Origin of the sequence: Tenacibaculum sp. 1B UA, assembly GCF_033978845.1 — a bacterium.
Lineage (GTDB): Bacteria > Bacteroidota > Bacteroidia > Flavobacteriales > Flavobacteriaceae > Polaribacter.
This window is the reverse complement of sequence record NZ_JAKVUA010000003.1, coordinates 1-115,343: the sequence shown is the minus strand read 5'-3', so window position 1 is coordinate 115,343 and position 115,343 is coordinate 1. Positions and strand designations below refer to the sequence as shown.

Below are 115,343 nucleotides of genomic sequence, written 5' to 3'. Positions count from 1 at the left end.
TTTTTAGTATAGAGTTAGTATTGTAACGCAACGAAGTTACAAATATTTTGTACATTTGTAAGACTATCTCATTCCTAACGGCATGGGATTTTTAAATTTAACCCACAGGTTTTTAGGAAGAAAAGTTATATACTTTTTGTAAAACGTTAAGGAAAACGTATAAAAGTTTGTTGATTTTAAAAAAGACAGAAGAGATGAGTAATGTATCATATTATACGGAAGAAGGATTAAGAAAACTTAAAGAAGAGTTAGCCCAATTAGAGCAGGTTGAAAGACCTCGTGTTTCTCAAGAAATAGCAGATGCCCGTGATAAAGGAGATTTGAGTGAGAATGCAGAATATCATGCTGCAAAAGAAGAGCAATCGTTGTTAGAAACAAAAATTGCAAAGCTTAAAAACGTAGTAGCAAATGCTCGTGTTATTGATGAAAGTCAGTTAGATACCTCAAAAATCTTAATTCACTCAATAGTTAAGATTAAAAATTCAGTTAATGGAATGGAGTTTACCTATACACTAGTTGCTGATAGCGAAAGTGATGTAAGAAACGGAAAGTTATCTGTAAACTCACCAATTGGTAAAGGGTTGTTAGGTAAAAAAGTAGGTGATATTGCCGAAATACAAGTGCCTAACGGAATTATGAAGTTTGAAGTTATAGAGATTTCTCGATAAAAGAAAAACAAATACAAAAGAGTAAAGATTTATTCGGGTTTTAGCTTCGCTAGAATCCGATTTCTTTTTTACTTTTACTGTAAAATTAAATAAAACAACATGGCAAGTATTTTTACAAAGATTATAAACGGAGAAATTCCATCGTATAAAATAGCTGAAGATGACAACTATTTTGCTTTTTTAGATATCAATCCAAATGCTAAAGGACATACATTGGTAATTCCTAAGCGTGAAGAAAATAAACTATTCGATTTATCGAAAGAAGAGTACGACGGATTAATGTCTTTCTCTTACAGGGTAGCCAAAGCGATTGAAAAAACAATACCATGTGAACGTGTAGGAATGAGTGTAATTGGTTTAGAAGTACCTCATGTACACGTACATTTAATTCCGTTACAAACCATGGAGGATATCCGTTTTGTAAAGAAAGAAAAATTAACAAACGAAGAGTTTGTAGCTGTTGCAGAAGAAGTTGCTAAGAATTTTGAATAAATAAAAAGCTATGAAAAAGTGGGTTAAAAGTGGACTAGTTTGGGGAGGAACAATGTTTTTAGTAATGACTTTTCTTTTTCCATGGTATGATGGAAAAGCTATAACTGTTAAAAGCAGTTTAATTGGCTTTGTTATATGGGGTATTGGAGGAATACTTTTTGGATTAGCAATGAAAAAGAGAGTAGAAAAAGAATAAAAAACTAAACCTTACTCAATAAAACCTCAAACGTAGTTCCTTTTCCTAGTTCTGATTTTAGCACATGTATTCTTCCGTTGTGGTAATCTTTAATAATTCGTTTAGAAAGTGATAAACCAAGACCCCAACCACGTTTTTTTGTGGTAAATCCTGGGTTGAATATTTGTAAAAATTGTGTTTTAGGAATCCCCTTACCAGTATCAGAAATTAGAATTTTCACATTCTTAGAACTCGTACTAATACTAACAGATAACTTCCCTTTACCTTGCATAGCATCAATAGCGTTTTTAATTAAATTTTCTATTACCCAACCATATAACTCGGTGTTTAGGTTAGCGTGAATTTCTTCAGCCTCAGTAGTAAAAGAAAAAGAAATCTGTTTGGAGCTTCTATTTTCTAAGTAATTAAAAGCAGTTTTAGTAATAGATACAATGTTGTAAGGTTTCAATTTAGGAAGTGATCCGATTTTAGAAAAACGATTAGCAATAATATTTAAACGCTTCACATCCTTTTCAATTTCATCTATATAATCGGTGCTTACATTTTCAGTACGTAAAATGGCTATCCAACCCAATAATGAAGAAAGTGGCGTTCCTATTTGATGTGCTGTTTCTTTAGCCATTCCTGTCCATAACTTATTTTGCTCAGCAACCTTATTAGACTTATAAACCATGTAAATAATGGTAAGAAACAGTCCTAAAATTAGCACTAAAGCAAGTGGATAGTATTTGAGCTTGTATAAAAGGTCAGAATTTCTGTAGTAAATGTGTTCTTTAATACCTAAATATTCTATTGCAATTGGCTCATTTTGGTTTTTCATGATGCTCAATTGCTGTTGAAGATATTTTGAATCTGTAGACTTTATAGAATCTAAGTTATGAAACTGTTTTATCTCTCCATCTTTACCAACCAAAATAGAAGGAATATTCTCTATAGTTTCATAAACTTTGTTTACTAAATTAAAATTACCATCAGAGTCAGGGTTAGATGCTACTTCTTTAATTGCTGTGGCATAAATTTCCATTTTAGCACGTTCATCCTTTTTAAATTTTTGAAAAAACACATAGGTATTCCATAAAATAAATAAAACGATAAGTAAAGAAATACTAATTGCAATACGCTTTACCCAATAAGTGTTTGTAAAAAAAGCCATCAATCAAATATAAACTATTCTCTAGAATAACTAAGTTTATAAATAGGTAGTATATTTACATTAAAATTATATAGAATGTTATCAATTAATCCTAAAGATATACCAACCTCTAAATTGCATGGGTATTTATTAGGAGCTGTAGCTCCAAGGCCTATTGCTTTCGCAAGTACTGTTGATGCAGATGGAAACCCAAATTTATCACCGTTTAGTTTTTTTAATGTATTTGGAGCAAACCCTCCAATTATGATTTTTTCTCCAGCACGTAGTGTAAGAGGAAATAAAACCAAACATACGTTAGACAATGCTGAAGCAACCAAAGAGGTAGTTATAAATATTGTGAATTATGATATTGTTCAGCAAATGTCGTTGAGTAGTACCATGTATCCAAAAGGAGTAAATGAGTTTATCAAAGCCGGTTTTACGATGTTGCCTTCGGATGAAATAAAGCCGTTTAGAGTTGCAGAATCTCCTGTACAATTTGAATGTAAAGTAAAAGACATCATTTATACAGGTGAAGAAGGAGGAGCAGGAAACTTAATTGTATGTGAGGTAGTAAAACTACATGTAAACGAAGATGTGTTAGCAGAAGATGGTAGTATAGACCAACATAAAATTGATTTAGTTGCTAGAGCAGGAGGAAGTTATTACTCTCGTGCTCGTGATGGCTTTTTTGAAATACCAAAACCACTAACTACCTTAGGAATAGGAGTAGACCAAATACCCACAGAAATAAGAAACAGTACTGTGTTAACAGGAAACAATTTAGGAATGTTAGGTAATGTAGAACAGTTACCTACAGAAGAAACTGTTAATAACTTTGCAAAAGAACATTCACAATTTGTTGGGATTTCAACTGAAAAAAAACATACTTTTGCACAAGAGTATTTAAAGAATAATGATGTAGAAAGCGCTTGGAAGGTGCTTTTAATTAAATAGATTTAGAAATGGAAGTAATAGGGAAAATCAAATTAATTAACGAAACGCAAACATTCGGATCTAACGGATTTAGAAAGCGTGAAATGGTTGTAACTACTGATGAGCAGTACCCGCAAATGATAATGATTGAGTTTATTCAAGATAAATGTGATTTATTAAACAGTTATCAAGTTGGGCAAGATGTAAAAGTTTCTATTAATTTAAGAGGTAGAGAATGGATTAACCCACAAGGAGAGGCAAAGTATTTTAACTCTGTTCAAGGATGGAGAATTGAAAACTTAGCACAAGCAGCTCCTCAAAACATTCCACCAGCTGACCAATTTGAGCCAGCCCCAGATTTATCTGCAAACGAACCAGATGATTTACCTTTCTAAGAAAAGTTAAGTTAGAAAATAAGAATACAAATAAAAAGAGCGCAAATTTTGCGCTCTTTTTCTGTTTTACGGAAAACTACATATTTACTTACGGATATCCCCTTTAATAAATTAACAACCAGTTATATATTTGTACCATAATCATTCAATAAATAATTATTGATTGAGAATTTAAGGGGAAATAAAAACCTTCTGATTTAATTCAGAAGGTTTTTTAATTATATAAGCGTTAGTGGTGTGGTTACTTTTTTGTTGGCTTTTTCTCAGGCATCGGACCTCTTAAATGAATAATTAATCCGTTTAAAAAATTACGTAAAAACTGATCACCGCATTCCATATACTTAGGGTGATCTTCTTTTCTAAAAATAGCATTAAGTTCTGATTTAGAAACTTTAAAATCTACCAAGGCGCAGATGTCAATAATATCAGTATCTCTTAATTTATGTGCTACTCGTAGCTTTTTAAAAATATCGTTGTTAGTTAGTCCCATAATTGTTTTAAGTTAATTTACTACCGAAAAAATAGCCCATGCATAAATAGCAAAACGAGCAAAACGAAATAAGCCTACAAAAACTACATTTTTAAAAGGATATTTAATCATACCAGCAGTTAAACAGCTAATGGCAAAAGGTAGTGGTAGTAGTGCACCTACCAAAATTAAAAAACCTCCCCATTTACTAGTGTTTTTAAGGTTTTTAGCCATTTTAACCTCCAAATAATTTCTTACTGAGTCAATCTTTAAAGAAGCTCTACCTATAAAATAAGCACACAAACCTCCTAAATAAGATAGCGTTGCTAATAAAGAGATGTTTACAATAGGGTCTTCAGTTTTCTTAGACCATGCGATGAAAATTTCTGGCGGAATTAATCCTAAAATTGTTTCGGATATAAAAAAAGTAATTAAAACTCCTGTTCTAGAAAAAGTTTCGGTCATGGTTTGTAAACCATCATTAATATTATAAACGTATTTGTTAAATAATAATAACCCTACAATAACGCCTACAATTGGCCAAAAAGCTTTCTTTAAGCTTACCCAAATAAACATGTAAAAACCAGTGCGATTATAATAGTTGTGTAAACGTTTATAATGCGGCTTATCTATTTTCTTTTTGTTATTTTTTTTATTCTTTTTACTCATCGCTAAAAAAGCCTCTAATTTTTAGGAGTAGCAAAAGTACGAGGTAATTAGAAATTACACCAACAAATATCTGTTAATTATTATAGGTTTGCTATGGCTGATTCAGCACAACGTTCACCATCCATAGCAGCCGAAATAATACCACCCGCATAACCACCACCTTCACCACAAGGAAAAAGCCCTTCAATTTGTGGATGTTCAAGGTTATCTTTTCTTGGAATATTTACAGGTGATGAGGTTCTAGATTCCACTCCAACAATGTTTGCTTCCGCGGTATAATACCCGTGCATTTTTTGTCCGAAAGCTGCAAAACCTTTACGCAATCTGCTTCCAATTAATTTAGGAAGTAACGAATGTAGCGGAGAAGAATTTAATCCGGGTTGATACGAACAATCATTTAAAGAAGAAGACAATTTACCATCCACAAAATCAGTTAAACGTTGTGCTGGAGCAATCTGACTTTTTCCACCTGCGTTAAACGCTAACTTTTCTAAATCTTTTTGATATTGTAAGCCTTTTAAAACTCCATATTTCTCATACTTAGGTAAGTCTTTATCAACATTAATTTCAACGACAATACCGGAGTTGGCAAACTTATTATTACGACGCGATGGTGACATTCCATTCACTACAACTTCACCATTAGCAGTTGCCGCAGGAACGATGAATCCACCAGGACACATACAGAATGAATACACTCCACGGTTTCCTACTTGGTGTACTAAACTATACGCAGCAGCAGGCAATAACTCATCACGTTCACCAGAACAACTATATTGAATTTGATCAATAATTTCTTGCGGATGTTCTACACGAACCCCCATAGCAAAGGATTTCGCTTTTAGCAAAATATCTTTTTTATGCAATAACTCGTATATATCTCTTGCAGAATGCCCAGTAGCTAAAACCACCGCATTTACAGCCATTTCAGAACCATTTTGTAACTGTATGGCTTGTAGTTTGTTGTTTTTAACGATAAAATCAGTAACACGAGTTTCAAAATGAATCTCACCACCGTGTTTTAAAATCGTTTCGCGAATGTTTTGAATAATCTTCGGAAGTTTGTTCGTTCCTATGTGCGGGTGTGCATCTACCAAAATTTGATCGGTAGCACCGTGATATACTAAGTTTTCAAATATTTTACGAACATCACCACGCTTTAAACTACGGGTGTATAACTTTCCGTCCGAATACGTTCCAGCACCACCTTCACCAAAACAATAGTTAGAATCTGGGTTTACTTCATGAAATTGGTTAATAGCACGTAAATCTCTACGACGATCTTGTACATTTTTACCACGCTCTAACACAATAGGTTTATATCCTAACTCAATACAACGAAGTGCTGCATACATTCCCGCAGGACCAAAACCTACAATATGAACTTCTTTCGCATTCGATACATCTTGATATTCAAAAATATAATCAGGAGTATCAGGTTGCGGTTCGTTAATGTACACCGCTACTTTATAATTAAAAATAACTTCTTTTTTACGTGCATCAATCGATTTACGTAACACCTTTACGCTAGTAATATCAGCTATATTAATACCTAGCTTTTTAGCAACTTTTAGCTGTAAAATATTGTCTTTGCGTTCTTCTACTAAATTAACACGTAATTGAAGTTCTTTAACCATACTGCAAAACTAGTTAAAATAAGATTCAGTCTATTTAATTATTTTAGCAAATCAAACCCTACACTATGAAAATTACGCAGGTTATAGAAAATGTTTTTAAAAAATATTTACCCTCACCTTTTACCATCGCTATATTATTAACACTGTTAACTCTTTTATTAGCACTGTTTTTTACAAAACCAGCAGAAAGCTCTGTGGTTAATTATTCTTTAGAGGTGTTACAATTTTGGGAAAACGGAATTTGGTCTAACGGATTACTCGTTTTTGCTTACCAAATGATGTTGATTTTGGTATTAGGACATGTGTTGGTGTTGAGTAAACCTGTAAGTAATTTAATTTTAAAAGTAACAAAATTCTGTACCAACACAGCAAATAGTGCAGCCATTGTAAGTTGTACTACCATGTTGGTAGCTTTTTTTAATTGGGGGTTAGGGCTCATCTTTGGAGCTTTGTTGGCACGTAAAGTAGCAGAACATGCACAACAACATAATATCAAACTAAATTATCCAATTATTGGAGCGGCGGGTTATATGGGATTGATGGTTTGGCATGGTGGAATTTCTGGGTCGGCACCCATAAAAATTAACGAAAGCGGACATATTAAAAGTATTATGCAGTCGGTTTCTTCGGATGAGGTTTTAGCTCAAATACCTGATGTGATTGATTATTCTCAAACGATTTTTAGTTGGTGGAATTTGCTGATTTTTTTCGTGGTAGTAGCGGCGGTATCGGCAACCTTTTATTTTTTAGGGAAGAAAGCAACTCCTACCGCGATTAATTTACCAGAATATCAAATGCATACTGATGAAAAGGTTAGTACACAAGCAGAAAGATTGGATAGTTCTCAATGGTTGGCCATTGCTTTTGGTGTGTTAATTTTAGTAGCGTTTGGTTATCGTTATTGGGCAGACATTCAGCAGTTAAAAATTACGCCTAACCTAATTAACTTTTTTATGTTAGGATTAGGAATTATACTACACGGAAGTTTTAAAAAATTTACCAATGCTGTGGGAGAATCGATTAGTGATGTCTCTGGAATTTTAATTCAGTTTCCGTTGTATTTTGGTATTATGGGGGTGATGAAAAGTACGGGGATGGTTACTTTAATTTCTGATTTTTTCGTGTCGATAGCAACTGCAACGACCTTACCCATATTTACGTTTTTTAGTGCTGGTTTGGTTAATGTTTTTGTGCCAAGTGGGGGAGGACAGTGGATTGTACAAGGTCCTATTGTGGTAGAAAGTGCGTTAAAATTAGGGGTTCCGTTGCCTAAAGCAATTATGGCACTAGCATACGGAGACCAAATAACCAATATGTTACAGCCTTTTTGGGCATTACCTTTATTAGGAATTACGAAACTAAAAGCAAAAGAAATTTTACCCTACACGTTAATTGCAATGGTGGTAGCTAGCGTAATTTATTTGTTAGGACTTACCTTGTTTTAAGAATTTGTTGAGGAAACGTCAGCGCGTCACGCTGATGACTCCGTTATGTTGAGGAAACGCCAACGAACTTCGCTGATGGTTTCGTTGTGTTGAGGAAACGCCAGCGAACTTCGCTGATGGCTCCGTTGTGTTGAGGAAACGCCAACGAACTTCGCTGATGGTGACTATACCACGTTTTTATTAATAAAACGTTGATGTTGAATTCACGGATATAGTATTTTTGTAAAAAAGAATGTAACGAATGATTTGGCTTTCTGAAAAAATAGAGTTTCCTCCGTATGAGTTGGCTACTGATGATGGTTTACTGGCTTTGGGCGGTGATTTATCGGTTGAGCGATTGGTGTATGCCTACCAACATGGAATTTTTCCATGGTTTAATGAAGGGGAGCCGATTGTTTGGTATTCTCCATGGGAGCGTATGATGTTGTTTCCTGAAGAGGTAAAGATTTCCAAGTCGATGAAACAGGTATTGCGAAAAGGTGGTTTTACGATAACGGAAAACAAAGCTTTTGATGAGGTGATTTTTAACTGCCGACATATCAATCGTTTTGACCAATTAGGGACTTGGATTACTGATGAAATGGAGGATGCATATATAAACTTACACGACAAAGGCTATGCAAAATCTATTGAGGTATGGATGGACGGTAAATTAGTTGCAGGTTTGTACGGAGTAGATTTAGGAAACGGGGTATTTTGTGGCGAAAGTATGTTTAGTAAAGTAAGTAATATGAGCAAAGTAGCTTTTATCCATTTAGCTCAAAAAGGAGGTTACAAACTCATCGATTGCCAAGTATATAACGACCATTTAGCAAGTTTAGGCGCGAGAGAAATTCCTAGAGAGGAGTTTTTGAGGTGGTTGTAGAATTTTGTTTGAATAAGGATAGTTGCGTTGTTTTCAAGCTAAAAGTAAGCAAATTATTACTGATAAGAAAGTCCGCGAGAACTTTCGTAAGTGTGCTAAAAGCCAACAATAAGGTTTATGCCTTGTTGGTAAATCGTATTTTATCACTTTAAAGTTGGTTAATTGTTTGCAAAGTGTTAATAATTATACTTTAAAGTTGTTTAATTTAGGTTTATGATTATATTTGCAAAGAATTTAACACGCTAATATTGTGGATAAGTTAACTATAAAATCTTTTTTGCAAGAACTTAAGGCGATTATAAAGTCTCTCGGCATAATCTTCTCCAATCGTCCTAAAAATAGTATTCAGAATCTTGCAGATTTAAGTATTACCGCTAAAATGCGTGAAGAAATAATTTTAAACCTAGAAATAGAGGATTATAGTGAAGGTCCTTTAGAAGAAACTCAACAAGGCGGAATAGAAATGTGGGTTTTCGGAAAGGTAATTAAAGGTCAGCAAGTTTATATTAAATTGACTATATCAAAAATGACAGAGAGAGCAGTATGTATATCTTTTCATAAGGCAGAATATCCTATGGAATTTCCTCTTAAAAATTTAAACTAAAAAACAAACAATTATGAAAAGTCCAATCACAGGTAAGAAAATGACCTTACAAATTGAAAAGAGTATTTTGGTTTTTAGAAAAGAAAAATTTGAATATAATCACAAAAGTTATTTATGTAAAGATAGTGGTGAGTCATTTACGACCACAGAGTTAGATGAATTTAATTTAAATCAAGTTTATAATCAATATAGAGATAAACATAATATTCCATTCCCAGATGAAATAATTAATTTGAGAAATACTTATGGCTTGTCAGCTGGAATGATGTCTCGTATATTAGGATTTGGAATAAATAGTTATAGAAATTATGAAAAAGGCGAAGTTCCAAGTTTAGCTAATGGTAAATTAATAAGTTCAGTTTTAAACAGCATAGAAAATTTTAAATACCAAGTTGATTTAAATAACGATTTAAATGAGGAAGAGAAAATTAAAGCTCTTAAAAAAATAGATGTAGTAAAAGCTAATTATAGAGAAAACAAGGATGATAAAAAATATGTAAATATTTTATTTGAAGATAAACTTCCAAGTAATTTTTCCGGTTATAGAAAACCAAATATGGAAAAAATGTCAAATATGATTTTGTTTTTTGCTGAGAAATTAAACCCTACAGAAACAAAAATGAATAAGCTTCTGTTTTATTCTGATTTTCTTAATTTTAAGAATACAGCATATTCAATAAGTGGTGCAAATTATATGGCACATAATTATGGACCAGTTCCAGTAAGGTTTGGTGGTATTTTTGATTACGCTTCTAATAAAGATTATATTTTTATGAAAATGGAAGATTATGGAAATGGATATTGGGGAAAATGTTTTTATAAATCTAACAACAAAGATTTTAATTCAGAGTTATTTAGTTCTGAGGAACTAGAATCATTGAATACAATTGTTAGTATTTTCAAAAGTTGTAATGCAACTCAAATTATGGAAAAAAGTCACGAAGAAAAAGCGTGGCTTGATAATGAGGGAGATAAAGGATTAATAGATTATAATTATTCTTTCGAGTTAATTCACGTTTGATTTGAGATATGTTTACCAACTTGTTTATATAAGTACTTTTAGTGTTTTTATACGAATGATATGGAGGTATAGTAGCACTTTTTCATCCAAATATAAAAAAATAAAAAGAGCACTAAGAGTTTTAATTAATAGGGTTAGTTAAATAAGCGTCCTTAAAACAGACGCTTATTTAGTATTGTAGATTTTAAACAGCACTCACTGGGCCAGCAAGTGGAGTTTGAGCAGGTTTGGCTATTCCGTAAACCACTACAACACCAGAGCCACCACCCCAAGTAGAATAGGCAGGGTCAGGTTTTGCTTCCATCACCGTTTGAGGTAAGTTCCAGTTATACATCGGTCAGCATTTGTATACTGCCCGAATGAATGGTGTGAATCACCTCTCCTGTAGTAGCGTTAAAAAGTTCTAACAGGAGGGATTATCACCTAGTATTTTAAATTAAACTCAAAGATCAATTTTTGTGTCTAGATTTATATAAGATTGTTTTATCGTTTAAAAGTCTTCAACTTTAATTTCAATTTTTTTATTGGTATTGTAGTCTTTTCCGTAAAGAATAACCGATTTTATTTCAGTACTTAAACCAGTTCCATTAATATTTAAGAACATTCTGTCTAGGTATATTTTTGTTGTATTATGGTTTACAAAAATTTTGTAATGATTGTTTTTTTTCTCTAAATTAAAAACAAGTTTTGAAGAAGCAGCTAGCCTAAATTTAAAAGAATTATCATCTGCATTAAGCAATACCATACCATAAGCAAGCCTTTTTTGTGTTGAAGTTAGAGGCTTAACTTCAGCATTTTTGGTATATAGTATTCTGTATTCTTTGATAGGCTTTTTGGTGTTTAACTTAGAGTTTTTAAGATTAACATCGTATACATATGTGTTAAAATTATTGCTGTGTTGTATGTAAAAAAGGCTATTAGAGTTTTTAGGAGGAACAGGGTAATTCTCTTGTCCGTATGTTATAAAATGAATGTTTAAAAAAAGAAGGAAAAAATATTTTTTAGGCACAGTTAGTTTTTTTTGAGAATAAAATAATAATTTAATTGGCTAGTTTTAGTCCTACTATTCCAAATACAATTAATGATGCAGAAATAAGACGCCAAATGTTGGCTGAGTCTCCTAAAAATATAATACCAACAAGTAAAGTACCTACAGCGCCTATACCTGTCCAAACAGCATAAGCTGTTCCCATAGGAATTGTTTTTTGAGCTAACCATAAAAAATATCCACTGGTAGCCATACAAATAATAGCAATACAAATGCCTAAGAATTTATATTGAACGTTTTGAGAAAGCTTTAAGCCTAAAGGCCATCCTATTTCAAAAATACCAGCTATAATTAAATAAATCCAGTTCATAAAATACATTATTATTTAAAGATAAAGGTACGTATTGTTATTTAGAGTTATAAATTCTAAAATAAAAAAAACTCACAATACTTAAGTGTTGTGAGTTTTTAAATAGAAAAAAGTTTGTTGTTATTTTAACACTGTAAATTCTATACTAGAATCGGTAAATACTGAGTGTGTTTGTGTTTTAAAATCTTTTTCGTCTGCTTTGTAAATATTATCTACATAGGTTTGAGGATTCAAATCGATTAAAGGAAACCAAGTGCTTTGCACTTGTATTTGTACTTTGTGCCCTTTTTTAAACGTATGGAAAACATCTTGTAGTTTAATATTTACGGCTGTTTTTTGATTTGGTGTAAAAGGTTCTGGATTTGAAAAACTATTTCTAAAACGTCCACGCATTACCTCGCTACGTACCATTAAATGATAGTTGCTTAGTTTTAAATGTGGTTGCATTTCTTTGTTATCATTTTTTAAATCAGCAGGATGCACATCAACAACCTTCACAATCCAATCAGCTGCAGAACCTGTAGTAGCTACTTGTAGCTTTGCTAAAATATCACCTGCAAGTGTAAAGTCTTCGGTTAATACTTCTGTTTCATAAACGAGTACATCAGGTCTACGTGCAGCAAAACGCTGATCGTCTGTCATATATTTACGGGGAGTAAACACCGTTTTAATATCTTCTGAATAAGGCACAGGTCGCTTAATATCACTAATAAAACTAACCTTGTTGTTTCCTTTTTGAGTTGCTGTTAATTCTTGGTTTTCTGAAAGGAAAAATGTTTGTTTTTGAGCGTTTTTTGGAGGCCATGCATCATATGATTTCCACGTTTTTTTACCTGTATCAAAAACATAGGCTTCTGGTAATCCTGAGTTTTTAGAACCATCACCTTTTAAGAAGTGATTGAAGAATTTGGTTTCTACTTCTTTTTGGAATTTTAAAGAGATAGAGTCTCCAAAGTAGTAGTTCCCCACTTTGTTAGCTACTTTATTTCTTGACCATCCGCCGTGATCCCAAGGTCCGAAAACAAGAGTGTTGTAGTTGTTAGGTTGATTTTTTTCTATGTTTTTATAGGTTTCTAAAGGTCCGTATAAGTCCTCTGCATCAAACCAGCCTCCAACAATCATCGTTGCTACGGTAGAAGGCACTTTATCTAAATGTTGAATAATTCCTTTGCTTTGCCATACCGAGTCGTAGTTAGGGTGTTCTACAATTTCCTTCCAAAAGAAATCATCAATACGTTCTTTATTATCAACAACTTTGGTGTCTAACTTATCATATTGAAAATATTCGTTTAAGTTTTTAAGAGGTCCTTTATCTAAGAAAAACTGATATTGGTCTTGAGTTTTCATGTCAGGGAAAGAGTACCAAGCAGAATCAGTTGGTTGATCTTTGTGAGTTCCGAATAAAGAAATGGCTTTAAAGTAGCTTAGTAAAAAAGCTCCGTTATGATGAAAATCATCAAAAAAGAAATCTCCAATACACGCTTGTGGTGAAGCAGCTTTTAAAGCAGGGTGTGCATCAATAGTTGAAACAGTAGCGTAGTGACCAGGGTATGAAATTCCCCATGTACCAACTTTACCGTTATTGTTTGCTACATTGTTCACTAGCCAATCGATAGTGTCATAGGTATCGGTAGTTTCATCGGTTTGTTTTTCTGTTTTATTAGGAATGTAAGCACGCATATTGTCATACACTCCTTCACTCATCCAACGTCCGCGAACATCTTGATATACTATGATGTTTCCTTCTTTCATTAAAACTGGGTTTGGACCAATTTTTCTTCTAAATTTATCTTCTCCATAAGGTTGGCAACTATACGGAGTACGTTGTAGTAAAATAGGGTAGGTTTTACTAGTGTCTTTTGGTGAATAGATAGTGGCGTGTAGTTTTACACCATCTCTCATTGTAATTTTTACCTCTTTTTTTGTGTAATGGTCTTTAACGTAGGTGTTTTCTGTCTTTTCAGCTTTCTTTGCTGTTGTTTTTTTAGTACAACTAGCAAACGAAACTGCTAGTATAAAGAATAGAAGTAAGTTTTTTTTCATTTGGTTTTTGTTGATGTATAATAAAAGTATAAAAATAACAGCAATCTACTAGATTGCTGTTATGTAATAAAAATTAGTTGTTTGGGTTTAGAATAGTGTCTATTCTATCTGCTGCATCTTGTAAGTGGTAACGGGTTATTGTGTTACGAGCTGAAGGAATACTTCGTTTAATATCTCTTTGTAAACGTTTTAATTCTCCTCTTACCACAGGTTTAATATCTGACTGATTGATAGTAACGGCTGTTTGTTTAAAATAACCTCTGTCGCTTCTTGGTGCTTTTTGGTCTTTTGCTTTGTTTAGTAAAAAGTCCAATCTGTCTAAATGTGCACGTTGTAAGTTTCTACGATATGGATCTATAGCTTTATTAGCATATACTTCGTTCCAAATACCTTTACGTAAATCACCCATCATTTCAATAAGAGAATATGCTTTAGTTCCGTTTAAAGTTTCATTCTCAATCATACGTGTTAGTCTTCCAGTTTTTAAAACTCTGTTTAACGTTCGCACTTGTAAACTTCTTATACGCTCAATAATTCCAGAGTGTTGTGTTTTACTGATGATGTTTTCATCAATTAACCAAGTAGGAGTTTTAAACAATTCGTTATTTACAAATTGTAAGGCTCTTTTTTGGTGTTCTTTTGGAACATGAATGTATACAGCACCATCTTGATCGGAAGTTTTAAAGTATTCATATACACCACCAATATTAGAACTTACGTGTCCCATATATCTGTTAAACTGACCAACTACTTGTCCGTACATAGTTTTCAGTTCTTCGTAGGTTTCACCATCTTCAGTAGTCCACTCTTCTAAACGAGGTAAAATACGTTGTAAGTTTTTAATACCATAAGTACTAGCTTTCATAGCATCATCACCTAAATCTTCTGTTTGTGAGCTAGGGTCAATGATATTACGAACTTGTTGGTGTCCGAATCTATACACAGGGTTTCCTGCTTTTTCTTTAATCCACTGATTTAAGATTGTTTTTTCATCTTTAGCTGATTTATCTAAGATTGGTCTGTATCCCCAGTTGATAGCATATTTATCGTAAGGTCCAATATTAGGCATTAAAGCAACTCCTTTGTCTTCTGGTTGTGCAACATAGTTAAAACGAGCATAATCCATGATTGAAGGAGCTGTTCCATTTTTTTGAGTAAATTCAGCAGAACGTAAAGAATCTACAGGATATGCAACAGAACTTCCCATGTTATGAGGCAGTCCTAAAGTATGTCCAACTTCGTGAGAAGAAACAAAACGGATTAAGCGCCCCATAACTTCATCTTTAAATTGATTTCCTCTTGCATCTGGATTGATTGCAGCTGTTTGTACAAAAAACCAGTTGTGTAATAAAGTCATTACATTATGATACCAGTTAATATCTGATTCTAAAATTTCTCCTGAACGAGGATCACTAACGTGAGGGCCATTTGCATTTGGGATTGGAGATGCTAAATAACGAACTACAGAGTAACGTACATCTTCAGGGCTCCAATCAGGATCTTCTTCTTTAGTAGGAGCATCTTTAGCAATGATGGCATTTTTAAATCCAGCAGTTTCAAAAGCAATTTGCCAATCTTCAATACCTTGTTTGATGTACTTACGCCATTTTTTTGGTGTGGCTCTGTCAATGTAGTATACGATTTGCTTTTTAGGCTCTACTAATTCACCTCTTTTAAACTTTTCAAGATCTTCGTCTTTTACTTCTAAACGCCATCTGTCTAAATAGGTAACCGATTTACTTTTTTGAACATCTAAACCATAATCTGTTTGAGAACTCGTAAACCATCCTACACGTTCGTCAAAATAACGTCTTTTCATAGGTGTTTTAGGAAGTAAAATCATAGAGTTACTCAATTCCATAGTTACAGAACCTACACTTGAATTTGATGGAGGATTCCCAGCAATGTAAGTTTTTACATTTCTAACTTCTATGTTTTGAGGATAACTGCTAATTCTGTCAATATAAGATCTTGTTTTATCCATTTTAGAAATCTTATAACGCTTTCTGCTTCTTTGTGGAAAAGTAATTGCTTTTACATCACCTTCAAAAAGAGGACTAGCGTCAATTACAGTAGCTGTAGAGTCTTTACTAAATGCTTTGATTGGAAAAGCATATAAGATAGGTTCAAAATTAGAGTTTACAACCGCTTCGTGTACTGGTAAAATGGTGTCTGCTACAACATTGTGAGAAACTACTTTTAGTAAAATTTGTTTCTTGTTTTTTACCCAACGTAACACTTGTGTATTTTGTTTTCCTCCACCAAAACCAATTCCGCTAGCAGTTTTGGCAATTCTAGTCACCATTAGCATTTCACGATTCAGAAGAGAATCTGGAATCTCAAATAAATAGTTAGCATCTTTTGAATGAACTTTAAACAAACCTTCGTCTGTTTTGTGTTTTTTGGTAACTACCTTTTCATAAGGTTGTATACCACCCTTTTTAGGTTTGTCTTTTTTAGCGGGAGTCTCTTTTTTTGTGTTTTTTTTCTTCTTTCGTTGCGCTTCTGCATCCAAAGAAACTCCTAAAGCAAGAAATACCACTAAAATAGTTGAAAGTATTTTTTTAGTCATTGTAAAAATTAATTGAATAAATAAGTGCGGAATTTAGCAAAACTACTACCAGAATTATCTTAATTAATTGTTAAAGAGGTGTTTTAAGGTGTAGTTTTTTCTTTATTTATGGCTAGTTTTCAGTTTTTTACTGCATTGTAGTGTAAATAAAACCCCGTACCTTTGCAACGGCATGAGAATTAGACGAGTTTCAGATTGGTTACCGACTACAAATAAGGAGGTGAAGTTAAGAGGGTGGGATGAATTAGACGTAATCCTGTTTAGTGGAGATGCATACGTAGATCATCCATCATTTGGTCCTGCAGTAATTGGACGTATTTTAGAAAGTTATGGCTTGCGTGTGGCAATTGTTCCGCAACCAAGCGTACATGATAATTTGCAGGATTTTGAGAAGTTAGGAACTCCTAGGTTATTTTTTGCGATTACAGGCGGATGTATGGATCCGATGGTAAGTAATTACACGGCTAGTAAACGCCGTCGTGATAAAGATGCTTATACTCCTAATGGAGATAAAGGGTTTAGACCTGATTATGCAACTTCGGTATATTCTAAAATTTTAAAGGAAAAGTTTCCAGATGTTCCCGTGTTAATTGGTGGAATTGAAGCTTCATTACGTCGTGTTACACATTACGATTATTGGTCTGATAAATTATTACCAACGATTTTAGAAACTTCTAAAGCCGATATGTTGGTATATGGGATGGGAGAGCAGCCACTAAGAGAAATTGTGGAGTTGTTGCAAAAAGGCGTGCCATTTTCGAGCTTAAAAACGATTAAGCAAACAGCTGTTTTATTAGATGGAGCAGAAAAAACTCCGAAAAATAAAAACTGGGATGATATAGAAATTAATTCGCATGAAAATTGTTTGAAAGATAAGAAGGCGTATGCTTCCAATTTTAAAGTAATAGAGCAGGAGTCGAATAAATTATACGCACGTCGTATTTTTCAAAAAGTTGGAGATAAAAAACTGATGATTAATCCGCCGTTTCCAACAATGACGGAGGAAGAAATTGATGCTTCATTCGATTTACCTTTTACACGATTACCACACCCTAAGTATAACAAACGTGGACCTATTCCTGCGTTTGAAATGATTAAGTTTTCTATTAATATTCACCGTGGATGTTTTGGAGGTTGTAGTTTTTGTACTATTTCAGCGCACCAAGGAAAATTTATAGCGAGTAGAAGTCAAGAGTCTGTTTTAAAAGAAGTAGACCAAGTTGCTCAGATGGATGACTTTAAAGGATACTTATCTGATATTGGTGGGCCTTCTGCAAATATGTACAAAATGAAAGGTAAAGTACAGTCGATTTGCGACAAGTGTGTTGCTCCGTCGTGTATTTCGCCTGTAATTTGTAGTAATTTAGATACTTCGCATAAACCGTTAACAAAATTGTACCAAGCTGTTGATGCACATCCGAAGGTGAAAAAATCATTTATTGGTAGTGGTATTCGACACGATATGTTAGTGCCTGAGTTTAATAAAAATGCAGATCCTAAAGAGTTAGATGCCTACACAGAAGAGGTGATGACAAAACACGTTTCTGGTCGATTAAAAGTTGCACCAGAACACACTTCTGATCCTGTACTAAAGTTAATGCGTAAGCCTTCGTTTAAGTATTTTCATTTATTTAAAGATAGGTTCGATCGTATTAATATTAAAAAGAAATTAAAGCTTCAATTAATACCGTATTTTATATCTAGTCACCCTGCTTGTGAGGCGGAAGATATGGCAAATTTAGCGGCTGAGACCAAAGATATGGGTTTCCAGTTAGAGCAAGTACAAGGGTTTACACCAACACCGATGACGGTTGCTACGGTAATTTATTACAGTGGATATCATCCGTATACTTTAAAAGAGGTGAAAACTCCGAAAACAAAAAAGGAGAAGGAAGATCAGCACAAATTTTTCTTTTGGTATAAAAAGGAAAATAAAAAATGGATAAAGGATACGTTGACTAAGGTTGGGCGTAATGATTTACTGAAAAAATTATTACCTGAGGATGCTTCGTGGCGTAAAAACAAAGCAGGAAAAGCTAAAAATACATTTGATGATACTGTGACGTATAAATCATCAAAACCCTCTAGAAGAAAGAATAAAGGTTTTAAAAAGAAGAGACGATAAAAATAAAAATCCGCTGTTAGGCGGATTTTTTATTTATGCTTCGTTTTCTAAACGGTTTCGTTTCATTTCAAAAGCTTCGGTAGCTTGTTTTATAATTTTTAAGGTGTCAGAAGCTCTTACCATTACATTTTCGAGTTCTTTGTCTAAATCTTTTGACTGAATATCGAATAGCTGAACCTCAACCACACCAATTTTTTCAATTAAACTTTTTTGCGTGTTTTTAATGTCTTCCATTTTAACTAAAACCGCATTCATTGTATCGAGTCTTTTCTGTTCTTGATCTGTCATAAGTTTCTTTTTTAGTTGCAATTAAGATATGAAAAAATCAAGAGTTAAGCAAATTGAGTGGTTTTTAAGGTGTTGATATCTAGTGTTTTTAGTAGGGGTTGAATAAAAAAAAACAGGAGTTTGACTCCTGCTTTTTTGTTATTCTGAAAATTCTAATACGTTGTTTTTAGTACGGAGTCTTATTTCACTTAGTTTTTCATCAACTAACAATTTTCCGTCTTTAAAAACTTCTCGTAACTCGCCTTTTTGTTCTTCTTTCCAACTTACTTGATCGTGTAATTTATATTCTCCATCTTCTAACGTTATTTTTAATAATCCTTTAGCAGATTTTTTAGTTCCGTCATCGGTAATTGGATCTTTAAAAATTTCTCTTCCTTCTCCATCTACTTCTCCGTAAGTAGCTTTCATGGCAAATCCAAAAGTATCTCTGGTGTTGTATTGATAAGTGAAGGAACCAATTCCTAGTACTACATTAGTAGAAGCAAATCCTTTTTGTTTTAAGCGTTCACAAATTTGTGTGGCTCTTTCAAGGGTAATGCTATCGCCATAGATAGCTCCAATATGACTATCTAGTTCTTTATATCCTTTTGTATTGGTTGTTCCTCCAAAAACTTCCCAAAGCAGCTGTATAACTCCTTTTTGTTCTTCTACCGTTTTACCATTTGGATTTCCGCAAATAATATCAACAGGATCTCCACTGTCTGGTCTAATCACCACTTTACCATCTCTAGCTAAGACTTCTTCTTTTAGATTAGGTAAGTATTCGGTAAGAACTTTCCATAAATCCCAAGTATCAGAAACAATAGAAACAATACCGTTTGGATATACTTCAGTAATTAATCTTTTAAAAGTTTCTTCCTCACCGCTGTTAGTTCCCATACACATTACAGAGTGTTCAGTTGCCGCAACAGAACCGCCAATCAATTCGTTGTCAGAATCAGCATTGTAATACTTTTCTAAAAAATCTACAGCAGGAACTGTATCTGTACCAGTAAAACTTAATAAGTGACCAGCAGCACTCATTTCAGCAGCCTCTAAACCAGCCATTCCTCTCATAGAAAAGTCGTGTCCTTGCCAATCTACTATTTCAGGAACAGATGAGGTTTCTTGTGCGTATTTGTCTAATATTTTTCTGTATTGTTTTGCAATGGTTGCAGAATTACATGGTAACCAAACCGTGGTAGATAATAAGGTTTCAAAGTAATTGGTTAACCAAAAGAATTCTGGCAATGTATTATACATGGTAAACATGGGTACTCTAATAGGAACTTCAACACCTTCAGGCAATGCTTTAAAAGTCATGGGAATGTATCCTAAATCGTGTAATGCAGCAATGTGCTCTATACCTACAGAGTTTTCACCTAAATAATTATTGATTCTTCTGCTGTATTGTTTGCAAATTTCTTCTTTTGGTTTGTTAAAGAAGTTGGTTTGAAATTCTTCAATAATATATTTTTTAATGAAGTATTGTAGTCCGAAAAAAACTACCTTTTCAACTCCTTGAATTCTACTTTTTCTTGGTGTCCAGTTTGAATATACTAAGGTAGTATTGTTAGGGTATTGTCTTCTGTGGTCTACTTTGTAACCGTCTGTATATAATAATGGATTCATAGTATGTTATTTTGTTTGTGTCAAATTTACGCAAATTAAAATTAACTAACAATTAAATCTTTTGAAATTTTAGTTTATTTCCTCTAAATATTGATTAAAACGAGAAGATATTTCTTTTATATATTGTTTCCCTTCAACATTCTCAATCATAAAGTCAGGAAGGCTTCCAATTCCATACAATCCTGAGTTAATTCCTGTTGTTATAGATGCTACAGAGTCAACATCACCTCCAAGAAAAATAGATTTCTTAAGAGCATCAAAAGCACTTGTACTATTTTTTAAGATATATAGAACACTGCCTGTGGTATATTTTGAATCTGATGGCATACCGTTAATCCCATTTAAAAAATATGGTTTTCTTATCGGTTGATGTCCGCACAATGTTTCGTAATCACCCTTAGTTAATATCTCATTTGATTTTATCTTATTAACGGAGGTAAGGTAATTTTTATATTCATCATTTAGATTTACTTTTTCTATACAGTATTTTATGAGGTTTTCTTTATTTCCTTTTTTTACAAGTAAGTACTCAGTAGCTCTAGCAATACATTGACTACTAAGTATGGCATTTATATTAGGATGTGTTGCGTTAGCATTAATCTTTGCATATTTATTAATGAGATTCGAAGGAATGAGGCCTAATGGGACTGATCTCATGGCTGGAGCATTTCCAGGAGTTGACCTATTTCTTTGAAAGTTTTTAATTTCTTCAATTGTCATTTCTCCAGAGAAAAACCATCTCATTGACCCATGGCCATTTCTGCCGTGGCCTTTTTCATGTTTCCCTTTGTTGTATTCATCTTCCCATTTTTCTACTAAAAAACTCTCATTAAACTCTTCTTTTGAATAGAGAGCTTTTATAAGTCCAATAGTCATTTCTGTATCATCTGTGTATTGCCAATCGTAATAATTTTCTGTAAAAGCACTTAACTTATCAGTTGAGACCTTAATTAAGTGGCGTACGTTGATGAACTTGGTAAAATCTACATTTTTTTGAATCCAATTTCTATCTTGAAACTCTAAACCGGCACCAAAAGCGTCTCCTATAGCTATACCCAGTAAAACATTGTATAAATTCACAATTTTATGTTTAATTATATCCAAAATTTTGTAGTCAAATGCTTATGAATTTTTGTTTAATAAATCTCTAACTTCCATTAAGGCATACCCTAATAAATTGTGCCCTTTCCATAACTCTGGATTAGTAACATTAGGGTTGTCAGCAGCCATTCCAATTCCCCATATAGAATCAACAGGGCTTGCTTCTACTATAATTCTATCTTTTGTATTTAATAAAAATTCTTTTGAGTCTTTATTTTGAGAAAATTTAGCATGATTGGCTTTTACGACGATTTCGAATTTGTGTTGATCCCATGCTTCTGGAGAAAAGTTCTTAACCTTCCTCCCTAGTTTTTTTACTTGATGAGGTGTACTAACAGAAAGGATTTCTTGTAAAGTTTCTTCATCATTAAACACTTTCGCTTTACTAGCCATCATATAATGCTCAGCAGTAGGGTAGGTAATACCATCGATTTCAAAAGAAGCTTTCCACCACTGGCTGAAACAGCTTTTACCGACGCTTCCATCCTTGTTGGGTTGATGCCCCCAAAAAAATAAGAAACTTAAGTTTTCATTATTGTTGTAACGTGCTATTATTGTTTTATTATTATATTTCACAGTATTATTATTTAGATGAGTTTATAGAGAATTTTAATTTCTCCCTTTTTCATTTGGATACAAATTTTTTACTTGGTCACTTTGCCAAAACTCTTTGTTGTCGATATCCATGATTGTTAAACACCCTGTAAATGCAGCTCCAGTATCAATGTTCCATAAGTTTAAGGCGTTTATAGGTATTGATGAACTATAGCGTATAGTTGGGGTGTGACCAATGTATATTTCTGAGTAGTGTGTAAACCTTTCAGGATATAGTTCAGATTTTTTAGATAAGTTTTTATCAGTAGCTAATGCTGTTTCCCATAAGGTTCTATCAAAATGATAATTTAATTTGAAAGTCTCTTTTTCAACTCCATGCATAGAGGTAAAACCAGCATGGATAAACAAACGTTTTTTATTATCAATATAATAGAGTTTCATTTGTTGAAAAAAAGCTAGGTGTTTTTGTTTCTGTTCTTCTGAATAAGATTCGTAGCTTTTTTTGGTTTCTTCACCACCATGTGCTAACCAAATAGCTTCACCTTCACCAGTTCTCAACCAATCTTCACACCACAAATCATGATTTCCTTTAATGAAAACACATTCATGTTTTTTGTTTAACTCTATTAAAAAATCAATGACTTGTGCAGACTCACTCCAGCCGTCCACATAATCACCAAGAAAAATTAAGGTATCTTCTATAGTGATTTTGGCTTTTTTAAAAACTTGGGGTAAGGCTTTTAATCCACCATGAATATCGCCAATAACAAATGTTTTCATACTATTATAAATCTTCAAATTCAATAAATTCAGCTGGGACAAGGTTGGTTAACCAAACTCCATTTTCAGATAAAAAGAACTCATATTTTTTTTTATGCATAGCACCTGACTGAACAGTCAAAATTATAGGTTTACCTCTTCTACTACCAACTTTTTTGCAGTTTCTAAATCGGAACTTAGATGAACGTGTTGTCTACTCATTTTTTGTAATCCGTTTTTTTTTATTGAAGGAATAAATTTGGCGACAGTTCCATGATATAAAAAGGGAGGAGGAGTCTTTGTTTCAGTTACTATGGTTACATTTTTTAAAGAGTGTCCTTGATTGGCTCTTATTTTTGTTTTGTCTTCGTTAAATGAAAACCGTTGTTTATCGTTTGTTTTTACAACAAAATCCAATTCTTCTTTAGTAAATGAAACTCCGTTGTTGCTTGATTTGTTCAAAAGTTCTTCTACAGAAGCCCACCCACTGATATCTAATTTTAGCCCAATTTTTTCAGGTTGATGCCTTAATATCAAGCTTAAAAACTTACTTATTCTTTTTGTGTTTTTCTCATTCATTTTTTTAAATTTTATTCAAAAACGTAAGCAATGTTTGTTACGTTTTTATCGGTTAATTTTCATAACGATATTTTTTTGCGAATTGTTGACTTAAGAGAATAATATCATCTTTTCTCTCCAATGAATCTACCCATTCTTGAGGTATATTATCTATTCCGTAGTACATACCAGCAATAGCTCCAACTACAGTAGCTGTAGTATCAGTATCATCCCCTAAATTTACAGCTTTTAAAACTGCCTCACCATAATTAGTAGTGCTGAGTAAACACCAAAGTGAAGCTTCTAATGTATGTAGAACATAGCCACTGGAATTTATATCCTCTTCTTTTAAGCTAGATATATCTTGCTTTAAAATTCTAGAGAAATGATTTTGCTCGTAAGAAGAAATATTTCTTTCTGAAAAAAAGACAGTAATTTCCTTTTGCATCTTTTTATATGAATCTATAATTGAAAATCCATTTAAAATATATTCAGCTAATTTTAAATAAATTAAACAAGCTATTGCCGACCTTATATGAGGATGTGTTAGTGATGATACATGCCAAATGATATTAAATTGGTCCTTTATTTTTTTACCCTTTATGTAAAAAAGTAAAGGAATAATTCTCATTAATGAACCATTACCATTGGTATATTCATCATCAGAATATTTTAAAATTTCTAGTTCTTTATAGTCCTTTTCATTTATGATTTTTGAAAGTTGTTCAATAGCTTTTCGTGTTTGGATTCCGATATCAAAAACATTACCGTGTGGAGTCCATATCTCAGCATTCATCCATTGGATAAATTTATATGAAATATCCACTAAATTGTATTCTTGACATAAACTCTCAGCTAAACAAAAAGTAAGAGAACTGTCATCAGACCAAGTTCCTTTTGGTTGATGATGTGTTCCAAACTCTCTCATAGTTGTTACAGGGTTTTGTTTTAACTCCTGCTTATTTTTAAACTCTACTGGTACCCCTAGGGCGTCAGCTACTGCCAATCCAATAAATGTTGATTTTATAATGTTGTTTTTCATAACAATTTTTGTCTAGTCTTTATAGTAATTTTTCCAATTCAATTTGTATACAGTTCTTATTCTCAATAGTTTTAAAACTATCTGTAGTGAAAATTTTAGTAAAATATTTTTCAAGCTCTTCGAAACCTTTACTAAATATTCCATGACTTACGGCTAAATATAAATTCCCTGCATTTTTAGCTTTTAGTTCTTTAGCTAGTCCTAAAAAGGTTCCGCCGCCATCACAAATATCATCTACAATCAAACAATCTTTACCTTGTAGGTTATCAGTATATACTTTAAAACCTGTTAGTTGACCGGTTTTTACATTTCGGCTTTTAGAGCATTCAACTACTTCATAGTTTTGAAGATGTGCAGCAACTTTATATATCTTTTTTAGAGCACCACCATCAGGAGAAGTTAGTATTAAATCATCAGATAGTTGTTGTGTTACTTGCTTTATGAATTTATGGTTGTCAACAACCTTACAGTTATTCAATAGGGCAGGAGTTACTTCTGAGTGTGGATCGAAAACAGTTACTGACTCAAAGTTTTGTGCATTTATAATATCTGCATATACTTTTACCGATAAAGGTTCACCCGATACCATTAATCTATCTTGACGAGCTGCAGGAAAATAAGGAAGGACAACATGTAACTTTGTAATTCCCATGTTTTTTAATGCATTAGTAGCTAATAATAGAGTACCTATATCATTAAAAGACTGAATACGATGTGTAATTGTTACTTCTGTTACATTTTCAAGTTTAGAAATGATTTTGATATGCGGTTCCCCTCCTGAAAAAGTAAAGAAATTATAGTCTATATTGTTTTCTGTTCCGTAAGGAGTAAAGTTTTTGTCTAAGTTTAAAATCATATTGCGTAATTTTTACACAAATATAATTTAGTTTTTTAAAATAAAAAACGTTTTAGTGTTTTTTTTACGCAAACTTAATTTCGAAGTGGAATCCTTTCTTTTCTAGTTCTTTATATTTTTTAGCATTAAACTTAAAAAGTTTCGCAGGTCTACCACTAGATGGTTGGTGTATTTTGTCTGTTTCAGTAAGTATTCCAAAGCTCATAATTTTCTTTCTAAAATTACGTCGGTCAATTTTTTGATAAAGAATAGTTTGATAAAGATTTTCTAAATCAGAAAAAGGGAATTCTTTTTTTAGTAGTTCAAAACCAATAGGTTGGTAGTTTATTTTGTTTTGAAGTCTTTGTAAAGCTGTGGTTAAAATAAGATTGTGGTCAAACGCTAATTTGGGTAATTCATGGATAGGAAACCATTGTACTTCGGCAGCATCTGTACTTGCACTGATTTTGAAATGATTTGGACTTACCAAGCCAAAATAGGTAACAGAAATAACTCTGTTTCTCGGGTCTCTTTTGGGAGTTCCGAATGTGTACAATTGTTCAAGATAATCAATAGTAACTCCTGTTTCTTCTAATAATTCTCTTTCAACTGCATGTTCCAGTGATTCATTTTCTAAAACCAATCCACCAGGCAATGCCCAGGTTCCTTTAAAAGGTTCAATCCCTCTTTTTATTAATAAGACAGAAAGTTCTTTTTGTTGGTAGCCAAAAACAACAGCATCTACAGCAACTTTTATATTTTGTGACATCTTCATTTAGTGTTGAATTTACACAAAATTACGAAAGTTTTAAAAATTATAGATTCTTATTTTAAAGAAGGTACTTTTTTGATTGTCTTTTTTGTAATGTAGATTGTACAAATTGAATAATAAAACTTACTTACAAACTTTACAATTTTCTTTGTCTTGAATTTCACCTACTAATTTTCCTTCTTCGTTAAGTGAAAATCCACAACAATCCATAAATCCTTGTGCAATTAGTTTACGAGCGCGTTGAATTTGAGATTTTGTAGTAGGTAGGTTCTGTTTTAAAGTATCTGCGACTTCTTGTTGTTTTAAACCTTTAATATCTGATAAAAATAATGGATCTCTATATTTTTTTGGTAAACCCTGTATAATTGCATGAAGACAATCTTTCTCAGTATGTTCGTGCTCGCTTGTGTCTGTTTGTACTTCTAAACTTTTGAATTCAATAGTTTGGTTAGTGGTTTTGAAGTAATCCATCATCGTGTTACGAGCAATCGTAAAAATCCAAGGTTTTAGTTTGGTAATATCGTTTAATGTATGAAGTTTAGTGTGAACTTTTATAAATGTTTCTTGTAAGAGGTCATCAGTCACAGTAGTGTCTTTCACTTTACTTAAAATAAAGTGCTTTACATCATCTGCATATTTTTTCCAAACTTGTTGCGTTGTCATCCTATAAATTTACGAAAAATGCCACGTTGAATAAAAACAAACATTTATTTTTATTTAGCGTGACAAAATATTAAAGAGTTGATTTAATTAACAGTTACAGTTGTTGCATGTACAGTTGTTACAAGTACAGTTTGAACAGTCATTTGTTTTACATCCTTCGCAAGTACAAGTGCATTGATTGTTATTTTTCATGATATTATATGTTTTGTGTAGTAGACTAGAAAAAGCGTAAAAAGATGCATTTATTGTTAAAAATATTTTTGAAGTTCTTTTCTAACAGGAATAGGTTTAGTTGCAGATATATTAGAGCCACCTGTATTTCCTTTAGGAACCCAAAATAAGGTAAATAAGACTGAAGCGATAATTCTAAAAAGTTGCCCAACAACTTCTTTACTGCTGTTCGTTTTTATTCCGTAAGCTAGCATCCAATAGTGTGATAGAGTGTGCCTGTAAACATGTTTTTGTCCTAAAATATGAGCGTTTTCTAAATGATAAAAAGACATCTGAAAGCTTTTGCTTTTAAGTGCCTTTTTAGCTAAAGTTAACTGCCTGTAAAATTCTTGTTTTCGTTGTAGTTGTGTCATGATTTATTGATTTTGTAAATCAGACTACAACGAATAGAAAAAGATGCGTTTTTAATTCACTTTTTCACCATTAATATAGGTTGCTAAAACTTTTGTATTAGGAATTTCTTTTCCGTCGATTTTCATGATGTCTTTGTCTAAAATGATAAAATCAGCTACCTTACCAACTTCTATACTTCCTTTTTCGTTTTCTTCAAAATTTGCATAAGCATTCCAAATAGTCATTCCTTTTAAGGCATTTTTTCTTGATAATGCATTGCTTATTTGATAACCTTTTTCAGGATAACCTTTTAAATCTTTTCTGATGGTTGCTGCATAAAATGTATATAATGGACTTACATGTTCAATAGGAAAATCGGTACCTAAAGCTACTTTTCCATATTCTTTTAATAAGTCATTATAAGCATAAGCACCTTTAATTCTATCTGATCCTACACGGTCTTCAGCCCAGTACATATCAGAAGTGGCATGTGTTGGTTGTATAGATGGAAGTACATTTTTGAATAGATTAAAATCTTTTACATCTACTATTTGAGCGTGCTCAATACGCCAACGTCTATCGATTTTGTCTTTTAATACTTCGTTATAGGTTTTTAACATCACATAATTGGCAGAGTCACCAATTGCATGTGTATTCATTTGATAGTCGGAAGCAGCAATTCTCTTAGCTACTTTCTGTAAGTTCTCATAAGAGTTTACCAAAGCTCCAAAATGCCCTTTTTTGTCAGAGTATTCATTTTTAAGAGTTGCTCCACGTGATCCTAGAGCACCGTCAGCATATACTTTTACAGAACGAACATTTAATCTATCAGTTTTTATAACACCTTTGTTGAGGTAATAGTCAAGGTTTTCTTGATTATTAGAAATCATTACGTACACACGCATTTTTAAATCACCTGATTGTTGTAAGCTGTCAATCAATTCAATTACTTGTTTATCTAACCCAGCATCATCAACCGTGGTAAGTCCTAAATTGAAACAGATTTTTTCAGCATCTTTTAAGGCTTGAATTTGTGCTTGTTTTGAAGGTTTTGGAATATTGATAAAATTCATTGCATTATCAATAAGTACTCCTGTTAACTTTCCATCTTTTTTTATAAACTCTCCTCCGTCTATTTTAGAATCGATAGTAATTCCAGCTAAATCAATAGTAGCTTGATTGACTAACATTGCATGACCATCAATTCTACGAATAGCAACAGGTGTATTTGGAAATATACTATCCAATTTTTCTTTGGTAGGAAATTCTTTTACTTCCCAATCATTTTGATCCCAACCACGACCTGTGATATAGGTTGCGTTTTTTTCTTTTTGGAAATCAATTAATCGTTGTAGTACTTCATCATAACTTTTAGTACCAACTAAGTCTACTTTTTGTTGTTGTAACCCTAAGCCATAAAAATGACAATGTGCATCGATAAAGCCTGGGTAAATCGGTTTGTTTTTAGCATCAATAATATTTAATGCTGTGTATTTTTTTTGTAGTTCTTGATTGGTTCCTACAGCTATAAATTTTCCGTCCTTTATAGCAAAACTTTCTGTTGCATCAAAATTAGAGTTTACTGTATAAGCATTTGCATTGATAATTAACGTATCTACTTTTTCTTTTTGTTTACAAGAAAATAGCATACTAAAAGCGAGTAGAGTAAGTAGTGTTTTTTTCATGGTTGGTATTACGTTAAAAGTATAGATATTCAAATGTATTTAAACTTAAACAAAAAAGGAAAACTAAAACTAGTTTTCCTTTTATAAAAATACATAATAGAAAAAGATCCTATTTACTAACGGCTTTTAAAGCAGCGTCAAAAGCAGGATCAATATAAGTTGTTGTTAATTCATCTACTTGTTCTTGCGTAGGGATAGTTTTTACATCTGGAGCAACACCAATAGCTTCAACAACTTTTCCTTCACTGTTTTTAAATGCCATTAAAGGCATATAAAACTGTAAGTATCCATTGCTTAATCTATTACCACCATTAAATGAATCTTGACCTCCTAAACCTGCAGTACCACCACCACTGTTGTCTCCAACGATAGTTACATGATCTCCTTGAGATTTAATCATCATAGTACTAATTTCAGACATACTAAAAGAGTTTTCATCAATTAAGACTGCGATAGGGGTATTTTGTTGAAGGGCGAATTTGTGAGGCTTTGTTTCTACTGGTGTCCACGGACTGTAGTTGAAACGACCATTTCCTTCTTTGGTTCTTTGATACCCCCAAACTTTTTGCTGTGTTATAAACCTTTCGGTAAAAATACGAGCATCAATTACATATCCACCACCGTTACCGCGTAAATCTAAAATTATTTTTTTTGCTTTTCCATTGGTTATAGGGTTGTATAGTTTTTGATAAAGATCAAAGTTGTAATTAGAGGTGATAGAGTTTAATAACGCGTCAAATTCATCGGTGAAAGTAAAACCGAAAAAAGAAACAGTACTAGCAAAACTAGAAACTTTTTGATATGTTTCTATTCGTTTGTTATAAATTCCATACAGTATGTTAACGGCTTCTTTTTGTGCTTCAGTTGTACTAGGATCATTATAATAAGCACCTAATGTAGGTAATACAGTTGCATGTTTCGTTTTGAATTCATTTTTAGCAGCTTGCGTGAAACTAGCTAAAGGAGCTAAGCTATTTTCAAAATTGTCAATTAACTCAGTGTTTTTAAAATTATCAAGAGCTGCTATGTAAGCTTTATATTCGTTGGAATTAATTACTGTGCTAATTAATGTTTTAAAAGAATTTAAATTTTCTTTCATTAAAACTTCAAACTGAGTACCAGCATCGTTATCTAATTTCTTCAAGTCATCAAAATATGATTGATTGATCCCTTCAATAGTACTGATATCTTCTAATAAAGGGAATGCTCCATCTATTATTGCATTTGGGTAAACTTCAAAGCCAGTTAACTGAATATACATTGTTTCTGGATCACTTTTTAAGAAACCTGCTAAAATAGGCCCATCTTGAACAATCGTAGTAGGGTCTAGCTTATCATTAGCCATTACGGAGCTTACATCTTCATTGTCAATTTTTGGGTTTCTTTGATTTCTTCCAAAACTAACAAAACCATCTTCTTCAGTGTATTTATACTTCATGTTACTAGAAAAACTAGCTGATGCAGAAGCACTTCTTCCTGGTAGTTTAACACTAGGTAAAGGAATAGTTACACTTAAGCCGAAATGTTGGTCTAAAATTTTTCCAGTAATAATTTCAGCAAAATATTTAAAAGCCAAGTTAGCTTCTTTTTCGGCTTCAATAGGATTAGCGTCTGCTTTATTAAAAGTTGTTAGTTTTTTAAATTTTGGACTGTATTTTTTATATACATTATCCCAACTTTCTTCTTGTTCGTTAAAATAGTTATAGTCGTTATTCATAGTGTCCCAAAAAGCATTGAAAAGATCAGAATAATTAGCGACTTCAGTTCTGTCTAACTCTGCCACTTCTAAAGAATCTTCTCTACAAGATTGAAGAGTGTGTAATGATAGAACTACTATAAATATTTGTAATATGTATTTAAGTTTTTTCATAATAATTAGTTTTTAAAAGTTGTAAGATATTCCTATACCATAATTAGAGGTGGTATAATAATAGTTAGAAGTTTTTCTTAATTGTTCTTTCTGATTGTCTGATAAACCATACATAAAAGAATATTCAAGGAACAGGCTTAGGTTTTTGTGAAAATTGTAGCCTAATCTAGTTTCAGTTTGTAAACCGTAATCTACTCTGTTAAAATGATTTTCATTTTTATCAAAGTCATAAGATTCTGTTATTGTTTTTTTAGGAAATCCATCAAAGTCTAATTCTCCGAAAACTTCAACAGTACTTTCTCTTTTAAGAGAGTTCCACCAACCTACATAAGTTCCAGCAAAAACTTCAAAGTTAAATTTGGTGTTTTTTAAGGTCTTGTGTAATGGTTGTATTCCTACCATTACTGGAATGTTGAAATATCTTGATTTATGAAGAGTAGAAATACCTTCGCGTGTTCCTGTTCTTTGAAACCTATAGTTTTTATTAAGATAGGTTAATCCAGTTTGTATGCTAATGTGTTTATATACTTTAAAATTGAATCCAGCTTTAAAGTAATTTCCTTCCTCATCTACATATTCAGTATTTACTCTATTACTGGCACTGTATGTAATGTCATTGTTATTTAACCCTCCTGAAAAACTTACTCTAAATTTGCTTTGAGCAGAAAGAGAAGAGTTAATTAAAAAGGCAGTAAAAAGAAGTAAGAACACTTTAGGGGTAAAAGAAAACTTTCTCCCATGAGTTTTTTTGTTTTTCATGCGTGTTAATGTTAAAATTAATAAATAATAAAAGATATCCGAAAAAGGATATAACGTAATTTTTTCTAGAATAAAATTGCGATACTATAACAGTTAAATAGTTAAAAACCCTAACATTTTATTTTAATTAATGTTAAAAAGAAGTGAATTTTATGATGTTTAAGTGTAAAGAATGCGAAAGCAATGTTAAGTTATTGTGTTGTTTTGTAGTTTGATAGCGGTATTTGAGTTTTGGTTGGTGTATTTTTAAAATATGTTTGCTTTTTTAGTGAAAATAATTGTTTATTAGGTGTTTTGTTGTTGAAAATATGGGGGTAAATAAAAACTATATTCAAAATAAGTTTTAAAAATAAATTATTCTCGTATGATAAATATGCTTTCTATGTTTTAGTAAGAGAAAACTTTCATCAGTATATGTAAATCAAATAGGCAATGTATAACAGTAAAAACTGAAGAGGAACTCTAATAATGGCTATTTTTTTAGAACCAATGGCAGGTTTTTCTCTAAAAACATCCCAAATATGAATAGGTAAGAAAATTAACATCAATACGAAGATTGTTAAAGCTGCTTGTTTGGTAGTTTGATTAATTAATAATCCAATACCAATTGCTAACTCTAATAAACCAGCTATATAGTTTACTGCTAACTTTGGAAGAAAATTAGGGATGAATCGATTGAAAATTTTAGGCTTTACAAAGTGCATAGTGCCAGCAAAGATGAAAAATATTCCAAATAAAATTCTAAGCGTTAGTATTAAGATATTCATTAACTGAGTTTATTGCTGGATTGATATATAGCTGAGATGTGTCTTCTTTTTTATTTTCTTCAGTTTTCTTTGATAGGTAGTTGTAAAAAATATTATATAGGAAAAGTATTACAAGAGTAATAGTTAAATTAAAAATGACTTTTTTTAAAGTAAGTTTCTTTTTTCTATAACCTTCTTGGTGTTTTCTTTTAGTATCAAAGTATTCTTTGTTTAATCTACTACTCACCCTTATACGATTTTTAAGGTTTTAATGTTTCTTTGTTGTATAAGTATTTATCCATTAAATACACAATACTAGCCATAGATGCACTACCTAATTCTAATTCGCGTTTATTTACTTTATCAAATGTGTCTGTTGCCGCATGATGATAATCGAAATAGCGTTGTGAATCTGGTCGGTACCCCACTAAGGTAACATGGTCATCTTTTAAAGGTCCGATGTCCGCACCACCACCTCCAGCAGTAATATCATGTAATCCATAAGGAGCTAACAATTTTTTCCAGCTTTGTACTAGTTGTAAGTTTCTTTCATTGGCGTCGATAGAAAAACCTCTAGGTGTGTGTCCGCCTGCATCTGATTCTAAAGCACCAATATGTAGTTCATTATTTTCTTTAGCTAAACGAGCATATTCCGTTGCACCACGTAAACCATTTTCCTCATTCATAAAAAAGACAATACGTATGGTGTTTTTAGGTTTAATGTTGTTCTTTTTGAATAAATAAGCAACTTCTAAAGACTGTACGATTCCTGTTCCGTCGTCGTGGGCACCATCACCTAAATCCCAAGAGTCTAAATGTCCGCCAACAACCATAATTTTATCAGGATATTCACTTCCTTTTATTTCACCAACAACATTATGTGAAGGGGCATCAGGTAAACTCTCACAACTTTGTTTAAAATAAAACTGTAGGTTAGGTTTTCCTTTTAAATGCTTACTTAAATTCTCTGCAGCACGAGAACTAATTGCAGCAGCAGGAATGTATTCTTCTTGCGGAATATCACCGTACCCCATAGAGCCTGTGTGTGGATAATCATCGATTCCATTGGTCATAGAACGAACAATAACTCCTTTAGCTCCAAATTTTCCAACTATAGCAGCTCCTCCATAGCGTTGTCCTACGCAACCTCCATAGGCGCGAAACGTATTAATTAAAGAGTTGTCAAAAGCACCGTTAAAGAATACAATTTTTCCGTTGGCTTTGTCTCCTAACTCTTTGGCTTCTTCAATGTTTTTAACTTCTATAACTTCTGCAGTAATTCCATTAGTTGGAGTTGCAATTGAGCCGCCTAAAGCACAAATAGGAACATTAATTTTCTCTCCATTAAACTTGTAGTTGGCTACTTCTTTTTCTCCACGAACCCAATGTGGTACCATTACAGGTTGTAACCAAACTGAGTCTAAACCAACTTCTTTCATTAGCTTTTCTCCCCAAATAACAGACTTAGCTGCTCCTTCTGATCCTGATAAACGACTTCCGATGTTTTGTGTTAAATCACGTAGCCATTCGTACGATTTACCTTCGGTAAGTGCTGTACTGAATAGTTTTTTAATTTGTGTAGAGTCTTGTTGATAGTTTGCTTCAGTATAAGTGTTAGAAGCGATAGTAGGTTGTTTTTGTTCTGTTTTACAGGCAAATAAAGCAATGCTTGTAAGTAGTAAAAAAGTTATTTTTTTCATTTAGGGCATTATTTTTAATACCCTAAATGTAAGTTTTATATTTTAATTTTTAGAATAAGGTGTCAAACTTCCAAGTTAAACCTCCCATTGCTTGAAATCCTTGTACATTAAAGTTGTTAAGTCGTTGGTAACTGTTGTTTAAAACATTATTTAAGTTTAAGAACACAGAGAAAGAATCATCAAAATGATAGCCTCCGTTAAAGTTTACATCAAAATAACTTTTTAAGTCTATTGAGGTAAAGGTGTTAGCAGGTAAAGTACCGTAAACTCTTCCTTTACGATTCCCTACAAAATATAAATTAGCACCTGCAAACCATTTGTTGGTTTTATAAGTTCCGAAGACTTCACCTTTTATCTCAGGAGTATTCCAAGCTTCTGTTTCATTGGTTAAGGTAAATTTATTGAACTGAGCATTGGCTCCAACAGTAAGGTTTTTAATACCATCAAAGGCAACTTCACCAAAGAAGGTCATCAGTTTAATATCGTCATATAGAATTTTAAAAGAGTTCCCATATTCATATCCGTAAAAAGTAAATCCGTTAGCTCCAGCAATATTAGAACCATCAGATTTTGATTGATTTAATACAAAAAATGGATTATTTTCAATATCAGCATAACTTACTTTCACATTATAACTAAACTGATGGTTTAGTTTACCTCTAATTCCTCCAAAAGCATCAAACTTTTTATTAGTTTGTCTCATGTCAAGAGTAGGAGACAAATAAGGGTTGTCATCTGTAAAAGATTGATACATATTTGTGGTTAAATCACCAGAAGCACCAACAAATACATTTGCAAGTTCTTTTACTATAGGATAAGAAATCTTTACATCAGGGTAGATGAAAAAGTTATTTTCGCTATTTTCTGTGTCCATTGAAAAGTAGCTTTTTGCTCCTAATTGAATCGCTAAATCTTGTACATTGAATTTGTAAGTTGGGTGTACTCCTAATGTAATAAACTTGTAATCTATAGGCGTAATAGCATCATCACCATAAGCGTATGAACCACCTAAGTAGTTTAGGGTGGTATTTATATACAAATCGTTTAATTGACGATGAAAATTATTTAAAGGAAGTCGAAATTCTGCATTACCGTCAACTAAAAATTCCGCACTTTCAAATGAGTCAGAGAAAAAAGCGATTGCCCCGTTAGCTTCATCTAAAAAAGAATCATCTGGTTTTATTTGTCCAAATATTTTTACATGGTTGTAACTTTGAGCTTCTTCAATAGCACTTAACGTAGCTTCTGTAAACGTTATATTTGTAGGTAAACCATACCAGTTATATTTATCTTTCTCAGCACTTATACCTGCTGACCACTGAAAATAACGTTCTTGTTGGGTGTAGTTTAAGTTTAGGTCAATATTATAAAAAGTACTGCTTAATTCAGTATTTGCTACGGGGTCAGATGATAATAGGAACTTTAAATGTGCGGTTAATTCACTATTATAGCTTTCACTACGCCTTACGTACGCTTCTAAAAAAGGGGAAAGAACATTTCCAAAACCAACCGATACATAGTTAGGGTATAACTTTTCTCTTTTACCTAAGTCAACTTTTTTCATTGTTCCGCTTTTAGGAATAAAAGTAGAGGCAACAGGAACCGAAAATATTTGATATTCTAAAGCTTTTTTCTGAGTTTCTTTAGTGTGTTCAATTACGGGTTTTTGCTTTATTTTAAAAGCATCAGTAATTTTAGGAACATATGAAGTTACAACATTTACAACTTCGGTTTTTATAATTGTGTCTTTAGCTTTGTTAGTTGCATTTTTCTCTTGTGCATTTGTATATGCTACTATAAATAAAACAAGTAAACTTAAGTGCTTTTTCATCGATCTAGTCATTTAACTTTCGTTTGTTATTAACAAATTTTAGTTTTGGGTAGTTACTGATTCGTTTGTTTTTGCTTCTTTATTTTTGATGGTACGAAGCTCATTTTTAGCTTCTTCAATCACATCTTTATACTGTGTAAAGTTTTTGATGATGTTTTCCAAGATGTATGTTGCTTGGTACGCATCTTTTAAAGCATAATAGTTCTTAGCCATAATTATATAACTTTTAACCCCCCAGTACTTGTATGATGAGTAGTTAGCAATTAAATCTTGTACAGCTTTGGTAGATGCTTCGTATTCTTTATTCTCATGTAAAAAGAAAGCATTGTAATATAAACATTCAGCTTTCAGTTCACCGGTAGCTTTTTTACTAGCTTCATTAAAATATTCTTCAGCAGTTAAAAAATCATTGTTTTTGAAAGAAGAGCGTGCTAAAATAATTTTTGCGTCTTCGGCTATATTAGTGTCTACTTTTCCTTTAAGTAACACTTTTTCAGCATAGGCAATAGCATTCGTATAATCCTCTTTCTTGTAATATCCTTTCATCAAATTACTTTGTGAAAAAATGATGTTTTGTGGATAATTAGCTTCTTTTTCTAATTGTTGAAGTACTAAAATACCGTTGCTCCAATCTTCTTTTTGTAAATAAATGTTAGCTAACTTGGTTAAAGATTCTTCTGTAAACTCACTTTTAGTTTGCTTGTTTACGTATGTGTAGTGAGGAATAGCTTTATCAAATAACTTTGTGTTGTTGTAAGCTTGAGCTAAGTAAAAATGAGCTTTTAATACGTTAATTCCATTAGGGAATTGTTGTAAGTATTTATTGAAACCTTCAATAGCCTTAGTGTTGTTGTTCTCTAGGAACTTATTTTCAGCAGATTGATAAGTTGCGTTATCTAGTTCAGCATTAGTAACATTGGCAAAACTTACATTTTTAACCCAAGCGGCATATTCATCTACTTTACCGATATCGATATATACATTTTTAACGTTGGTTACTGCTTGTCTTGCTTCGTTAGAATTAGAATGTTTTGCAACTACTTCTTTATACTTCTCAATAGCTTTTCTATTATTGTTGTTGCTATAATATAATAATCCTTGACGCAATAATACATTTGGAATATAGTTGCTTTTTGGATGATTCTTTAATAAACGTTCGTAGGTTTTTTGTGCTTTTGAAGCATTATTCATGGTTGTGTAAGTCGTTGCTAACTGAAATAAAGCATCATCTTTTAATTGAGAACCATCATAATCATTAATTAAAGTTTCAAGATCTTGGACTTTAGTATCGTTTTTTCCTAAAAAGCCATTACTCATAGCTGTTTGATATTGTGCGTAATCAGACCCTACACCACCTTCTTGAATCACTTTATTATACGCCTTTATAGCATTTGTATAGCTTTTTGAAGCATAAAAAGAATCTCCTAGGCGATTGGAAGCATCATCATTTAAATCGTTATCATCAAGATTTTGTTCTAAAAATTGCTGAAAGTATTTTGCGGCATTAGGATAATTTTTTAGTTTGAAGTTTGTGTATCCAATTTGATAATTAAGCATCTTAGCTTCTTTAATTTTTTTATCAGTAACCGATAAGAAATGTTTAAGAGCGTTTTGATAATTTCCTAAAGAATATTCGGTTTCAGCCAACCAGTAAGCAGCTTTATTGCTCACAGTAGTGTTTTCTGACTGAGTTGCATTTACAAAGTATGGTTTGGCTTCTGTTATTTTATTTTCGTTGTATAATTGAATACCTCTGTATAAAGAAACTTCATTGATAATGCTTTTGCTTTCTGGAGTTTCTGAAGTATTTAAAAAGTCTAAAGCACCTTGATAATCTCGTTGATGCAAGTATGAGGTAACTAGTAAATTACTAATTTCAGCAGCATTTGGAGATGTTGGGTATTTAGCTAAAAAGCCTTTTAAAACATCTGGAACACTTTCATACGGGTTTCCTTCTTCGTAACTTAACTTCGCATAATTTAAAGAAGAGCTTTGGGTAATTTGAGCATCAAAATCCATTTCACTGGCATTCTTAAAAGCATTTAAAGCTTCTGGTTTTTTATCTAACTCTAAATAACACTCTCCTAAATGGTAGTAAGCATTTTGTGCTACTTTATTATTACCTCCTATAATTTTATTAAAGTTGCTAATAGCAGTCTCATAATCTTTTTGTTGATAGTAAGCATAGCCTAAATAATAGTAATCGGTATTTGTCCAGCGGCCATTTTTCCCTTTATAGGCTTTTAAAAACGGAATGGCTTTCTCGTATTTTTTAAGATTGAAATAACTTTCACCTACGATTTTAGAAATTTCTGAAACCTCTTTTTGATCTTTCGTAGTTTTTAATAATTGTTCTCCAATTTGAATTGATTTATCGAATCTTCCAGCTTTAAAACTGATGTCTAATATATAGTAATTTGCTTTTGCTTGGTAAGTAGCATCGTTTGCTAGTTGACTTAAATTGTCTTCAGCTTCTCCGAAATTTTCTTGCTTGTAGGCAATGTATCCGTAGTAATAACGAGCGTCATTACCATAAATAGGATTTCCTAACAGGGTTTGAAAACGAGATTTGGCATCTCTTAAGTAATTAGAAACTAATAGTGCATACCCCATTTTATAATTGAGTTCATTTTTTTCTTCTAAACTCAATAGTTTCTCATTTACTTTTTGATACCACTTTAGGGCATGAGCAGCTTTTCTGTTAGCAAAATAATAATTACCAACATTTAAAAATGCCTTCTCTTTTTTATTGTTGTACGGATAGTTCTCAACAAATTGATTAACTTTATAATCAGCGTCATCTTGCTGCAATTTTATTGCACACATAGCATCATAATAGTCAGCATCAGCTTTTAAGTTATGATGTTTTTCAGAGTTTACAGAAACTTCGCGAAAAAGTTCTTGTGAAGCAGCATATGCTTTGTTGTTGTATAAACGTATTGCTTTATGAAAATCGGCATTTGCATCAGTATTTATAGCCGATTCTTGTGCTATTACCGCTGTTGTAATGGTTAAAAAAAGAAATAAGTAGCAGCTTTTTTTGAAACAGTTAAATCTCATATTTTTTAGTTATCTAGAAACTATAACGTTAGTTTTTTATTTTTGTTGGGAGATATTTTATCAAAAGTAAGAAATGTTACAGAATTACGTTATAAAATTTTAGATTTGTAAAAAACTATACTCCATGGAAAATCCTGTTTTACACCTAGAAAACGCAGATATTTATCAACAAGACAACTTAGTGTTGTCAAAAGTGAATTTTACCCTAAATAAAGGTGATTTTTATTATTTAATTGGTAAAACTGGAAGTGGGAAAAGTAGTTTGTTAAAAACCTTGTATGGGGATTTACGTTTACAACGTGGTTTAGGAAGTATAGTTGACTTCGATTTAAAGAAAATGAAAGAAAATGACATTCCTTTTTTAAGAAGAAAACTCGGAATTGTTTTTCAGGATTTTAAATTATTAAACGATAGAAATGTTTTCTCTAACTTAGAGTTTGTGTTGAAAGCTACAGGTTGGAAAGATAAAGCTGAAATGAAAGATAAAATTCACGAGGTTTTAGATAAAGTAGGGATGAAAGAGAAGTACTATAAAAAAACTTTTGAATTGTCAGGAGGAGAGCAACAACGTGTGGCAATTGCTCGAGCTTTATTAAATGATCCTGAGTTAATTTTAGCGGATGAACCTACTGGGAACTTAGATCCGAAAACTTCATTAGAAGTGATGGAGTTATTGAATGAAATACATCAAAGTGGAAAGACAATTTTAATGGCTACGCACGATTATCAATTGATTGTAAAGTTTAAACAAAAAGTGATTAAATGTGAGGGTGGTGAATTGTTTGAAGTAGTACAACAAGCAGTTTAATATTATAAAAAACAAACCCACTTCAAGAATGAAGTGGGAAAATTGCTATGAAAAACTATGAAAAGAAACACTACTAATGCTTCTCTACTATAAAGACGTTTAGATTAGGAAAATCTTACACAGTAATTGGAATTTTAACAAAAGTTTATAAAAAAAACCTGAGTAATTTTATTACTCAGGTTTTTAAATATTTGAGACTGTTAACTTCTTAGAAAGTTAAAGCAGTGTTGTTGTTTTTAACGGCTTCAGCTGAAGAAGTTAAAGCTGCTTTTTCTTCTTCGCTTAAGTTAATTTCAACGATTTTTTCTATTCCGTTTTTACCTAATACTACTGGTACACCAATACATAAATCAGATAAACCGTATTCTCCATCTAATAAAGCAGAACAAGGGTAAATTTTCTTTTGGTCACAAGCAATTGCTTGTACTAAACCAGATACAGCAGCTCCTGGAGCATACCAAGCAGAAGTACCTAACAATCCTGTTAAAGTAGCACCGCCAACTTTAGTATCTTGTTTTACTTGCTCTAATCTTTCTTCTGATAAGAATTCAGATACAGGAACAGAGTTACGAGTAGCTAAACGAGTTAAAGGCACCATTCCTTTATCAGAGTGACCTCCAATAACCATTCCGTCAACATCAGAAATAGGAGCCTCTAAAGCTTCTGCTAAACGATATTTGAAACGAGCAGAATCTAATGCTCCACCCATACCAATAATTCTGTTTTTAGGTAATCCAGTTGCTTTGTGTACTAAATATGTCATAGTATCCATTGGGTTAGATACTACAATGATAATTGTGTTAGGAGATTGCTCAACTAAGCTAGCAGCTACAGATTTTACAATCCCTGCATTGATTCCTAATAACTCATCGCGAGACATTCCTGGTTTACGAGCAATTCCTGAAGTAATTACACAGATGTCTGATCCTGCAGTTTTGCTATAATCTCCTGTTGTTCCTGTAATTTTAGTGTCAAAACCATTTAAAGAAGCAGTTTGCATTAAGTCCATTGCTTTACCTTCAGCAAAACCTTCTTTAATATCAACTAAAACAACTTCAGAAGCGAAATTTTTAATAGCAATGTACTCAGCACAACTTGCACCTACAGCACCTGCTCCTACAACCGTTACTTTCATTTTATATATGTTTTTTGTAATTAATTATGTTTATAAGTGCGGAATCCGCACAAGATGCACAAAAATAGCGATTTGGCTATGGATATAAAAGAAAAACCCGTTGATATTTCAACGGGTTTTATATTGTTAGTTATAGCTAAATATTTTTAAGTCTTTTCCTTTAGAAAAATAAATCTTTTTAGCAGGTTTGTCAATTTTGTATTTTGGTTTATCTACACCAAACTCATATGTTTGAACAGTATCACCAGAGTCTTTGTTAACTTGCACTAAAACTTTTTTTCCTTCTTTGTTTGCGTAGAAGAAAGCATTATTTTTAGTAGCTTTAAAAGCATTGTGTCTTGTATCATCCCATATGTCATTGGCAAAAGATGTCATTAACTTTCCTTGACTGTGTTGACTATAACCTTTATAGAATCTAGATTCACCTGTACCTTGTTTCATTATATTTTGTTGCCCTACGAAATGTTCTGACGTATGTAGTCCAACTCCAGTTGACATGTTGTACATACCAGCTAATTGCATGGCTGATCCTGTTACCCCTAGGGTAAAAGCGCCGAAGTTTTTTAAATGACGCAATCCTTCACCAGGTTGCTTGAAGAATTCTTTTTTGATGACGTTACCTTTAAGATCAGTCATTACGAACTCCCAATTACCATTTATAAAGTATCCATTGTCTCGAGCCTCTAAAAGATTAATGTCTTTTTTATTATGAAATTCAATTTTTTTCACCTGATCTTTTCCTAATCCTTTATCAGGATTTAATATGTATAATTTTTTACGTTTTAGTATAATTAAATTTTGGTTTTTATTATCAAAGGTAAGTTTATCCTCTTTTGGATCCACAGCTATTCTGTATACTTTTTTCTCTTGTCCTTTTTTAAAATATAAAATTCTAAAAGGAGTTACAAGAATGATTCCATTATTGTATTCAAAGGTAGTATATTCCTCATCGTCTTCAACTTCAAAATCAATACCAGAAATCAGTTTTTGAGGCTTTTTCCAAACTTTTTTCCCTATATTGTCAACTAAATGTTTTTTGTTTTTATAGTAAACCATATAACCTTCATCAGTTTTTTCAACACCTTTTACTTTTTTTCTTTTAAATTCTTTTTTCCACGCTTCTTTACCTGTATGATAATCATACAATTTGGCTCCGTCTTCATGGATAAGGAATAGTTTTCCATCTTCAAATTGATAGTTCACGAAGCCTTCATCTAATTTGATAGATTTTTTCCAAACTTCTTTACCTGAGTTTACATCAAACGCTATAAGTTCTTTACCGATTACTTTTTTACCTATCAAAGATAGTCCCATGGTAAATCCAGCTTTAATAGCACCTCCAACCAAAGAACTGCTTTTGTTTTCAACAGCAATTAAAGATTTGTTATCTTCTGTAAAAAATAATTTACCAGCGTCATATTTTTCTGATAATATAACTTTTCCGTCAGATTTGTTAATTAAAAAAACAGTTTTACCAGCTGTAAAAGCAATTTTATCTTCGTTTTGGATAAAGTTATAAGCACCTGCACCTCCTAATAATAAGCTTCCTAACTTCTTATTAGTTTTTATAGAGCTTTCCCAAATAATGTTATCATTTTCAATACTAGTTAAAAATAGTTTAGCTTCAGTTTTATCAGTTTTTGCAAAAAATAAAATAGCATTTTTACCAAAAACAAACTTGTCATCAAAAATTCCTTTGTATCCATTGGTCTTTTCGTCTAAAATTTTATGACCCGTTTTGATGTTGAAAATTGTTTGATTAAATTTTCCGAATGGAGATAATGCTACTTCAGTAAAAGAAGAGCCTCCATCTTGACCAAGAGCATTAAGACTTTTAATAAATCCGCTTTCTTTGAACTCCCATATTTTTTGACCTGTTTCACCATTAACTCCATATACGGCACCGTCTGTTGTAATCACGGGAATCCCTGTTAGGTTGTGTAGGTAAACGTCACTAATTTTACTATCAAGAGTAAGTGTGTGATCAGGAACCTTTTGAGCGGAAACTAATAAAGAGGTTAATAGAAATAATAAGAATAATTTTGTTTTCATAACACTTAAAAATTAAGAGGTTAAAATTTTGTTAAATTGAAAATTAGCTGCGAATATAGAGATTAAAAAAATCCTATTTAGTTAAATAGGATTTTTTATTATACATTTTATAAAGTGAGTTTTTATCTAAAGCTAAAAGCAATACCTGCATTAACAGAGTTGTACTCTTGTAAGGTGTAACTTCCGAAGATTTTAAAGAAACCTAAACTTAAACGAGCACCTAATGTGGTATTAAAACTACCAGAGCTAGAGCTTAATGATAGTGGGTTTGTTCCAAGGTTTTCTCTTTCTGTACCTAAAGGTGTAGAATAATTAGCGTAAAAACTATCTCCTCTCATATCTAAGCTTGTGTTACCTCCGTTATATCCAACACCTCCATAAATGTTGATAACAGGGAAGTTTAAAGAGGCTATAGCTTGAACGGTATATGAATTTAATCTAAATTCTGTAACTGCATTTCTAGCTTCGATGTCTCCATCTACGTCACCAATAGTGTAATCTACATTCATATTGGTGTAGGCGGCTAATAAAGAAACATGTAAAGGAGTTTTATCCATTGGTCCAAACCAATCAGTAATTTCTTTTTTAACACCAATACCAAATAATCCACCTTTTACATCATCTGAACCTACTTTAGGAGAGTATCTAAGCATCGCTTCAAATTTAAAAGGGAGTCCTAATCCAACTTGGACAGAAGGAGCAGGTATAGCATTAGCAGGTAGGTCATCTTTTACTCCACCAGGCATAGTGAAATTAGCAGTACCTATTTCGTTCCCTTGATCATCACGTAAAGTGTATTCAAGTTCAGCTGTAGTAACATTATCACTACTTGAACCTAGTACAGTAGGAGTATCAAAGGTGTTGTTTATTACTTTTGTATTTTGTGATAAACCTAACTTAGATATATTAAATATTTCGTCTTTAGAAGGAGCGAAAGAAGCATTGGCACCAATAGTGATATCAAAGCCAAATTTTTTATGAACTTTAGCAGTATGATACCAGCCATTGTTCATACTATAAATAAAACCTTTCATAGCAGGGTCTAAATAAGCATTTGTTAATTTGCTAGCGTCTTCTTTTGCTAATAAAATAGTTTCTAATTCTTGAGCTTTAACACTAAAGCTTATGATTAAAGTTAGTAAAGGTAATAGAGTTTTTTTCATAATTATGAAGGTGTTTGTTTTAAGCGGTAAAAATATAAAATAAAAAAAAGCTCAATAATTTTATTGAGCTTTTTTGTCGTTAAGAAATTGTTTTATGCATCAATATTCGCATATTTTGCATTCTTTTCTATAAAATCTCTACGTGGAGGAACTTCATCACCCATTAACATAGAGAATATTCTATCAGCTTCAGTTAAGTTATCAATAGTAACTTGTCGTAATGTTCTAAATTCAGGGTTCATAGTAGTATCCCATAATTGTTCTGCGTTCATCTCCCCAAGACCCTTATAACGTTGTATGGCTACAGAACCTCCTAATTTTTGAGCTATTAAATCACGTTGATTGTCATCCCATGCATACTCACGTTTTTGTCCTTTTTTAACTAAATATAAAGGAGGGGTTGCAATGTAAATATAGCCTTGTTCAACCATTTCACGCATGTAACGGAAGAAGAAAGTTAAAATTAAAGTTGCAATGTGAGAGCCATCTACATCGGCATCACACATAATTACAACTTTATGATATCTTAATTTCGATAAATTTAAAGCTCTAGGGTCTTCTTCTGTACCAATAGTAACCCCTAATGCGGTAAACATGTTTTTGATTTCTTCATTTTCAAAAACTTTGTGTTGCATTGCTTTTTCAACGTTTAAGATTTTACCTCTTAAAGGAAGAATAGCTTGGAAGTTACGATCACGACCTTGTTTTGCAGTACCACCTGCCGAGTCTCCCTCAACTAAGAAAATTTCACAAAGAGCTGGGTCAGTTTCAGAACAGTCTGATAATTTACCAGGTAAACCACCAATACTCATTACTGTTTTACGCTGTACCATTTCACGAGCCTTGCGTGCCGCGTGACGTGCTTGTGCTGCTAAAATTACTTTTTGAACAATAGTTTTAGCATCATTTGGATTTTCTTCTAAGTAATCTGTTAGCATTTCAGATACTGCTTGTGATACAGCAGCACTTACTTCACGGTTACCTAATTTTGTTTTTGTTTGACCTTCAAATTGAGGTTCTGCTACTTTTACAGATACAATTGCTGTAAGTCCTTCACGGAAATCATCACCAGCAATTTCAAACTTTACATTTTTTAGTAAACCAGATTCGTCAGCATACTTTTTTAATGTATGGGTTAATCCACGACGGAAACCTGATAAGTGGGTACCACCTTCATGTGTGTTAATGTTGTTTACATATGAGTGTAAATTCTCTGCATACGAATCGTTATACACCATAGCAACTTCTACAGGGATTCCATTTTTCTCTCCTTCCATAGAAATTACATCTTGGATAATTTGTGTTCTTGTTCCGTCTAGGAACCTTACAAATTCCGATAATCCTTCTTCAGAATGAAATACTTCAACAATATCATTTCCTTCATCATCTTTATTACGCTTGTCTGTTAACGTGATAGTAATCCCTTTATTAAGGTACGCTAATTCACGCATACGAGTAGCTAAGGTGTCGTAATTGAATTCGGTAGTTTGCTGAAAGATTGACCTATCTGGTAAAAAGGTAACGATGGTTCCAGTAAAATCAGTTTCTCCAATAGTTTTTACAGGGTACAAAGTTTTACCTCGTTCGTATTCTTGTTGCCAAATTTTACCTTCTTTATGTACAGTTGCTGTTAAATGGTCAGAAAGTGCGTTAACACAAGAAACTCCAACACCATGTAGTCCACCAGAAACTTTATAAGAATCTTTGTCAAACTTACCACCAGCTCCAATCTTAGTCATTACTACTTCTAGAGCAGAAACTCCTTCTTTTTTATGGATGCCTACTGGAATACCACGACCATTATCTCTTGTTGTAATTGAATTATCTTCATTTATAGTAACATCAATGGTGTCACAATGACCAGCTAAAGCTTCATCAATAGAGTTGTCTACTACCTCATATACTAAATGGTGTAAACCACGTACTCCAACATCACCAATATACATGGAAGGACGCATACGTACATGCTCCATTCCTTCTAACGCCTGAATACTATCGGCAGAATAATTATGTTTTTTTTCTTCGCTCATTATAAAGAGAATTAAATTAAAGTCTTTATCATAAAAAAATCGCTCGAAAGCGATTATAGTTACCTCACAAATTTACAACTTTAAAAGCTTAAATTAAAGTTTTTAAGCGATTTTTATGGTGTTTTATTAACAATTGCTTTAAAAATAAAAAACCGCTTAAAAGAGCTAAAAACACTTTTAAATTAATTTTTATAACTTTTGGGTAGCTTTTGTAAATCTTCTTTTTTTTAAGATTGCTTATATGTCTTAAAAATTATTGTATAAATAAATAATTTGAGTATTTGTTGTTTAAGTGTTAAATAAATGTGTATAAAATACTATTTAATGTGTTTTGTGTTATTTTTTAATAAATATTTAACGTTTTTTATGGTTTTTGTAGTGCTTTTTGTTATTATTGATGTCAATATTAACAAATTAAATTTTTTTAAAAATGAAAACCCCCCGAATTTTATTTGGAGCTTTATTAGCTTCGATGTTGTTTATTGGTTGTAACAATTCTGAAGAATTAGTTACTGGTTCTGACAATTTAGTAGAACAGCAAACTTCTGATTTAGTAAATAAGAAGGAAGCTGCTTTTCAATTCATTGATTTAATGAAAAATCAAAGTTTTAAAGAAAAAGCTGTGGAGCTATTGATTAATCAGCAACCTAGCGTTTCGATGTCTAAAATTTTAGAGCAAACTTCTGAATTTGTAGGTGGTGAAGAAGCATACAAATCATTAGCTTCTAAAACAACAACGTTAGAAAATAGAGCTTCTAAAGAAGCTGCTCCTGACAAAATAGAGATTTTAGAGGTTTGGATGCATAATGGAAAAAGAATAGATAATCTTTCTGATGTGTTGTTTTCTTTTGCTCCTGAAGGAGATGAGAAAACATGGAAAAGAGTTGAGGCTTATACAATAAATAAAGAAGTTGTTTATCTTGACCCTAAAGAAGCACCAAGTCAAACAGTAATAATTATTGAAACCGATGGTTTTGAGACCTTGAAGAAAGAAGTTGCTTATATGAATAAGTATCTTCAAGAAGGAGGAGTTCAAAATGAGAGGTTTTTAAATTCTTCATTTGATTTTAATGCTAAATCTGCTAGAAATACAGGTTTAGAAACTACGAAATTAGATAAGATTAGATTAAATGATGATGAAGAGCCTTGGGTAAGTGGAGCTGCTGAGGTGTACGCTATAACATCAGGGATTAAGGATAGTAAAAATAATCCTGAAATTAAGATAATACCTATGTATTATTTAGATCATGATGATACTGATTATTACCCGAATCAAATATTATTGTTTTGGGATGATTATCAATATCAAGCAGCAAATATTCAGTTATTTGAAAAAGATGACAATACAAATTATAAAGACTTAGTTTCTGCTATTGTAAATGGAGTTTTTCAAATTATAGGAACAGTTTCTACGCAACCTTGGGTTAATGTTTTGGGACAGGTTGCTGGAGCAATAATTCAAGCGATGCCTGATAGCTGGTATGCTAATAATGATGATTATGTAGATTCTTTTTATACAATTGAAAAAAATAAGAGTTACAATAATTATTATGGTGCTAGAAGAAATGCTAAGATAAATTTATCTCCTTTTTATGTAGCTCCAAATTAAAAAATAAATTTAAAAGAATAACAAAAACCTCGCTTATTGGCGAGGTTTTTTACAACTAAAATTTGAAAATAAACTAAGAATTACTCTTAGTAAGCGTCTTCATGTACAGTCTTAATAGCTCTACCTGAAGGTTCGTTTTGGTTTTGAAAACTTTTATCCCATGCTAGTGCTGTAGGACTACTACAGGCAATTGAAGGAACAGAAGGAACTGTTAAAGCAGCAGTTTCACTTGGGAAGTGTTCTTCAAATATTGAACGATAATAATATTCTTCTTTGGTTCTTGGTGTTTGCGTAGGAAAACGATGTGGAGCATTTGCCATCATTTCCTTAGTAATAGCAGCTTCTACAACTTCTTTTAAGGTATCAATCCAGTTGTAGCCAACTCCATCAGAAAATTGTTCTTTTTGTCTCCAAGCTACTTCTTTTGGTAAATAGCTCTCAAAAGCTTTACGTAATACCCATTTCTCCATACGTTCACCATTAATCATTTTGTCTTCTGGGTTAATACGCATTGCTACATCCATAAACTCTTTGTCTAAAAACGGAACACGTCCCTCAATTCCCCAGGCCATTAAGCTTTTGTTAGCACGTAAACAGTCGTATTGGTATAATTTATCTAATTTTCGTACAGTTTCTTTGTGAAATTCTTCTGCGTTAGGGGCTTTATGGAAGTATAAATATCCTCCAAAAAGTTCATCAGCACCTTCGCCAGATAAGACCATTTTTATTCCCATAGATTTAATAACACGTGCCATTAAATACATTGGAGTAGAGGCACGAACTGTTGTAATATCGTAAGTTTCCAAGTTGTAAATAACATCTTTTATTGCGTCTAAGCCTTCTTGAATAGTAAAGGTTATTTCATGATGAATAGTATCAATATACTCCGATACTTTTTTAGCTGCAGCTAAATCAGGTGAGCCTTCTAAACCAATAGAAAATGAATGTAATTGTGGATACCAAGCAGCATCTTTATCACCAGATTCTACACGTTTAGCAGCATATTTTTTTGCAATAGCAGAGGTAATGGAAGAATCCAATCCACCAGAAAGTAATACTCCATAAGGTACATCACTCATTAGTTGCCTATGAACAGCGGCTTCTAAAGCATCACGAACTTCATCTATGGAGGTCTTATTGTCTTTCACAGCTTCGTATTCCATCCAATCACGAGAATACCATTTTTGCAAACCATCTTCACGCGTATAATAGTGTCCTGGAGGAAAAATTTCGATTTTGTTACAAACTCCTTCTAGCGCTTTTAACTCAGAAGCCACATAAAAAGTTCCGTGTTTATCCCACCCCATGTATAAAGGAATAATTCCCATATGGTCACGGGCAACTAAATATTCATCCGTAATTGAATCGTATACAGCAAAACCAAAAATCCCGTTTAAATCATCTAAAAACTCAACTCCCTTTTCTTTGTATAAAGCTAAGATAACCTCACAATCAGATTTAGTTAAAAACTCATGTTGTTCCTTAAGTTGCTTTCTTATTTCCTTATGATTATATATTTCTCCATTAGCAGCTAAGACAAATCTACGGTCATGGCTAAATAGAGGTTGTTGTCCAGAGGCAGGATCAACAATTGCTAGTCGCTCATGTGCCATAATTGTTTTTTCATCACTATAAATTCCACTCCAGTCTGGACCTCTATGGCGAACTTTCTTAGCCATTTCTAATAATTGAGGTCTTAATTTATCTGAAGATTGTTTTAAATCAAACGCACATACAATTCCACACATAATTTTAATTTTATTGTTTATTATAATGCAAATAACTGAATGATGTTTTTATTTTTAAACAATTATGCTTTTTTTGATTATATATTATAACTTTAAAAATTGAAAAACAGATTTTAATTAACTTTAATTTGCGTTTTAAGCTATTATTATTCTACTTTTTAATTATTCTTATAACAATTATGAGAGTTTACTTTTATCGAAAAAGAAGGAAGTGTAATTTTAACAGTAAAATTAGTGTTTCTTTCCTACGACTAAAATATATTTGCCGCGGTTTTTCTTTATTGTAAAGAAAATTAAAAGGGAATTAGGTGAGAATCCTAAACTGTACCCGCAACTGTAAACTTAGTCTATTAAAATTATAGATACTTGTTATTTCTTACGCCACTGTTTTTACGGGAAGGTAGTAGCAAGATGTTAGTCAGGAGACCTGCCAAAATTTAATTCATTGCTTTTCTTTCGGGTTAAAAGAAGAAGCAGTAAAGAACATTTGAAATATAATGTTTGTATTTTTTTGTTTTCAGAAACTTTAAATTTAATTATAATAATGATACGTAATTATAGTATTGTATTGGTATGTTTAATATCAGTTTTTTTTTCATGTTCAAGTGATTCAACGAAACATGAACCAACTCCAATTTATGATAATTCTTTTATACTAAGTTATGAGGGGGACAAAACAGTGGTAGGGCACTTAGATGAAGGTCAAGTTTTTACCCCAAATGTATATGAGTCTCTAAATAAAAATTCAATATCTTTTACAAATTTTGAAAATAGTTTATTCATAGTGTCTCAAGACGGACCTAATTTTGTTACAAAATTAAACTTAAAAGATCTTGCAGAAGAAGTAGCAGTGACTACATCTAAGGTAAGTAGCCCTTCGTACTTGGCTATGTACTCAGAAACTGATGGAGTAATCATTTCTACTGGTGGAAGAGGAAGACGAAGAACATATGATTTATCGTTTTTTAATGTAAGTGAAGGAGTGAAAGATAAGATTGATGGAGTTTCTTCAAAAGTATTGTTTTCAAAATCAGGAGTATTGGTAGATGGAGAAAACGTATTGATTGCTGACGATAAAGAGTTGAAGGTATTAAATATCAAAGATAAGTCAATAAAAACTACAGTAATATTTGATGATGTAATTTCAGGAATCTTAAAAGATAAAAACAATAAAATTTGGATAGGAACTGAGAAAAGAGTTGAAGATGCTAAGTTTGTAAGTTTGACAACTGATTATGGTATTGATGAAACGGTTACATTAACAGAAGTGAATTTGTATAAGAATAGTATGCTTTCTATAAGTGAATCAAGTAGTTATGTTTATTGGTCAGAAGTGTCAACAGGAGTAATTCACCGTTTTAACACAGAAACAAAAAAAGCAGAAGAGTTTATTAATCCAACTACAGAAGGAATAATGCTTACAACTGTTATAAGAGAGCATCCTACAACAGGTAAAGTTTATGTTATAGGGTCAGAAGATTTTTTTGATACAGATAAAAGTATACTCACTATATATAATGAAGATAAATCTGTTTTTAAAACTGTAAAAGGAATAGGTAACTCGCCAATAGATATTTTCTTCTCTAAAGAAGATTTTTCTGTAAATTAAATATTGTTTATTTATTTTTTAATGCGAAAAAGTTTGTAAAATCAAAATCACTTTATACATTTGTAGCATAATGATAAAACAACAATTAAATAACTGGTGGTGGAAAACTCGTAACTTACGTTAGTGAGACCATCTTGTTATATCTATAATACAACGAAAAGGCTTATCTCATGATAAGCCTTTTTTGTTTTTACATATTAAATGAAATGAAAAAAATTACCTTTAAAACAATAGCAAAAAAACAATTGGCAGATATGATAACGCCAGTTAGCTTGTATTTAAGAACAAGAGACAAGTATGCGAATAGTTTGCTGTTAGAAAGTTCAGATTATCATAGTAAAGAAAATAGTTATTCGTTTTTGTGTATAGAACCTTTGATAACCATCAAAGCAGAAAATGATGAGTTGTTATTGTCGTATCGAAAAGAAGAACTAGAAAGAGAGCCTATTCAAAGAAATTTTTATGAAAAGTTTGATGCGTATAGCAATGTTATTTCGATAAATTGTTCAGAGGAAATAAAATCATTTAATGGATTGTACGGTTATACAACTTTTGATGCGGTTCAGTATTTTGAAACAATTCAGTTAAAATCAAATAAAGCACCTTCCGAAATTCCAGTATTACAATATAGTTTTTTCCGATTTATCGTAGCAATTAATCATTTTAAAAATGAAATGATTTTGATAGAAAATATACCAGAAGGAGAAGAGTCTCGATTATCAGAAATAGAAAACTTAGTAAACTCTCAATCTTTTGCTAAATATGACTTCGCTTTTGAAGGAGAAGAAACATCTAATATTACAGATGAAGAGTTTAAAGAAAATGTTACCAAAGCAAAAGAACATTGTAAGAGAGGAGATGTTTTTCAGTTGGTCTTATCACGCCAATTTCAACAACAATTTAAAGGGGACGAATTTAATGTGTACAGAGCATTACGCTCTATAAATCCTTCTCCTTATTTATTTTATTTTGATTATGGAAGTTTTAAGTTAATGGGATCTTCGCCAGAAGCACAAATTAAGATAAATGAAAGTCAGGCTATTATTAATCCAATTGCAGGAACCTTTAGAAGAACAGGTGATGATGAAAAAGATAGAGAGTTGGCGAAAGAGTTAGCAAATGACCCGAAAGAAAATGCAGAACATGTAATGTTGGTTGATTTAGCAAGAAATGATTTAAGTAAGCACGCAACCAATGTAACGGTAGAAACCTACAAAGAAGTGCAATATTTTAGTCATGTAATTCACTTGGTATCTACAGTAACAGGAAAGATTACAGGAAATCCGATAGAAATTGTGGGAGATACGTTTCCAGCAGGAACTTTAAGTGGAGCACCAAAATACAAAGCCATGGAATTGATAGATACATACGAAAATCAAACCCGTGGATTTTATGGAGGATGTGTTGGTTTTATAGGTTTAAATGGAAATGTAAACCAAGCCATAGCAATTCGTTCTTTTGTAAGTAAAAATAATACCTTGTTTTATCAAGCAGGAGCGGGAATCGTTATCAACTCAAAAGAAGAAAACGAATTACAAGAAGTAAATAACAAATTGGCAGCATTAAAAAAAGCATTAGTGTTAGCAGAAGAAATATAAAATTAGAATTGAGATGTTAGTATTTAGGTGTAGGATATACATGCTTTATCAATACTTAAATCTCAATACTCAATACTATAAATATGAAGATACTAATATTAGATAATTACGACTCGTTTACCTATAACTTGGTGCATTATGTAGAAGATATTACAGGTACTTTACCAGATGTATATCGCAACGATGAAATTTCAGTAGATGAAATTAAAAAATACGATGCTATTATCCTGTCACCAGGACCAGGTATTCCTGATGAAGCAGGTGTTTTGAAAGAAACTATAAAAACCTATGCAGGCAAAATTCCGATATTTGGAGTATGCTTAGGGTTGCAAGCTATTACTGAGGTTTTTGGAGGTGAAATAGAAAACCTGAATGATGTATTTCACGGAGTAGCTACTGAAATGAAAGTGACACAAAATAATACGGTCACTTTCAAAAATATTCCGGAAACTTTTGAAGCTGCACGCTATCACTCTTGGATTGCTTCACGCAACAACTTTCCAGAGGAATTAGAAATAACAGCAATTGATGAAGATGGTAGCATTATGGCATTACGTCATAAAGAATTTGCAATTGAAGCGGTACAGTTTCATCCAGAAAGTATTTTAACTCCAGACGGAAAAAAAATGATTCAGAATTTTATTTCTTTTGCCGAAATCCAAAAGCCAAAAGCTTAAAGCTATTGATATGAAAAAAATACTAAACACCCTATTTGAACAAAAACGATTGACCAAGGAACAATCGAAAGAAGTTTTGATAAATATTGCACAAGAAAAATACAATGCTTCACAAATAGCCGCATTCATTACTGTGTTTTTAATGCGTCCAGTTTCGGTAGATGAATTATCAGGATTTAGAGAAGCTTTATTGGAACTCGCCATAAAAGTAGATTTATCTGATTTTAATACCATCGATTTATGTGGAACAGGAGGTGACGGAAAAAACACATTTAATATTTCAACATTAACCTCATTTATTGTGGCAGGAACAGGACATAAAGTTGCAAAACATGGAAACTATGGAGTGTCTTCTGCTTCAGGATCTTCCAATATGTTGGAGTTTTTAGGATATAATTTTACAAATAATGAAACCACGTTAAAACGTCAATTAGAAGAAGCAAATATTTGTTTTTTACATGCACCACTATTTCATCCAGCAATGAAAGTTGTAGCACCTATTAGAAAAGAACTAGGAGTGAAAACATTTTTCAATATGTTAGGACCATTGGTAAATCCAAGTCGTCCACAAAATCAATTGGTGGGCGTATTTAATTTAGAGGTTGCCAGAGTGTACAATTATATGTTGCAACAATCAGAAGTAAATTATGGTGTGGTACATGCATTAGATGGGTACGACGAAATATCGTTAACAGGAGATTTTAAATTATTTACAAAAGAGGCAGAGCAACAAGTTTCTCCATCAGATTTACGACAAAAACAAATTGCTCCATCAGCTATTTTTGGAGGGAATACTGTTAAAGAAGCTGCGGACATATTTGTGAACATAATTAACGGAAAAGGAACAGAAGCACAGAATAACGTGGTATTAACCAACGCGGCATTTGCCTTAAAAACGTTTAATAAAAACAAGAGCTTTGAAACCGCATTTGAAGAAGCAAAAGATTCGTTATTAGGGTTAAAAGCAAAAGAATCGTTAGAAAAATTAGTAAATTAAAATAAAAAACCATCATTCCGAATGGACACTGAGCGTAGTCGAAGTGGTAGTGAAGGAATCTTTCTGTAAAGAAAATAATTTAGATTACTTCACTTTGTTCGCAATAACAAAAAGAATATAAGATGACTATTTTAGATAAAATAATAGCCTTTAAAAAACAGGAAGTAGCAAAAATAAAAGCTGAAGTTGCTGTTAAAAAATTGGTAGAAAGCCCGAATTTTAAAAGGCAGCCAATTTCTTTGAAAAAATCATTGTTGGAGCCTTATTCAACAGGAATTATAGCAGAGTATAAACGTCAATCGCCTTCTAAAGGAATTATAAATGATAAAGCAACCGTAGCTGAGGTAACAAATGGATATTTAGACGCCAATGTAGCAGCACAATCAATCTTAACCGATACTTCTTTTTTTGGAGGGACCATGGCAGACTTGATGGAAGCACGAGTAATTAATCAACAAAAGCCTATTTTGAGAAAAGATTTTATTGTTGATGGATTTCAAATAGTAGAAGCTAAAGCAATTGGGGCTGATGTGGTGTTGTTAATAGCTACTTGTTTGACAGCTGAACAATTGAAGAATTACGGACAATTAGCAACAGATTTAGGGTTAGAAGTTTTGTATGAAATCCATACGCAGGAAGATTTAGATAAAATCGGAGAGTTGGATAATAAAATCATAGGAATTAACAACAGAAACTTAAAAACGTTTGAAGTTGATTTAGAACACTCAATAAACTTAGCAAGTCAAATACCCGATACGGTAGTAAAAGTTTCTGAAAGTGGAATCTCAGACCCAAGGATTATAACAGGGTTAAAAGAGCATGGTTTTCATGGTTTTTTAATAGGAGAAAACTTTATGAAAACAGAAAACCCAGGTCAAGCATGTCAAGAGTTTATCAATCAAATCAGATAATGTCAGTTCGAGTGAATTTATGAGGAATGAATAAATTAGTATCGAGAACAAGTACTTCTCGATACAATTTTCTCACAAAGTTGAAAATTACTCGAAGTGACGAAATATAAATAATATGAAACTAAAAGTTTGTGGAATGAAGTTTATAGAAAATATTCAGCAAGTAGCTGAATTACAACCTGATTATTTAGGGTTTATTTTCTATGAAAAATCATCAAGAAATTTTGAAGGCATCATTCCGAAACTACCCAAAGGAATCAAAAAAGTAGGTGTTTTTGTAAATGAGTATTTGGAGATTGTAGTTTCTTTAATTGAAGAATATCAGCTGGATGCGGTTCAGTTGCATGGAGATGAATCAGTAGCATATATAAAGGAGTTAAAACAGTATTTACCAAAAGTAGAAGTTATCAAAGTATTTGGAATTAAATACGAGTTCAATTTTGAGGTTTTAGAACCTTATGAAGAGGTGGTAGATTATTTTTTGTTTGACACTAAGGGAAAAGAGCGAGGAGGAAACGGAGTAACATTTAATTGGCAAATTTTACAAAACTATAACTCAACCAAACCTTACTTTTTAAGCGGAGGTATTGGTTTAGAGGAAGTTGATGAATTGCAGTCTTTTCTTAAAAGAGAAGCCTCTAAGTATTGCTTTGCCATTGATGTAAATAGCAAGTTTGAAACCAAGCCAGGAATAAAATCAGTAAAAGAATTAAAGAAGTTTAAAAAAAAGTATTAGTCAAAAATAGTTAAGTGTCATTTCGAACGAAGTGAGAAATCTCTTTTTATGGCTAAATAATAAACGACAAGAAAATGAAATTTCAACCAGACAATAACGGATATTACGGACAATTTGGAGGAGCATTTATACCAGAATTGTTATATCCAAACGTAAAAGAATTAGAAGATAATTATATAAAAATTATAGAATCTGAAGAGTTTCAAGCAGAGTATAAAGATTTGTTACAACACTATGTTGGACGTCCAAGTCCACTATATTTAGCAAAACGATTATCAGAAAAGTATGGAGCAACAATTTATTTAAAACGCGAAGATTTAAATCATACAGGTGCGCATAAGGTAAATAATACGATTGGTCAAATTTTAATAGCAAAACATTTAGGAAAGACTAAAATTCTTGCAGAAACAGGTGCAGGGCAGCACGGTGTTGCTACCGCAACGGTTTGTGCTTTAATGGGATTAGAGTGTGTTGTTTTTATGGGAGAAATTGATATCCAACGTCAAGCGCCGAATGTAGCCCGTATGAAAATGTTAGGAGCTAAAGTAGTACCAGCAACTAGTGGAAGTAAAACGCTAAAAGATGCTACAAATGAAGCAATTCGTTATTGGATTCAACATCCAGACACCTATTATTTAATTGGTTCTGTAGTAGGACCGCACCCTTATCCAGATATGGTAGCTCGTTTACAGGCAGTGATTTCAGAAGAAATGAAAATACAGTTAAAAGAGCAAACAGGGAAAGAAAATCCTGATACTATTATAGCCTGTGTAGGTGGTGGAAGTAATGCAGCTGGAGCTTTTTATCATTATTTGGAAGATGAAGAAGTGGAGTTGATAGCTGTAGAAGCAGCAGGACTTGGAGTTAACTCAGGTGAAAGTGCAGCTACTTCACAATTAGGAGAAGTAGGTGTGATTCACGGAAGTAAGACAATTTTAATGCAAGATGAATATGGACAAATTGTAGAGCCTTATTCAATTTCGGCAGGGTTAGATTATCCAGGAGTGGGACCGTTACATGCTTATTTGCAAGAAACAAAACGAGCAACATTTATGAATGCTACGGATAAAGAAGCATTAGAAGCTGCTTACGAACTAACAAAAATAGAAGGAATTATTCCTGCGTTAGAGAGTGCACATGCCTTGGCAGTATTACCAAAAATGGATTTACAAAAAGATCAAGTGATTGTGGTGAATTTATCAGGTAGAGGTGATAAAGATTTAGAAACGTATATAAAACATTTAGAGTAATTCACCATTTTCCGAACGGAGACTGAGCGTAGTCGAAGTGGTAGTGAAGGAATCTAAAGGTTGAGATTGCTACGTCATTTCATTCCTCGCAATGACGATCGATAGGCGATGTCATTTCGAACGAAGTGAGAAATCTCAGATAAAAGTAGTTTAAAAAAAATATAGAGAAGTAATGAACTCAATTCAACATATATTCAATAAAAAGGAAAACAATTTATTATCAATTTTTTTTACCGCAGGTTTTCCAAAACTAGAAGATACTACAAAAGTTATTGCTGAGTTAAGTAATAGTGGAGTAGACTTTATAGAAGTAGGTTTGCCATATTCTGACCCACTTGCAGATGGGCCAACTATTCAGCATAGTAGTGATGTAGCTTTAAAAAACGGCCTGAACCTCGATGTGGTTTTTAAGCAATTAAAGTTGATTAAAGATTCAAATAAAACGCCTTTGGTATTAATGGGCTATTTAAACCAAATTATTAAATATGGAGAAGATAAATTCTGTAAAAAAGTAAAAGATTGCGGAATTGACACTGTCATTATTCCCGATTTACCTATGGTTGAATACGAGAACCATTATCAACAGTTATTCAAAAACTACGGAATTACAAATGTATTTTTAATTACGCCACATACTTCAGATGAACGCATCCGTAAAGTAGATTCTTTATCAGATGCTTTTATTTATGTAGTTGCTTCAGCATCTATTACAGGTGCTAAAGGCGAAGTTTCATCAGCACAAATAAATTATTTTAAAAGAATTCAAGCTATGAACTTGCAAAGTAAGTTAATTGTAGGTTTTGGTATATCAGATAACAAAACTTTTACGACAGCTTGCGAGTACATGAATGGAGCTATTATAGGGTCAGCTTTTATTAAAGAATTAGAAAAAAATGGGATTGAAGAGATAAGTAATTTTGTGAGAACTGTTAAGGATTGTTAATATATTCCTAATTTTATGAGAATTCTAGTCATAATAAAGTAATTTGGTGATTTAAAATCAAATAACATGACTAAAAAGATACTCTTAGGGATGACATTATTAGCAGGTAATTTTTTATTTGCTCAGCATACGTTAATTCGTAAGCCTATGATAAGCCCTGATGCTTCTCAAATGGCATTTAGTTATTATGGCGATATTTGGCTATATAACTTTAACAATCAGCAAACAAAAAGGTTAACAATTCACAAAGGTTACGAAAGTAACCCTGTTTGGAATGAAACAGGAACTGAAATTGCATTTTCATCAAATAGAAAGGGAAATGATAATGTATTTGTAACTTCTATAAAAGGAGGAGTTCCAAAACAGTTAACATACTACCCAACAGCCAATGTTCCTACAGATTGGACAAAAGAAGGAGATATCGTTTTTACGACTGGTCGCGTGTTAAGAGGTCCAGAGTGGGATAAACAAATGTATGTAGTTAATGAAAAGGGAGAAACACCTCGTCGATTATTAACTGCTTATGGTGAAATGGCTTCAGTATCTCCTAACGGAAAATTAATCGCTTTTACCAAAGGAGCATGTCGTATTGCTCGTGAAGATTATTCTGGTTCTGCGCAACGTGATATTTGGGTTTATAATACTGAAACAAATGAATATCATCAAATAACGAGGAGTAACAAGAATGATCACTCTCCTGTTTGGGATACCGCGGGGAATTTATACTACATCGGAGCAAAAAGTGGACGCTATAATATTTATAAACAAGCAATTTCTGCAAATGGAACAGCCAATGGTACAGCTACTCAATTAACGAGACAAACAAAAGACGGTGTACAAACATTTTCAGTAAGTAACAATGGAACGATTGTTTATACTAGTGGGGCAGATATTTTCAAGTTAGAAAATGGAAAAACTCAAAAAATTAACTTAGATATTGTTTCAGATAATCGTTTTGAAGAAGAAGAAACTAAAACAGTTTCGGGAAATATTAGCAATTATGCAGTTTCACCTAACGGAAAAAACGTAGCACTAGAAATTAATGGAGAAATCTTTGTAAAGGAGAATAATAAAGAAAAGAAGCACTCAAACAATGTAAGTAAGCATCCATATAGAGATATAAATCCACAGTGGTTAGATGATAAAACAGTTGTTTTTTCTTCTGATAGAGATGGAGTTTATCAATTGTATAGTGCCGTTTCTACAGATACTTTAGTGGGGTTACACCGTAGTTTAAAAACAAAAGTTTCTAAACTAACAAATAGTAAAGAAGATATTGAGTATTCTTTAGTTTCTCCTGATGGAAAGAAGATAGCTTATCAGGTAGGAAGAGGGATTTTAATGATTGCTGATATTAAAAAAGGAAAGATAACAAATGCTAAAGAGTACTCCAATTCTTGGGCAGCTGCTGAAGGAGTTTCATGGAGTCCAGACAGTAAATACATCGCCTATTCTCAAGAAGACTTAAATTTTGATAGCGAAATTTTTATTCAATCTATAGAAAAACCTTCTACTAAAATGAATGTATCGATGCATCCTAGAAGTGACCGTAATCCAGTTTGGAGTGCTGACGGAAAAAAGTTAGTATTTTTATCAAATAGAAGCGGAATCAATTACGATGTTTGGATGGTTTGGTTGGAAAAATCAGATTGGGAAAAGTCAAAACTAGATCACGAAGAAGGAGCTTATTATCCTGAGAAGAAAGAAGAATCTTCTAAAGAGAAAGACGCAAAAAAAGGAAAGAAAAAGAAGAAAAAAGTAGTTGTAAAAATAGATGAAGATAAAATTTACGACCGTTTAGTACAGGTTACTTCTTTACAAGATGATGAGTATAGTCCTGTGTTTAGTGCAGATAGTGATTTCATTTATTTTTCAGCAACCAACCCTGCTACAGAAAAAAGAAGTACGTATAAAGTTAAATGGGATGGTAGTAAGCCAAAATTAGTGAAAGGAGTTGCTAATGCACGAAACTTTACTGAAAACAAAGGGAAAATTTATTTCACTTCTAGAGGAAAATTAGTTGAGTTAAATACAAAATCTGATAAAGTAACAAGATTGCCTCACAGTGCAACTTATACTACTAATAAATCAGAGGAGTATAAGCAAGTTTTTGAAGAAGGTATACGAGCATTAACTGCAGGTTTTTACGATCCAGAATTTCATGGGTATAATTGGAATGCTTTAGTAAAGAGGTACAAGCCTTGGGTATTGTCAGCAACCACACACGAAGATTATACCTATATGTTTAATTTGTTGTTAGGACAGTTGAATGCGAGTCATATGGGATACCGTGGAAGTGCGCCAAGAAATACAAGTGATAAAGTTGGCGTATTAGGGTTAGAAGTAGAAAACACTAAAAAAGGTGTAAAGGTTTCTTATGTGTTACCAAATTCAGTAGCAGATAAATCAACGAGTAAGTTAAAAGTTGGTGATATTATCACGGAAGTTAATGGACAAGAAATTAAAAAGAATACGAATTTTTACAGCTTACTAAAGAATACACAATCAAAAGAGATTTTACTGAGTTTAAATAACGGTAAAGATGTAGTATTACGCCCAGAAAGGTTGCTAAGAAGTTTACAATATGAGGAATGGGTAAATTCTAGAAAAAAGTTAGTAAATGAATATTCTAACGGTCAATTAGGGTATATTCATATTCAAGGAATGAACATGCCAAGTTTTGAGCGTTTCGAACGTGAATTAAAAGCTAGCGGATATGGTAAAAAAGGAATTGTAATAGATGTGCGTTACAATGGTGGAGGATGGACTACCGACCGATTAATGGCAGTGTTAAATGTAGATCAACATGCATATACTGTTCCAAGAGGAGCAGCAAAGAGTTTGAAAAATCATCAAAAGTTTGCAGATAACTACCCGTTTAATGAGCGAGCTATTTTATCGGTAAACACAAAACCAGTGGTAGCATTATGTAATGAGAATAGTTATTCAAATGCTGAAATTTTTTCACATGCATTCAAAAGTTTAGAGTTAGGTAAATTAGTTGGTCAGCCAACTTTTGGAGCTGTTGTTTCTACAGGAGGTAAGCGATTAGCTAACGGAATGATTCGTATGCCCTTTAGAGCATGGTTTGTAAAGAAAACAGGAGAAAACATGGAGAACGAAGCACCTGCAGTACCAGATTACTTAGTGAAAAATGCACCAGGGTGGAAAGATAGAGGAGAAGATGCTCAGTTAAAAAAAGCAGTGGAGGTGTTGTTGAGTGAAGTAAAATAAACAACTGTAAAAAATAATCTAAACCTCAGGGAAACTTTTAAGGTTTAAAACATAAACTCTCCGTGGGCTTGCCACGGAGAGCTTTATTTACTAAAAACTTCAATTACTCCATTAGCCCCTCTTACTCCGTACTTCGAAGATTCAGGTCCTTTTAATACTTTTACAGATTTAATATCTATAGGAGCAATTTGAGAAAATAAATCTTGGTTTACCACATTGCCATTAAGCACAAATAAGGGTGTTGAGTTACCATTAATAGTATTATTACCTCTTATAGATATATTACCTCCAGAAATGTTAACACCAGGTACTTTTCCTCTTAAATAATCATATATATTAGCGTATTGAAATAAGTTTGAGTTAACAGAGTTATTATCGTTATTAAAAGTAATTAAGTTTTTGTCCTTTCCTTTTAGGATTTTTATCAGGACAGTTTTTTGTCCATTATATTTAATTTTTTGTATTCCTATCTTAGGAGAAAAAGCACTAATTTCTTTAGGTGTTTTTTCTAATTTTATTTTGTATTCTCCTTTAGCATTGGTCCACTTTTTTTGTCTTATATCATCGAAGAGTATAATAGCTCCCGGGACAGGTTTGTTTTTAGAGTCTTTTACAATAATAGATAGTTTTTTAGACTGAGAATTAATAGAAAAATTAAAACATAATAGTGCAACTAGTAAAAATGTGATTTTTTTCATAAAAATAATTTAATGTTGTACAATATATAAAAAAAGGAGAATTTTATAACTGAGCTTGTTATTTTTATTTATCAATGATAAGAAGGTAGTAGTTTAAATTATATTAATAGTTATTTTTACCAAATGAAGCAGATTACAGAACGAGAGTTGTTAGAAAAATTAAAGATAAATTTTGGATACGATAGTTTTCGTTTAGAGCAACAAGCTATTATCGAAAATATTTTAGCAAAAAAAGATACGTTGGTTATTATGCCAACAGGTGGAGGAAAATCTATTTGTTACCAATTACCAGCATTATTTTTTGAAGGTGTTACGTTGGTAATTTCTCCATTAATAGCTTTGATGAAAGATCAAGTAGATAGTTTAAAGGCAAACGGAATTCCTGCTACTTTTTTCAATAGTAGCCAATCAACAGAAGAGCAGCAACAAGTATTTGAAGCTATAGTATCCAAAAGTATAAAGCTGTTATATGTCGCACCTGAAAGTTTATCATTGCTTCAAAATGTGTTGAATCAATCTTATATAAGCTGTATTGCTGTTGATGAGGCGCACTGTATTTCTGCATGGGGACATGATTTTCGTCCTTCCTATAAACAATTAGCATTTCTTAAAAAATCGTTACCAGAAACTCCAATAGTAGCATTAACAGCTACAGCAGATAAAGCAACCCAGCAAGATATTTTAGAACAATTATCTGTTCCAAATGCAGCACAATTTATAAGTTCTTTTAATAGAGAGAATATCGCATTAGAGGTGCGTCCTGCGAATGATAGAGTACAACAAATCATCAAATTCATTCAGAGAAGACCAAACGAAGCTGGAATTATTTATTGTTTGAGTAGAAAAGCTACTGAGCAATTAGCAAAAAAGCTACAACAAAATAATGTTGATGCTAAAGCTTACCATGCTGGATTACCTTTTGAGGAAAGAGCAAAAACACAAGAAGCATTTATAAAAGATGATTGTGAGGTAGTTTGTGCTACGATTGCTTTTGGAATGGGAATCGATAAATCGAATGTTCGTTGGGTAATTCATTACAATATGCCCAAAAATATCGAAGGCTATTATCAAGAGATTGGACGTTCTGGACGAGATGGTTTGCCAGCGAATGCATTATTATTTCATAGTTATGCTGATGTTATTCAATTACGTCAGTTTATAGAAAATACAGGAAATAAAGAAGTACAGGAGGCAAAACTAGAGCGGATGAAGCAATTTGCTGAAGCCACTGTTTGCCGAAGAAAAATATTGTTGAGTTATTTTGGAGAATTGATAGAAGAAAATTGTGGGAACTGTGATGTATGCAAGAATCCTCCCCAATTTTTTGATGGAACAGTTATTGCCCAAAAAGGATTGTCAGCTATTTATAGATTGCAAGGAAAAGAAGGAATGGGTATGGTGATTGATGTACTAAGAGGTGCAAAAAATGCGGCTGTGTTAGATAAGAATTACGATAAGCTAAAAACTTATGGTGTAGGGAATGATATTTCTTGGAGAGATTGGCAGCATTATTTAATTCAGTTAACCAATCAGGGGTATTGTCAAATTGCTTTTCATTTAAATAATAGTTTGCAACTTACTGAGTTCTCAAATAAAGTGCTTTTTGAAGGAGAAAAAGTACAATTAACAACACCAGTGGAGTTTACAAAAGAAGTAAAAACGGTAACAAAAGAGAAAAAGAAAAAAGCAGTTAAGGATACGTTATTTGAACGTTTGCGAAAGCTACGTTATCGCATTGCTCAAGAAGAAGATATTGCAGCCTATTTGGTTTTTAATGATGCTACACTTAAAGAAATAGAAAACGAAAGACCACAATCTGACGAAGAATTTCTAGCAATAAGTGGAGTGGGACAGCGAAAGTTAGAAGTGTATGGAACTGAGTTTATGGAAGAAATCAAAACTTTTTTAAACGAAAAGAAGAAAACTAAAAAAGATACCACTTTAGAAACGTTTAAGTTATATAAAGAAGGGTTTACAGTTGAAGAAATAGCAGAGAATCGTGGATTAAAACCTACTACTATTTTTTCTCATTTATCTAAGTTATATCTAGACGGAAAAGATGTGAGTTTGGATGAGTTTATAGAGGCAGATACATTAGCTTTGGTGGCAAATGCAAAAAAAGTATTGAGAAATGAAACAGCTTTAAAACCTTATTTTGAGTTTTTAGGAGAGAAAGTTCCATATGAAAAAATACGAGTAGGATTGACCATTTTACAAAGGAAAGGTTAGTGCATTATGAATGAGAATTGTTTTCCTGTCGATGCTAATCCAGACGTTATTTTAAACTGTTTTCATATGTTGTTAAGTTAGTTTTTTTACCTTTAGTTTATAAATAGACTTAAACATTTAAATGCCTATGTTTTTTTAAAACAAGAAAATCTTTGAATAACTTTTTTAGTAATTGTAGCTGTTGCAGAACTTATTTTTTTGAATAAAATAATTATTTATGATTTTGTAAAAAAAGCAGAACCAGAGAATAAGTCATTAAAAATTAAGTTTTTGTCAGTTTTACAATTGTTAAACATTTACTTTTGTTATATAAAGGCTTTTTTATTAGAAGTTTTAAATTATAAAATAAATTGATTTCAATTACCTATTAAGGAATTCTTTATACAACAAAAAGTCTTTTAAATGTTATTATTCAGGTTCTATCGTTTCATAATGGGGAGCAATTGCTGTTATCCATCCCTCAATACCAGTAGTATTAGAAGAAATAAAATCGCCAGAACTTTGCTTAAATCGACTTATACCATTAAGTAGCGTTACACCAATAATTTCACTATTGAAAATAGTTAAGCAATAAGTGTCGATGTTTCCAGAAAGTGGAATGAAACTTTCATTTTTGTTAGATAAGTTTAGTTTAACTATGGGGTCTGTTACTGTATAACGTAAGTAGTATAATTTATTACCATCGATAGCTATATCAGGAATGCTAAGTGAAGCATTTTGTGTTACTATTTCTTCAACAAAAGTTCCATTTTTATCAATCTTATTAATAATATTCGTTTCATAAACTGAATAATATATGTAATCTCCATCGACAGCAATACCTTCTGTTCTTATGTTTGGAATTTCAGAAATTATTGCACCCGTATGTGGATCGATTTGATATATTGATTCTTCTTCGCCAATACCACCAACCCACAAAAACTTACCATCGAATGCTATGGCATGCGGAGATTCTAAATTTTTAGGTAACTCCAATTCTTTTTCCAATACTCCACTTGTTTCGTTGTAAAGGTATATTCCTGGCTCTTGGTACCTTCTGTGTTTTAGTAACCATAATTTTTTATCAATGGTATCAGTATCATTTACTACCTGATTATTGCTAGAGAATTTAATATAAGGCTCATTACAAGAGGATATTAAAAATAAAAAAATGATTGACTTTACTAGTACTTTTATTGCTTTCATAATCATTAATAAATTATATTTTAATGGCTTTATGAACTTCATTACTATCATTAGATAGCATAATTTCAAAAAAATAAACACCACTACTAAGGTTAAATAAATCGATGGTTGCTTTACCGTTAACTAAACGGTCTGTTCTACTCATTAAAAAGGCTCCAGAACTATCATAAATTTTATATGAAACGGATTCTAGATATTCAATACTAGATAAATTAATGGTGTTTTTAAAAGGATTAGGATACAGTAACCATTTTTTGTTTTCTTGAAAGTTATCATTTTGATTAGGAATACATCCTAGAGAAATATCAAACTCAGATTTTAAAATATCACCTACTTTTAAATTTACAAAACTATCATTTAAGGTATGGTTAAAAAAGGTTTCATCAATAATAGCATCATTTGCACCCAAAAAGTTTTGAAGTAATGTAGCAAATGTTTGTCTGTAGTCATATTGAACCGTTGTAAGTTGAAAATTATTAGCGCTAGTAGCTTCAGACAAATCAGGATTGGTTCCAGATACACCTCCTTTAACAGGTTTACCAAAAATAAACATAGGTGCTATTTCACCATGGTCTGTACCTAAATTTCCGTTTTCTGCAGCTTTTCTACCAAACTCAGAAAAGGTAAGTCCTACCACATCATCTGCTAAATTTTGACTATTTAAATCATTCATAAAAGCTTCCATAGCACCAGATAATTCTGAAAGTAAATTGTAATGCGAACCAATAACTTCTCCACCTCCTTGAACTTGCGAATCGTGTGTGTCAAAACCATGAATATGCACCATGTATATTTTGGTTTTTAAATCGCCACTTATTAATCGAGCTACTGTTTTTAATTGATTAGATAAGTCATTATCTGGATACGTTGAAGCATTTGTACCTTTACCAAAAGCAGTAGAAATAGCTTCAGAATACGTGTCTGTAGACGAATCGATACCTGTTAAAAATCGTAATTGGTCTCCATAATCTGAATCTGGATAATTTAAAGGTGCCTCACCTAATAACCCATTAACAATAGAATAAAAGTTATTTGGATCTTGCCTTGAAAGGTTTAAAGATAAATTATGAGCTTCTTGAGAATGGAAGCCTAGCGATCTATTAACCGCACCAATCTCTATGGCAATAGGGAAGTTTTGTGTAACTAAATTTGAATAATAACGTTCCATAAAGCGTCCTATCCAACCTGTGCTAGATCCGTTTAAAACACTATTTCCATCGTTTCCTGTTAAATATAAATCATTAGATCTAAAATGACTTTTGTTTTGTGACGGATATCCTACAGATTGCATGATTCGTACCCAACCTCTATCGTATAAGCTTTTAATACCTGTAAGTGCTGGATGTAAACCTATTTGTTGGTTGTTTATAAGTGTTCTGTCTAACGTAATGTATTGATTACTTCCTGTAACCGGAACTTTTATTTTAGGTCTTAGGTTACTGTAAATGTCATACTGATTTAGCGGTACAATGGTGTTTAAACCGTCATTTCCTCCAGATAAATTTACGAGCACTAGTTTTCTATTAGAAATATCTGGGCAATCTATATACGGCATAAATGTTTTTAATGCAGCCTGCAGTTGAAATGGTGTTAAACTAATTGCTGAAGCTGTTGCCGAAAGTTTTATAAAGTTTCTTCTTTTCATAATTACATTAATTGAAATTCAGCTGCATTAATCATGGCAGTAACTAAAGCATCAATACGAGTTTTTACAGTAAAATTGTCGTTATCATTTAAATATCTATTCCATATACCAGTCCAATAATAATCTGGAAAGCCATCTTCTACCAAAAACTGTTTAAAATAGTTTACTCTATCAGTATCAATAGCTTCTGGGTACAATAAATTGGCCATTTCAGATATTAATACATTAGGATCTTGAGCGCCTGTGATGTTATTTCTTACAAATAATACCGTATCTATTGTTGCAGAAATTTCACCCGAACCAATAGTATTTACTCCTTGAATTAAACTTTCAATAAGACTATATCTTCCTATAATTGTATTGGACGAAAACCAATATCTATCAAAGTCTGGTTCTTGAAAATATGCATGGTAACCAGCTACATCAAAAGGACTGAAAAGATCCATACCTGATGTAACAAAATAGTTATCATGTATAAACCTTTTGAAAAAAATATGATAATATTCTAAAGGATTACTAGTAGGATTTGGAATGGATGCATTAAATAATGAACATATTTCAGATACTAATTGTAATGGGCTTTTAATAATGCTTCCTATTGTTTCATCTGTAGCAATACTATCGTCAGCATCGTAAAAATGTTGACTAGAAAGCAGGGTTCTTACCACAGGAACTATTTCAAAATCATTTGCAATTAACAAGTCTGCTAATGGGGTAATAATATCTGTTTCAACTTCATCATCCCATTTACTTTTTACAAAGTAACGATATAGCTTTCTACAGTAAGCTTTTGCGGTTTCTTGTTGGGCAAAAACCATTTCAACAAAATCATCTAATTCCTCAAATATTTCAGTAGTAGTTTCTCTACCAGTAATGGTTTGATTGTTAAAAGCGTTACTAAATGTTTTATTATCGGAATTATGTTGTTCAAAGTTTACATAACCCATCGGAATTCCTGTATCAGGATCAATAATACTTCTGTTTTCTTCTATTTTAAATCCAGAAAACACTTTTGCAGCTTCTTGTATATCTTCTTCTGTATAGTTAGTGTAATTGCCCGGGCCAATTTGCTCTCCTCTTAAAATAGTAAAAAGTTCTAAGTATTCTCTAGCATAATTTTCATTAGGGTTGTATTTATTATTCCTATGATTATCTAAATAGTACAGCATAGAACTATCTAAGGTGATTTTTTTTGCTAAGGTTTTTATATTTCCTAAAGCATAAAAATCTAGTAATCGCAAATAATCATAAAAATAGGTAGCAGCACCAGAACCACCATCTTTTGAAACGGTAAAACAGGTGTGAAAGAAAAATGATAGTTTATGTTTTAAGCTTACTTGGTTAATGGCATTGTACCACCACCATCCTGCAACTATGGCACGTTTTCTAGTCTGTCCCTCAAAATCTCCTGGCAATGTAGGTGAGGAAGTCCAAAATTCATCTGGACTACCTTCTGGAAGTGGGTCATAGGGTTCTTGAAGTGTGTATGGTGAATCAATAGTTAGACTATCAATAGCTTCAGTTGCAGTCATACCTGTAAATACATCTAATTGATTTTTAGTGTAATTAAAGGTGGCACGCCTAAGTAGATGCTTAGCTTTTCTTAAATCTAAGTTACCACTAAGGGGATTAAGTGATGCCATAAATTAATTTTTAGTTTAGTTAGTGGAGATATAACAAAAAATGATTTTAATTATTGTTTGTTATATATTGTTTTTTTGTGTGTAAAAAACACTCATGATCTACTTTATTTTTAAATGCTTATTTTTCTTTTCAAGTTCTTTTATGTCTTTAGGATAAGTTCTCATTTCTAACAGTAGTTTTTTTGGATGTTAAAAAGTTATGCAAAACTAGATTTTTAATATCCTAAATCAGGGGTTTAAGATTGATGATAAAGATAATTTTTTAAATGAAGTATTTGTGAGTATTGTAGGTAGTAATTTACTTGTTGTTAAAGCAAAAAAGCAGTTAAAAGGTAATATCTTTTAACTGCTTTGATGTTATAATTATAGAAAGTCAAAATTATATAATTCATAATATGTAATTAATTTCAATTACATATTTCGTCTGTATTGACCACCAACTTCAAACAATGAAGCAGTAATTTGACCTAACGAACAAACTTTGGTAGCGTCCATTAATTTTTCAAAAAGATTTTGATTGTTAATAGCAGCAGATTGCATTTCAGATAAAAGTTGTTCTATCTTATCTTCATGAGCTTTATTTAAACTCTCTTTAGTTTTAATTTGGAACTGTTTTTCCTCTTCCGTGGCACGAATAACCTCTTGTGGAGTTACTGTTGGAGAACCTTTAGAGCTTAAGAAGGTGTTTACTCCAATAATTGGGAACTCACCTGTATGTTTTAAGGTTTCGTAGTATAAACTTTCTTCTTGAATTTTAGAGCGTTGGTACATGGTTTCCATAGCACCTAATACACCACCACGTTCCGTAATTCTATCGAACTCAGTTAATACTGCTTCCTCAACTAAGTCAGTCAATTCTTCAATAATGAAAGAACCTTGAATTGGATTTTCATTTTTAGCTAATCCTAATTCTTTATTGATGATTAATTGAATTGCCATGGCACGACGTACCGATTCTTCTGTAGGTGTTGTAATCGCCTCATCATACGCATTTGTGTGTAACGAGTTACAGTTATCGTAAATCGCATATAACGCTTGTAGTGTTGTACGGATATCATTAAAATCAATTTCTTGCGCGTGTAATGAACGTCCAGAAGTTTGAATATGATATTTTAACATTTGCGCTCTTGGGTTCGCACCGTATTTGTGTTTTAAAGCTTTCGCCCAAATTTTACGAGCTACACGACCAATTACTGCATATTCAGGATCAATACCATTAGAGAAGAAGAACGATAAGTTTGGTCCAAACTTATTAATGTCCATTCCTCTAGATAAGTAGTATTCTACGTAAGTGAATCCATTCGCTAAGGTCAAGGCTAATTGTGTAATTGGGTTTGCTCCAGCTTCTGCAATATGATATCCTGAGATAGATACTGAGTAGAAATTACGGACATTTTTCTCAATAAAATATTCTTGTACATCACCCATTAAACGTAAGGCAAACTCGGTAGAGAAAATACACGTGTTTTGTGCTTGATCTTCTTTTAAAATATCTGCTTGAACTGTACCACGTACTTGTGCTAAAGTATTTGCTTTAATTTCAGCGTATACATCCGCAGGTAAAATTTGATCACCTGTAACACCTAAAAGTAGTAACCCTAATCCGTCATTACCTTCTGGTAAATCACCATTATATTTAGGACGTTCTATACCTTTATTGTCATATAATTCTTTAAGTTTTGCTTCAACCTTTTTCTCTAGTTTATGCTCTTTGATGTATTTTTCACAATTCTGATCAATCGCAGCATTCATAAAGAACCCTAATAACATCGGAGCAGGACCGTTGATGGTCATAGAAACCGAAGTCATAGCATGACTTAAATCGAAACCAGAGTATAATTTTTTAGCATCGTCTAAACAACAAATAGATACCCCAGCATTTCCAATTTTACCGTAAATATCAGGTCTGTGTCCTGGATCGTTACCATATAATGTAACCGAGTCAAATGCAGTAGATAAACGCTTTGCAGGCATACCTAAACTTACATAGTGGAAACGACGATTGGTACGTTCTGGTCCACCTTCACCAGCAAACATACGTGTTGGATCTTCTCCAGTACGTTTAAATGGGTATAATCCTGAAGCATAAGGGAATTCTCCTGGAACATTTTCTTGTAAATTCCAGCGTAATAAATCACCCCAAGCTTGGTATTTTGGTAAAGCAACTTTCGGAATTTGTGTATGCGAAAGTGACTCTGTATGTGTTTCTATTTTAATCTCCTTATCACGTACTTTAAACGAGTATATAGGATCTTTATATTTTTTTACTTTGTCTTGCCAGTTTAAAATGATTTCCCAGTTATAAGGGTCTAAGTCCATTTTTACTCGGTCAAATTCAGCAACTAAAAGTTTAAGGAAACCTTTATTTTCTTCTGTAATATTAACAGAATCATCTTCTATTCCTGATTTATCAAGAGTTATTTCTGTTTCAGAAACACTTTCAATAGTTTTATAAATTCCATATAATTTCTGAGCTACTTTTTCTTGCTCATCAACTTTTTTATCGTAAGCACGGTTGTTTTCTGAGATTTCAGATAAATAGCGCGTTCTACTTGGTGGAATTACAAATATCTTTTCAGACATTTCTTTCGTAATTTCAAAAGTAGATTGTAAATCAGCTCCTGTTTTCTCCACTAACTTATCCATAATCGCTTTGTATAGCGAGTTCATTCCTGGATCGTTGAATTGAGATGCAATCGTTCCAAAAACAGGCATGTCATCCATGTGAACATCCCATAAATTGTTGTTACGCATGTATTGTTTTTTTACATCACGTAAAGCATCTAAAGCTCCTCTTTTATCAAATTTATTGATGGCTACTAAATCAGCAAAATCAAGCATGTCGATTTTTTCTAACTGTGTTGCAGCACCAAATTCAGGTGTCATTACATATAAAGAGGTGTCAGAATGTTCGATAATCTCTGTATCTGATTGCCCAATACCTGAAGTTTCTAAAATGATTAAGTCAAACTCAGCAGCTTTTAAAACTTCTACTGCTTCGTTTACGTATTTAGATAAGGCTAAGTTTGACTGGCGTGTAGCTAATGAACGCATATATACACGTTCATTGTTGATAGCATTCATACGAATACGGTCACCCAATAAAGCTCCTCCTGTTTTTCTTTTTGATGGATCTACAGAGATTAATCCGATAGTTTTTTCTGGAAAATCAATTAAGAAACGACGAACTAATTCATCAACTAAACTTGATTTACCTGCACCACCCGTACCCGTAATTCCTAAAACCGGAGTTTTAGAATTTTTATTTTTTTCGTGAATAGCATCTAAAGCATCTTTGGCAACTTCTGGGAAGTTCTCCGCAGCAGAAATTACACGAGCAATACTACCAACTTCTTTATCGGCTAATCTATCTACTTCTCCATTTAATGCATCTCCGATAGCAAAGTCTGATTGTTGCACTAAATCGTTAATCATTCCTTGTAATCCTAATTCACGACCATCATCAGGAGAGTAAATACGAGTAATTCCGTAGTCCATCAATTCTTTGATTTCCTCTGGTAGAATTACTCCTCCGCCACCACCAAATATTTTAATATGTCCAGCTCCTTTTTCTTGCAATAAATCGTACATGTACTTAAAGTACTCATTATGTCCACCTTGGTACGAAGTCATAGCAATTGCATTTGCGTCTTCTTGAATAGCACAGTTTACTACTTCTTCAACGCTTCTGTCATGTCCTAAGTGAATTACTTCAACCCCAGTAGATTGAATAATTCGGCGCATAATATTAATGGCAGCGTCGTGTCCATCAAATAAAGAAGCCGCAGTTACAATTCGTACTTTGTGTTTAGGTTTATAGGGAGTTATTTGTTCCATTCGTAAATTGTCTTAATTTTCGGGTACGCAATTTACGGAAATCTTAAAAAATAGCAGGATGTTTTAACAATTATAAATAGGAAAGGAATGCCCACCTTTTTCGAGTAGTGATATAATCTAAATTATGTTCGTTTTGATAAGCTTCTCGCTCAAAGCTTAAATTGTTATATGCTTTAGAAGTATTACGGTAAATTAACAGCTTGATAAACCATTCTATAAAATAAAAAAGATAGAAGAAAACAATCAACAATTCTAATTGCTGCTTTAAGTGTATTTTTTCGTGGTTTATTAAAACAGGATCACCTTTTAAATCTTCTCTTTTTAAAAAGATAAAAGGGTATAATGTCATTCCAGAAAAACCTTTTGGGATTATATGTTTTGAAATAAAGATCATAAACCTATTTGTGCAATACAACTTATCAAAGGTACAATTTATTGTTAGTACAACAGAAAAAATAAAAAGAGATGAAAAATTTATGTTTTTTTAAAGTACCGTTTTTAACTGTATAAACTTATATTTGTGCAAACTTCAAAGAAGATGGATTTTTTAACTTTAAAATATAAGAAGAGGATTGAAGCTCAGTACCACAGAGCAGATATCCGTTATCCATAGTTTCTTCATTTTTACGCTTATCAACACATATAAAACTAACAAGTTTTCAAACTTTTATTGAAAACTCAAAAACGTATAAAATGACTTTTAAAGAACAAATAAAACAAGGAATACCAACTGCATTACCTCCAAAAAAGGAGTATGATACTACGATAAACCACGCACCAAAACGTAAGGAAATTTTAACTGAAGAAGAAAAAAAGTTGGCTTTACGTAATGCATTGCGTTTTTTTGATAAAGAACATCACGAAGAATTATTACCTGAATTTGCTGAAGAACTAGAGAAGTACGGACGAATTTATATGTATCGCTTTCGTCCTGATTATAAAATGTATGCGCGTCCTATTGAAGAGTATCCAGGGAAATCAGAGCAAGCAAAGGCTATTATGGTAATGATTCAAAATAATTTAGATTATGCTGTAGCACAACACCCTCACGAATTAATTACTTACGGTGGTAATGGAGCAGTATTTTCTAATTGGGCTCAGTACTTATTAACCATGAAGTACTTGTCTGAAATGACAAATAAGCAAACCTTGGTAATGTATTCAGGGCATCCGATGGGATTATTTCCATCGCATAAAGATGCTCCAAGAGTTGTAGTTACAAATGGAATGATGATTCCTAATTATTCTAAACCAGATGACTGGGAGAAATTCAATGCTTTAGGAGTAACACAATATGGTCAAATGACGGCAGGAAGTTATATGTACATCGGTCCACAAGGAATTGTACATGGAACTACGATTACTGTGTTAAACGGATTCAGAAAAATAGGAAAGTCTCCAAAAGGTAATTTATTTGTTACTGCTGGTTTAGGAGGAATGAGTGGTGCGCAACCAAAAGCAGGAAATATTGCAGGTTGTATTACAGTTTGTGCTGAGGTGAACCCAAAAATAACGCAGGTTCGTTTAGAACAAGGTTGGATTGATGAAAAAATCACCGATTTAGATGAATTAGTAGCACGTGTTAGAAAAGCAAAGGAAAACAAAGAAGTTGTTTCGTTAGCATATTTAGGAAACATAGTGGATGTTTGGGAGAAGTTTGCTGAAGAAGATGTATATATCGATTTAGGTTCAGATCAAACATCATTACATAATCCATGGGCAGGAGGTTATTATCCTGTGGATATGTCGTTTGAAGAATCAAACAAAATGATGGCGAATAATCCTGAATTATTTAAAGAAAAAGTACAAGAAACCTTACGTCGCCATGCAAAAGCGATTAATAAACATACAGAAAAAGGAACTTATTTCTTTGATTACGGAAATGCTTTCTTGTTAGAAGCGAGCAGAGCAGGAGCTGATGTAATGAATCCGAATCCGACGTTAGGAAGAGAATTTAAGTATCCTAGTTATGTGCAAGATATTATGGGACCTATGTGTTTTGATTATGGTTTTGGTCCGTTTCGTTGGGTATGTACCTCAGGAAAACCAGAAGATTTAGCGAAAACAGATGCTATTGCTTGTAAGGTGTTGGAGAAAATCAAGAAAAAATCTCCTGAAGAAATCCAACAGCAAATGGCGGATAATATTCAGTGGATTAAAGGAGCACAAGAAAATAAATTAGTTGTAGGTTCACAAGCACGTATTTTATACGCAGATGCTGAAGGGCGTATGAAAATAGCCGAAGCCTTTAATAAAGCAATTAAGAAAGGAAAAATAGGTCCAGTAGTTTTAGGTCGTGACCACCACGATGTTTCTGGAACTGATTCACCTTATCGTGAAACTTCTAATATTTATGATGGTTCGCGCTTTACAGCAGATATGGCAATTCATAATGTAATTGGAGATAGTTTTAGAGGAGCTACTTGGGTTTCTATCCACAATGGAGGTGGAGTAGGCTGGGGAGAAGTGATTAACGGAGGATTTGGCATGCTTCTTGATGGTTCTAAAGATGCATCAAGGCGCTTAAAATCAATGCTTTTCTGGGATGTTAATAACGGAATTGCAAGACGTAGTTGGGCACGAAATAACGAAGCTGTTTTTGCTATTAAACGTGCCATGGAAGCTGAAAAGAAGTTAAAAGTAACACTTCCTAACTTAGTAGATGATGCATTATTAGAAAATATGTAAACTCTAAGAAAATGAAAAATTTAAAATTACTTTTTTTACCAATTGTAGCCTTACTAATTACTTCTTGTAGTTCGGTAAGAGTAGTAACTGATTACGATACACAAACCGATTTTAATCAGTACAAAACATTTGCGTTTTACAAGACTGGGATTGACAAAGCTCCAATTTCTGATTTAGATAAAAAACGTATTATGCGTGCTATTGAAGCAGAGTTGATGGCTAAAGGAATGACAAAATCAGCTACACCGGATGTTTTAGTGAGTTTGTTTACTAAATCTCGTGAGCGTGTAAATGTAAACGATAATTACTATGGAGGGTTTTATTATCCATGGTATTATGGGCAAAGTCCTGTAACTGTTTCTCAATATACTGAAGGAACATTGTTTATTGATTTATTAGATGCTCAAAAGAAAGAATTGGTATGGCAAGGAATAGGTACTGGTGCTTTAAGTACAAGTAGTGTAGAACGGAAAGAAGCTCGTGTTAAAGAGTTTGTAGGTGAGATTATGGCGGAGTATCCTCCTAATGCTAAAAAGTAAGATTTAATTTTTATTAAAGATTAATATAAATACGTTAAGCAGGAATATAAAACCTGTTTAACGTATTTTTTTATGATATTTGTAAACATGAGAAATAAGATATTAAAACCTACTCCTGATGAGTATTATACGAATGAACAAGGGTATAGGGTTTTTAAAGAAGCGTATCATTTACGCCGTGGGTATTGTTGTAAAAACGGCTGTAAACATTGTCCGTATGGATATGATAAAAAAACTGATAGTTTCAAATAAATGTGACAATAATTAGTTTATTGTTTCTAATAGATAAAATCAAACAAGTAAATATGAAAAAAATTACAATATTCTTTATTGCACTTACTTTTATGGGATGTGCAGAATTACAAAAAGTGGTAAATCAATTACCACAAGGTGGAGTATTATCACAAAGTCAAATAGGTAATGGTTTACGTCAAGCTTTAGATAATGGTATTCAGCATCAGGTAACCAAGTTAACTTCAAAAGATGGATTTTATAAAAATAATTTGGTGAAAATTTTGCTACCAGAAGAACTACAGGCTGTTGATAAAGGATTACGTAGTATTGGTCTAGGAAATTTAGCTGATGAAGGTTTAAAAGCTATTAATAGAACTGCTGAAGATGCTGTAAAAACAGCTACACCTATTTTTGTAAATGCAGTTAAGGAAATTACCTTTGCAGACGCAAAAAATATTTTATTAGGAGCTGATAATGCTGCAACTTCTTATTTAGAAGGGAAAACAACATCGGCTTTGTATAGTGAGTTTAACCAAGTGATTAAAAACTCATTTGCTAAAGTAGGAGCTGATAAAATTTGGTCAAACTTAATCTCAAAATATAACAGTATTCCATTCGTGAAAAAAGTAAATCCAGATTTAACTGATTATGTGACTACTGAAGCGTTAGATGGTGTGTTTACTATGATTGCGGTTGAAGAAAAAGGAATACGTACTAAAGTAGGTCTGCGTAATACAGCGTTATTACGTCAGGTATTTGCATTGCAGGACAACAGATAGATAATGAGAGTTATTATCAAAAAACAAAAAAACTCTTGAAAAAATCAAGAGTTTTTTTGTTTTTTGATATGTCGTTAAGGGGTTTTTCCCCGTTTTATATTTAATTTTTGTTTTATGTAATTGTAAATCAAATAAATATGTATATTTATAATCAGTATTAACCCAATTAGAAATGTCTAGAATTAATCAATTACGAAGATATAGAAAACATCTTGAAGAAAGATACCGTAGATTGGTTGAGACTGCTAACGATTATAAGTATGAAGATGAGTGTAAAAGTGATCGCTCAGCATTTAAAGCAATGAAGATATTAGAAAAGCTAAATAGAATAAAATATTTAGACGAAGATATGTCAAATCCTGTTGTGTAACTCCTTAAAGTAATCAAAAGCTTTTAACAATCTACTACCGTACCAAGAAAAGTATTCACCGTCAACTAAGATAGGAGTGGAGTTACTTGTGTGCTCTTTTATTTCAATAATATGCTTTTCTTTAAAAGGGAAAGGTTCAGAAGATAATAAAATCAATTTTGTTTTTTTATTCTGGATATCTTCTATGTCAACTTCAGGATATCTCTCTTCGTTAGCATAAACATTTTCAAACTTGTTGAATTCTAACAGGTGGTTTATAAACGTATTACTTGCTGCAACCATCCATGGATTTCTCCAAATAAAGTAAGCTACTTTAGTGTTTTTTTTGTTTGTAACAAATTTTTTAAAATCTATTATTTTAGATTCTAAGTCGCTAACCATTTTTTTAGCTTCAACTTGTTTTCCAAAAAAACTTCCATATAAAGAGATTAATTCTAAAGAGTCAGTAAGTGTAAAAATATCAGAAACATGGGTGAATGCTATTTGTCGACAAGCTTCAACTATTTCTTTAGTATTTTCTTCCTTATTGCAAAGAATAATATCAGGTTGAAGCTCTTTTATTTTGTCAAATTTTATGTTTTTGGTACCACCAACAATGGTTTTTGTTTTCGTCAAGTGCGTTGGATGAACACAAAATTTTGTTACGCCTAAAATATTCTCTTCAAGTCCTAAATCAACTAGAAGTTCTGTTTGACTAGGAACCAAAGAAATGATTCTTTTATACTTTTTGTTGGTACTCATTAAACAAAAATAAGAATTCAAAAAGAAAGAATTGTTATTTAACTCCCATAAGTTCTTGAAAATCTTTCTTGTAGCTTTTACTTACTCTGAAGGTTTTATTATCGTTAATTTTTACATCTGTTTCACCATAATTAGAAGTGATAATTTCATCAATAAAATTAGAGTTAATTATTGTAGATCTATGTATTCTAACAAAAAGGTTTGAGTTTAATCTTTTAATGATACTAGATAAAGACTCTCTTAGTAAGTATTTTTTGTTATCAGTGGTAAAAATTTCTACATAATAACCAGAGGCAGAGATATACTTAATAGAGTTTCGCTCTAAGAAAATTATCTTATTTCCTGATTTAATATTAATTTTAGTACCCTTTACAGGCATTTCAATAGGAGTCTTTTCTTTTACAAGGTCTAAGATGTTGTCTAAGTCTGAAAGCTTTTCTATTTTTTTATAATCGATAACCTTTTTAATTGAAGCATAAAAACGATCTTCTTTTAACGGTTTTAAGAGATAATCAAAAGCAAAATAATCAAAGGCTTTTACAGCATGTTCATTAGACGAAGCAGTAAAAATAAAAATTGGCTTTTTAGGTAAGGTTATTTTTTCAATAATATCAAATCCAGTCATATTATTAATCTTAGTATCAAGATAAACAACATCAGGAGATAAGGTGTTGATTTTTTCTATAGCGTCTAAACCATCTGAACATTCACCAACAATTTCTATAAAATTATAATCGCTTACTAGTTTTTTAAATCTAGATCTAGCAGTTTTTTCGTCGTCAACGATTAGAATTGATATTTTCATTTGCATTTTGTTTTCTATAGGCTATAACAGTTGAAGTTAGTGAGTACCCTAACTTTAGAGCTGTTAAAGTTTAGTTAAATAAATATTAAAATTTAAGCTGTTTGTTAAAGCTTTATAGTTATGATTATAACTAGTAACGGAAGGGATTTGTTTACTTGTCATTTAAATAATAACTAATGGCAAAAATAAAGAAGAACTCTTTTGAAAGCCAGTAAAAATAGTAGGCTTTTAAAATTTTAACACTAATTAATATTTGGTTGTTTTTAATGGAGGTGTTGTTAACTTCTTAAAACTGTTTTCTCACATCAAATTAAAGGGCGTTAGCTTCAAATAGGTGTTAACAAAAACTTATAGCCTTTAGATTTACAACTGTTAATTAATAAAAATTTAATAATTTATGAATCTACATTTAAAAAATGTGATCTGTGCCTTATTCTTTTTTAGCTATATGCTAAATGCGAGTGCACAGGAGAAAAAAATCACAGGAGTAGTATCCGATAGTGCTGGGCCTTTACCAGGCGTAAGTATTGTGATTAAAGGTACAATAAAAGGTACTGAAACAGATTTTGATGGGAATTACACCATTAAAGCTAAAACAGGAGATACTCTTGTTTACATGTTTTTAGGTTATGTCAAGGTAGAAAAGATTGTAGGAGAATCATCTACAATTAACATAACTATGAAAGAAGATGCTAATGTCTTAGACGAAGTAGTTGTATCTGTAGCATATGCAGCTAAAAAGAAAAAAGATATTATTGGAGCAGTAAGTGTTGTTTCTGCTAAAGATTTAGGAGATTTAAAAGTAACTACAGTAACTGAGGCTTTACAAGGAACTTCTGGGGTGTCTTTAGTTAATACTTCAGGACAACCAGGGGCTAGTCCAACAATTAGAATAAGAGGAGTTGGGTCATTACAAGGTAATATAGATCCTCTAATTATTGTTGACGGAGCTCAGTTTGCAGGAAATTTAAACTCTATTAACTTTAACGATATAGAGTCTTATTCTGTTTTAAAGGACGCAGATGCTGTATCACTATATGGAAATAGAGGAGCCAATGGAGTTATTATTATTAAAACAAAGTCTGGTATTAATACCGATGGTGAGGGAATAATTGAAATTAATACGAGCTATGGTTTTTCAGATAAAGCTACAGATGATTATTCTTACTTAAACTCTGAGCAAATTCTTACTACATCTTGGCAAGCTATTAGAAATGAAAGATTAGGAGAAGGAGATACAGCAGCACAAGCAGCAGACTTTGCAACATCTAATTTGACAAATGACTTAAAAGCTAATCCTTATAGTGTAGCTGAGCCAATCGGAGTTGATGGTAAACTTAAATCTAATGCAAGGTTACTTTATAACACTAATTACTATGACATCTTAACTCAAAATGCTACAAGAAGAGATGCGTCTTTAGTTTTAAGAGGTGGAAATGATAAAACTAAATATTTTATATCTGGTGCTTTTTTAGATAGTGATGGGTTTAGTTTAAACTCAACATTTAGGAGATATACAGGAAGAGTAAATGTATCATCAGAGGTTAAGCCTTGGTTAACAGTAGGAGCAAATTCGTTTGTAACTATTAGTGAATCGAATTCACCAACACAAGATGGAAGCACTTTTGCAAATAACATTCAATATGCAAGATCAGTTTCTTCTATTTATCCGTTATACCAGAGAAATACAAATGGAAGTTTTATTTTGGATCCATTAGGAAATAAGCAATATAATTTTGCTGAATCAAGAGGTTTTTTTGGTCAATATAACCCTGTAGCAGAAACTTATGGAAGTCCTAATTTGTTTGAAAGAAATACATTTAACTTTTCTCCATACATAAATGTGAAATTTTCAGATAAATTAAGTTTAAAGTCGCAGTTTAATTATACAAATTATTTATATGAATCTAATTCGTTCAATAACCACTTTGTAGGAGATGATGAAGAAAAAGTTAATAATCGTTCTAGTAGTAAACAGCGTAATACTACAAAAACATGGAATGTTATTAATACCTTATCTTATAAAGACACTTTTAATGATAAGCATACGGTAACTGCTTTATTAGGGCAGGAAATGTATGATAGAACGTATAATCGTGTTAACGCAACTTCAACTGGTTTTATTTTTGAAAATTTATCAGAATTGGATAATGGAGCTACACCAACAACAGTAGGATCTATTTTTGAAAAGAATAGGCTATATAGTTACTTTGGGAGGTTAGATTATAATTTTGATGAAAAGTATTATTTTGGAACAGGTGTGCGTAAGGATGCATCATCAATTTTTGCGCCAGATAATAGATGGGGTACTTTTTGGTCTGTTGCGGCAGGATGGAGTATTTATGATGAATTCTTTAAAGGTAATGAAGTAGTTAATTCATTAAAATTAAGAGCTAGTTATGGTACTGTAGGTAACCAAAATATTAACCAACAATTTACTTACATTGACGAATATGGTTTAGGGTTTAATATTTTGACAAATCCTGGGTCAAACCCTACTTCTTTGGGAAATAAAGGGTTAAAATGGGAAACTCATAATAAATTAAACGTTGGTTTAGATTTTGGGTTCTTTAATAACAAACTTTATGGTAGTGTAGAATATTATGATAACCGTGTATCTGATTTATTATATTTACAGGTACTTGCTCCTTCATTAGGGTCAGAAGGTGCAGGTTTAGATGGAAGCGACAATCCAAGACAATTAGCTCAATGGAAAAACTTTGGAGAGCTAAGCAATAAAGGTTTTGAGCTAAGTTTAAACTCAGTAAATATTAGTAACGATAAATTTAGATGGACAAGTTCATTCTCTATATCAACAAATAAAAACAAGATTGAAGACATAGCACAAACTGAGCCAAGAGGTTCTTTCCGTTGGGAAAAAGGTAGAGATCGTTATGAATTCTTTATGAGAGAGTGGGCAGGTGTAGATCCAGCTACAGGAGCTCCACAATGGTATCAAGATGTAACAGAAGACGATGGTACTATAACAAGACAAAAAACATCAACTTACGCAGACGCAACAAGATATTATACAGGTAAGTCTGCATTACCTGATTTTGAAGGTGCTTTTGGTACTAAATTTGAGTATAATGGAATAGATTTAGGGTTAAATTTTACTTATAAATTTGGAAATTATATATATAATACAGATTATGCCTCTTTAATGAAAGCAAGAAACATTGGTGAACAATTAAGTTCAAATGTATTAAATGCTTGGCAAAGCCCAGGGGACGTAACAGATGTTCCTAGGTTAACTACAAATGATGATAATTTTGGCTCTAGGTCTACTAGATGGTTACAAAAAGGGGACTATATTAGATTGAGAAATATTTCTTTAGGTTATAACCTAGATCAAGAAATGTTAGATAAGTTAAGCATAAGAAAATTAAGAATCTATTTATCTGCAGATAATTATTGGACATGGACTAGAGAAGATAATTTAGATGATCCTGAACAAGCATTCAACGGTATTACAGATAATAGATCGACTGTTTTGAAAACAATTAGTTTAGGAGTTAATATTTCATTATAAATAATACAGAAATGAATAAAATACTAAAATACACATTTATATGTACTCTTTTTATAGGACTAGCGTCTTGTAGTGACGAGTTTTTAGATGAACCAATACCAACTGGTTCAGTAACGAGTGAAATAGTTTATACTACTGAAGCAGGTGTAGATGCTGCAATGACAGGTATGTTTAATGTTTTAAGAGACTTTAGAGCAGGACATGACACTTGGGGGTCAAAAGCATACTATTTTGGAGCAGATGTAATGGGAACAGACCTTACTGTACCTGATTTTAACTGGTATATTTTTGAGCATAGGTGGAATGTTACAGAAAATGCAAATGGTAGAAGAAACAATTGGGCTTGGGAATTATATTATTCTGTAGCTAATATAGCGCGTACGCACATTAAGGGGCTTTCTGAGTCGAATTTACCAGAAAACATAAAACAAGGATATGTGGCTGAATTACAAGCGGTAGAAGCCTATTGTTATTTTAATTTAGTAAGATATTATTCGGGATCTTACCTTTTAGGGGCAGATAAACCAGGAATTCCTCTTTATGACGCACCTTTATCAACAGGAATAGCACCAGCTTCACGAGGTACTGTTCAAGATACTTATGATAAAATTATATCACAATTAGAGGCAGCTATACCTAATATAACTGAAGGTAAATTGAAGTACCGTTTTAATAAACCAGTTGCAGAAGGTGTATTAGCAAGAGTATATCTTGAAGTAGGTAACTGGGCAAAAGCAGCAGAATATGCAGCAAAAGCTAAAGTAGCTTACCCTTTAATGGGAGCAGATGATTATAAAGCAGGATTTAATTCTTATGATAATAGAGAATGGATGTGGGGATTGCCATTTAATGCTGATCAGCAGCAAGGATATGCTAGGTATTATTCTTTTATTGACCATTCAAGTCCTGGTTACAATGTTATATATTTAAGCAAAGATTTCGAAGCTTTATTTACTAGTAATACAGATGTAAGAAAAGAACTAATTGAGTCAACAGGACGTACAGAAGATACACATTTGTTTAGAACTTCTAAGTTTAAAGACTTAACTGATAGATCTGGAGATTTAGTATTTATGAGAGCTTCTGAAATGTATTTAATAGAAGCAGAAGCTAAAGCTGAAATGAATGATTTAGTTGGTGCAAAAAACGTGTTATTAGAGTTATTAAAAGTTAGAGACCCTAACGCAACTTTGTCTACAGCTTCTACCAAAGATGAGTTAGTAGAAGAGATTCTTATTGAAAGAAGAAAAGAATTATATGGGGAGCTAGGTGTTTCTTGGTTCGATCTTAAGAGAAGAAACAGAGGTATTTCTAGAACAGGTGACGCCTATAGGTTTGAAGTAGAGTTTCCAGCAGGTAGCCCAAGATGGACGTTTAAAATACCTCAAGCAGAGATAGATAAAAACCCCAATATTTCAGAAGCAGATCAGAACTAGAAGTTTTAACTATAAAGAAATGCAATTTAACAGATAAAGTTAAAAGTTTATTCCCCTAAAAAGAAAGGGCTGAGTTTTTTAACTCAGCCCTTTTCATATTAAAGTAATAGTTTTTCAATTCAAAAAAAAGGTAGTTCAAATCAAAGTTACAATAATGAAGAGTTAAGCTTAATACATTTGCGTCAACTTATACCAACTTTGTTTTCATTGGTGTAATTATTTGAATTAATTAATTATAAAGTCAAGGAGTCATTAACCTTGACTTTTTTTGTTCTTATACCTGTCTTCTTCTGTAATTTACTTTTTACTCTTTGCTATTAAATTTATAAGTGTTTGGTTGTTTTTTTTTAACATTATTTATGTTAAAAAAAAAATATATTAACTATGTTGTTGTTTTTTTTGTAGATTTAATGTGTTTATTTTAAAATTTTCACTTTAAAGTGAAACTAATTCTATAATTTATGAGGTTAAAAAAATACCTATTGCTAATGTTCATGTTTATATGCGTGTCAATTTTAGCACAAGAAAAAACAGTTACAGGGACTGTAACTGATCAAACAGGAGCACTACCGGGGGTTAGTGTTATAGTTAAAGGGACCAATAAAGGTGTCGAAACAGATTTTGATGGTAAATACACCATACTGGTAAATCAAGGGGACATACTTGTTTTTAGTTTTGTAGGATTAAAAACTGTCGAGAGAAGAGTTGGAACTATTCCAGTTTTAAATATTAAAATGGAAGAGGATGCTAACTTATTAGATGAAGTAGTAGTTGTAGCCTATGGTACTACTACTAAAGAAGCGTTTACTGGTTCAGCAAGTGTTTTAGGAGTAAAAGATCTTGCTACACGTAATGTAACTTCTCCTATTGCGGCTATTGAAGGTCGTGCAACAGGGATACAGTTCACATCGTCTGCAGGTCCTGGAGCCTCACCAGATATTATAATCCGTGGTGTCGGAACACTTAATGGAGATACAGATCCATTATTTATAGTTGATGGTATTCAGTATGAGGGAGAGCTAAACACAATAAATCAGGAGGATATAGCATCTTTTACTGTGCTTAAGGATGCGTCTTCTACATCATTATATGGTTCTAGAGCAGCTAATGGAGTTGTGATTATTACCACCAAAAAAGGAAAGAAAGGTGGGGTAAAAGTGAATTTTACAGCTCAATCTGGAGTCGTGGCAAATGGTGTTCGAACATATAATCAGGTGTCACCAGGTCAGTATTATGAAACTATGTGGGAGGCCCTGAAGAATTCTAGTGCAGGTGGAGGAGATCCGGTATTTGCTAGTGCAAATATATATAATCAGTTAGGCTATAATCCATTTAATGTACCAAACGATGAGATTGTTGGGGTAGATGGTAAGTTAAATCCTAATGCAAGGGTTATATATAAGGGGCTGGACTGGTTTGATGAACTACAACAAACAGGTTTTAGAAATAACTATAGTGTTGGTATTTCTGCTGGTGGAGAAGATCATACAGTGTATTTTTCAGCTTCATATTTAGATGAAGAAAGTTATGTGGTTACATCAGGTTTTGAACGTTTAACAGCAAGGTTAAATGCTGATTTTGATGTTAGTGAAAGTATAAAAATAGGAGGAAGCGCCAATATTGCTCTTACTGAAGCAAGAGGGCCTAGTTCTGCAGGAACAGGAAGTATTGTTAATCCGTTTAGTTTTGCATTAGGTATGGGGTCAGTTTATCCAGTATATGTAAACGACTTACAAGGAAATATTGTAAAAGATGAATTTGGGAATCCTGTTTTTGACTCGGGGGAAGGTTTTCCAGAGTATAATATCGGTTCTAGACCAACCAACCAAGGTAGACATGCTCTTCAAGAATTACTACTTAATAAGGAAAGTGATAAAGATAATACCTTTGGATTTAGATTTTATACAGATATTAAGCTTTTAGAAGGGCTTAATTTAAAAGTAACTTACGGTAGAGATATTAACGAATTATTTGAAAGAGAATATGAAAATGCAATTATTGGAGATGCTCAACCAGATGGAAGACTGAGTGAAGACAGAGGAAGAAGAGAAGTAGAAAACTTTAATCAAATTTTAAACTATGTTAAAAGTTTTGGTAATCATAATTTAGAATTGCTTGCAGGGCATGAGAGCTTTGAAAGAACTCTCTCTAATATTGAAGGACTTGCCACAATACAAGCAGCTAATGGAATTTTTGAATTTGCTAACTTTTCAAATATTGTAGATTTGGATGGAGCAACTTTTGATAAAGCAATTGAAGGATATTTTTTCAGGGCTAATTATAATTATAATAACAAATATTATTTAAGTGGTTCAGTTCGTCGTGATGGATCATCTGTATTTAACATGGATAAAAGATGGGGAACTTTTTACTCTGTAGGTGCTTCTTGGCGAATTGATCAAGAAAATTTTATGAAAAATGTATCTTTCATAAATAGATTAAAACTAAGAGCATCATACGGTGAGGTGGGTAATGATGATTTGCTAGATTCATATTTGTCACAAGCTCGATTTTCAATTACATCTAATGCAGCTAATCCAGCAATTATTTTTACAGATATAGGTAACGCTAATTTACAGTGGGAAACTATAGAAAATTTTGATGTAGCATTGGAGTTTGCATTGTTCGATAACTTTTTAGATGGTTCTATTGAATACTATAAGAAAAACTCAACTGATTTACTTTATCTTTTACCTATTGCTCCAAGTAATGGGTTGAATGAAGTTCCTGTAAATACAGGAGATATGTTTAATTCAGGTTGGGAGTTAGGTTTAACTGCTCATCTTTTCAATACAGAAAACTTTAAATGGGATTTAACGCTACAGGCTTCTACATTTAAAAATGAAATAACAAAGTTACCAGATCCGTTTATAAACGGTTCAAAACGTTGGGCGGAAGGTAGGTCAAGATTTGATTACTTTTTATTAAGAACTGCAGGTGTGGATCCTGATAATGGAGATCAGTTGTTCTATATGTATGAGCAAGATGAAAATGGAGAAAGTGTTCCTGTTTTAGATGCAAATGGAAACATAGAAACGACAAATGATTGGCAAGAAACAGAAAGAGCATATACAGGAGATTCTTCTGTACCAGATCTTTTAGGATCGGTTTTTAATAAAATTACATATAAAAATTTGACATTTGATTTCTTAATGACTTATGGTATAGGAGGAAAAGTGTTAGATGGTGCATATTCCTCTATGATGCATAGTGGAAGCTATGGAAGGTCTTTACACCCAGATATACTGAATGCATGGAGGCAACCTGGAGATATAACAAATGTTCCAAGGCTAGAAAATGGAAACCCTGATTTGGTTAGGACTCAATCGGATAGGTTTTTAACTGATGCGTCTTTTTGGACATTAAAAAATGTCAACATAGGTTATACATTAGATAAAAAAGTAGTAGAGTCACTTAAAATGGATAATATAAGATTCAATTTATCTGGAGAGAATTTATTCTTAAGAAGTGAGAGAAAAGGTTTAGATCCTCAGTATAATTTAGCAGGAACGCCATCTGGAGATGATTTTTCACCTCCAAGAATTATTTCTTTTGGTATTAACGTTTCATTCTAAAAAAAATCATTATGTTAAATAAATTAAAATACTTATTAATAGTTGTTATTCTTATTTCAATAACATCTTGTAAAGAAGACTTTCTTGAAAGAACACCAACGGATGCTATATCAGCAACCGATGCTTTAGCTAACGAAGATAATATGCAGTTAGTTCTCAACGGTGTGCATAGAGGGCTATTTTCACAGTCTCAAACAATATTTCCTGGAGGAGATTCTGATAGATCTGGGAACCACTATTGGATACCATTAGGAGATAATTTATCAGGAGGGTTAATTCATAGTGCTAATGCTAATAATTTAGGTTGGAGAACAGAAATGCAATGGAACTCACATACTCAGCCGACATCGCTAACTAACGAGTTGTTGTGGTATCATCGATATAATATTATCTTACATGCAAATTTGTTAATTAACGGAATAAACGAAGGAAATTTAACAGAGACTTCTAAACTGAACTCTATTTTAGGTCAAGCCTACACCTACAGAGCTTACGCATACCTCTCGTTAATTCAGCATTATGCAAAAGGGTATTTAATAGGTAATCCAAGTACTGATAAAGGTGTGCCGTTACTTTTTTCATCTGAGTCTCCGTTTACTAGTCAGCCGAGATCAACAGTAGAAGAAATTTATGTTCAAATTGGTGACGATTTAGAAGAAGCTATCAAAGCTTTTGAAAAAGGTACTCCAAGGCCTTCAGGAGGGCCAGAAGTAAAATCTCAGTTGAATATAGATGTTGCTTATGGATTAAAAGCTAGATGGGCTCTTTCTAAAGGAGATTGGCAAACAGCTGCAGATGCAGCAGCAGCTGCACGTCAAAATTACCCGTTGATGAATGAATCTGAATGGAAAGAAGGATTTAATACAAATGACCTTTCAGAAGTTATTTGGGGAAGCAATGTTATTCAAACTGAAACAGTATTTTTTCGCTCTTACTTTTACCTAGCTAGTAATACATTTAATGGAGCTCAAATTAGGAACAATCCAAAAATAGCTGACAGAAGGTTGATTGATGCAATTCCTGATACAGATTATAGAAAAGATGTGTTTATCATAGATGCACCAAACACCAATTCATCAGCTTCAAATAATCAAGGAGGTCTTCACCCTGATACAGGATTGCCAAAAGACCCCAATTATGCAAGTGATTTAGATGCCTATAATGCCAGAAGAGCAGAAATAAATTCAGAGTATGGTATCACGAATAGTTTTAACCAACACCCTTATATGCAATTTAAACTGAAGAATAAGAACCCTGGGTCTACTGATCCTGACGATATAATTTATATGCGTGCCTCAGAAATGTATTTAATTGAAGCTGAAGCAAAAGCAATGATGAATGATATTACAGGAGCACAAAATGCTTTAAAACCATTAGGTGAAGAACGAGATAGTGCTTATGATGTAACTGTTTATAATACACAAGAATCTTTAATGGAGCATATTAAGTTTCAAAGAGGAGTAGAATTATGGGGAGAAGGATTTGGATATACAGATAAAATCCGTTGGGATGAAGGAATAGATCATGGAGCTGATGGAGGTTCAGGAGCTTCAGCAGTACTTTATCAAGGAGCTTACCAAATAGAAAAACCTTCTTTAAATGATGACTGGATTTTTAAAATTCCACAAGCAGAAATTAATGCGAATCCAAATATAACACCAAGTGACCAAAACTAAAAGAGTTGTGAGTAAGAAACTAATTACATTAAATTTTTGTTTTCATTTAATGTAATTAATTGAATTAAGTACAAGCCAAGGAGTCATTAACCTTGGCTTTTTTTATTTTAAAATAGCTTCCATCTGTTGTTGTAGTTCTGTAGCTTTTGCAGCAGCAGCTTTAGCAAACCCCTTTCCATTAGAAGCATAAATAATTCCACGAGAAGAGTTAATTAGTAGTCCTACAGTATCAGTCATTCCGTATTTACAAACTTCTTCTAAGCTCCCGCCTTGAGCACCAACTCCAGGAACTAATAAAAAGTTTTCAGGAATAATCTTTCTTATGTCAGCTAAATATTCAGCTTTGGTAGCTCCCACTACGTACATTAAGTTTTGAGAATTTTTCCAAGATTTAGAAGTTTCAATGACCTGTTTATATAACTCTTTACCATCAACTGTTTTTGTTTGAAAATCAAAAGCACCTTGGTTAGAAGTTAACGCTAACATAATTGTATGTCTATCTTCAAAAGCTAAAAAAGGTTCAACAGAATCTTTTCCCATATACGGGGCAACAGTTACTGAATCAAAAGCTAAATCCTCAAAAAAGGCTTTTGCATACATAGTTGAGGTGTTACCAATATCGCCACGTTTAGCATCAGCAATTGTGAAAATCTCAGGATGTTTTTCGTTTAAGTAGTTAATCGTTTTTTCAAGAGATTTCCAACCTTTAATACCGTAAGCTTCATAAAAAGCAGTGTTGGGCTTATATGCTACACAAAGATGATGCGTAGCATTAATAATAGCTTTGTTAAAGGCAAAAATAGGATCTTCCTCTTGAAGTAAATGTGCTGGAATTTTGTTTAAATCAACATCTAATCCAATACATAAAAACGATTTCTTTTTTTGAATTTCAGATACAAGTTGTTGTGTTGTCATGTGTTGTTGTAAAAGTTAGGCAAAAGTACATAAATTTAGCAGTTTCTGTTATCTTTGTTATATATGTTTCAATATATCATCAACAAAATATTTTACGGCTTCTTAACGCTGTTTGGGGTAGTTACTGTAATTTTTTTACTGTTTAATATCTTACCAGGTGATCCAGCCCGTATGATGTTAGATCAGAGAGAAGATACCGAGCAGTTACAAAATATTCGAAAGAAATACGGATTCGACAAACCTGTATTTACGCAGTATTTGTATTATTTGAATGATGTTTCTCCGTTGTCGTTTCATAGTAAGAATAAAGACAATTATACTTTTTTATCTGAAGGGAAATACAACGCTCAATCCTTGTTTTCGGCAGGAAATACTGAAGTGGTTATAAAAACTCCGTATTTACGTCAATCCTTTCAAAAGAATGGTAAAAATGTTTCCGAAGTAATTAAAGAAACTTTACCAAACACTGCAATTTTAGCAATAGTAGCAATAACGATTGCACTTTTTTTAGGGATTATATTAGGGATATTCTCTGCGTTACTTAAAGATACTTTTTTTGATAGAATAATTGCTGTTGTTAGTACTTTAGGAATGAGTGTTCCATCATTCTTTTCAGCCATATTGTTTGCTTGGTTTTTCGGATTTGTATTACATAAATATACACATTTGGAAATGACAGGAAGCCTGTATGAAGTTGATGATTTTGGAGAAGAGACTTATATTCAATGGAAAAATTTACTGCTACCTGCAATAGTGTTAGGTATTCGTCCGTTAGCTGTAGTAATCCAGTTAATGAGGAATTCATTGTTAGAAACCTTAAGTCAAGACTATATTAGAACAGCAAAGGCAAAAGGCTTAACGATGTATCAAGCAATAAACAAGCATGCATTGAAAAACTCATTAAACCCAGTAATAACAGCAATATCAGGATGGTTTGCTTCGATGTTAGCTGGAGCAGTTTTTGTAGAGTATATTTTTAACTGGAACGGATTAGGAAAAGAAATAGTAAACTCTTTAAACACGCTCGATTTACCAGTAATTATGGGTGCTGTTTTAGTAGTTGCTACACTATTTATAATCATAAATATATTAGTAGATATTTTATATAGTTGGTTAGATCCCCGAATAAGATTACAATAGAATGAGAATATTTTTTATATTGATTACTGTAGCTTTTTTATCAAGCTGCGCTGTATTTCAACCAAAAGAATTTACCCCAGCATCTCTGAATGAAGAACTACTGAACTTAGAAAGAAAACCAATTTCATTTCAAAAAGTTTTAGAGAAAAATAAAGGTAAGAAAATGTTGATGCAAATCTTTGCAACTTATTGTCCTTACAGTCAACGAAGTTTTGATGATGTGCTTTTATTTCAACAGAAAAATCCAGAGTTAGAATATGTTTTTTTATCAGTAGATCATTCATATCATGATTGGAAACGAGGTTTAGAAAGTGTTCCTGTAAAAGGTCAACACTATTACATTCAAAAAAAAGGAGAAGGAGCACTTGGTGAATTTTTAAAGCTAAAAACAATTCCACGGTTTTTGATGGTTGATGAAGATGGAAATATTAAAGTATATAAATCATCAAAAGTGTCTGATAAACTTCAAAATAAAGCACAATAACATGAAGAAAATATTAGTAGTAGTTTTTATCGGGATAACCCTTTTAGGTTGTTCAAAAGAAAACCCAAGTAAATTTTCAACTGAAGCATTAGAGGATGTTCTTCTTTCTTTGGATGGAAAAGAAGTTTTGTTCAAAGATATTTTAGAAAAACATAAAGGAAAAAAAGTACTAATAGATATTTGGGCTTCGTGGTGTCCAGACTGTTTAAAAAGTATTCCAGAAGTACAAAAAATTCAGGGAGAACAACCTGAAACAGCTTATATTTTTTTATCCTTAGACAGAAATAAGACAGATTGGAAAAATGGTATTGAACGTCTAAAAATAGAAGGAGATCATTATTTTATAGAATCAGGTTGGGAAGGAAATTTAGGTGAGTTTTTAGGTTTAGATTGGATTCCAAGATTTTTAGTAATTGATGAGAAAGGAAAAATACTTGTTTTTGATGCTACAAAAGCGACTGATAATTTTATTCGTCAAAGCCTAGAAAAAATGTAATTTTGCAGACAGAAAATCAATAACCAGAAAAAACAATACACGTGAGACAAAAAATAGTTGCAGGTAACTGGAAGATGAATAAAAACCTTGATGAAGCAAAAGAATTAATCGAGGGAATAAAGAAAGAAGTAAAAGCTGGTTTAGAAGAAGGTACTAGAGTGATAATTGCTCCTAGTTTTGTAAACCTACAATCAGCAGTGAAAAATACCGAAGAATCGGTTGTAGAGGTTGCCGCACAAAATATGCATCAATCTAAAAGTGGAGCATTCACAGGAGAGGTTTCTGCAAATATGTTAACAAATTTAGGCGTTAACATAGTAATTTTAGGGCATTCTGAGCGTAGAGAACACTTTAACGAAACTGATGAGTTATTAGCTGAAAAGATAGATGCTGCTTTAGTAAATGGTTTAGAAGTTGTTTTTTGTTTTGGTGAATTGTTAGAAGATAGAAAGTCGGAAAACCACTTTAAAATAGTTGAAAGCCAACTTCAAAAAGCATTGTTTCATCTTCAAAAAGCTAATTTTAAGAATATTATTTTAGCTTACGAACCTGTTTGGGCGATTGGTACAGGAGAAACAGCTTCACCAGAGCAAGCACAAGAAATGCACGCTTTTGTAAGAGAAATTTTTGCTAAAGAATTTGGAAAAGAAACAGCTGATGCTATTTCAATTTTATATGGAGGAAGTGTAAAACCAGCCAACGCAAAAGAGATTTTTTCAAAACCAGATGTTGATGGAGGGTTAATAGGTGGAGCAGCATTGAAAGCAGAAGATTTTGCAGCAATAATTAAATCAATTTAATGGATAATATTTATATAGAATATACTTTTGAAGTAACACCGAAAGAACCAACCACAGAAATTTTAATTGCTGAGTTAGGTGCTTTAGGATTTGAAAGTTTTGTAGAGAACGAAAATGGAGTTGTAGCGTATATTCAAAAAGATGATTGGACTGCTGATATTTTAGAGAGTGTATTTGTGTTAAGCTCGGAAGAGTTTTCAATTCAATACGAGCATAAAGAAATAGAGCAAACCAATTGGAATGCAGAATGGGAAAAGAATTTTAATCCTATTCAGGTAGATGATTTGGTAAGTATTAGAGCTCCGTTTCATGAAAATCCTAATTTACAGTACGATATAGTAATTGAGCCAAAAATGAGTTTTGGTACAGGACATCATGAAACTACACACATGATGGTACAACATTTGATTAATTTAGATGTAACTGATAAAAAAGTACTAGATATGGGATGTGGTACAGGAATTTTAGCAATTTTTGCTGAAATGAAAGGAGCACAGCCTATTGATGCTATTGATATTGATGCTTGGTGTTATGAAAACTCATTAGAAAATGTAGAAAGAAATAATTGCAAACATATTTCAGTTTATGAAGGAGATGCATCACTATTAGAAGGAAAAAAATACGATGTCATTATAGCAAATATCAACCGTAATATTTTGTTAAATGATATGCAAACGTATGCAAACTGCTTAACTAAAAAAGGAGTTTTATTATTAAGTGGATTTTACAGTGAAGATATTTCAGTAATTGATAATGAGGTTTCTAAGTGTGGTTTAACATTAAAAGATACGATAAAAAGAAATAATTGGGTAGCTTTGCAGTATCAAAAATAAAACAAATGAGTACGATAGAAAAAATTCAAGAAGAGCTTGATGTTTTATTAAATGAAACAAGAAAGCACGAAATTGTTTTGCACAATGATGAGGTAAATACCTTTGATTTTGTAATTGATAGTCTGGTAACTGTATGTGACCATACACTAGAACAAGCAGAACAATGTACTATTTTGGTACATTATAAAGGTAAGTGTTCAGTTAAAACAGGAGAGTATAAAGATTTAGAACCACGATGCTCTAAACTATTAGAGTTAGGTTTATCAGCAGAGATAGTGTAAGAATGGAAAACGTTTTAAAGTATTACGAATTTTCAGATTTTTTTAAAGACAGCTCCAATACGTTTAAAGAGAACGAAATAAGTTTCTCAGAACTAAACAAAGAGCATTTTTTAATTTTTGAAAAAAAGGAATCGCAATATAACCTCTACGTGTCAAAGTACAGTTCTAAAAAAGGTGTTGGTAAAGAACCGCCAGAGATACTGGAGCTATTGGTAGAAAACTACGATAAGTCTATACCTGAACACAGAATAGTACTTAGAAAATACTTGTATTAAAAACTCAAAAAACTTTTTTTGAGTTTTTTTATGCTTTTAAGTGACCAATTAAAAATTATAGTGTCATAATAGTGTAGATAAAAAGAAAAGAATTAAGTTGAAAATATGACTTCTTAAATATAAAATTTCTCTTTTTTGCTTAAAGCTTTACAAAGAGAAGTTTTTTAAGGTTTAAAAATAGTAGTAGTTAGTTTTTATACTAAGTTTGGTTAGACGAAAAGGCCTTAAGCGAAAGTTTAAGGTCTTTTTTATTTCTCTATTTTAATTAAAAAATAAATAAAAAGGTCTTTAAAAAAGAGTAAAAAATAACGTATCTTTATATAGATGAAACAGTAATAATAAAAGCCTATGTAACATCATTTTCTTTGTATACCACGAGCATAACTAAAAGCTAGTTTGTGCTAAAAGAAACTTGGACTTGTTGTGGTAAATATCCAAGATATAAATTTTGTTAATTAAAAATTTTAAAGAAAATGAAACATGCAATCATAACAACAGTATTTATAGTATTTATTGGGGTAAGTTTGGCTTTAACAACTAAACAAAAAGAGTTTACAGATCCCATAAAAATAGCAGCAATTTTTCAAGGCCATGATGAATACGGTTATACTTTTTCATTTGTAAATGAAGAAGGAGATGACGATGTAATTACTTTTGAAGGGATATCAGAGAAAATATTGAAACTTTATAACTTAAAAGACACTAAATTTGTAGAGCAGGAATTTGAAATTACCTATGATTATGAAGTATCAGACGATGAGGTTGAAGCTCCTGTGTTACAGTCAATAAAAAAAATAGAATAATTATGAGTATTGTAGATTTATACGAGTCAAGTAAGCATAGAAATAATGTAGCACATTTTAGTGCTATTTTTAATCTTGCTATCATTGATGGTGATTTAAATGAAGATGAAGAAAAATTAGTGAATCGTTTTGCTAGAAAATTGGATATAACTGAAGATGAGTATGAAGAAATAGTAGAAAACTCTAAGAAATACCCAGTAGTGCCACAAACAAAAACTGATGACAGACTAGAGCGTTTGCTAGATTTATTCAAAATAATTTATTCAGATCATGAAATAGATGAGGCTGAGTTAAAATTAATTTTGCGATATGCTATTCAACTTGGTTTTTCACAAGAAAAAGCAGAAGAAATTATTTCTAAAACAACAAAAATTTTTAGTGGTAAAATTGATTTAGATCAGTATAAATCGATACTAAGTATATTATAAAAAGCAAAATCCCATTCTGTTTAGAATGGGATTTATTTTTTAAAGTGGTTGTAGGTTTTCTAACTTAAAAATTACAAGATCTTCATCGTCTAGATCATCAAAAATTTCTTTGTATGTAATTTCAAAACTTCTATTTTTTAAGGTTGAAGACTTTAAATCTAAATGTTCAAGATTCTTTTTATTTATTTGTTCAAAATCAATAATATCTCCATTTTCTAATTCAAAAACATAATAGCCGTTTGCATATCCTTGATAAACGCCGACTAATGTGACTGTTTGTTGCGAGCTATAATAAGTCACAGTTTAAAAATTTATTATTTATTCATTATCAAAATCACCAGTTATTTCAATTTCATCAAAAGTATCACTACCATCATCGTCAGTTTCATAATCTTCCATCGTTTGCTGTAACTGAGAACTTATTTTTACTAAAAAAAGAGTGTCTTCAGTATTTACTTTTACAGCTTTTACTGTTTCTCCTTTACTGTTTTTAAAGGAGATAATGTCAGAATGATCGTATCCATCAGGATACCTCTCTACTAATAAATCTAAAATATCAGTAGTTAATTTAGCATAGTCTACAATAACTCTTTTCATAAGGTTATATTTTTAATAAATAAGCAAATATTAATGGAGCAACAATTGTTGCATCACTTTCTATAATAAACTTAGGAGTGTCAATGTCTAATTTTCCCCACGTAATTTTTTCATTAGGAACTGCTCCTGAATAAGACCCGTAACTTGTGGTTGAATCTGAAATTTGACAGAAATAACTCCAGAAAGGAGTATCTTCTCTTTCTAAATCTTGATACAACATCGGTACTACACAAATAGGAAAATCTCCTGCAATTCCTCCTCCAATTTGAAAGAAACCGATTCCATCCTTTGAATTTTCAGTATACCAATCAGCTAAGAAAGTCATATATTCAATTCCTGATTTCATAGTAGAAGCTTTTAATTCTCCTTTTACTACGTAGGAAGCAAAAATATTTCCCATTGTGCTATCTTCCCATCCAGGAACAACAATAGGTAAGTTCTTTTCTGCTGCTGCATACATCCAAGAGTCTTTTAAATCGATTTCGTAGTACTCTTCTAAAACTCCTGACAATAAAAGCTTGTACATAAATTCATGTGGAAGATAACGTTCACCAGCTTCTTCTGCATCTTTCCAAATTTTAAAAATATGTTTTTGTAAACGTCTAAAAGCTTCTTCTTCAGGAATGCAAGTATCGGTAACACGGTTTAATCCTTTTAATAATAAATCCCACTCTTCTTGTGGTGTTAAGTCACGGTAGTTAGGTACTCTTTTATAATGAGAGTGTGCTACTAAATTCATAATATCCTCTTCAAGATTTGCCCCTGTACAAGAAATAATATGTACTTTGTCTTGACGAATCATTTCAGCGAAAATCTTACCCAACTCAGCTGTACTCATAGCACCTGCTAATGACACTAACATTTTTGAACCTTGTTCTAATTGTGCTTCATACCCTTTTGCAGCATCAACTAATGCAGCTGCGTTAAAGTGTAAAAAGTATTTTTCTATAAAATTGGTTATAGGTTTGTTCATTTTTTTATTTTGTTAAATGAGTTTTTCAACAACTACCTGTACTACTTCAAAAAGAATTAGAAGGATAATAATCCATTCTAGCATGCTGCTGTATTTATGCTGTAGTATATCGTTGAATAAATCTAAATTTTCTTTAATTACATTTAAACTATTTTCAATTCCTTGATGACGTTTTAAAATGTCTAGCTCATCTTTTAGTTTATAATCTAAATCAGACAAGTCTTTGATATTCCAAGCAACATCTGGTGAGTCAAAAACAAATAGATTTTCAGCAATGCTGTTTTTTAAATTCAAGGTTTTACCAATAAATTTTCGCATTTGAATTTTAGAAAGTTTAAAACTTCCTGTTTTTTCTAATTGTTTTGAATACACTAATGTTTTATCGTGTAAATCAGATGTTTTGTTTACATAATTCATTAATGCTACCGATTGTGCTAGGTTAAGCATGATAATATGTGCCACATCATCGTTTAATTCTTTAATTTGAATAGTTCCAAAATCAACTTCTATTGAATCAGAAAAAGTGATGTTGTATTTTTCTGAAGGCAAGTTATTGATCGCTGACCTTTCTTTGTTGATTAAAAAACTAACAATTTGAATCGTTAAATCATCTGCACAGTTGATAAAAACGACACTTCCATATTCTTTTATATAGAGGTATGAATCATTTGTAATTTTATATAATAAAAAAGAATGTTCTCTTTTTACTAACTCATACGATTCAAACTGTGAGCGAATAGCACTAAGTGCTATTCGTTTTTCAAGATGATATGCAAATGCTTTTAAATGCATCTTAATAATCGTTGTCGTCGTTTTTAAACTTCGCTAATCTGTTAAATGGCGAACTATCTTCTTCATCTTCCATAGTAGAAGAAAACTTATAGCTCAACATTTTATAGTACAATTTAGCCGCTAAAAAGTCTGATGACTTTTCATTTTCATTAGGACATAATTCTACAATATCAAAACCAACTACATTCCTTTCTGTAAATACTTTCTTTAAAAACTCTAAAGTTTCGTAATAAAACAATCCTCCTGGTTCTGGTGTTCCTGTACTTGGTAATAGCGATGGATCAATAGCATCTAAATCAAACGTGATAAAAACATTACCTGTTAATTGATCAATAACTTCATCCATCCAGTATTCATTTACAGCCATATCGTGTGCAAAAAAGACTTTATCCATATTCATAGAAGACTTTTCTGATATGTCCATACTACGAATTCCTACTTGTACCAAGTTGGTTGTTTGATTTGCTTCGTATACAGCACAAGCATGATTGCAAGAGCTACCTTCATACTCTTTACGTAAATCGGCATGTGCATCAATGTGCAATACTGTTAAGTTGTTAAAACATTCATTAAAAGCACGGATTGTTCCTATTGAAATTGAATGTTCTCCACCAAAAAGAGTTACAAACTTATTTTTATTGATGAATTTTTTTGTTGTTGCATGTACAGCTTCTACCATAGCTTCAGGAGAAGAATCTTCAGTAACAGCATCAGCTAAATAAACACCTTCTTTGTATACTTCACTATCAGTTTCTATATCGTATAACTCCATGTTTTCAGAAGCATCTAAAAATGCTTCTGGTCCTTTATCAGCTCCTTTTTGCCAAGTGCTAGTCCCGTCATAAGGAACAGGTATAAGTACTACTTTCGCGTTTTCTATTTTTGCGTATTGGTCAGGTATTCCTGCGTAATTTCTTTTTTTCATTTTGATATTTTTTTACTAGTATCCTAAAATAGATAATAGCTCTTCACTTTTTTGTTGTTCTTTAAATACTTTGGTGGTTAAATCACCATTTTCGTTTATGTCAATTAATATGTGTTTTGGAGTTGGGATTAAACAGTGTTGTAATCCGCCAAAGCCACCAATAGTTTCTTGGTAAGCTCCTGTATTGAAAAAACCGACATATAACGGCTTCTCTTTTTCATATACAGGCAAATAAATTCCGTTTACATGCTGTTCAGAATTGTAATAATCATCGCTATCACAGGTCAATCCACCTAATAAAACACGCTCATATCTATGATTCCATTTGTTAAGAGGAAGCATTATAAAGCGTTTGTTTATAGCCCAAGAATCAGGTAACGTAGTGATGAAAGATGAGTTAATCATATTCCATTTTTCACGGTCGTTTTGTCTTTTTTGATATAATACTTCATATACAGCTCCTCCAGCTTCACCAACGGTAAAACTTCCAAATTCAGTAAAAATATTAGGTACTGGCACACCAGCTTCTTTACAAGAAAGGTTTATTTGGTTTATAATTTCATCTACCATGTATTCATAATCGTAATCAAACGCTAATGAGTTTTTAATAGGGAAACCTCCACCAATATTTAAGCCATCTAGGCTTGGACATACTTTTTTAAGTTTTGTATACACTCGTAAACATTTTACTAACTCGTTCCAATAATAGGCGTTATCTCTAATTCCTGTATTGATAAAGAAGTGTAGCATCTTTAGTTCTACTTGTGGGTTATTAGCGATTTCACGTTCATAAAACGATACGATGTTTTTGTAACCAATTCCTAAACGGCTAGTGTAAAACTCAAACTTAGGCTCTTCTTCTGAAGCAATACGAATTCCTACGTTAAATTTACTTCTAGTTTCGTCTAACAATAAGTTTAACTCCTCGTAATTGTCAATTATTGGTATGCAATTTGTATGTCCACCATCAATTAAACTTATAATATTGGCAATGTATTGGTCGCGTTTAAAACCGTTACACAATACATAAGCATCATCACTTAATTTTCCTTCTTTTTTTAGTGATTTTACAATATCAATATCAAAAGCAGATGAGGTCTCAATGTGTATATCGTTTTTTAAAGCTTCGTCTAGCACATATTTAAAATGAGAACTTTTAGTACAATAACTGTAGTTGTAAGTACCTTGGTAATTGTGTTTTTCAATAGCTTTATGAAACCAGATTTTAGCTTTGTTTATGTTTTCTGATATTTTGGGTAAATAGGTGAATTTTAATGGTGCCCCGTATTGTTTCACTAATTCCAGCATATCAATGTTGTGAAAAAATAAATTGTTGTTTTCTGTATGAAATTCCGCTTGCGGAAAATCAAACGTTTGTTCTATTAAGTCTTTATATTTAGTATTCATTGTTATTTTAGTTGTATCTGTATGTTGGGTACAGACAATCATTCCAAAAACAGTTAAGGTATAGACCCAAAACTTTTTAAATAAAATGTATAACAAGTTTTGTTGTTATGTTACAACAAGTTGTTAAACCAAAATAAATTGAATAGTTAGACTCTTAAAGCTAAGCAATCACCACACTGTTTATAAAAATTCAGTGGTAGAGAGTATTGAAAGTTGGAAGAAACCTTAATTTTTCGGTTGTGTTTCTCAAACACTAAGTAATCAACTATCTTCCCATAGAAGTTATTGCCGAAATAAGTAAAACGTAACATTTTGACTTATATAATAAGATGCGGTAAATGTAAACTATTTTTTAATATAACAAACTTTTTTTTATTTTTTTTAATGAGTTGTATTGTAGTTGTTTAGTTCTTTTTTTTGTTCCCTTATTAACTCTATTCCTTTGTATAAAATAGTTGTATTAGGTATCGTAATTTCTCTTTTTTCTTCTGGCATATATAAAAGAACATAAAAACCAGTAATGTTTTTAACAACCCCTTGTAAATCGAAGTCTTTGTCTATAATTTTTATGGTATCGCCGATGCGCATAGGATGATAAAAAAACAAAATAATACTAGCCGTTAGGTTTGATAAAATAGACCATTGAGCAAAAAAACCAACTCCAAGTACCGCAAGTATTGAAGAAGCAAAAACAATAACTTCTTTAAAGTTAATACCAAAAATTATCAACGAGATAAAGAAAGCTAAGGTATAATATAGAAAATAACTTAGGTTTAATATCAATTTTCTTCTATGAGGTTCAATAGCATTTTTTACGATATAAGATCGGGTGAGTTTTTTAGTAAGATGAATTAAAAAAAATAACGTTGCTATTAAAAGGAAGAACTGTAAAAACGGACTGAATAGAGACAATTCTAAAAAACGATTTTTCATTATTGAGTATTTTTATTACAAATATACTTCTGGTTTTGTAAATACAATCTCGAAATAAAAAATTATATTTGATTGGAAATCATAATTTTATATCGTTATGAAAAACATTTTAATACCATATAATTTTTCAGAAGCAGCGATTAATGCTTTGAATTATACAAAACAACTGTTCAAAGGTGTTGAGGCAACTATTTATTTGTTAGATGTATATATAAGCGAACCTTCAGAGTTGTTAAGTGATGAAGAAAATGAAAAATGGTTTCATGAAATGGATAATGAAATTGAAGACGAATTAAAGTATCTGATTGATGTTTTAAGAAGAGAAGATACTAGCTTTAATTACGATTATATCGTAGCGTCTAATTCATTAACGAAAGCAGTAACGAACACAATTAAAGAAAAGGATATTGATGTTGTAATTACAGGTACAAAAGGAGCAAAAAGCTTAACCGAAACATTTATTGGTACCAATACCATGAAAATAATTAATGCGGTTAATGAATGCCCAATATTGGTAGTACCAATGAATTATAAGTATAAAGCATTACATCAGATAGTGTTTTCAACAAATTATAAAAGGACGTTTACGGTAAGAGAACTACAATTTTTAGTGAATTTAACGACAATTAAAAAAAGTTTAATTGAAGTTGTAAATCTTTCAGAAGAAAGTTTTTTGTCTGAAAATCAGCAGAGAAATAAGGTGAAATTAAGAGAATTATTGCAAGAGTTAAATGTTGAGTATAAAAAAATAGATTGGAAAGATTCTGAGACATTAACCTTAGAAAATCATATAGAAGAAACAGAAAGCGAACTATTGGTTTTAATAAACCATAAGTACAATTTTTTTAACAGATTGTTAGAAGAAAATGTAATAAAAAAATCGGCATTCAATAGTAAAATTCCTATATTGATATTACCAGAAATAACATAATTATGAAATTTACTGAAGGATTCTATAAAAGTATAGCTAATTTGTTCTATGCCGTTTCCATGGTCGATAAAAACATGACCGTAGAAGAGAAAAAGAGTATTGTAAAAAGAGTAGAAAAAAACTGGTCTGTATCAGAAAATAAATCAGATAGTGAGTTGATATACGAAACGTTAAGAGAACTGATAAAAGAAAAAGTAACATCAGAAACAGCTTATGAAAGCTTTAAAGAATATTACTTAGCACATAAAGAAGAGTTCTCAAAAAATGTAATTCACGATTTATTAGCAGCATCACATGAAATTTCTAGCTCTTATGCGAGAAAAAATAAATCAGAACTCATAATTTTAGCCAGACTTTACAAATTATTTAATCTCGTATAACTAAACAGATGACAAGGTTTATAACCAAACAAAAAAATACTAAAAATGTAATTCCTGGAAGCCCCGTTTTTGTTGGAAATCAAAAAGAAGAGAATACAAGAATACGATTAATAGGATATGATGAAAATGAATTTATAGAAGTAGAGCTAAAAGATATAAACGAACTCAAAAGCTATATTGGAAAGTATAAAAAACTTTGGATTAATATAGACGGATTACACGATGTTGAGTTAGTTGGAGAAATTGGTGAGTTATTTGATATTCATATACTTGTTCTTGAAGATATTGTAAATACCGATCAAAGACCTAGAGTAGATATTGAAGAGCATTATATTTTTACGAGTATTAAAATGCTGTTTTTAAATAAAGAAAACCATCAACTTGAAGCAGAGCAAATATCTATGTACTTATTACAAAATGTACTAATTACTTTTCAAGAAAAGCAAGGAGATATTTTTGAGTCAATTAGAGAAAGATTACGTCATAAAAAAGGAAGGGTACGAAATTATAGTGTAACATATTTAAAGTATTGTTTATTAGATGTAATTGTTGATAATTACAATTTTTTAATGGAAACTTTCGGTGAGAAAGTAGAATATTTAGAAGATAAAATTTTATTACAACCCAATAAAAATACACTACAAGAAATTAATAGATACAAAATAGAACTTAACTACTTTAGAAAAGCAATAAGACCAGCTCGTGAGGCAATAAATAGTTTTAGAGCATTAAAAACAGAATTAATAACAAAAAAAGAACAACCATTTTTTAATGATTTAAACGATTTGGTTCAACGAAGTTATGATTCAGTTGAAAACTATAAAAGTATGTTGAGTGAGCAACTTACAGTATATTCAACGAACGTAAATAATCGTTTGAATGATATTATGAAAATACTAACCATATTTTCAGTAGTATTTATTCCTATTACTTTTATAGTGGGGATTTATGGAACAAATTTCGAGTATATCCCTGAACTTAAGTATCGTAGTGGGTACTTTGTAATGTGGGGTGTTATATTACTAACAGTGATAATCATGTTAGGATATTTTAAATACAAAAAATGGTTTTAAGGATTGTTTAAGTTTTTGAAAATTAAAATTTTGTACTTTTGTAGTGTAAAATGAAAAAAGCGTTTCATAAAATAGCATCTATTTTAATGGCTTTTGTAGTGTTATTATCTACAATGTCATTTACTGTTAACAGTCACTTTTGTGGAGGCATGTTAGTAGGTACAAGTTATTTTGTAAAGGCTGAATCTTGCGGAATGGATATGAAGCAAGAAACAAAATCTGAAGACTGTTCAGTAATGAAAAAGAACTGTTGTCAAGATGTGGCTTCAGTAATTGAAGGTCAAGATACTTTAAAGATTACATCTTTTGATCAACTGTCTTTTGACCAACAAGTTTTTATAGCTTCATTTTACTATAGCTACATTAATTTATTTGAAGGTATTCACAATAAAGTGATTCCTTTTAAAGATTATGCACCTCCACTGGTCATCAAGGATATTCATGTACTTGATGAAGTATATTTAATATGATTTTTAAACAATAACTATTTGTCCTTTTGAGAATTTCAATAGGATGATTTGTCGTATTCGATGTTTTTCAACATCAATGTTTAATTGTTTAAAAATCATTTTTTATGCTAAACAAAAGCATCAAATTCTTAATAGAAAACAAACTGGTCGCAGTTATATTACTCGTTTTATTTGTAGGGTGGGGAACTGTAAATGCACCATTTAATTTAGATACAGGTTTTTTACCAAACGATCCTGTAGCAGTTGATGCTATACCAGATATTGGAGAAAATCAACAAATTGTTTTTACAAAGTGGGACGGACAATCTCCGCAAGATATAGAAGACCAAATAACATACCCATTAACAACATCTTTATTAGGAATTTCTGGAGTAAAAACCATCCGTAGTTCTTCTATGTTTGGACTTTCAAGTATCTATGTCATTTTTGATGAAGGAGTAGATTTTTATTGGAGTCGTTCTCGAATTCTTGAAAAGTTAAATTCATTACCAAGTAATTTACTACCAGAAGGAGTAAGTCCTTCATTAGGGCCAGATGCCAATGGATTGGGGCAGATTTTTTGGTATACACTTGAAGGACGTGATGAAGATGGTAATGTCACTGGAGGTTGGGATTTACATGAATTACGTAGTGTACAAGATTACTATGTAAAATATGCACTTTCGTCTGCAAATGGCGTGTCTGAAGTAAGTTCTATAGGTGGATATGTTCAAGAATATCAAATTGATGTAAAGCCAGAATTGATGCGTCAATACAATATTAGTTTACAGCAAATTGTAGCAGCAGTAAAGCAAAGTAATCAGGATATTGGGGCGCAAACAATAGAAATAAATCAAGCAGAATACTTAGTCCGTGGTTTAGGATATGTAAAGTCTATAGCAGATATTGAAAATGCTGTAGTTACAGCTAAAAATTATACATCAATACGAGTAAAAGACATTGCAAAAGTATCGTTAGGAGCAGAACCTCGTAGAGGGATTTTAGATAAAGAAGGGGCTGAGGTAGTAGGAGGTGTAGTGGTAGCTCGTTATGGAGCAAATCCTTTAGAAGTAATTACTAATGTAAAGGAAAAGATTAAAGAACTAAGTGCAGGTTTACCAAGTAAAGAGTTAAAAGATGGTAGAACTTCTCAATTAACAATTGTTCCGTTTTATGACCGTACAGAGTTAATTCATGAAACTTTAGATACGTTAAATGAGGCACTTACGCTAGAAATATTAATCACTATTTTGGTAATCGTAGTTATGGTTTTTAATTTACGGGCTTCTGTACTAATCTCAGGACTATTGCCTGTGGCAGTGTTGATGGTTTTCATAGCAATGAAAGCCTTCGGAGTAGATGCAAACATTGTAGCCTTATCAGGAATTGCTATTGCTATTGGAACCATGGTAGATGTGGGAGTCATACTCTCCGAAAACATCATAAGTCACTTAGAAAAAGACGAGAATAAACTACCGATAAACACATTAGTTTACAATGCAACAGCAGAAGTTTCTGGAGCAATTGTAACAGCGGTAATGACGACGATTATCAGTTTTATTCCAGTATTTACCATGATTGGCGCAGAAGGAAAACTATTCCGTCCACTAGCATTTACCAAAACCTTCGCTTTAATAGCAGCTATTGTGGTAGCATTGTTTTTAATACCGCCATTTGCAGCTGTTTTATTTAAGAAAAAGGAGTTGACAAAAAGCTTTAAATACATTGTAAATGGAGTTTTAGTAACATTAGGTATTACTGCTGTTTTTTATGGATATTGGTTAGGAATTGTATTAATAGCCTTTGGAGCTATACAATTTTGGAGTAATTATTCAGAAAAAACCACAATTCATTTTTCGTTTTCCAATTATAATTTTACACTGCCTGTTAATACGATCAATATTATTATATCTGCATTAGCAATTGTAGGTTTGTTAGCAGAATATTGGAGACCTTTAGGAGTAGATAAAAGTATTGTTACCAATCTTTTATTTGTAGCGCTTATTTGTTTCGGATTGTTAGGCTTTTTTAGCTTACTGCAAAAATATTACAATCAAATATTACAATGGGCATTGAACAACAAATTACTGTTTTTAACTATCCCGTTAACAGTATTAACTTGTGGATTCCTAATTTTTAAAAATACAGGAAAAGAGTTTATGCCTTCATTAAATGAAGGGTCATTTTTATTGATGCCTACCTCTATGCCGCATTCAGGAGTAGAAGAAAACAAACGTGTATTACAGCAATTAGATATGGCGGTTGCTAACATTCCAGAGATAGCAACGGTTGTAGGTAAAGCAGGAAGAACAGATTCTGCATTAGACCCTGCACCTCTGTCAATGTATGAAAACATAATTAATTATAAGCCAGAATATGTTTTAAACTCAAATGGAAAACGTCAACGTTATAGGGTAAATGAGGATGGATTGTTTCTGTTGAAAAACGGTAAAACGGTAGCGAACCCAAGTTTGACAGATAAGACATCAGAAGTTGTTTTTTATGAGGTTTCATCAAATGAATTAATAGAAGATGAAGATGGTGAGTTTTATCGTAATTGGCGACCAAACATCAAGTCACCTAATGATATTTGGAACGAAATAGTAAAAGTTACCAAGTTACCAGGAGTAACGTCTGCACCTAAATTACAACCTATAGAAACTCGATTGGTAATGCTGCAAACAGGAATGAGAGCTCCTATGGGAATAAAAGTAAAAGGGCAAGATTTAAAACAAATAGAAGCTTTTGGAGTACAACTTGAGGGGATTTTAAAAGAGGTTGAAGGAGTAAAAAAAGAAGCTGTTTTTGCCGATAGAATTGTAGGAAAACCTTATTTATTAATTGATATTAATAGAGAAAAATTAGCACGCTACGGAATAGCTATTCAAACGGTACAAGATGTATTGAAAGTAGCAGTAGGAGGTATGCAATTATCGCAAACGGTGGAAGGAAGAGAGCGTTATGGAATTCGAGTTCGTTATCCAAGAGAACTACGTTCATCTCCAACTGACTTAGAAAATATTTATGTACCAGTAGCTAAAGGATCGCCAATTCCATTAAGCGAATTAGCAACAATTCGTTATGAGCAAGGACCGCAGATGATTAAGAGTGAAGATACTTTTTTAATCGGATATGTATTGTTTGATAAGTTAGATGGTTTTGCTGAGGTAAACGTGGTAGAAGCAGCTCAAAAAGTAATTCAACAAAAAATAGATTCAGGAGAGCTAACTGTTCCAAAAGGAATATCATATCAGTTTACAGGAACTTATGAAAACCAATTAAGAGCAGAAAAAACACTATCAGTAGTAGTGCCATTGGCGTTGATGATTATCTTTTTAATACTGTATTTTCAGTTCCGTTCAGTAGCTACTTCATTAATGGTATTCACAGGAATTACTGTAGCTTTTGCAGGTGGATTCATCATGATGTGGTTATACGGACAAGATTGGTTCTTGAATTTTAGTGTATTTGGAGAAAACCTAAGAGAATTGTTTCAAATGCACCCAATTAACTTGAGTGTTGCTGTTTGGGTAGGATTTATCGCATTATTCGGAATTGCAACCGATGATGGTGTAGTAATGGCTACCTATTTAACACAAACATTTAATAGAGATAAACCTCAAACAATTGAAGCTATTCGAGCATCTGCATTACATGGAGGAAACAAACGTATTAGAGCATGTTTAATGACAACGGCAACCACCATTTTAGCCTTGTTGCCAGTATTAACTTCAACAGGAAGAGGTAGTGATATTATGATTCCAATGGCTATTCCTGCTTTTGGAGGAATGATTATAGATGTGACTTCGTATTTTATTGTACCAGTACTGTATAGTTGGCGTGAAGAATTTTTATTGAAACGAAAAACGAAAAGAGATGAGTTTTAAAATAAATAATAAAAAAGCAACCTTATTTCTAGCTTCTGTATTTTTTGCTTTTACAATGCAAGGACAAAACCTACAGGAATATATTGAGACAGCTTTAGAAAACAATCCAGAAGTACAACAGTTTGATATTAAGTACAAGCGTATTTCAGAGAAAAAAGAAGAGGTAAATACATTGCCTAATACCGAGTTTGGAGCAGGATATTTTGTGAGTACACCAGAAACACGTACAGGGCCGCAGAGGTTTAAACTATCTGTAAAGCAAATGATTCCTTTTTTCGGAACCATAACAGCACGAGAAAACTATGTGTCTTCATTAGCTGATGCAGCTTATCAAGATATTGTAGTCGTAAAACGTAAACTAGTAACATCAGTAGCGCAGTCGTATTATAAACTTTATGAGGTTAAAGCAAAACAAAAAGTATTAGACGAAAATATAGCATTACTTAAAACGTATGAAAAGTTAGCGTTAACTTCTGTTGAAGTAGGAAAAGCTTCTGCAGTAGATGTGTTAAGGTTGCAAATAAGACAAAACGAATTAGCACAACAAAAGGAGGTGTTACGGGAAGCTTTTTTAGGAATGCAAAAAGGATTTAATAAACTGTTGAATCAGGATATTAACACACAAATTTCAGTCGTTGATAGCCTACAAATTCCGACCAAAGTAGATAAAATACAACCAAGTACCTTAAAGTTACATCCAGAGCTGGTGAAGTTTGATAAGTTGTATGCCTCTGTAGAAAAGTCAGAATTCTTAAACAAAAAAGAGAAACAACCTATGATAGGTTTTGGGCTTAATTATGTTAATGTTGAAAAGCGTACTGATATGAATGTGGTAGATAACGGTAAGGATATCATCATGCCAATGGTATCATTATCAATTCCTATTTTCAATAAGAAAAATAAATCTATAAGTAAACAAAATAAGTTACAACAAGAAGAGATTCTATCGCAAAAAGAACAACGATATAATACGTTAGAATCTGTGTTATACAGAGCAGTTTCGGATAGAAATGCATCCATAATAAATTACCGAACACAACTTAAAAATTTAGAGCAAGCTAAAAATGCAGAACAAATTTTGGTGAAAAGTTACGAGACAGGAACTATAGATTTTAACGATGTGTTAGATATTCAAGAATTACAGCTAAAGTTTCAAACGAATATGATTACATCAGAAGTAACTTATTATACACAAAGTACCATTATTAATTATTTAATAAAGTAAACAGATGAAAAAATATATAACATACATAGCAATTTTAATAGCTGGGGTATTTTTAGGATGGCTACTTTTTGGAGGTTCTTCAAATGGTATGGCAGCGCATAATCATACTACAGAAGAAAAAGGTAAAATGTGGACCTGTTCTATGCATCCACAAATTATGCAACCAGAACCTGGGGATTGTCCTATTTGTGGAATGGATTTAATCCCTGCAGAAGCAGGAGCTGAAGGACTAGCTGCAAATCAGTTCAAATTAACTAAAAATGCAATGGCATTGGCTAATGTACAAACGACTGTGATTGGTAATGCTATAAGTGCAGATAATACAATTACACTATCCGGAAAAATAGCAGAAAACGAAAAATCAAATGCGGTGCAGGTAAGCTATTTTGCAGGAAGGATAGAACGTTTAAATGTGAATTTTACAGGAGAGAAAATAAGAAAAGGTCAGTTGTTAGCAACGGTATATTCTCCAGAACTGGTAAAAGCACAACAAGAATTATTAACAGCAGCGTCAGTAAAAGAAAATCAGCCAGCATTGTATAAAGCAGTTAGAAACAAACTGAAATTATGGAAGCTTTCTGAAAACCAAATTAATCAAATTGAAAAAACAGGAAAAGTAAAAGAAAACTTTCCTGTATATGCTACGGTTTCTGGTACAGTATCAGAGAAACTAGTTGAGCAAGGTGATTATGTAAGTCAGGGACAAGCATTACTAAAAATAGCCAATTTGAATTCAGTATGGGCAAATTTTGATGTGTATGAAAATCAAATCAGTAACTTTAAAATAGGTCAAGACATATCAATTACTACAAATGCCTATCCTAATGAGACTTTCAAAGCAAAAGTTTCGTTTATAAACCCTGTATTAAATCAAGAAACTCGAACAGTAACTATGCGTGCTGTACTAAACAATAGTAAAGGGAAGTTTAAACCAGCCATGTTTGTTACAGGAAAAGTGGAAGCAACAGAGAAACAGACAAAGGAACAATTAAGTATTCCTGCAACAGCAGTATTATGGACAGGAAAGCGTTCAGTTGTATATGTAAAACCCGATGAAAGTAAACCAGTTTTTGAAATGCGAGAAGTAGTATTAGGCGGAAAAGCAGGAGACAACTATCAAGTGGAAAAAGGGTTAAAGTCAGGAGAAGAGATTGTTACGAATGGAATATTTACCATAGACGCTTCAGCACAATTGCAAGGAAAGAAGTCAATGATGAACCATACAAAAGAAATTATAGAATCTTTTAGTACTCCTAAAGCATTTAAAGAGCAATTACAAAAAGCTTATGATGGATATATAGGCTTAAAAGATGCTTTGGTAAAAACTGATGCAAATGCAGCAAAAACAAGTGCAGAAAATCTACAAAAAGACTTAACATTAGTTGATATGAAGTTGTTAACTAATGAAGAAGCTCATAAACAGTGGATGCAATTAGTTCCTACACTAAAGTCAAGTAACGCAGAAATTGCAAAAACTACAGATGTAGATGTACAACGAAAGTACTTTAAAGTGTTATCAGAGCATTTTATTATGGCAGTTCAATCTTTCGGGATAAATGAGGTTACCTATAAACAATACTGTCCTATGGCTGATAGTGATAAAGGAGCTTATTGGTTAAGTAAAGAAAAACAAGTGTTAAATCCGTATTTTGGCGATATGATGTTAAAATGTGGTGAAGTAAAAGAAACAATTAATAATAATTAAATATCAATTCAAAATGAAAAAAGTAATCTTAGGAGTAGCTATGTTAGCTGCTATTGGTTTAGTAAGTTGTAAAAACGAAGCTAAAAAAGAAACAGAAACAAAAGAAGTGCAAACAGAGCAAACTTCTACTAAAGAGGTAGCGATGACAACGGCAACTTTTGGAGTAAGAGGTAACTGTGGAATGTGTAAAAACACAATTGAAAAGGCAGTAAATGGTGTTGATGGAGTAGCATCGGCAGAATGGGATAAATTAAGAAAGCAAATCAACGTATCGTTTGATGATTCTAAGACTAATTTAGATGCTATTCATAACGCAATTGCAGCATCTGGTTACGATACTGATAAAGTAGCTAGTAGTGAAGAAGCTTATGGAAACTTACCAGGATGTTGTCAATACGATCACAATATGGAAATGAGTTTAAAAGGTGATGTAAAAGCAGACGAAACGTCTAATCACTAATTGGGAAAAAAATAATAAAAAGTAAAAAACCAGTAATTCAGTTGTCGATTAGCTGGTTTTTTTATGTTCTTTACAGGAGGCATTTGTTGATGTTTAATACTGTAAATATATTTGATTATATTAGCTTTTAAAATTGCTTTATAGCGCTAACTTTTATATTCTATGAATAGTTCATCGGCAGAACAAAAGGGTGTCGAAGTGCAAAATGGATTTAAATTAAATGCACTTACACCTTTAGTTTTAGATGAAAATAAATATGGAGTAAAAACATATTTAGATTCTCTAAAGTTTGGAATTGATAATAAAGATATTCACAACATTGCTTTAACAGGAAGTTATGGTTCAGGAAAGAGTAGTATTATTAAAACTTTTCAGTATAAATATCCGAAATATAATTACTTAAATATTTCACTAGCCTCCTTTGTGAAAAATAACAATCTAAATGATGAAGGAGGGGGAAGAATTGACAGATTGATAGAATTGAGTATACTTCAGCAGTTATTTTACAGGGTAAGTCATTCTCAAACACCATATTCAAGATTTAGAAAGATAAAGAATATTGGTTTTAATGAATTAAGTAATAGGGCTTTATTAGTATGTTTTATTTTGGTTGGGCTTTATTTTTTGTTTAATAATTCAATATTATATGAGTTAGCTCCTCAAAATCCTCTGGGAGTAAGGGTTGTTTTATTAATTCTTTTATTGTTTGCATTTCATGAAGTCTTTGTGGAAGTTTTTAAAGCTTTAAACTTTAATAAATTAAGTAATTTAAATTTAAAAGATTTAGAAATAGGTCTCAGCCCCGATGATGAACAGTCAATTTTTAATAAACATTTGGATGAGATAATTTACTTTTTTGAAGTAACAGATTATAACGTTGTTGTAATTGAAGACTTAGATAGGTTTAGAAACACATTAATATTTACTAAACTTAGGGAAATTAATCAATTGATTAATAATTCTGAACAAATAAAAAGACAAGTTAATTTTATATATGCTATTAAAGATGAATTATTTGATGAAAAAGATAGCAGAGTTAAATTTTTTGATTTAATAATACCAGTCATTCCTGTTGTTAATTCTTCAAATTCAGGAGAAAAAGCTATTGAGGTTTTGAAGAGTTATGGTCTTCAATATTTATTAGAGGAGGATTTTTTAAATGTAATCTGTGAATATATTGAGGATATGAGGTTATTAAATAACATATGTAATGAATATGTTATTTATAAAAAAACTTTGGGAGATGGGTTGAATTCAGAAAAATTGTTTTCAATGATTACGTATAAGAATTTATTTCCTGAAGATTTTTCTATGCTTCATAAAAATGAAGGTTTTTTGTATGAAATGTTAAATAGTAATTATGTAGATGAGTTAAAGGAAGAAATGAAAGTAACTATAAAAGATAAAATTAAATTAATTGATAAGAAAATACAACGAATTGAAGAAGAGAAAATTGGTTCATACGAGGATTTAAAAGCACTTTATGTAAATAAATTACATCATTATGAAGATGAAATTGTAGGGGTCGATGTTGATGGAGTAAATGTTAAATTGGGAGATTTAACTAAAGATGAGTATTTCGATAAACTTAAGGGAAATAACGATATTAAAGTATACAAGGTTAAGAATCAATATTATTCTAATGGCTTAATTTATACTTCGGTGAAATTAAATTATGGTTTTGCAGATTTAGAAAAGAAATTGAGTATATATACTTTTGATGAAAGAGTTAAAATGTTGTTTAAGGAAGAATTAGAAGAGTTGCTTTTTGAAAAAGGAGAATTAGAAGATGATATAGATGAAGTAGAAAGAATGAATTTTCAGTTATTGTCTAGAGAAATGAGATTTGAAGGAGAAAGATTTAGAGGTAAGGGTTTAATTCTTTTTCTGTTAAAGAATGGATATATTAATGAAAATTATCACGATTATATTTCCCATTTCCATGGGATAATTATCACCCAAAAAGATAGTGATTATCTAAAACATATTAGAAGTGGGTTTGAGCCTATTTATAATTATCCAATTTCTAAACTTGAAAATTTCGTTAAGAAGATGAATAATGTGGATTTTCAAGAAGATGGTGTGTTAAATATATCAATATTAAATTGCTTATTGGGGAAAAATAAATATTCTTATAAAAGAGATTTAATTCTGAAGAAGATATTGATGTTGGACGATTTGTCAATAGGGTTTATTGATTTGTATTTTGAAAAGGGTCAATACCAGGGCGTTTTGTTGGATTATTTGTGTAGTATTGAAAATGGTGTTTTTTGGAACTCGATTGAGAATGATAAGGAATGGTCTAAGCAAAAAGAATATTATTTAGATTTAATAGTTAAAAATGTAGAAGTTTTAAAAATTAAAGAGATTTCACTTCATACTAATCTAAAAGAATTTATTTCTGAAAGTGATTCTTTTATTTATAGACTTAATTCTAATACAGACAAGGTTATTGAATTAATTTCGGTTTTAGATATAAAATTTTCTAAAGTGAGAAAACCTTTAGAAGATGAATATTCCGTTTATTATCATGTTTTTGAGAATCACTTTTACGAATTAAATGTTCCTAATGTTGAGCTCTATATGAAGGAGGAATTAGGAGATGAGTTTAATGAGGTTGATTTTAATAAATCTAATTATTCTTTTATACATAACTCAGGTTTGAATTATTTAGTAGACTACGTCGAGTCTAAAATTCAAAATTATGTTGATAATGTTTTGTTACTTCTTGATAATGGAGGGGATATTGAGGAAAAATACTTTTTAAAATTATTGAATAATGAATTTTTAAGTCTAGACACAAAACTAGAATTAATAGAGAGGCTAAATTGTAAAATTAAATTGCTTAGTTCTTTAGAAGATAGTTATTTAATAACAAAAGTATTTAATGAAGATAAATTAAAGTATAATTGGCATAATATTGTCTCTATATATAAGTATTTAGAGGAGGATTATAAAGATGAAAGTTTCATAGAAAATATTATTTCTGTGTTAAATGAAGATGAGGTTTATAATGAAATTGAAAGAAATAGGTTGGATAATGAGGAATATGATTATGAAGAATATTCTAGAGTGATAAATAGTATTATAAAAAATGACTCTTTAAGTCATAGTAGCTTTTTTACTTTGTTTCACACGATAGGAGATATTGAGCTTAATTTTGATTTTACTCAACTTTCTGATAACAAGTTGAAATCTTTGGTGGCATTTAAACTTAATTTATCACCAGAGCTATATAGTATTCTTAAGGAGAATTATAGAGAAATGAAGTTAAATGGAGAAGATATAAGTTTGCATATTAGCTTAATTGAAAAAGATATTGATGTGCTTTTAGATAATTATGATGATTATTTTGTTGATTCTTATGATTTGTATGAGTTGGTAAAACGAAAGAAAGTCGATGGTAATAAATTAGTTCTATTGTTAGCGAAAATGGATACTTCAGAAATCATTCAAAATATCGAGTGTTTGAGAGAATTGAGTTTGTTGTTAGTGAAGCATCACTATTCAGGAGGTTATTTATATAAATTATTGATTGGTATTTTTAATTTGTCTAGAGTGTCAGTTGAAAATAAAATGGAGTTAATTAATATATATTTTAATAACTTAAATTTAGATGGTTTAAGGTCTTTGTTTTCATTGTTGCCAGAACCTTATTCAAACATTCTAAAAGAAAGAAGTAGGAGGGTTAAAATAAAGGAAAATGGAGTTAATTATTCAGTAATTAATAAATTAAAAAACAAAAATTACATTTCATCGTATAAATTATTAGTGAACTATATTGAGGTTAATGCTAAGAATAAGTTTTAGCTTGATAAGCAAAAGCAGACGAAACGTCTAATCACTAATTATAAAAAAAGTGTAACGATTTTAAAATTTCGTTACACTTTTTTGTTTTGTCATACTTTCAAGAAAATTAATAACTTTAAATGAAGTTGTAGGCTTCCCAAAAAATAGGACAGTTAATAATTCGAATTTACTAACTTTAAATTCAAACTGTCACAATGAAAAAC

97 protein-coding genes, 1 pseudogene and 1 riboswitch are annotated in these 115,343 nt (G+C 31.9%); of the genes and pseudogenes, 49 read left to right on the top strand and 49 right to left on the bottom strand.

All coding sequences use genetic code 11. The features are described from left to right. The first annotated feature begins 194 nt into the window (after window positions 1-194). The 3 genes from greA to MK851_RS04600 all read left to right on the top strand — a co-directional run bounded on the left by greA (window position 195) and on the right by MK851_RS04600 (window position 1,356). A complete protein-coding gene (greA, locus tag MK851_RS04610) occupies window positions 195-668 on the top strand; it encodes a transcription elongation factor GreA (protein WP_320241873.1) in 474 nt (157 codons plus the stop codon). A 99-nt stretch (window positions 669-767) separates the two neighbouring features. Then, window positions 768-1,160 (top strand): HIT family protein, encoded by a 393-nt coding sequence (locus tag MK851_RS04605; RefSeq protein ID WP_303510737.1) that lies wholly within the window; start codon window positions 768-770, stop codon window positions 1,158-1,160. Between the two features lie 10 nt (window positions 1,161-1,170). After that, window positions 1,171-1,356, top strand: a complete 186-nt coding sequence (locus tag MK851_RS04600; RefSeq protein WP_303510735.1) for a hypothetical protein — start codon at window positions 1,171-1,173, stop codon at window positions 1,354-1,356. A gap of 4 nt (window positions 1,357-1,360) precedes the next feature. On the opposite strand, the gene MK851_RS04595 is transcribed toward MK851_RS04600, so the two are convergent. Next, complete coding sequence (locus MK851_RS04595; RefSeq protein ID WP_320241868.1) at window positions 1,361-2,509, bottom strand: sensor histidine kinase; 1,149 nt, start codon at window positions 2,507-2,509, stop codon at window positions 1,361-1,363. A 75-nt stretch (window positions 2,510-2,584) separates the two neighbouring features. Between MK851_RS04595 and MK851_RS04590 the strand changes: the two genes are divergently transcribed. Together MK851_RS04590 and MK851_RS04585 are read left to right on the top strand one after the other, a co-directional pair. After that, on the top strand, window positions 2,585-3,445 hold the full coding sequence (locus MK851_RS04590; RefSeq protein ID WP_320241866.1) for a flavin reductase family protein: 861 nt from the start codon (window positions 2,585-2,587) through the stop codon (window positions 3,443-3,445). A gap of 8 nt (window positions 3,446-3,453) precedes the next feature. Further along, window positions 3,454-3,819, top strand: coding sequence for a DUF3127 domain-containing protein (locus MK851_RS04585; RefSeq protein ID WP_115900230.1), 366 nt, complete (start codon window positions 3,454-3,456; stop codon window positions 3,817-3,819). Between the two features lie 241 nt (window positions 3,820-4,060). Here the strand turns inward: MK851_RS04585 and MK851_RS04580 are convergent, their stop codons facing one another. The 3 genes from MK851_RS04580 to MK851_RS04570 all read right to left on the bottom strand — a co-directional run bounded on the left by MK851_RS04580 (window position 4,061) and on the right by MK851_RS04570 (window position 6,594). Then, window positions 4,061-4,309, bottom strand: a complete 249-nt coding sequence (locus MK851_RS04580) for a DUF1456 family protein (RefSeq protein WP_115900231.1) — start codon at window positions 4,307-4,309, stop codon at window positions 4,061-4,063. Between the two features lie 12 nt (window positions 4,310-4,321). Next, window positions 4,322-4,957, bottom strand: a complete 636-nt coding sequence (locus tag MK851_RS04575) for a YqaA family protein (protein ID WP_047788676.1) — start codon at window positions 4,955-4,957, stop codon at window positions 4,322-4,324. A gap of 80 nt (window positions 4,958-5,037) precedes the next feature. Beyond that, on the bottom strand, window positions 5,038-6,594 hold the full coding sequence (locus MK851_RS04570; RefSeq protein ID WP_320241859.1) for an NAD(P)/FAD-dependent oxidoreductase: 1,557 nt from the start codon (window positions 6,592-6,594) through the stop codon (window positions 5,038-5,040). 65 nt (window positions 6,595-6,659) lie between these two features. Between MK851_RS04570 and MK851_RS04565 the strand changes: the two genes are divergently transcribed. From MK851_RS04565 to MK851_RS04550, 4 genes are all read left to right on the top strand, one after another. Then, window positions 6,660-8,039 carry a short-chain fatty acid transporter gene (locus tag MK851_RS04565; protein WP_320241857.1) on the top strand — a complete coding sequence of 460 codons (1,380 nt, stop codon included), beginning with the start codon at window positions 6,660-6,662 and terminating at the stop codon, window positions 8,037-8,039. A gap of 241 nt (window positions 8,040-8,280) precedes the next feature. Continuing rightward, complete coding sequence (gene aat, locus MK851_RS04560) at window positions 8,281-8,904, top strand: leucyl/phenylalanyl-tRNA--protein transferase (protein WP_320241855.1); 624 nt, start codon at window positions 8,281-8,283, stop codon at window positions 8,902-8,904. 250 nt (window positions 8,905-9,154) lie between these two features. Then, window positions 9,155-9,508, top strand: a complete 354-nt coding sequence (locus MK851_RS04555; RefSeq protein ID WP_320241853.1) for a hypothetical protein — start codon at window positions 9,155-9,157, stop codon at window positions 9,506-9,508. A gap of 13 nt (window positions 9,509-9,521) precedes the next feature. Next, window positions 9,522-10,529 carry a type II toxin-antitoxin system antitoxin SocA domain-containing protein gene (locus MK851_RS04550; protein ID WP_320241852.1) on the top strand — a complete coding sequence of 336 codons (1,008 nt, stop codon included), beginning with the start codon at window positions 9,522-9,524 and terminating at the stop codon, window positions 10,527-10,529. Window positions 10,530-10,713: 184 nt separating this feature from the next. On the opposite strand, the gene MK851_RS04545 is transcribed toward MK851_RS04550, so the two are convergent. The 5 genes from MK851_RS04545 to MK851_RS04525 all read right to left on the bottom strand — a co-directional run bounded on the left by MK851_RS04545 (window position 10,714) and on the right by MK851_RS04525 (window position 16,502). Further along, window positions 10,714-10,863 carry a hypothetical protein gene (locus MK851_RS04545; protein WP_239179185.1) on the bottom strand — a complete coding sequence of 50 codons (150 nt, stop codon included), beginning with the start codon at window positions 10,861-10,863 and terminating at the stop codon, window positions 10,714-10,716. 156 nt (window positions 10,864-11,019) lie between these two features. Then, window positions 11,020-11,538, bottom strand: a complete 519-nt coding sequence (locus MK851_RS04540; RefSeq protein ID WP_320241851.1) for a DUF4833 domain-containing protein — start codon at window positions 11,536-11,538, stop codon at window positions 11,020-11,022. Between the two features lie 31 nt (window positions 11,539-11,569). Further along, on the bottom strand, window positions 11,570-11,887 hold the full coding sequence (locus MK851_RS04535; protein WP_159613500.1) for a DMT family transporter: 318 nt from the start codon (window positions 11,885-11,887) through the stop codon (window positions 11,570-11,572). A gap of 120 nt (window positions 11,888-12,007) precedes the next feature. Then, window positions 12,008-13,930 carry a CocE/NonD family hydrolase gene (locus MK851_RS04530; protein ID WP_320241848.1) on the bottom strand — a complete coding sequence of 641 codons (1,923 nt, stop codon included), beginning with the start codon at window positions 13,928-13,930 and terminating at the stop codon, window positions 12,008-12,010. A 73-nt stretch (window positions 13,931-14,003) separates the two neighbouring features. Beyond that, window positions 14,004-16,502: a zinc-dependent metalloprotease gene (locus MK851_RS04525; RefSeq protein WP_320241846.1), complete on the bottom strand. Its 2,499-nt coding sequence runs from the start codon at window positions 16,500-16,502 to the stop codon at window positions 14,004-14,006. A gap of 172 nt (window positions 16,503-16,674) precedes the next feature. Here MK851_RS04525 and MK851_RS04520 point away from each other — a divergent pair, with 172 nt between their 5' ends. Continuing rightward, window positions 16,675-18,627 (top strand): YgiQ family radical SAM protein, encoded by a 1,953-nt coding sequence (locus tag MK851_RS04520; protein WP_320241844.1) that lies wholly within the window; start codon window positions 16,675-16,677, stop codon window positions 18,625-18,627. 33 nt (window positions 18,628-18,660) lie between these two features. On the opposite strand, the gene MK851_RS04515 is transcribed toward MK851_RS04520, so the two are convergent. From MK851_RS04515 to MK851_RS04425, 19 genes and pseudogenes are all read right to left on the bottom strand, one after another. Beyond that, window positions 18,661-18,915 (bottom strand): hypothetical protein, encoded by a 255-nt coding sequence (locus MK851_RS04515; protein WP_099216060.1) that lies wholly within the window; start codon window positions 18,913-18,915, stop codon window positions 18,661-18,663. A 138-nt stretch (window positions 18,916-19,053) separates the two neighbouring features. Further along, a complete protein-coding gene (locus MK851_RS04510) occupies window positions 19,054-20,526 on the bottom strand; it encodes a nicotinate phosphoribosyltransferase (RefSeq protein WP_320241839.1) in 1,473 nt (490 codons plus the stop codon). A gap of 69 nt (window positions 20,527-20,595) precedes the next feature. Then, on the bottom strand, window positions 20,596-21,606 hold the full coding sequence (locus MK851_RS04505; RefSeq protein ID WP_320241837.1) for an ADP-ribosylglycohydrolase family protein: 1,011 nt from the start codon (window positions 21,604-21,606) through the stop codon (window positions 20,596-20,598). Between the two features lie 42 nt (window positions 21,607-21,648). Beyond that, window positions 21,649-22,203 carry an NADAR family protein gene (locus tag MK851_RS04500; protein WP_303508064.1) on the bottom strand — a complete coding sequence of 185 codons (555 nt, stop codon included), beginning with the start codon at window positions 22,201-22,203 and terminating at the stop codon, window positions 21,649-21,651. Window positions 22,204-22,236: 33 nt separating this feature from the next. Further along, a complete protein-coding gene (locus MK851_RS04495; protein WP_320241835.1) occupies window positions 22,237-22,962 on the bottom strand; it encodes a metallophosphoesterase family protein in 726 nt (241 codons plus the stop codon). Between the two features lie 4 nt (window positions 22,963-22,966). Then, window positions 22,967-23,520 (bottom strand): annotated as a pseudogene (locus MK851_RS04490) (RNA 2'-phosphotransferase). A gap of 52 nt (window positions 23,521-23,572) precedes the next feature. Further along, on the bottom strand, window positions 23,573-24,541 hold the full coding sequence (locus MK851_RS04485; RefSeq protein WP_320241833.1) for an ADP-ribosylglycohydrolase family protein: 969 nt from the start codon (window positions 24,539-24,541) through the stop codon (window positions 23,573-23,575). Window positions 24,542-24,560: 19 nt separating this feature from the next. Further along, window positions 24,561-25,397, bottom strand: coding sequence for a ribose-phosphate diphosphokinase (gene prs / locus MK851_RS04480; protein WP_320241831.1), 837 nt, complete (start codon window positions 25,395-25,397; stop codon window positions 24,561-24,563). A 64-nt stretch (window positions 25,398-25,461) separates the two neighbouring features. Then, a complete protein-coding gene (locus MK851_RS04475) occupies window positions 25,462-26,151 on the bottom strand; it encodes an NUDIX hydrolase (protein ID WP_320241829.1) in 690 nt (229 codons plus the stop codon). A gap of 120 nt (window positions 26,152-26,271) precedes the next feature. Then, window positions 26,272-26,811: a sigma-70 family RNA polymerase sigma factor gene (locus MK851_RS04470; protein WP_320241827.1), complete on the bottom strand. Its 540-nt coding sequence runs from the start codon at window positions 26,809-26,811 to the stop codon at window positions 26,272-26,274. A 248-nt stretch (window positions 26,812-27,059) separates the two neighbouring features. Next, window positions 27,060-27,395 carry a DUF3703 domain-containing protein gene (locus MK851_RS04465; RefSeq protein WP_320241825.1) on the bottom strand — a complete coding sequence of 112 codons (336 nt, stop codon included), beginning with the start codon at window positions 27,393-27,395 and terminating at the stop codon, window positions 27,060-27,062. A 51-nt stretch (window positions 27,396-27,446) separates the two neighbouring features. Continuing rightward, window positions 27,447-29,060, bottom strand: a complete 1,614-nt coding sequence (locus tag MK851_RS04460; protein ID WP_320241823.1) for an amidohydrolase — start codon at window positions 29,058-29,060, stop codon at window positions 27,447-27,449. A gap of 109 nt (window positions 29,061-29,169) precedes the next feature. Further along, window positions 29,170-30,930, bottom strand: coding sequence for a S41 family peptidase (locus MK851_RS04455; RefSeq protein ID WP_320241820.1), 1,761 nt, complete (start codon window positions 30,928-30,930; stop codon window positions 29,170-29,172). 12 nt (window positions 30,931-30,942) lie between these two features. Beyond that, complete coding sequence (locus MK851_RS04450) at window positions 30,943-31,689, bottom strand: outer membrane beta-barrel protein (protein WP_320241818.1); 747 nt, start codon at window positions 31,687-31,689, stop codon at window positions 30,943-30,945. 407 nt (window positions 31,690-32,096) lie between these two features. Continuing rightward, window positions 32,097-32,456 carry a MauE/DoxX family redox-associated membrane protein gene (locus MK851_RS04445; RefSeq protein ID WP_320241816.1) on the bottom strand — a complete coding sequence of 120 codons (360 nt, stop codon included), beginning with the start codon at window positions 32,454-32,456 and terminating at the stop codon, window positions 32,097-32,099. After that, on the bottom strand, window positions 32,431-32,682 hold the full coding sequence (locus MK851_RS04440; RefSeq protein WP_320241814.1) for a hypothetical protein: 252 nt from the start codon (window positions 32,680-32,682) through the stop codon (window positions 32,431-32,433). Before MK851_RS04440 ends, MK851_RS04445 begins: the two co-directional genes overlap by 26 nt. Window positions 32,683-32,695: 13 nt before the next feature. Next, on the bottom strand, window positions 32,696-34,135 hold the full coding sequence (locus MK851_RS04435; RefSeq protein ID WP_320241812.1) for a M20/M25/M40 family metallo-hydrolase: 1,440 nt from the start codon (window positions 34,133-34,135) through the stop codon (window positions 32,696-32,698). Between the two features lie 49 nt (window positions 34,136-34,184). Continuing rightward, window positions 34,185-35,966 carry a hypothetical protein gene (locus tag MK851_RS04430; protein WP_320241810.1) on the bottom strand — a complete coding sequence of 594 codons (1,782 nt, stop codon included), beginning with the start codon at window positions 35,964-35,966 and terminating at the stop codon, window positions 34,185-34,187. Between the two features lie 39 nt (window positions 35,967-36,005). Beyond that, window positions 36,006-39,026: a tetratricopeptide repeat protein gene (locus tag MK851_RS04425; protein WP_320241808.1), complete on the bottom strand. Its 3,021-nt coding sequence runs from the start codon at window positions 39,024-39,026 to the stop codon at window positions 36,006-36,008. A gap of 124 nt (window positions 39,027-39,150) precedes the next feature. On the opposite strand from MK851_RS04425, the gene MK851_RS04420 reads away from it, so the two are divergent. Further along, window positions 39,151-39,834, top strand: coding sequence for a cell division ATP-binding protein FtsE (locus MK851_RS04420; RefSeq protein WP_320241805.1), 684 nt, complete (start codon window positions 39,151-39,153; stop codon window positions 39,832-39,834). A 208-nt stretch (window positions 39,835-40,042) separates the two neighbouring features. Here MK851_RS04420 and mdh read toward each other — a convergent pair whose 3' ends face one another. The 4 genes from mdh to gyrB form a co-directional block, all read right to left on the bottom strand. Next, a complete protein-coding gene (mdh, locus tag MK851_RS04415; protein ID WP_320241803.1) occupies window positions 40,043-40,969 on the bottom strand; it encodes a malate dehydrogenase in 927 nt (308 codons plus the stop codon). Between the two features lie 126 nt (window positions 40,970-41,095). Further along, window positions 41,096-43,021: a PQQ-binding-like beta-propeller repeat protein gene (locus tag MK851_RS04410; protein ID WP_320241801.1), complete on the bottom strand. Its 1,926-nt coding sequence runs from the start codon at window positions 43,019-43,021 to the stop codon at window positions 41,096-41,098. 122 nt (window positions 43,022-43,143) lie between these two features. After that, on the bottom strand, window positions 43,144-44,184 hold the full coding sequence (locus MK851_RS04405) for a DUF6588 family protein (RefSeq protein WP_303508050.1): 1,041 nt from the start codon (window positions 44,182-44,184) through the stop codon (window positions 43,144-43,146). A gap of 92 nt (window positions 44,185-44,276) precedes the next feature. Further along, window positions 44,277-46,214: a DNA topoisomerase (ATP-hydrolyzing) subunit B gene (gene gyrB, locus MK851_RS04400; protein ID WP_303508049.1), complete on the bottom strand. Its 1,938-nt coding sequence runs from the start codon at window positions 46,212-46,214 to the stop codon at window positions 44,277-44,279. A 430-nt stretch (window positions 46,215-46,644) separates the two neighbouring features. Between gyrB and MK851_RS04395 the strand changes: the two genes are divergently transcribed. Next, on the top strand, window positions 46,645-47,823 hold the full coding sequence (locus tag MK851_RS04395; protein WP_320241797.1) for a DUF3103 family protein: 1,179 nt from the start codon (window positions 46,645-46,647) through the stop codon (window positions 47,821-47,823). 86 nt (window positions 47,824-47,909) lie between these two features. Here MK851_RS04395 and asnB read toward each other — a convergent pair whose 3' ends face one another. Next, a complete protein-coding gene (gene asnB, locus MK851_RS04390) occupies window positions 47,910-49,571 on the bottom strand; it encodes an asparagine synthase B (RefSeq protein ID WP_320241795.1) in 1,662 nt (553 codons plus the stop codon). A gap of 251 nt (window positions 49,572-49,822) precedes the next feature. After that, window positions 49,823-50,021: riboswitch (cobalamin riboswitch) on the top strand. Between the two features lie 94 nt (window positions 50,022-50,115). Between asnB and MK851_RS04385 the strand changes: the two genes are divergently transcribed. The 9 genes from MK851_RS04385 (at window position 50,116) to MK851_RS04345 (ending at window position 61,526) form a co-directional block, all read left to right on the top strand. Continuing rightward, the gene (locus tag MK851_RS04385) at window positions 50,116-51,180 is read left to right on the top strand and encodes a hypothetical protein (RefSeq protein ID WP_320241793.1); all 1,065 of its coding nucleotides are present in this window, start codon (window positions 50,116-50,118) and stop codon (window positions 51,178-51,180) included. Between the two features lie 206 nt (window positions 51,181-51,386). After that, complete coding sequence (locus MK851_RS04380) at window positions 51,387-52,778, top strand: anthranilate synthase component I family protein (RefSeq protein WP_303508045.1); 1,392 nt, start codon at window positions 51,387-51,389, stop codon at window positions 52,776-52,778. 83 nt (window positions 52,779-52,861) lie between these two features. Then, window positions 52,862-53,455 (top strand): aminodeoxychorismate/anthranilate synthase component II, encoded by a 594-nt coding sequence (locus MK851_RS04375; RefSeq protein WP_320241790.1) that lies wholly within the window; start codon window positions 52,862-52,864, stop codon window positions 53,453-53,455. Between the two features lie 10 nt (window positions 53,456-53,465). Continuing rightward, window positions 53,466-54,452, top strand: coding sequence for an anthranilate phosphoribosyltransferase (gene trpD, locus MK851_RS04370; protein WP_320241788.1), 987 nt, complete (start codon window positions 53,466-53,468; stop codon window positions 54,450-54,452). Between the two features lie 122 nt (window positions 54,453-54,574). Further along, window positions 54,575-55,363: an indole-3-glycerol phosphate synthase TrpC gene (gene trpC, locus MK851_RS04365; RefSeq protein ID WP_320241785.1), complete on the top strand. Its 789-nt coding sequence runs from the start codon at window positions 54,575-54,577 to the stop codon at window positions 55,361-55,363. Window positions 55,364-55,499: 136 nt separating this feature from the next. Further along, window positions 55,500-56,099 (top strand): phosphoribosylanthranilate isomerase, encoded by a 600-nt coding sequence (locus MK851_RS04360; protein ID WP_320241784.1) that lies wholly within the window; start codon window positions 55,500-55,502, stop codon window positions 56,097-56,099. Window positions 56,100-56,173: 74 nt separating this feature from the next. Then, window positions 56,174-57,349 (top strand): tryptophan synthase subunit beta, encoded by a 1,176-nt coding sequence (gene trpB, locus MK851_RS04355; protein WP_320241782.1) that lies wholly within the window; start codon window positions 56,174-56,176, stop codon window positions 57,347-57,349. 172 nt (window positions 57,350-57,521) lie between these two features. Continuing rightward, window positions 57,522-58,292 (top strand): tryptophan synthase subunit alpha, encoded by a 771-nt coding sequence (gene trpA, locus MK851_RS04350; RefSeq protein WP_320241780.1) that lies wholly within the window; start codon window positions 57,522-57,524, stop codon window positions 58,290-58,292. Window positions 58,293-58,358: 66 nt separating this feature from the next. Beyond that, window positions 58,359-61,526 carry a S41 family peptidase gene (locus tag MK851_RS04345; protein WP_320241778.1) on the top strand — a complete coding sequence of 1,056 codons (3,168 nt, stop codon included), beginning with the start codon at window positions 58,359-58,361 and terminating at the stop codon, window positions 61,524-61,526. Window positions 61,527-61,609: 83 nt separating this feature from the next. Here the strand turns inward: MK851_RS04345 and MK851_RS04340 are convergent, their stop codons facing one another. Then, window positions 61,610-62,224 carry a TonB-dependent receptor plug domain-containing protein gene (locus MK851_RS04340; RefSeq protein WP_320241775.1) on the bottom strand — a complete coding sequence of 205 codons (615 nt, stop codon included), beginning with the start codon at window positions 62,222-62,224 and terminating at the stop codon, window positions 61,610-61,612. A gap of 123 nt (window positions 62,225-62,347) precedes the next feature. Between MK851_RS04340 and recQ the strand changes: the two genes are divergently transcribed. Beyond that, entirely contained in the window at window positions 62,348-64,453 is a 2,106-nt protein-coding gene (gene recQ, locus MK851_RS04335; RefSeq protein ID WP_320241773.1) for a DNA helicase RecQ, read from the top strand. A gap of 408 nt (window positions 64,454-64,861) precedes the next feature. Here the strand turns inward: recQ and MK851_RS04330 are convergent, their stop codons facing one another. From MK851_RS04330 to MK851_RS04310, 5 genes are all read right to left on the bottom strand, one after another. Then, on the bottom strand, window positions 64,862-65,638 hold the full coding sequence (locus tag MK851_RS04330; protein WP_320241771.1) for a hypothetical protein: 777 nt from the start codon (window positions 65,636-65,638) through the stop codon (window positions 64,862-64,864). 13 nt (window positions 65,639-65,651) lie between these two features. Beyond that, window positions 65,652-67,283, bottom strand: a complete 1,632-nt coding sequence (locus MK851_RS04325; protein WP_320241769.1) for a DUF1501 domain-containing protein — start codon at window positions 67,281-67,283, stop codon at window positions 65,652-65,654. 2 nt (window positions 67,284-67,285) lie between these two features. Continuing rightward, window positions 67,286-68,926: a DUF1800 domain-containing protein gene (locus MK851_RS04320; RefSeq protein ID WP_320241767.1), complete on the bottom strand. Its 1,641-nt coding sequence runs from the start codon at window positions 68,924-68,926 to the stop codon at window positions 67,286-67,288. A gap of 411 nt (window positions 68,927-69,337) precedes the next feature. Continuing rightward, a complete protein-coding gene (locus tag MK851_RS04315; protein ID WP_320241765.1) occupies window positions 69,338-72,763 on the bottom strand; it encodes a methylmalonyl-CoA mutase family protein in 3,426 nt (1,141 codons plus the stop codon). 70 nt (window positions 72,764-72,833) lie between these two features. Continuing rightward, window positions 72,834-73,112, bottom strand: coding sequence for a hypothetical protein (locus MK851_RS04310; protein WP_303508023.1), 279 nt, complete (start codon window positions 73,110-73,112; stop codon window positions 72,834-72,836). A gap of 344 nt (window positions 73,113-73,456) precedes the next feature. Between MK851_RS04310 and MK851_RS04305 the strand changes: the two genes are divergently transcribed. The 5 genes from MK851_RS04305 to MK851_RS04285 all read left to right on the top strand — a co-directional run bounded on the left by MK851_RS04305 (window position 73,457) and on the right by MK851_RS04285 (window position 77,373). Then, window positions 73,457-75,451: a urocanate hydratase gene (locus tag MK851_RS04305; RefSeq protein WP_320241762.1), complete on the top strand. Its 1,995-nt coding sequence runs from the start codon at window positions 73,457-73,459 to the stop codon at window positions 75,449-75,451. 11 nt (window positions 75,452-75,462) lie between these two features. Then, entirely contained in the window at window positions 75,463-75,990 is a 528-nt protein-coding gene (locus MK851_RS04300) for a DUF4136 domain-containing protein (protein ID WP_320241760.1), read from the top strand. Between the two features lie 87 nt (window positions 75,991-76,077). Next, complete coding sequence (locus MK851_RS04295) at window positions 76,078-76,242, top strand: DUF5522 domain-containing protein (RefSeq protein WP_320241758.1); 165 nt, start codon at window positions 76,078-76,080, stop codon at window positions 76,240-76,242. A 53-nt stretch (window positions 76,243-76,295) separates the two neighbouring features. Further along, entirely contained in the window at window positions 76,296-77,003 is a 708-nt protein-coding gene (locus MK851_RS04290; protein ID WP_320241756.1) for a DUF4197 domain-containing protein, read from the top strand. A 172-nt stretch (window positions 77,004-77,175) separates the two neighbouring features. After that, complete coding sequence (locus MK851_RS04285) at window positions 77,176-77,373, top strand: hypothetical protein (RefSeq protein WP_125069320.1); 198 nt, start codon at window positions 77,176-77,178, stop codon at window positions 77,371-77,373. On the opposite strand, the gene MK851_RS04280 is transcribed toward MK851_RS04285, so the two are convergent. Next, window positions 77,356-78,114 (bottom strand): helical backbone metal receptor, encoded by a 759-nt coding sequence (locus MK851_RS04280; protein WP_320241751.1) that lies wholly within the window; start codon window positions 78,112-78,114, stop codon window positions 77,356-77,358. The two genes, MK851_RS04285 and MK851_RS04280, sit on opposite strands and share 18 nt — an antisense overlap. Before the next feature lie 34 nt (window positions 78,115-78,148). After that, window positions 78,149-78,919, bottom strand: a complete 771-nt coding sequence (locus MK851_RS04275) for a LytTR family DNA-binding domain-containing protein (RefSeq protein ID WP_320241749.1) — start codon at window positions 78,917-78,919, stop codon at window positions 78,149-78,151. 397 nt (window positions 78,920-79,316) lie between these two features. Between MK851_RS04275 and MK851_RS04270 the strand changes: the two genes are divergently transcribed. The 4 genes from MK851_RS04270 to MK851_RS04255 all read left to right on the top strand — a co-directional run bounded on the left by MK851_RS04270 (window position 79,317) and on the right by MK851_RS04255 (window position 89,138). Then, complete coding sequence (locus MK851_RS04270; protein WP_320241747.1) at window positions 79,317-82,451, top strand: TonB-dependent receptor; 3,135 nt, start codon at window positions 79,317-79,319, stop codon at window positions 82,449-82,451. 11 nt (window positions 82,452-82,462) lie between these two features. After that, window positions 82,463-83,887 carry a RagB/SusD family nutrient uptake outer membrane protein gene (locus tag MK851_RS04265; RefSeq protein ID WP_320241745.1) on the top strand — a complete coding sequence of 475 codons (1,425 nt, stop codon included), beginning with the start codon at window positions 82,463-82,465 and terminating at the stop codon, window positions 83,885-83,887. Window positions 83,888-84,375: 488 nt separating this feature from the next. Beyond that, on the top strand, window positions 84,376-87,462 hold the full coding sequence (locus MK851_RS04260) for a SusC/RagA family TonB-linked outer membrane protein (protein WP_303508015.1): 3,087 nt from the start codon (window positions 84,376-84,378) through the stop codon (window positions 87,460-87,462). Window positions 87,463-87,473: 11 nt separating this feature from the next. After that, window positions 87,474-89,138 (top strand): RagB/SusD family nutrient uptake outer membrane protein, encoded by a 1,665-nt coding sequence (locus MK851_RS04255; RefSeq protein WP_320241743.1) that lies wholly within the window; start codon window positions 87,474-87,476, stop codon window positions 89,136-89,138. Window positions 89,139-89,240: 102 nt separating this feature from the next. Here MK851_RS04255 and pyrF read toward each other — a convergent pair whose 3' ends face one another. Further along, the gene (pyrF, locus tag MK851_RS04250) at window positions 89,241-90,053 is read right to left on the bottom strand and encodes an orotidine-5'-phosphate decarboxylase (RefSeq protein ID WP_320241741.1); all 813 of its coding nucleotides are present in this window, start codon (window positions 90,051-90,053) and stop codon (window positions 89,241-89,243) included. A gap of 63 nt (window positions 90,054-90,116) precedes the next feature. Here pyrF and MK851_RS04245 point away from each other — a divergent pair, with 63 nt between their 5' ends. The 9 genes from MK851_RS04245 (at window position 90,117) to MK851_RS04205 (ending at window position 95,593) form a co-directional block, all read left to right on the top strand. Continuing rightward, the gene (locus MK851_RS04245; protein WP_320241739.1) at window positions 90,117-91,193 is read left to right on the top strand and encodes an ABC transporter permease; all 1,077 of its coding nucleotides are present in this window, start codon (window positions 90,117-90,119) and stop codon (window positions 91,191-91,193) included. 1 nt (window position 91,194) lies between these two features. After that, entirely contained in the window at window positions 91,195-91,677 is a 483-nt protein-coding gene (locus tag MK851_RS04240) for a TlpA family protein disulfide reductase (RefSeq protein WP_303508011.1), read from the top strand. Window position 91,678: 1 nt separating this feature from the next. Next, on the top strand, window positions 91,679-92,173 hold the full coding sequence (locus MK851_RS04235) for a TlpA family protein disulfide reductase (protein ID WP_303508010.1): 495 nt from the start codon (window positions 91,679-91,681) through the stop codon (window positions 92,171-92,173). Window positions 92,174-92,214: 41 nt separating this feature from the next. Then, a complete protein-coding gene (gene tpiA, locus MK851_RS04230; RefSeq protein WP_320241736.1) occupies window positions 92,215-92,973 on the top strand; it encodes a triose-phosphate isomerase in 759 nt (252 codons plus the stop codon). Further along, window positions 92,973-93,806: a 50S ribosomal protein L11 methyltransferase gene (gene prmA, locus MK851_RS04225; RefSeq protein ID WP_303508008.1), complete on the top strand. Its 834-nt coding sequence runs from the start codon at window positions 92,973-92,975 to the stop codon at window positions 93,804-93,806. The genes tpiA and prmA overlap by 1 nt, the downstream gene beginning before the upstream one ends. Window positions 93,807-93,811: 5 nt before the next feature. Next, complete coding sequence (locus tag MK851_RS04220) at window positions 93,812-94,087, top strand: ATP-dependent Clp protease adaptor ClpS (RefSeq protein WP_115900312.1); 276 nt, start codon at window positions 93,812-93,814, stop codon at window positions 94,085-94,087. Between the two features lie 2 nt (window positions 94,088-94,089). Further along, a complete protein-coding gene (locus MK851_RS04215) occupies window positions 94,090-94,362 on the top strand; it encodes a hypothetical protein (protein WP_303508007.1) in 273 nt (90 codons plus the stop codon). A 473-nt stretch (window positions 94,363-94,835) separates the two neighbouring features. Then, entirely contained in the window at window positions 94,836-95,165 is a 330-nt protein-coding gene (locus MK851_RS04210; RefSeq protein WP_320241730.1) for a hypothetical protein, read from the top strand. A gap of 2 nt (window positions 95,166-95,167) precedes the next feature. Then, complete coding sequence (locus tag MK851_RS04205; protein WP_320241728.1) at window positions 95,168-95,593, top strand: TerB family tellurite resistance protein; 426 nt, start codon at window positions 95,168-95,170, stop codon at window positions 95,591-95,593. Window positions 95,594-95,632: 39 nt separating this feature from the next. Here the strand turns inward: MK851_RS04205 and MK851_RS04200 are convergent, their stop codons facing one another. From MK851_RS04200 to MK851_RS04170, 7 genes are all read right to left on the bottom strand, one after another. Continuing rightward, window positions 95,633-95,893: a hypothetical protein gene (locus tag MK851_RS04200; protein ID WP_320241725.1), complete on the bottom strand. Its 261-nt coding sequence runs from the start codon at window positions 95,891-95,893 to the stop codon at window positions 95,633-95,635. A gap of 18 nt (window positions 95,894-95,911) precedes the next feature. Further along, window positions 95,912-96,190 (bottom strand): hypothetical protein, encoded by a 279-nt coding sequence (locus MK851_RS04195; RefSeq protein WP_320241723.1) that lies wholly within the window; start codon window positions 96,188-96,190, stop codon window positions 95,912-95,914. Between the two features lie 4 nt (window positions 96,191-96,194). Beyond that, window positions 96,195-97,163 (bottom strand): deoxyhypusine synthase family protein, encoded by a 969-nt coding sequence (locus tag MK851_RS04190; RefSeq protein WP_320241721.1) that lies wholly within the window; start codon window positions 97,161-97,163, stop codon window positions 96,195-96,197. 12 nt (window positions 97,164-97,175) lie between these two features. After that, window positions 97,176-97,955, bottom strand: a complete 780-nt coding sequence (locus MK851_RS04185; protein ID WP_320241719.1) for an RMD1 family protein — start codon at window positions 97,953-97,955, stop codon at window positions 97,176-97,178. Window position 97,956: 1 nt separating this feature from the next. After that, window positions 97,957-98,880 (bottom strand): agmatinase, encoded by a 924-nt coding sequence (gene speB, locus MK851_RS04180; RefSeq protein ID WP_320241717.1) that lies wholly within the window; start codon window positions 98,878-98,880, stop codon window positions 97,957-97,959. A gap of 15 nt (window positions 98,881-98,895) precedes the next feature. Beyond that, window positions 98,896-100,287 (bottom strand): arginine decarboxylase, encoded by a 1,392-nt coding sequence (locus MK851_RS04175; RefSeq protein ID WP_320241715.1) that lies wholly within the window; start codon window positions 100,285-100,287, stop codon window positions 98,896-98,898. A gap of 381 nt (window positions 100,288-100,668) precedes the next feature. Continuing rightward, on the bottom strand, window positions 100,669-101,220 hold the full coding sequence (locus MK851_RS04170; RefSeq protein WP_303508000.1) for a mechanosensitive ion channel domain-containing protein: 552 nt from the start codon (window positions 101,218-101,220) through the stop codon (window positions 100,669-100,671). Window positions 101,221-101,317: 97 nt separating this feature from the next. Between MK851_RS04170 and MK851_RS04165 the strand changes: the two genes are divergently transcribed. From MK851_RS04165 to MK851_RS04125, 9 genes are all read left to right on the top strand, one after another. Next, the gene (locus tag MK851_RS04165; RefSeq protein ID WP_320241711.1) at window positions 101,318-102,151 is read left to right on the top strand and encodes a universal stress protein; all 834 of its coding nucleotides are present in this window, start codon (window positions 101,318-101,320) and stop codon (window positions 102,149-102,151) included. A 2-nt stretch (window positions 102,152-102,153) separates the two neighbouring features. Then, a complete protein-coding gene (locus tag MK851_RS04160; protein ID WP_320241709.1) occupies window positions 102,154-102,531 on the top strand; it encodes a hypothetical protein in 378 nt (125 codons plus the stop codon). Window positions 102,532-102,539: 8 nt separating this feature from the next. Continuing rightward, the gene (gene corA, locus MK851_RS04155) at window positions 102,540-103,604 is read left to right on the top strand and encodes a magnesium/cobalt transporter CorA (RefSeq protein ID WP_320241707.1); all 1,065 of its coding nucleotides are present in this window, start codon (window positions 102,540-102,542) and stop codon (window positions 103,602-103,604) included. Between the two features lie 50 nt (window positions 103,605-103,654). Then, complete coding sequence (locus tag MK851_RS04150; protein WP_320241705.1) at window positions 103,655-104,074, top strand: HYC_CC_PP family protein; 420 nt, start codon at window positions 103,655-103,657, stop codon at window positions 104,072-104,074. A 104-nt stretch (window positions 104,075-104,178) separates the two neighbouring features. Further along, window positions 104,179-107,940, top strand: a complete 3,762-nt coding sequence (locus MK851_RS04145) for an efflux RND transporter permease subunit (RefSeq protein ID WP_320241703.1) — start codon at window positions 104,179-104,181, stop codon at window positions 107,938-107,940. Next, window positions 107,930-109,165, top strand: coding sequence for a TolC family protein (locus MK851_RS04140; RefSeq protein ID WP_413788381.1), 1,236 nt, complete (start codon window positions 107,930-107,932; stop codon window positions 109,163-109,165). Before MK851_RS04145 ends, MK851_RS04140 begins: the two co-directional genes overlap by 11 nt. 4 nt (window positions 109,166-109,169) lie before the next feature. Further along, the gene (locus tag MK851_RS04135) at window positions 109,170-110,870 is read left to right on the top strand and encodes an efflux RND transporter periplasmic adaptor subunit (RefSeq protein WP_320241701.1); all 1,701 of its coding nucleotides are present in this window, start codon (window positions 109,170-109,172) and stop codon (window positions 110,868-110,870) included. 13 nt (window positions 110,871-110,883) lie between these two features. Further along, complete coding sequence (locus MK851_RS04130; RefSeq protein WP_320241699.1) at window positions 110,884-111,330, top strand: heavy-metal-associated domain-containing protein; 447 nt, start codon at window positions 110,884-110,886, stop codon at window positions 111,328-111,330. A 162-nt stretch (window positions 111,331-111,492) separates the two neighbouring features. Beyond that, window positions 111,493-115,140, top strand: a complete 3,648-nt coding sequence (locus tag MK851_RS04125) for a hypothetical protein (protein WP_320241697.1) — start codon at window positions 111,493-111,495, stop codon at window positions 115,138-115,140. The last annotated feature ends 203 nt before the right edge of the window (window positions 115,141-115,343 follow it).

Bases quoted from the DNA above. Each gene is read 5' to 3' on its own strand.
- greA (WP_320241873.1), top strand. From the start codon at position 195: ATGAGTAATGTATCATATTATACGGAAGAAGGATTAAGAAAACTTAAA.
- MK851_RS04605 (WP_303510737.1), top strand. From the start codon at position 768: ATGGCAAGTATTTTTACAAAGATTATAAACGGAGAAATTCCATCGTAT.
- MK851_RS04600 (WP_303510735.1), top strand. From the start codon at position 1,171: ATGAAAAAGTGGGTTAAAAGTGGACTAGTTTGGGGAGGAACAATGTTT.
- MK851_RS04595 (WP_320241868.1), bottom strand. From the start codon at position 2,509: ATGGCTTTTTTTACAAACACTTATTGGGTAAAGCGTATTGCAATTAGT.
- MK851_RS04590 (WP_320241866.1), top strand. From the start codon at position 2,585: ATGTTATCAATTAATCCTAAAGATATACCAACCTCTAAATTGCATGGG.
- MK851_RS04585 (WP_115900230.1), top strand. From the start codon at position 3,454: ATGGAAGTAATAGGGAAAATCAAATTAATTAACGAAACGCAAACATTC.
- MK851_RS04580 (WP_115900231.1), bottom strand. From the start codon at position 4,309: ATGGGACTAACTAACAACGATATTTTTAAAAAGCTACGAGTAGCACAT.
- MK851_RS04575 (WP_047788676.1), bottom strand. From the start codon at position 4,957: ATGAGTAAAAAGAATAAAAAAAATAACAAAAAGAAAATAGATAAGCCG.
- MK851_RS04570 (WP_320241859.1), bottom strand. From the start codon at position 6,594: ATGGTTAAAGAACTTCAATTACGTGTTAATTTAGTAGAAGAACGCAAA.
- MK851_RS04565 (WP_320241857.1), top strand. From the start codon at position 6,660: ATGAAAATTACGCAGGTTATAGAAAATGTTTTTAAAAAATATTTACCC.
- aat (WP_320241855.1), top strand. From the start codon at position 8,281: ATGATTTGGCTTTCTGAAAAAATAGAGTTTCCTCCGTATGAGTTGGCT.
- MK851_RS04550 (WP_320241852.1), top strand. From the start codon at position 9,522: ATGAAAAGTCCAATCACAGGTAAGAAAATGACCTTACAAATTGAAAAG.
- MK851_RS04545 (WP_239179185.1), bottom strand. From the start codon at position 10,863: ATGTATAACTGGAACTTACCTCAAACGGTGATGGAAGCAAAACCTGAC.
- MK851_RS04535 (WP_159613500.1), bottom strand. From the start codon at position 11,887: ATGAACTGGATTTATTTAATTATAGCTGGTATTTTTGAAATAGGATGG.
- MK851_RS04530 (WP_320241848.1), bottom strand. From the start codon at position 13,930: ATGAAAAAAAACTTACTTCTATTCTTTATACTAGCAGTTTCGTTTGCT.
- MK851_RS04525 (WP_320241846.1), bottom strand. From the start codon at position 16,502: ATGACTAAAAAAATACTTTCAACTATTTTAGTGGTATTTCTTGCTTTA.
- MK851_RS04520 (WP_320241844.1), top strand. From the start codon at position 16,675: ATGAGAATTAGACGAGTTTCAGATTGGTTACCGACTACAAATAAGGAG.
- MK851_RS04515 (WP_099216060.1), bottom strand. From the start codon at position 18,915: ATGACAGATCAAGAACAGAAAAGACTCGATACAATGAATGCGGTTTTA.
- MK851_RS04510 (WP_320241839.1), bottom strand. From the start codon at position 20,526: ATGAATCCATTATTATATACAGACGGTTACAAAGTAGACCACAGAAGA.
- MK851_RS04495 (WP_320241835.1), bottom strand. From the start codon at position 22,962: ATGAAAACATTTGTTATTGGCGATATTCATGGTGGATTAAAAGCCTTA.
- MK851_RS04485 (WP_320241833.1), bottom strand. From the start codon at position 24,541: ATGAAAAACAACATTATAAAATCAACATTTATTGGATTGGCAGTAGCT.
- prs (WP_320241831.1), bottom strand. From the start codon at position 25,397: ATGATTTTAAACTTAGACAAAAACTTTACTCCTTACGGAACAGAAAAC.
- MK851_RS04475 (WP_320241829.1), bottom strand. From the start codon at position 26,151: ATGAAGATGTCACAAAATATAAAAGTTGCTGTAGATGCTGTTGTTTTT.
- MK851_RS04470 (WP_320241827.1), bottom strand. From the start codon at position 26,811: ATGACAACGCAACAAGTTTGGAAAAAATATGCAGATGATGTAAAGCAC.
- MK851_RS04465 (WP_320241825.1), bottom strand. From the start codon at position 27,395: ATGACACAACTACAACGAAAACAAGAATTTTACAGGCAGTTAACTTTA.
- MK851_RS04460 (WP_320241823.1), bottom strand. From the start codon at position 29,060: ATGAAAAAAACACTACTTACTCTACTCGCTTTTAGTATGCTATTTTCT.
- MK851_RS04455 (WP_320241820.1), bottom strand. From the start codon at position 30,930: ATGAAAAAACTTAAATACATATTACAAATATTTATAGTAGTTCTATCA.
- MK851_RS04450 (WP_320241818.1), bottom strand. From the start codon at position 31,689: ATGAAAAACAAAAAAACTCATGGGAGAAAGTTTTCTTTTACCCCTAAA.
- MK851_RS04445 (WP_320241816.1), bottom strand. From the start codon at position 32,456: ATGAATATCTTAATACTAACGCTTAGAATTTTATTTGGAATATTTTTC.
- MK851_RS04435 (WP_320241812.1), bottom strand. From the start codon at position 34,135: ATGAAAAAAATAACTTTTTTACTACTTACAAGCATTGCTTTATTTGCC.
- MK851_RS04430 (WP_320241810.1), bottom strand. From the start codon at position 35,966: ATGAAAAAGCACTTAAGTTTACTTGTTTTATTTATAGTAGCATATACA.
- MK851_RS04425 (WP_320241808.1), bottom strand. From the start codon at position 39,026: ATGAGATTTAACTGTTTCAAAAAAAGCTGCTACTTATTTCTTTTTTTA.
- MK851_RS04420 (WP_320241805.1), top strand. From the start codon at position 39,151: ATGGAAAATCCTGTTTTACACCTAGAAAACGCAGATATTTATCAACAA.
- mdh (WP_320241803.1), bottom strand. From the start codon at position 40,969: ATGAAAGTAACGGTTGTAGGAGCAGGTGCTGTAGGTGCAAGTTGTGCT.
- MK851_RS04410 (WP_320241801.1), bottom strand. From the start codon at position 43,021: ATGAAAACAAAATTATTCTTATTATTTCTATTAACCTCTTTATTAGTT.
- MK851_RS04405 (WP_303508050.1), bottom strand. From the start codon at position 44,184: ATGAAAAAAACTCTATTACCTTTACTAACTTTAATCATAAGCTTTAGT.
- gyrB (WP_303508049.1), bottom strand. From the start codon at position 46,214: ATGAGCGAAGAAAAAAAACATAATTATTCTGCCGATAGTATTCAGGCG.
- MK851_RS04395 (WP_320241797.1), top strand. From the start codon at position 46,645: ATGAAAACCCCCCGAATTTTATTTGGAGCTTTATTAGCTTCGATGTTG.
- asnB (WP_320241795.1), bottom strand. From the start codon at position 49,571: ATGTGTGGAATTGTATGTGCGTTTGATTTAAAACAATCTTCAGATAAA.
- MK851_RS04385 (WP_320241793.1), top strand. From the start codon at position 50,116: ATGATACGTAATTATAGTATTGTATTGGTATGTTTAATATCAGTTTTT.
- MK851_RS04380 (WP_303508045.1), top strand. From the start codon at position 51,387: ATGAAAAAAATTACCTTTAAAACAATAGCAAAAAAACAATTGGCAGAT.
- MK851_RS04375 (WP_320241790.1), top strand. From the start codon at position 52,862: ATGAAGATACTAATATTAGATAATTACGACTCGTTTACCTATAACTTG.
- trpD (WP_320241788.1), top strand. From the start codon at position 53,466: ATGAAAAAAATACTAAACACCCTATTTGAACAAAAACGATTGACCAAG.
- trpC (WP_320241785.1), top strand. From the start codon at position 54,575: ATGACTATTTTAGATAAAATAATAGCCTTTAAAAAACAGGAAGTAGCA.
- MK851_RS04360 (WP_320241784.1), top strand. From the start codon at position 55,500: ATGAAGTTTATAGAAAATATTCAGCAAGTAGCTGAATTACAACCTGAT.
- trpB (WP_320241782.1), top strand. From the start codon at position 56,174: ATGAAATTTCAACCAGACAATAACGGATATTACGGACAATTTGGAGGA.
- trpA (WP_320241780.1), top strand. From the start codon at position 57,522: ATGAACTCAATTCAACATATATTCAATAAAAAGGAAAACAATTTATTA.
- MK851_RS04345 (WP_320241778.1), top strand. From the start codon at position 58,359: ATGACTAAAAAGATACTCTTAGGGATGACATTATTAGCAGGTAATTTT.
- MK851_RS04340 (WP_320241775.1), bottom strand. From the start codon at position 62,224: ATGAAAAAAATCACATTTTTACTAGTTGCACTATTATGTTTTAATTTT.
- recQ (WP_320241773.1), top strand. From the start codon at position 62,348: ATGAAGCAGATTACAGAACGAGAGTTGTTAGAAAAATTAAAGATAAAT.
- MK851_RS04330 (WP_320241771.1), bottom strand. From the start codon at position 65,638: ATGAAAGCAATAAAAGTACTAGTAAAGTCAATCATTTTTTTATTTTTA.
- MK851_RS04325 (WP_320241769.1), bottom strand. From the start codon at position 67,283: ATGAAAAGAAGAAACTTTATAAAACTTTCGGCAACAGCTTCAGCAATT.
- MK851_RS04320 (WP_320241767.1), bottom strand. From the start codon at position 68,926: ATGGCATCACTTAATCCCCTTAGTGGTAACTTAGATTTAAGAAAAGCT.
- MK851_RS04315 (WP_320241765.1), bottom strand. From the start codon at position 72,763: ATGGAACAAATAACTCCCTATAAACCTAAACACAAAGTACGAATTGTA.
- MK851_RS04310 (WP_303508023.1), bottom strand. From the start codon at position 73,112: ATGACATTATACCCTTTTATCTTTTTAAAAAGAGAAGATTTAAAAGGT.
- MK851_RS04305 (WP_320241762.1), top strand. From the start codon at position 73,457: ATGACTTTTAAAGAACAAATAAAACAAGGAATACCAACTGCATTACCT.
- MK851_RS04300 (WP_320241760.1), top strand. From the start codon at position 75,463: ATGAAAAATTTAAAATTACTTTTTTTACCAATTGTAGCCTTACTAATT.
- MK851_RS04295 (WP_320241758.1), top strand. From the start codon at position 76,078: ATGAGAAATAAGATATTAAAACCTACTCCTGATGAGTATTATACGAAT.
- MK851_RS04290 (WP_320241756.1), top strand. From the start codon at position 76,296: ATGAAAAAAATTACAATATTCTTTATTGCACTTACTTTTATGGGATGT.
- MK851_RS04285 (WP_125069320.1), top strand. From the start codon at position 77,176: ATGTCTAGAATTAATCAATTACGAAGATATAGAAAACATCTTGAAGAA.
- MK851_RS04280 (WP_320241751.1), bottom strand. From the start codon at position 78,114: ATGAGTACCAACAAAAAGTATAAAAGAATCATTTCTTTGGTTCCTAGT.
- MK851_RS04275 (WP_320241749.1), bottom strand. From the start codon at position 78,919: ATGAAAATATCAATTCTAATCGTTGACGACGAAAAAACTGCTAGATCT.
- MK851_RS04270 (WP_320241747.1), top strand. From the start codon at position 79,317: ATGAATCTACATTTAAAAAATGTGATCTGTGCCTTATTCTTTTTTAGC.
- MK851_RS04265 (WP_320241745.1), top strand. From the start codon at position 82,463: ATGAATAAAATACTAAAATACACATTTATATGTACTCTTTTTATAGGA.
- MK851_RS04260 (WP_303508015.1), top strand. From the start codon at position 84,376: ATGTTCATGTTTATATGCGTGTCAATTTTAGCACAAGAAAAAACAGTT.
- MK851_RS04255 (WP_320241743.1), top strand. From the start codon at position 87,474: ATGTTAAATAAATTAAAATACTTATTAATAGTTGTTATTCTTATTTCA.
- pyrF (WP_320241741.1), bottom strand. From the start codon at position 90,053: ATGACAACACAACAACTTGTATCTGAAATTCAAAAAAAGAAATCGTTT.
- MK851_RS04245 (WP_320241739.1), top strand. From the start codon at position 90,117: ATGTTTCAATATATCATCAACAAAATATTTTACGGCTTCTTAACGCTG.
- MK851_RS04240 (WP_303508011.1), top strand. From the start codon at position 91,195: ATGAGAATATTTTTTATATTGATTACTGTAGCTTTTTTATCAAGCTGC.
- MK851_RS04235 (WP_303508010.1), top strand. From the start codon at position 91,679: ATGAAGAAAATATTAGTAGTAGTTTTTATCGGGATAACCCTTTTAGGT.
- prmA (WP_303508008.1), top strand. From the start codon at position 92,973: ATGGATAATATTTATATAGAATATACTTTTGAAGTAACACCGAAAGAA.
- MK851_RS04220 (WP_115900312.1), top strand. From the start codon at position 93,812: ATGAGTACGATAGAAAAAATTCAAGAAGAGCTTGATGTTTTATTAAAT.
- MK851_RS04215 (WP_303508007.1), top strand. From the start codon at position 94,090: ATGGAAAACGTTTTAAAGTATTACGAATTTTCAGATTTTTTTAAAGAC.
- MK851_RS04210 (WP_320241730.1), top strand. From the start codon at position 94,836: ATGAAACATGCAATCATAACAACAGTATTTATAGTATTTATTGGGGTA.
- MK851_RS04205 (WP_320241728.1), top strand. From the start codon at position 95,168: ATGAGTATTGTAGATTTATACGAGTCAAGTAAGCATAGAAATAATGTA.
- MK851_RS04195 (WP_320241723.1), bottom strand. From the start codon at position 96,190: ATGAAAAGAGTTATTGTAGACTATGCTAAATTAACTACTGATATTTTA.
- MK851_RS04190 (WP_320241721.1), bottom strand. From the start codon at position 97,163: ATGAACAAACCTATAACCAATTTTATAGAAAAATACTTTTTACACTTT.
- MK851_RS04185 (WP_320241719.1), bottom strand. From the start codon at position 97,955: ATGCATTTAAAAGCATTTGCATATCATCTTGAAAAACGAATAGCACTT.
- speB (WP_320241717.1), bottom strand. From the start codon at position 98,880: ATGAAAAAAAGAAATTACGCAGGAATACCTGACCAATACGCAAAAATA.
- MK851_RS04175 (WP_320241715.1), bottom strand. From the start codon at position 100,287: ATGAATACTAAATATAAAGACTTAATAGAACAAACGTTTGATTTTCCG.
- MK851_RS04170 (WP_303508000.1), bottom strand. From the start codon at position 101,220: ATGAAAAATCGTTTTTTAGAATTGTCTCTATTCAGTCCGTTTTTACAG.
- MK851_RS04165 (WP_320241711.1), top strand. From the start codon at position 101,318: ATGAAAAACATTTTAATACCATATAATTTTTCAGAAGCAGCGATTAAT.
- MK851_RS04160 (WP_320241709.1), top strand. From the start codon at position 102,154: ATGAAATTTACTGAAGGATTCTATAAAAGTATAGCTAATTTGTTCTAT.
- corA (WP_320241707.1), top strand. From the start codon at position 102,540: ATGACAAGGTTTATAACCAAACAAAAAAATACTAAAAATGTAATTCCT.
- MK851_RS04150 (WP_320241705.1), top strand. From the start codon at position 103,655: ATGAAAAAAGCGTTTCATAAAATAGCATCTATTTTAATGGCTTTTGTA.
- MK851_RS04145 (WP_320241703.1), top strand. From the start codon at position 104,179: ATGCTAAACAAAAGCATCAAATTCTTAATAGAAAACAAACTGGTCGCA.
- MK851_RS04140 (WP_413788381.1), top strand. From the start codon at position 107,930: ATGAGTTTTAAAATAAATAATAAAAAAGCAACCTTATTTCTAGCTTCT.
- MK851_RS04135 (WP_320241701.1), top strand. From the start codon at position 109,170: ATGAAAAAATATATAACATACATAGCAATTTTAATAGCTGGGGTATTT.
- MK851_RS04130 (WP_320241699.1), top strand. From the start codon at position 110,884: ATGAAAAAAGTAATCTTAGGAGTAGCTATGTTAGCTGCTATTGGTTTA.
- MK851_RS04125 (WP_320241697.1), top strand. From the start codon at position 111,493: ATGAATAGTTCATCGGCAGAACAAAAGGGTGTCGAAGTGCAAAATGGA.